The 99,412-nt window shown below is 73.2% G+C and carries 98 protein-coding genes and 1 pseudogene (1 of these 99 running past the window's edge); 54 read left to right on the forward strand and 45 right to left on the reverse strand.

Annotated elements, in window-relative coordinates:
* The 13 genes from ACK8OX_RS06380 to ACK8OX_RS06440 all read left to right on the forward strand — a co-directional run.
* A protein-coding gene (locus ACK8OX_RS06380) for a flagellar hook-length control protein FliK (protein WP_430663108.1) crosses the window boundary here: on the forward strand, positions 1-16 show its final stretch. Its footprint begins 980 nt before the window's first position; only the last 16 of its 996 coding nucleotides appear in the window; the start codon falls outside the window, past its left edge; the stop codon is at positions 14-16.
* Between the two features lie 12 nt (positions 17-28).
* Positions 29-688, forward strand: coding sequence for a flagellar hook assembly protein FlgD (locus tag ACK8OX_RS06385; protein ID WP_430663109.1), 660 nt, complete (start codon positions 29-31; stop codon positions 686-688).
* Positions 689-820: 132 nt separating this feature from the next.
* A complete protein-coding gene (gene fliF, locus ACK8OX_RS06390; RefSeq protein WP_430663110.1) occupies positions 821-2,494 on the forward strand; it encodes a flagellar basal-body MS-ring/collar protein FliF in 1,674 nt (557 codons plus the stop codon).
* Entirely contained in the window at positions 2,491-3,489 is a 999-nt protein-coding gene (gene fliG / locus ACK8OX_RS06395; protein ID WP_430663111.1) for a flagellar motor switch protein FliG, read from the forward strand. The genes fliF and fliG overlap by 4 nt, the downstream gene beginning before the upstream one ends.
* Positions 3,489-4,097 (forward strand): hypothetical protein, encoded by a 609-nt coding sequence (locus tag ACK8OX_RS06400; protein WP_430663112.1) that lies wholly within the window; start codon positions 3,489-3,491, stop codon positions 4,095-4,097. The genes fliG and ACK8OX_RS06400 overlap by 1 nt, the downstream gene beginning before the upstream one ends.
* The gene (gene fliN / locus ACK8OX_RS06405) at positions 4,094-4,417 is read left to right on the forward strand and encodes a flagellar motor switch protein FliN (RefSeq protein ID WP_430663113.1); all 324 of its coding nucleotides are present in this window, start codon (positions 4,094-4,096) and stop codon (positions 4,415-4,417) included. The genes ACK8OX_RS06400 and fliN overlap by 4 nt, the downstream gene beginning before the upstream one ends.
* 4 nt (positions 4,418-4,421) lie before the next feature.
* Positions 4,422-5,792 (forward strand): sigma 54-interacting transcriptional regulator, encoded by a 1,371-nt coding sequence (locus ACK8OX_RS06410; protein WP_430663114.1) that lies wholly within the window; start codon positions 4,422-4,424, stop codon positions 5,790-5,792.
* Between the two features lie 3 nt (positions 5,793-5,795).
* Positions 5,796-7,862, forward strand: a complete 2,067-nt coding sequence (gene flhA, locus ACK8OX_RS06415) for a flagellar biosynthesis protein FlhA (protein WP_430663115.1) — start codon at positions 5,796-5,798, stop codon at positions 7,860-7,862.
* Positions 7,859-8,746 carry a GTP-binding protein gene (locus ACK8OX_RS06420; RefSeq protein ID WP_430663116.1) on the forward strand — a complete coding sequence of 296 codons (888 nt, stop codon included), beginning with the start codon at positions 7,859-7,861 and terminating at the stop codon, positions 8,744-8,746. The genes flhA and ACK8OX_RS06420 overlap by 4 nt, the downstream gene beginning before the upstream one ends.
* A complete protein-coding gene (locus tag ACK8OX_RS06425) occupies positions 8,743-9,495 on the forward strand; it encodes an AAA family ATPase (RefSeq protein ID WP_430663117.1) in 753 nt (250 codons plus the stop codon). The genes ACK8OX_RS06420 and ACK8OX_RS06425 overlap by 4 nt, the downstream gene beginning before the upstream one ends.
* Before the next feature lie 73 nt (positions 9,496-9,568).
* Entirely contained in the window at positions 9,569-11,044 is a 1,476-nt protein-coding gene (copM, locus tag ACK8OX_RS06430; RefSeq protein ID WP_430663118.1) for a CopM family metallochaperone, read from the forward strand.
* Positions 11,045-11,132: 88 nt separating this feature from the next.
* Complete coding sequence (locus ACK8OX_RS06435; RefSeq protein ID WP_430663119.1) at positions 11,133-12,245, forward strand: TonB family protein; 1,113 nt, start codon at positions 11,133-11,135, stop codon at positions 12,243-12,245.
* Between the two features lie 64 nt (positions 12,246-12,309).
* Positions 12,310-13,875: an ABC transporter substrate-binding protein gene (locus ACK8OX_RS06440; protein ID WP_430663120.1), complete on the forward strand. Its 1,566-nt coding sequence runs from the start codon at positions 12,310-12,312 to the stop codon at positions 13,873-13,875.
* A gap of 11 nt (positions 13,876-13,886) precedes the next feature.
* Here the strand turns inward: ACK8OX_RS06440 and ACK8OX_RS06445 are convergent, their stop codons facing one another.
* Together ACK8OX_RS06445 and ACK8OX_RS06450 are read right to left on the reverse strand one after the other, a co-directional pair.
* The gene (locus ACK8OX_RS06445) at positions 13,887-14,213 is read right to left on the reverse strand and encodes an NIPSNAP family protein (RefSeq protein WP_430663121.1); all 327 of its coding nucleotides are present in this window, start codon (positions 14,211-14,213) and stop codon (positions 13,887-13,889) included.
* A 178-nt stretch (positions 14,214-14,391) separates the two neighbouring features.
* Entirely contained in the window at positions 14,392-16,032 is a 1,641-nt protein-coding gene (locus ACK8OX_RS06450) for a 4Fe-4S dicluster domain-containing protein (RefSeq protein ID WP_430663122.1), read from the reverse strand.
* An 88-nt stretch (positions 16,033-16,120) separates the two neighbouring features.
* On the opposite strand from ACK8OX_RS06450, the gene ACK8OX_RS06455 reads away from it, so the two are divergent.
* From ACK8OX_RS06455 to moaB, 3 genes are all read left to right on the forward strand, one after another.
* Entirely contained in the window at positions 16,121-16,936 is an 816-nt protein-coding gene (locus tag ACK8OX_RS06455) for a uracil-DNA glycosylase (RefSeq protein ID WP_430663123.1), read from the forward strand.
* 418 nt (positions 16,937-17,354) lie between these two features.
* Positions 17,355-18,917 (forward strand): transglycosylase SLT domain-containing protein, encoded by a 1,563-nt coding sequence (locus ACK8OX_RS06460; protein ID WP_430663124.1) that lies wholly within the window; start codon positions 17,355-17,357, stop codon positions 18,915-18,917.
* Between the two features lie 81 nt (positions 18,918-18,998).
* Entirely contained in the window at positions 18,999-19,538 is a 540-nt protein-coding gene (gene moaB / locus ACK8OX_RS06465) for a molybdenum cofactor biosynthesis protein B (protein ID WP_430663125.1), read from the forward strand.
* A gap of 22 nt (positions 19,539-19,560) precedes the next feature.
* Here moaB and ACK8OX_RS06470 read toward each other — a convergent pair whose 3' ends face one another.
* Genes ACK8OX_RS06470 through ACK8OX_RS06490 form a run of 5 tightly spaced genes read right to left on the reverse strand, consistent with a single transcriptional unit; the run spans position 19,561 to position 24,253 of the window.
* Positions 19,561-20,691, reverse strand: coding sequence for a DegT/DnrJ/EryC1/StrS family aminotransferase (locus ACK8OX_RS06470; RefSeq protein WP_430663126.1), 1,131 nt, complete (start codon positions 20,689-20,691; stop codon positions 19,561-19,563).
* Positions 20,692-20,717: 26 nt separating this feature from the next.
* The gene (locus ACK8OX_RS06475) at positions 20,718-21,704 is read right to left on the reverse strand and encodes an NAD-dependent epimerase/dehydratase family protein (RefSeq protein ID WP_430663127.1); all 987 of its coding nucleotides are present in this window, start codon (positions 21,702-21,704) and stop codon (positions 20,718-20,720) included.
* 46 nt (positions 21,705-21,750) lie between these two features.
* Positions 21,751-22,836 carry a dTDP-glucose 4,6-dehydratase gene (gene rfbB / locus ACK8OX_RS06480; RefSeq protein WP_430663128.1) on the reverse strand — a complete coding sequence of 362 codons (1,086 nt, stop codon included), beginning with the start codon at positions 22,834-22,836 and terminating at the stop codon, positions 21,751-21,753.
* A 5-nt stretch (positions 22,837-22,841) separates the two neighbouring features.
* On the reverse strand, positions 22,842-23,903 hold the full coding sequence (locus tag ACK8OX_RS06485) for a potassium channel family protein (protein WP_430663129.1): 1,062 nt from the start codon (positions 23,901-23,903) through the stop codon (positions 22,842-22,844).
* Positions 23,900-24,253: a RidA family protein gene (locus tag ACK8OX_RS06490; protein ID WP_430663130.1), complete on the reverse strand. Its 354-nt coding sequence runs from the start codon at positions 24,251-24,253 to the stop codon at positions 23,900-23,902. Before ACK8OX_RS06490 ends, ACK8OX_RS06485 begins: the two co-directional genes overlap by 4 nt.
* A gap of 117 nt (positions 24,254-24,370) precedes the next feature.
* On the opposite strand from ACK8OX_RS06490, the gene ACK8OX_RS06495 reads away from it, so the two are divergent.
* Both ACK8OX_RS06495 and ACK8OX_RS06500 read left to right on the forward strand, forming a co-directional pair.
* Positions 24,371-24,877, forward strand: a complete 507-nt coding sequence (locus tag ACK8OX_RS06495; RefSeq protein ID WP_430663131.1) for a YqhA family protein — start codon at positions 24,371-24,373, stop codon at positions 24,875-24,877.
* Positions 24,878-25,049: 172 nt separating this feature from the next.
* A complete protein-coding gene (locus tag ACK8OX_RS06500) occupies positions 25,050-26,141 on the forward strand; it encodes a hypothetical protein (protein ID WP_430663132.1) in 1,092 nt (363 codons plus the stop codon).
* Positions 26,142-26,264: 123 nt separating this feature from the next.
* On the opposite strand, the gene ACK8OX_RS06505 is transcribed toward ACK8OX_RS06500, so the two are convergent.
* The 3 genes from ACK8OX_RS06505 to ACK8OX_RS06515 form a co-directional block, all read right to left on the reverse strand.
* Positions 26,265-27,128: a metal ABC transporter permease gene (locus tag ACK8OX_RS06505; RefSeq protein WP_430663133.1), complete on the reverse strand. Its 864-nt coding sequence runs from the start codon at positions 27,126-27,128 to the stop codon at positions 26,265-26,267.
* 67 nt (positions 27,129-27,195) lie between these two features.
* The gene (locus tag ACK8OX_RS06510) at positions 27,196-27,942 is read right to left on the reverse strand and encodes a metal ABC transporter ATP-binding protein (RefSeq protein ID WP_430663134.1); all 747 of its coding nucleotides are present in this window, start codon (positions 27,940-27,942) and stop codon (positions 27,196-27,198) included.
* Positions 27,939-28,061, reverse strand: coding sequence for a hypothetical protein (locus ACK8OX_RS06515; protein ID WP_430663135.1), 123 nt, complete (start codon positions 28,059-28,061; stop codon positions 27,939-27,941). The genes ACK8OX_RS06510 and ACK8OX_RS06515 overlap by 4 nt, the downstream gene beginning before the upstream one ends.
* A gap of 81 nt (positions 28,062-28,142) precedes the next feature.
* Between ACK8OX_RS06515 and ACK8OX_RS06520 the strand changes: the two genes are divergently transcribed.
* From ACK8OX_RS06520 to ACK8OX_RS06555, 8 genes are all read left to right on the forward strand, one after another.
* On the forward strand, positions 28,143-29,438 hold the full coding sequence (locus tag ACK8OX_RS06520) for a DUF445 domain-containing protein (protein ID WP_430663136.1): 1,296 nt from the start codon (positions 28,143-28,145) through the stop codon (positions 29,436-29,438).
* A gap of 9 nt (positions 29,439-29,447) precedes the next feature.
* Entirely contained in the window at positions 29,448-30,032 is a 585-nt protein-coding gene (locus ACK8OX_RS06525) for an HD domain-containing protein (RefSeq protein WP_430663137.1), read from the forward strand.
* 51 nt (positions 30,033-30,083) lie between these two features.
* Positions 30,084-30,992, forward strand: a complete 909-nt coding sequence (locus ACK8OX_RS06530) for a hypothetical protein (protein ID WP_430663138.1) — start codon at positions 30,084-30,086, stop codon at positions 30,990-30,992.
* A 73-nt stretch (positions 30,993-31,065) separates the two neighbouring features.
* Positions 31,066-32,040 (forward strand): Bug family tripartite tricarboxylate transporter substrate binding protein, encoded by a 975-nt coding sequence (locus ACK8OX_RS06535; RefSeq protein WP_430663139.1) that lies wholly within the window; start codon positions 31,066-31,068, stop codon positions 32,038-32,040.
* A gap of 94 nt (positions 32,041-32,134) precedes the next feature.
* Complete coding sequence (locus tag ACK8OX_RS06540; protein ID WP_430663140.1) at positions 32,135-33,163, forward strand: Ldh family oxidoreductase; 1,029 nt, start codon at positions 32,135-32,137, stop codon at positions 33,161-33,163.
* 13 nt (positions 33,164-33,176) lie between these two features.
* Positions 33,177-34,283, forward strand: a complete 1,107-nt coding sequence (locus ACK8OX_RS06545) for a 2OG-Fe(II) oxygenase (protein ID WP_430663141.1) — start codon at positions 33,177-33,179, stop codon at positions 34,281-34,283.
* Positions 34,280-35,050: a TrmH family RNA methyltransferase gene (locus tag ACK8OX_RS06550; RefSeq protein ID WP_430663142.1), complete on the forward strand. Its 771-nt coding sequence runs from the start codon at positions 34,280-34,282 to the stop codon at positions 35,048-35,050. Before ACK8OX_RS06545 ends, ACK8OX_RS06550 begins: the two co-directional genes overlap by 4 nt.
* 30 nt (positions 35,051-35,080) lie before the next feature.
* On the forward strand, positions 35,081-36,073 hold the full coding sequence (locus ACK8OX_RS06555) for a Bug family tripartite tricarboxylate transporter substrate binding protein (RefSeq protein ID WP_430663143.1): 993 nt from the start codon (positions 35,081-35,083) through the stop codon (positions 36,071-36,073).
* Between the two features lie 8 nt (positions 36,074-36,081).
* On the opposite strand, the gene ACK8OX_RS06560 is transcribed toward ACK8OX_RS06555, so the two are convergent.
* The 3 genes from ACK8OX_RS06560 to ACK8OX_RS06570 are packed head-to-tail and all read right to left on the reverse strand — an operon-like array spanning position 36,082 to position 38,889.
* The gene (locus ACK8OX_RS06560; RefSeq protein ID WP_430663144.1) at positions 36,082-36,276 is read right to left on the reverse strand and encodes a DUF2783 domain-containing protein; all 195 of its coding nucleotides are present in this window, start codon (positions 36,274-36,276) and stop codon (positions 36,082-36,084) included.
* Complete coding sequence (locus ACK8OX_RS06565; protein ID WP_430663145.1) at positions 36,273-37,901, reverse strand: FAD-dependent oxidoreductase; 1,629 nt, start codon at positions 37,899-37,901, stop codon at positions 36,273-36,275. Before ACK8OX_RS06565 ends, ACK8OX_RS06560 begins: the two co-directional genes overlap by 4 nt.
* A gap of 7 nt (positions 37,902-37,908) precedes the next feature.
* The gene (locus ACK8OX_RS06570; RefSeq protein WP_430663146.1) at positions 37,909-38,889 is read right to left on the reverse strand and encodes an MBL fold metallo-hydrolase; all 981 of its coding nucleotides are present in this window, start codon (positions 38,887-38,889) and stop codon (positions 37,909-37,911) included.
* A 255-nt stretch (positions 38,890-39,144) separates the two neighbouring features.
* Here ACK8OX_RS06570 and ACK8OX_RS06575 point away from each other — a divergent pair, with 255 nt between their 5' ends.
* Positions 39,145-39,882, forward strand: coding sequence for a Crp/Fnr family transcriptional regulator (locus tag ACK8OX_RS06575; protein WP_430663147.1), 738 nt, complete (start codon positions 39,145-39,147; stop codon positions 39,880-39,882).
* Between the two features lie 76 nt (positions 39,883-39,958).
* The gene (locus ACK8OX_RS06580) at positions 39,959-40,564 is read left to right on the forward strand and encodes a hypothetical protein (protein ID WP_430663148.1); all 606 of its coding nucleotides are present in this window, start codon (positions 39,959-39,961) and stop codon (positions 40,562-40,564) included.
* 142 nt (positions 40,565-40,706) lie between these two features.
* Here the strand turns inward: ACK8OX_RS06580 and ACK8OX_RS06585 are convergent, their stop codons facing one another.
* A complete protein-coding gene (locus ACK8OX_RS06585) occupies positions 40,707-43,016 on the reverse strand; it encodes a xanthine dehydrogenase family protein molybdopterin-binding subunit (RefSeq protein WP_430663149.1) in 2,310 nt (769 codons plus the stop codon).
* A 120-nt stretch (positions 43,017-43,136) separates the two neighbouring features.
* On the opposite strand from ACK8OX_RS06585, the gene ACK8OX_RS06590 reads away from it, so the two are divergent.
* Positions 43,137-43,538, forward strand: coding sequence for a hypothetical protein (locus ACK8OX_RS06590; protein WP_430663150.1), 402 nt, complete (start codon positions 43,137-43,139; stop codon positions 43,536-43,538).
* Between the two features lie 10 nt (positions 43,539-43,548).
* On the opposite strand, the gene ACK8OX_RS06595 is transcribed toward ACK8OX_RS06590, so the two are convergent.
* Genes ACK8OX_RS06595 through leuC form a run of 4 tightly spaced genes read right to left on the reverse strand, consistent with a single transcriptional unit; the run spans position 43,549 to position 49,964 of the window.
* Positions 43,549-46,722, reverse strand: a complete 3,174-nt coding sequence (locus tag ACK8OX_RS06595) for an efflux RND transporter permease subunit (RefSeq protein WP_430663151.1) — start codon at positions 46,720-46,722, stop codon at positions 43,549-43,551.
* Positions 46,723-46,743: 21 nt separating this feature from the next.
* Positions 46,744-47,913: an efflux RND transporter periplasmic adaptor subunit gene (locus ACK8OX_RS06600; protein ID WP_430663152.1), complete on the reverse strand. Its 1,170-nt coding sequence runs from the start codon at positions 47,911-47,913 to the stop codon at positions 46,744-46,746.
* 52 nt (positions 47,914-47,965) lie between these two features.
* Positions 47,966-48,589, reverse strand: a complete 624-nt coding sequence (gene leuD, locus ACK8OX_RS06605) for a 3-isopropylmalate dehydratase small subunit (protein WP_430663153.1) — start codon at positions 48,587-48,589, stop codon at positions 47,966-47,968.
* Between the two features lies 1 nt (position 48,590).
* On the reverse strand, positions 48,591-49,964 hold the full coding sequence (gene leuC, locus ACK8OX_RS06610; RefSeq protein WP_430663154.1) for a 3-isopropylmalate dehydratase large subunit: 1,374 nt from the start codon (positions 49,962-49,964) through the stop codon (positions 48,591-48,593).
* Positions 49,965-50,104: 140 nt separating this feature from the next.
* Here leuC and ACK8OX_RS06615 point away from each other — a divergent pair, with 140 nt between their 5' ends.
* Both ACK8OX_RS06615 and ACK8OX_RS06620 read left to right on the forward strand, forming a co-directional pair.
* Entirely contained in the window at positions 50,105-51,031 is a 927-nt protein-coding gene (locus ACK8OX_RS06615) for a hydroxymethylglutaryl-CoA lyase (protein WP_430663206.1), read from the forward strand.
* Complete coding sequence (locus ACK8OX_RS06620) at positions 51,028-52,212, forward strand: CaiB/BaiF CoA transferase family protein (RefSeq protein WP_430663155.1); 1,185 nt, start codon at positions 51,028-51,030, stop codon at positions 52,210-52,212. The genes ACK8OX_RS06615 and ACK8OX_RS06620 overlap by 4 nt, the downstream gene beginning before the upstream one ends.
* 21 nt (positions 52,213-52,233) lie before the next feature.
* Here the strand turns inward: ACK8OX_RS06620 and ACK8OX_RS06625 are convergent, their stop codons facing one another.
* From ACK8OX_RS06625 to ACK8OX_RS06640, 4 genes are read right to left on the reverse strand one after another with little or no spacing between them, the layout of a single operon-like run.
* The gene (locus tag ACK8OX_RS06625; protein WP_430663156.1) at positions 52,234-53,067 is read right to left on the reverse strand and encodes a universal stress protein; all 834 of its coding nucleotides are present in this window, start codon (positions 53,065-53,067) and stop codon (positions 52,234-52,236) included.
* Positions 53,068-53,125: 58 nt separating this feature from the next.
* On the reverse strand, positions 53,126-54,340 hold the full coding sequence (locus ACK8OX_RS06630) for an MFS transporter (RefSeq protein WP_430663157.1): 1,215 nt from the start codon (positions 54,338-54,340) through the stop codon (positions 53,126-53,128).
* A gap of 58 nt (positions 54,341-54,398) precedes the next feature.
* Positions 54,399-55,784, reverse strand: coding sequence for an FAD-binding oxidoreductase (locus tag ACK8OX_RS06635; RefSeq protein WP_430663158.1), 1,386 nt, complete (start codon positions 55,782-55,784; stop codon positions 54,399-54,401).
* A gap of 5 nt (positions 55,785-55,789) precedes the next feature.
* Positions 55,790-56,653 carry a dimethylarginine dimethylaminohydrolase family protein gene (locus tag ACK8OX_RS06640; RefSeq protein ID WP_430663159.1) on the reverse strand — a complete coding sequence of 288 codons (864 nt, stop codon included), beginning with the start codon at positions 56,651-56,653 and terminating at the stop codon, positions 55,790-55,792.
* Between the two features lie 117 nt (positions 56,654-56,770).
* Between ACK8OX_RS06640 and ACK8OX_RS06645 the strand changes: the two genes are divergently transcribed.
* Together ACK8OX_RS06645 and ACK8OX_RS06650 are read left to right on the forward strand one after the other, a co-directional pair.
* Complete coding sequence (locus ACK8OX_RS06645; protein WP_430663160.1) at positions 56,771-57,526, forward strand: HpcH/HpaI aldolase family protein; 756 nt, start codon at positions 56,771-56,773, stop codon at positions 57,524-57,526.
* A 194-nt stretch (positions 57,527-57,720) separates the two neighbouring features.
* Entirely contained in the window at positions 57,721-58,836 is a 1,116-nt protein-coding gene (locus ACK8OX_RS06650; protein WP_430663161.1) for a THUMP domain-containing class I SAM-dependent RNA methyltransferase, read from the forward strand.
* A gap of 201 nt (positions 58,837-59,037) precedes the next feature.
* On the opposite strand, the gene ACK8OX_RS06655 is transcribed toward ACK8OX_RS06650, so the two are convergent.
* From ACK8OX_RS06655 to ACK8OX_RS06670, 4 genes are read right to left on the reverse strand one after another with little or no spacing between them, the layout of a single operon-like run.
* Positions 59,038-59,469, reverse strand: a complete 432-nt coding sequence (locus ACK8OX_RS06655) for a DUF3574 domain-containing protein (RefSeq protein WP_430663162.1) — start codon at positions 59,467-59,469, stop codon at positions 59,038-59,040.
* Positions 59,466-59,816: a DMT family transporter gene (locus ACK8OX_RS06660; protein WP_430663163.1), complete on the reverse strand. Its 351-nt coding sequence runs from the start codon at positions 59,814-59,816 to the stop codon at positions 59,466-59,468. The genes ACK8OX_RS06655 and ACK8OX_RS06660 overlap by 4 nt, the downstream gene beginning before the upstream one ends.
* Positions 59,817-59,826: 10 nt before the next feature.
* Positions 59,827-60,843 (reverse strand): glycosyltransferase family 2 protein, encoded by a 1,017-nt coding sequence (locus tag ACK8OX_RS06665; protein WP_430663164.1) that lies wholly within the window; start codon positions 60,841-60,843, stop codon positions 59,827-59,829.
* A gap of 13 nt (positions 60,844-60,856) precedes the next feature.
* Complete coding sequence (locus ACK8OX_RS06670; RefSeq protein WP_430663165.1) at positions 60,857-61,591, reverse strand: class I SAM-dependent methyltransferase; 735 nt, start codon at positions 61,589-61,591, stop codon at positions 60,857-60,859.
* A 153-nt stretch (positions 61,592-61,744) separates the two neighbouring features.
* Between ACK8OX_RS06670 and ACK8OX_RS06675 the strand changes: the two genes are divergently transcribed.
* The 6 genes from ACK8OX_RS06675 to ACK8OX_RS06700 all read left to right on the forward strand — a co-directional run bounded on the left by ACK8OX_RS06675 (position 61,745) and on the right by ACK8OX_RS06700 (position 67,419).
* Complete coding sequence (locus ACK8OX_RS06675; RefSeq protein WP_430663166.1) at positions 61,745-63,343, forward strand: hypothetical protein; 1,599 nt, start codon at positions 61,745-61,747, stop codon at positions 63,341-63,343.
* On the forward strand, positions 63,343-64,176 hold the full coding sequence (locus tag ACK8OX_RS06680; RefSeq protein ID WP_430663167.1) for an FAS1-like dehydratase domain-containing protein: 834 nt from the start codon (positions 63,343-63,345) through the stop codon (positions 64,174-64,176). Before ACK8OX_RS06675 ends, ACK8OX_RS06680 begins: the two co-directional genes overlap by 1 nt.
* Positions 64,169-65,128, forward strand: a complete 960-nt coding sequence (locus ACK8OX_RS06685; RefSeq protein WP_430663168.1) for a DMT family transporter — start codon at positions 64,169-64,171, stop codon at positions 65,126-65,128. Before ACK8OX_RS06680 ends, ACK8OX_RS06685 begins: the two co-directional genes overlap by 8 nt.
* Complete coding sequence (locus tag ACK8OX_RS06690; protein WP_430663169.1) at positions 65,128-66,039, forward strand: DMT family transporter; 912 nt, start codon at positions 65,128-65,130, stop codon at positions 66,037-66,039. Before ACK8OX_RS06685 ends, ACK8OX_RS06690 begins: the two co-directional genes overlap by 1 nt.
* Positions 66,036-66,920 carry an MBL fold metallo-hydrolase gene (locus ACK8OX_RS06695; protein WP_430663170.1) on the forward strand — a complete coding sequence of 295 codons (885 nt, stop codon included), beginning with the start codon at positions 66,036-66,038 and terminating at the stop codon, positions 66,918-66,920. The genes ACK8OX_RS06690 and ACK8OX_RS06695 overlap by 4 nt, the downstream gene beginning before the upstream one ends.
* Positions 66,921-66,990: 70 nt before the next feature.
* Positions 66,991-67,419 carry a hypothetical protein gene (locus tag ACK8OX_RS06700; protein ID WP_430663171.1) on the forward strand — a complete coding sequence of 143 codons (429 nt, stop codon included), beginning with the start codon at positions 66,991-66,993 and terminating at the stop codon, positions 67,417-67,419.
* A 12-nt stretch (positions 67,420-67,431) separates the two neighbouring features.
* Here the strand turns inward: ACK8OX_RS06700 and ACK8OX_RS06705 are convergent, their stop codons facing one another.
* From ACK8OX_RS06705 to ACK8OX_RS06725, 5 genes are read right to left on the reverse strand one after another with little or no spacing between them, the layout of a single operon-like run.
* Positions 67,432-68,121: an NUDIX hydrolase gene (locus ACK8OX_RS06705; protein WP_430663172.1), complete on the reverse strand. Its 690-nt coding sequence runs from the start codon at positions 68,119-68,121 to the stop codon at positions 67,432-67,434.
* Positions 68,114-68,929 (reverse strand): nitroreductase family protein, encoded by an 816-nt coding sequence (locus ACK8OX_RS06710; protein ID WP_430663173.1) that lies wholly within the window; start codon positions 68,927-68,929, stop codon positions 68,114-68,116. The genes ACK8OX_RS06705 and ACK8OX_RS06710 overlap by 8 nt, the downstream gene beginning before the upstream one ends.
* Before the next feature lie 38 nt (positions 68,930-68,967).
* Positions 68,968-71,028, reverse strand: coding sequence for an acetate--CoA ligase family protein (locus ACK8OX_RS06715; RefSeq protein WP_430663174.1), 2,061 nt, complete (start codon positions 71,026-71,028; stop codon positions 68,968-68,970).
* Complete coding sequence (locus tag ACK8OX_RS06720) at positions 71,025-72,185, reverse strand: acyl-CoA dehydrogenase family protein (protein WP_430663175.1); 1,161 nt, start codon at positions 72,183-72,185, stop codon at positions 71,025-71,027. The genes ACK8OX_RS06715 and ACK8OX_RS06720 overlap by 4 nt, the downstream gene beginning before the upstream one ends.
* The gene (locus ACK8OX_RS06725; RefSeq protein WP_430663176.1) at positions 72,185-73,096 is read right to left on the reverse strand and encodes an SDR family NAD(P)-dependent oxidoreductase; all 912 of its coding nucleotides are present in this window, start codon (positions 73,094-73,096) and stop codon (positions 72,185-72,187) included. The genes ACK8OX_RS06720 and ACK8OX_RS06725 overlap by 1 nt, the downstream gene beginning before the upstream one ends.
* 119 nt (positions 73,097-73,215) lie before the next feature.
* Between ACK8OX_RS06725 and ACK8OX_RS06730 the strand changes: the two genes are divergently transcribed.
* From ACK8OX_RS06730 to ACK8OX_RS06740, 3 genes are read left to right on the forward strand one after another with little or no spacing between them, the layout of a single operon-like run.
* The gene (locus ACK8OX_RS06730; RefSeq protein ID WP_430663177.1) at positions 73,216-73,983 is read left to right on the forward strand and encodes an ABC transporter ATP-binding protein; all 768 of its coding nucleotides are present in this window, start codon (positions 73,216-73,218) and stop codon (positions 73,981-73,983) included.
* Positions 73,976-74,737, forward strand: coding sequence for an ABC transporter permease (locus tag ACK8OX_RS06735; protein ID WP_430663178.1), 762 nt, complete (start codon positions 73,976-73,978; stop codon positions 74,735-74,737). Before ACK8OX_RS06730 ends, ACK8OX_RS06735 begins: the two co-directional genes overlap by 8 nt.
* 20 nt (positions 74,738-74,757) lie before the next feature.
* A complete protein-coding gene (locus tag ACK8OX_RS06740) occupies positions 74,758-75,717 on the forward strand; it encodes an ABC transporter substrate-binding protein (RefSeq protein WP_430663179.1) in 960 nt (319 codons plus the stop codon).
* A gap of 51 nt (positions 75,718-75,768) precedes the next feature.
* Here the strand turns inward: ACK8OX_RS06740 and ACK8OX_RS06745 are convergent, their stop codons facing one another.
* Positions 75,769-76,656, reverse strand: a complete 888-nt coding sequence (locus ACK8OX_RS06745; RefSeq protein WP_430663180.1) for an alpha/beta fold hydrolase — start codon at positions 76,654-76,656, stop codon at positions 75,769-75,771.
* A gap of 147 nt (positions 76,657-76,803) precedes the next feature.
* On the opposite strand from ACK8OX_RS06745, the gene ACK8OX_RS06750 reads away from it, so the two are divergent.
* From ACK8OX_RS06750 to ACK8OX_RS06785, 8 genes are read left to right on the forward strand one after another with little or no spacing between them, the layout of a single operon-like run.
* Entirely contained in the window at positions 76,804-77,235 is a 432-nt protein-coding gene (locus ACK8OX_RS06750) for an SUF system Fe-S cluster assembly regulator (RefSeq protein ID WP_430663181.1), read from the forward strand.
* A 9-nt stretch (positions 77,236-77,244) separates the two neighbouring features.
* A complete protein-coding gene (gene sufB / locus ACK8OX_RS06755) occupies positions 77,245-78,744 on the forward strand; it encodes a Fe-S cluster assembly protein SufB (protein ID WP_430663182.1) in 1,500 nt (499 codons plus the stop codon).
* Between the two features lie 15 nt (positions 78,745-78,759).
* The gene (gene sufC / locus ACK8OX_RS06760) at positions 78,760-79,506 is read left to right on the forward strand and encodes a Fe-S cluster assembly ATPase SufC (protein WP_430663183.1); all 747 of its coding nucleotides are present in this window, start codon (positions 78,760-78,762) and stop codon (positions 79,504-79,506) included.
* Positions 79,503-80,810 (forward strand): Fe-S cluster assembly protein SufD, encoded by a 1,308-nt coding sequence (gene sufD / locus ACK8OX_RS06765; protein ID WP_430663184.1) that lies wholly within the window; start codon positions 79,503-79,505, stop codon positions 80,808-80,810. Before sufC ends, sufD begins: the two co-directional genes overlap by 4 nt.
* Complete coding sequence (locus tag ACK8OX_RS06770; RefSeq protein ID WP_430663185.1) at positions 80,810-82,051, forward strand: aminotransferase class V-fold PLP-dependent enzyme; 1,242 nt, start codon at positions 80,810-80,812, stop codon at positions 82,049-82,051. Before sufD ends, ACK8OX_RS06770 begins: the two co-directional genes overlap by 1 nt.
* Complete coding sequence (sufU, locus tag ACK8OX_RS06775; protein WP_430663186.1) at positions 82,048-82,521, forward strand: Fe-S cluster assembly sulfur transfer protein SufU; 474 nt, start codon at positions 82,048-82,050, stop codon at positions 82,519-82,521. Before ACK8OX_RS06770 ends, sufU begins: the two co-directional genes overlap by 4 nt.
* A gap of 1 nt (position 82,522) precedes the next feature.
* Positions 82,523-82,897 (forward strand): SUF system Fe-S cluster assembly protein, encoded by a 375-nt coding sequence (locus tag ACK8OX_RS06780; protein WP_430663207.1) that lies wholly within the window; start codon positions 82,523-82,525, stop codon positions 82,895-82,897.
* Positions 82,898-82,917: 20 nt separating this feature from the next.
* A complete protein-coding gene (locus ACK8OX_RS06785; protein WP_430663187.1) occupies positions 82,918-83,289 on the forward strand; it encodes a HesB/IscA family protein in 372 nt (123 codons plus the stop codon).
* Positions 83,290-83,313: 24 nt separating this feature from the next.
* Here ACK8OX_RS06785 and ACK8OX_RS06790 read toward each other — a convergent pair whose 3' ends face one another.
* The 3 genes from ACK8OX_RS06790 to ACK8OX_RS06800 all read right to left on the reverse strand — a co-directional run bounded on the left by ACK8OX_RS06790 (position 83,314) and on the right by ACK8OX_RS06800 (position 86,752).
* Entirely contained in the window at positions 83,314-84,402 is a 1,089-nt protein-coding gene (locus tag ACK8OX_RS06790) for an amino acid ABC transporter permease (protein ID WP_430663188.1), read from the reverse strand.
* A gap of 1 nt (position 84,403) precedes the next feature.
* A complete protein-coding gene (locus ACK8OX_RS06795; RefSeq protein ID WP_430663189.1) occupies positions 84,404-85,591 on the reverse strand; it encodes an amino acid ABC transporter permease in 1,188 nt (395 codons plus the stop codon).
* Positions 85,592-85,720: 129 nt separating this feature from the next.
* Complete coding sequence (locus ACK8OX_RS06800) at positions 85,721-86,752, reverse strand: amino acid ABC transporter substrate-binding protein (RefSeq protein WP_430663190.1); 1,032 nt, start codon at positions 86,750-86,752, stop codon at positions 85,721-85,723.
* A 155-nt stretch (positions 86,753-86,907) separates the two neighbouring features.
* On the opposite strand from ACK8OX_RS06800, the gene ACK8OX_RS06805 reads away from it, so the two are divergent.
* Positions 86,908-87,357: an NUDIX domain-containing protein gene (locus tag ACK8OX_RS06805; RefSeq protein WP_430663191.1), complete on the forward strand. Its 450-nt coding sequence runs from the start codon at positions 86,908-86,910 to the stop codon at positions 87,355-87,357.
* On the opposite strand, the gene der is transcribed toward ACK8OX_RS06805, so the two are convergent.
* From der to ACK8OX_RS06820, 3 genes are all read right to left on the reverse strand, one after another.
* Entirely contained in the window at positions 87,336-88,676 is a 1,341-nt protein-coding gene (gene der, locus ACK8OX_RS06810) for a ribosome biogenesis GTPase Der (protein WP_430663192.1), read from the reverse strand. The two genes, ACK8OX_RS06805 and der, sit on opposite strands and share 22 nt — an antisense overlap.
* Positions 88,677-88,740: 64 nt before the next feature.
* Entirely contained in the window at positions 88,741-90,072 is a 1,332-nt protein-coding gene (locus ACK8OX_RS06815; RefSeq protein WP_430663193.1) for a PQQ-binding-like beta-propeller repeat protein, read from the reverse strand.
* Entirely contained in the window at positions 90,072-90,722 is a 651-nt protein-coding gene (locus ACK8OX_RS06820; protein WP_430663194.1) for a tetratricopeptide repeat protein, read from the reverse strand. Before ACK8OX_RS06820 ends, ACK8OX_RS06815 begins: the two co-directional genes overlap by 1 nt.
* Positions 90,723-90,832: 110 nt before the next feature.
* Between ACK8OX_RS06820 and ACK8OX_RS06825 the strand changes: the two genes are divergently transcribed.
* Together ACK8OX_RS06825 and ACK8OX_RS06830 are read left to right on the forward strand one after the other, a co-directional pair.
* On the forward strand, positions 90,833-91,162 hold the full coding sequence (locus ACK8OX_RS06825) for a hypothetical protein (RefSeq protein WP_430663195.1): 330 nt from the start codon (positions 90,833-90,835) through the stop codon (positions 91,160-91,162).
* A 37-nt stretch (positions 91,163-91,199) separates the two neighbouring features.
* Complete coding sequence (locus ACK8OX_RS06830; protein ID WP_430663196.1) at positions 91,200-91,766, forward strand: hypothetical protein; 567 nt, start codon at positions 91,200-91,202, stop codon at positions 91,764-91,766.
* A 107-nt stretch (positions 91,767-91,873) separates the two neighbouring features.
* Here ACK8OX_RS06830 and ACK8OX_RS06835 read toward each other — a convergent pair whose 3' ends face one another.
* Positions 91,874-92,860 (reverse strand): Bug family tripartite tricarboxylate transporter substrate binding protein, encoded by a 987-nt coding sequence (locus tag ACK8OX_RS06835; protein ID WP_430663197.1) that lies wholly within the window; start codon positions 92,858-92,860, stop codon positions 91,874-91,876.
* 159 nt (positions 92,861-93,019) lie between these two features.
* On the opposite strand from ACK8OX_RS06835, the gene ACK8OX_RS06840 reads away from it, so the two are divergent.
* Positions 93,020-93,994: an NAD(P)-dependent oxidoreductase gene (locus tag ACK8OX_RS06840; RefSeq protein ID WP_430663198.1), complete on the forward strand. Its 975-nt coding sequence runs from the start codon at positions 93,020-93,022 to the stop codon at positions 93,992-93,994.
* A gap of 17 nt (positions 93,995-94,011) precedes the next feature.
* Here the strand turns inward: ACK8OX_RS06840 and ACK8OX_RS06845 are convergent, their stop codons facing one another.
* From ACK8OX_RS06845 to ACK8OX_RS06870, 6 genes and pseudogenes are all read right to left on the reverse strand, one after another.
* The gene (locus ACK8OX_RS06845; protein ID WP_430663199.1) at positions 94,012-94,959 is read right to left on the reverse strand and encodes an MBL fold metallo-hydrolase; all 948 of its coding nucleotides are present in this window, start codon (positions 94,957-94,959) and stop codon (positions 94,012-94,014) included.
* An 11-nt stretch (positions 94,960-94,970) separates the two neighbouring features.
* On the reverse strand, positions 94,971-95,960 hold the full coding sequence (locus tag ACK8OX_RS06850; protein ID WP_430663200.1) for an MBL fold metallo-hydrolase: 990 nt from the start codon (positions 95,958-95,960) through the stop codon (positions 94,971-94,973).
* Between the two features lie 129 nt (positions 95,961-96,089).
* A complete protein-coding gene (locus ACK8OX_RS06855) occupies positions 96,090-97,343 on the reverse strand; it encodes a class I SAM-dependent RNA methyltransferase (RefSeq protein WP_430663201.1) in 1,254 nt (417 codons plus the stop codon).
* Between the two features lies 1 nt (position 97,344).
* The gene (locus ACK8OX_RS06860; RefSeq protein ID WP_430663202.1) at positions 97,345-97,758 is read right to left on the reverse strand and encodes a DUF2721 domain-containing protein; all 414 of its coding nucleotides are present in this window, start codon (positions 97,756-97,758) and stop codon (positions 97,345-97,347) included.
* A 64-nt stretch (positions 97,759-97,822) separates the two neighbouring features.
* Positions 97,823-99,043: an acyl-CoA dehydrogenase gene (locus ACK8OX_RS06865; protein WP_430663203.1), complete on the reverse strand. Its 1,221-nt coding sequence runs from the start codon at positions 99,041-99,043 to the stop codon at positions 97,823-97,825.
* A 97-nt stretch (positions 99,044-99,140) separates the two neighbouring features.
* A pseudogene (locus ACK8OX_RS06870) lies at positions 99,141-99,412 on the reverse strand (DEAD/DEAH box helicase); the annotation flags it as partial.

The following is a 99,412-nucleotide window of genomic DNA, read 5'->3' on the forward strand; positions in this document are numbered from 1 at the left end:
CGACCTTGCCGTCTGACGGAGCACAGCGATGAGCGCCACCATCTCCTCCCCCACCCCGGCCGCGCCCGCGGCGGCGGCCGGCGCCGGGCCGCGGCTCTCGGCCGATCTCGGCACCTTCCTGACGCTGCTGACGACGCAGCTGCGCAACCAGGACCCGACCCAGCCGATGGATGCGAACCAGCTGACGCAACAGCTCGTGCAGTTCGCGACGGTGGAGCAGCAGCTCCAGGGCAACCGCACGCTGGAACGGCTGCTGACCCTGCAGCAGGCCGGCCAGCTGGCCGGTGCGGCGGCGCTGGTCGGACGCCGCGTGACGGTGGAGGGCGACCGCCTGCCGCTGCAATCCGGCGCCGCGGAGGTCGGCCTGCCCGCCGCCGGCCGCGCCCGCACGGCCCGCATCGAGGTCAGCGACGCCGCCGGCGCCGTGCTGCGGACGGAGGATGTCACGCTGGCAGCGGGTGTCAGCGCATGGCGCTGGGATGGCCGCGATGCGCGCGGCGTGCAGCGCCCCGACGGCGCCTATCGCGTGGCGGTGCGGGGGCTCGGCGCGGATGGCATGGATGTGCCGCTGTCCTTCACCGTCGCCGGCCTCGTCACCGGCGCGGGGCGCGAAGGGGGCGACCTGGTGCTGCGGATGGGCGGCGTGACGGTGGGCTTCGACCGGCTGCGCGAACTGCCGGGCTCTTAACCACAAACTTACCCTGCCGGCGGCAAGACCTGCCGGGGCCGCACTCCGCGGCCGCTCGGGGTGGCAGGACGCTGTGCAGATGCTGGTGACCGCAGGATGCGGGTGGCGGGTGGCAGGGGCGGGGCGGGGCGCATGGCCGGGCTGATCGCCCAGCTGCGCGGCTTCGGCGCGCTGCGGCTGGCGGCGCTGGCCGGGGTCGGCGCCGCGGTGCTCGGCCTGCTGGCCGTGCTGGCGCTGCGCGCGGCGGAACCGCCGATGGCGCTGCTCTACGGCGACCTCGACCCGCGCGATGCGGGGCAGGTGGTGGCGGCGCTGGAACGCGCGCGCGTGCCGCACCGGCTGGCCGGCGGCGGGGCGCAGGTGCTGGTGCCGGAAGCCGATGTGCCGCGCCTGCGGCTGCTGCTGGCGCGCGATGGCCTGCCCTCCGGCGGGTCCGTCGGCTACGAGATCTTCGACCGCGGCGAGAGCCTGACCACCACGCCCTTCCAGCAGGACGTGAACCGCCTGCGCGCGCTGGAAGGGGAATTGTCGCGCACCATCCGCGGCCTGGCCGGCGTGCGCACCGCGCGCGTCCACCTGGTGCTGCCGCGGCGCGAGCCCTTCTCGCGCGAACGCGGCGAGGCGCAGGCGAGCGTCGTGCTGTCCATGCAGGGCGCGCAGCGGCTGGACCGGGACGGCGTGCAGGCCGTGCTGCACCTGGTCGCCGCCGCCGTGCCGGGGCTGCGGCCGCAGCAGGTCTCGATCGTGGACAGCCGGGGCGAGCTGCTGGCGCGCGGCGGCCAGGCGCTGGCCGGCCCCGCCGCCGCCCAGACCGCCGAGGAAATGCGCCGCGCGCAGGAACTGCGCCTGGCCCGCGCGGTGGAGGACCTGCTCGAGCGCACGCTCGGCGCCGGGCGCGTGCGGGCCGAGGCCTCGGTCGAGATGGATTTCGACCGCGTGCAGACGGTCGAGGAGCGCTTCGACCCCGAGAACCAGGTCCCGCGCAGCACGCAGTCCAGCACCGAGACGAGCCGCAACGGGGAGCCCGGGAACGTCTCCGTCGCCAACCAGCTGCCCGGCGGCGATGCGCAGGCCGGCGGCGCCCGGCAGGAGCAGTCGCGGCAGGAGGAGACGACGAATTTCGAGATCGGCCGCGTGACGCGCAACACCACGCGCGAACATCCGGCGCTGCGCCGGCTGTCGCTCGCCGTGCTGGTCGACGGCGTGTGGGAACCGGTGGCCGGCGCCGCCCCGCGCTTCCGCGATCGCACGCCGGAGGAGTTGCAGCGCATCGCCGCGCTCGCGCGCTCCGCCGTCGGCTTCAACGAGGGGCGCGGCGACCGGGTGGAGGTGGTGAGCCTGCGCTTCGCCGAGCCGCCGCCGGCGGATGCCGCGCCGGACGGCTTCGTCATCCTCGGCCACGCCGTGCCGCCGGCGCTGATGGGCCGCATCGTGGAGAGCGCGATCCTGGGGCTGGTGGCGCTGGCGGCCATCCTGCTGGTGGGCCGGCCGGTCGCCGGGCGGCTCGCCCTGGCGCTGGCGCCGCAGCCGGCCCTGGCAGCCGCGAGTCCGGGCGCGGCGGGGGCGGGCGTCGCCTTCGAAGGGGCCGCGGCGGCGCTGCCGCCGGGCACCGCCTCCGGCACGGCCGGTCCCGCGGCGCTGCCAGCCGCTGCGGAAGGCGAGGCGGAAGCGATGGTGAACGTCGCGCGGGTGGAAGGGCAGATGCGCGCCTCCGCCCTGCAGGCGCTGGCCGAGATGGTGGAGAAGCACCCCGAACAGACCGCAGCCGTGCTGCGCCGCTGGCTCGCCCCGCAGGAGGCACCATGAGCGGCAGCCTGACCGGCCCGCAGAAGGCCGCGACGCTGATGCTGGCGCTGGGGGAGGCGCAGGCGGCGCGCGTCTTCGCGCAGCTGCACGAGGACGAGATCCGCGACCTCTCGCTGGCCATGTCCGCGCTCGGCACCGTCTCCGCCGCGCAGGTGGAGGAGGTGGCGAAGGACTTCACCGCCCAGCTCGGCCAGTCCGGCCACCTCGTCGGGTCCTACGAGAGCACGGAGCGGCTGCTGCTGAAGACGCTGCCGAAGGAACGCGTCGCCCAGATCATGGAGGAGATCCGCGGCCCCGCCGGCCGCACCATGTGGGACAAGCTGGGCAACGTGAACGAGGCGGTGCTGGCGAACTACCTGAAGAACGAATACCCGCAGACCGTCTCCGTCGTGCTGTCCAAGGTCCGCCCCGACCACGCGGCGCGCGTGCTGGCGCTGCTGCCCGAAGGCTTCGCGATGGAGGTGGTCATGCGGATGCTGCGCATGGAGACCGTCCAGAAGGAGGCGCTGGACGGCGTCGAGCGCACGCTGCGGATGGAGTTCATGTCGAACCTCGCCCGCGGGTCGCGCCGCGACGCGCATGAGGTGATGGCGGAGATCTTCAACAACCTCGACCGCGCCGCGGAGACGCGCATCCTCACCGCGCTCGAGGAACGCTCGCGCGAGAGCGCGGAGAGGATCCGCGCGCTGATGTTCACCTTCGACGACCTGCAGCGCCTCGACGGCGCGGGCATCCAGGTGCTGCTGCGCGCCGTGCCGAAGGACCGCCTGACGCTGGCGCTGAAGGGCGCGTCGGAGCCGCTGCGCGACCTGTTCTTCCGCAACCTGTCCGAACGCGCCTCCAAGCTGCTGAAGGACGACCTCGCGGCGCTTGGCCCCGTCAAGCTGCGCGACGTCGACGACGCGCAGGCGCAGATCGTCGCGCAGGCGAAGGACCTGGCGGCGCAGGGCCAGATCCAGATGACCGACGGCCGCGACGACGAGATGGTGGCGTGATGCTCGCGCTCGACCTGCCGGACCTGGCGCGGCCGAAGCCCGCGGCCCCGCCGCCGCCGCCCGACCCCGCGCTGCTCGCCGCCGTCCGCGCGGAGGGGGAGGCGGATGGCCATGCGCGGGGTCTGGCCGAGGGGCTGGAAGCCGGCATGGCCCGCCAGGCCGCGTTGCAGGAGGCGGAGGTCGCCCGCGCGCTGTCCGCCATCGCCGCCGCGCTGGAGACGGCGGCCGAGGCCGGGCGCCGCACGGCGGAGGAGGCGGCGGAGGCCCTGGCCGGGCTGTTGCTGTCCACGCTGGAAGCGGCGCTGCCCGGCGCGGCGGCGCGCGCGGGGGCGGATCTGGTGCCGCGGCTGGTCCTGCCGCTGCTGCCCGCCATCGCCGACCGTCCGGATGCGGTGCTGCGCGTCGCGCCCGCGCTGGCCGAGGCGGTGGCGGCGCGGCTGCCGGCCGGTGCGCCGGCGGTGCAGGGCGATGCCGCGGTCGCCCCGGGGGACGCAAGGCTCGAATGGCGCGACGGCGCGCTGGTCGTCTCGCGTGAGGCGCGGTGGCGCGCGGTGCGCGCGGCGCTGGCCTCGGCCGGCTTCGGCTTCGATGGGGAGGAGGGCGCATGAGCGGCACGAACAGCTTCGAACCGGTGCCCGCGACCGAGGCGCAAGGGGTCGGCCAGCCCGGCGGGCCGCGCGACCTGGACGCGGTCTACGACATCCCGGTGCAGGTCAGCGCGGTGCTGGGCCGCGCGACGATGCAGGTCAGCCAGTTGCTGAAGCTCGGCCGCGGCGCGGTGGTGGAGCTGGACCGCAAGCTGGGCGAGGCGGTGGACATCTACGTCAACAACCGCCTGGTCGCGCGCGGCGAGGTGGTGATGGTGGACGACAACCGCCTCGGCGTGACGATGACCGAGATCGTCAAGTCCGACCGGGCGGGCGGCTAGTCCGATGGCGCGGCTGCTCATCGTCGGGTCGCTGGAAGGGGAACTCGGCGCCGCGGCGCGGGTGGCCATCGCGCGCGGCGCGCGGCTTGCCCATGCGGAAGGCGCGGCGGCCGGCCTCGCCCGGCTGCGGGCGGAAGGCGCGGACCTCGCGCTGGTGGACATCCGCCACGACGTGCCCTGGCTGGTGCATGCGCTGGCGGCGGAACGCATCGCCTGCCCCGTCGTCGCCTGCGGCCATGCGGAGGATGCCGATGCCGCGGTCCGCGCCATCGAGGCGGGGGCGAGGGACTTCCTGCCGCTGCCGCCCGACCCCGACCTCATCCTCGCGATGCTCCAGGCTGCCGGCGCCGACCCGGCGGAGGAAGGGCCGGTGGCGCGCGACCCGGCGATGGTGGCGCTGCTGGCCCGCGCCACGCAGCTCGCCCGCGCCGAGGCGAGCGTGCTCATCACCGGGGAGAGCGGGACGGGCAAGGAGGTGCTGGCGCGCCACGTCCATGCCGCGTCCCGCCGGGCGCGGGGCCCCTTCGTCGCGCTGAACTGCGCCGCCCTGCCGGAGACGCTGCTGGAAAGCGAGCTGTTCGGCCACGAGAAGGGCGCCTTCTCGGGCGCGGTGGCCGCCCGCAAGGGCCGCTTCGAGCAGGCCGATGGCGGGACCCTGCTGCTCGACGAGATCGGCGAGATGGACCCCCGCCTGCAGGCCAAGATCCTGCGCGTCATCCAGGAAAGGGAGGTGGACCGCCTGGGCGGCGCGGCGCCGGTGCGGGTGGATGTGCGCCTGCTGGCCGCCACCAACCGCGACCTGGCGGCCGAGGTCGCGCGCGGGCGCTTCCGCGAGGACCTGCTGTTCCGCCTGAACGTCGTCGCGCTGCACATCCCGCCGCTGCGCGAACGCCCCGCCGACATCCTGCCGCTGGCCGGGCATTTCGCGTCCCGCTACGCCCGCGCGAACGGCATGCCCGAACGGCCACTCTCGGCCGCCGCGGCGGAACGGCTGCTGTCCCACCCCTGGCCCGGCAACGTGCGGGAGCTGGAGAACGCGCTGCACCGCGCCGTGCTGCTGGCGGAGGGGGCGGAGATCGGCCCTGCCGCGATCGAGCTGGCGGCACCGCGCATCCCGGCCGCGGAACCCGCGCCGGCCGCCGCGGCGAAGCCCAACCGCATCGCGCCCCTGGTCGGCCGGCGGATGGAGGAGGTGGAGCGCGACCTCATCCTCGAGACGCTGTCCCACTGCCTCGGCAACCGCACGCGCGCGGCCGAGATCCTCGGCATCTCCATCCGCACGCTGCGCAACAAGCTGCAGGAGTACCGCGCCGCCGGGCTGGCGGTGCCGCCCGCGCCGGGGCAGGCGCCCATCCCGCTGCCGGCCGCGGGCTGAGCCGTGGCGGCGCTCGTCCTGCCGGGCTGGGTCGGCCGCGCGCGTCCCTCGGGCGATGTCGCGCTCGGGCTGTTCGTGGTGCTGCTGGTCGCGGTGCTGGTGGTGCCGCTGCCGAGCTGGCTGCTGGATGCGGGGCTCGCGCTGTCCATCACCGCCTCCGTCCTCGTGCTGATGGTCGCGCTGTTCATGCAGCGGCCGCTGGACTTCACCGCCTTCCCGACCGTGCTGCTGCTGACCACGCTGCTGCGCCTCGCGCTCAACGTGGCGACGACGCGCACCATCCTCACCTCGGGCCATGAGGGGCCGCAGGCGGCGGGCGCCGTCATCTCGGCCTTCGGCGGCTTCCTGATGGGCGGCGACGTGCTGGTGGGGCTGATCGTCTTCGCCATCCTGCTGGTCGTGAACTTCGTCGTGGTGACCAAGGGGTCGGGCCGCATCGCGGAAGTGGCGGCGCGGTTCAGCCTGGACGCCATGCCGGGCAAGCAGATGGCGATCGACGCCGACCTCAACGCCGGCCTGCTGACGGAGGAGGAGGCGCGGCGCCGCCGGCGGGAGCTGGAGGAGGAGAGCGGCTTCTACGGCGCCATGGACGGCGCCGCGAAATTCGTGCGCGGCGACGCCATCGCCGGCCTCATCACCACCGGCATCAACCTGCTGGCCGGCATCGCCATCGGCGCGCTGCGCCACGGCCTGCCCTTCGCCGAGGCGGTGCAGACCTTCTCCGTGCTGACGGTGGGCGACGGACTGGTGGGGCAGATCCCGGCGCTGCTGGTGTCCATCGCGGCGGGCATCGTGGTGACGAAGGGCGGCATGGAAGGCCGCGCCGACCGGCAGCTCGTCCTCCAGCTCGGCGGTGCCAAGCCGCTCGCGCTGGCGGCCGGCGCGGCGGGGGTGATGGCGCTGCTGCCGGGGATGCCGATGCTGCCCTTCCTGGCGCTGGCCGGGGCGGCCGGCTACGGCGCGCGGATGCAGGCGAGGGCCGCGCGGGAAGCGGCGCAGGCCGCGCTGCCGCCGCCTGCCGCGCCTGCCGAACCGCCGGCCTCCGACGCGCTCAGGATCGACCAGCTGCGGCTGGAACTCGGCTACGGGCTGCTGAGCCTGGCGGCGGGCGATGCGCCGCGCCTTTCGGAACAGATCCGCACGCTGCGCCGCACCACCGCGCAGGAGATGGGCTTCGTCCTGCCGAGCGTCCGCATCCAGGACAACCTCCAGCTGCCGCCCGACGCCTATGTCATCCGGGTGAAGGAGATCGAGGCCGCGCGCGGCGTGCTGAAGCCGCCGCTGCACCTGGCGATCGACCCCGGCGGCCGCGCGCCCCCCATCCCCGGCGAGGCCGTGCAGGAGCCGAGCTTCGGCCTGCCCGCCGTCTGGATCGAGGAAAGCCGGCGGGAGGAGGCGCTGGCCCTGGGCTGCACCGTGGTGGACGCCGCCGGCGTGCTGGCCACCCACCTGACCGAGGTGACCCGCGACAACATGCCCGAGCTGCTGTCCTTCGCCGAGACGCAGAAGCTGGTCGAGGAACTGCCGGCCGAGCACAAGCGCCTGGTCGCCGACCTCATCCCCGCGCAGGCCAGCCTCGGCACCGTGCAGCGCGTGCTGCAGGCGCTGCTGGCGGAGCGCGTCTCGATCCGGGACCTGCCGACGGTGCTGGAGGGCATCCAGGAAGCCGCGGCCGCGGGGCTGCGCGGCCTCGGCGGCATCGTCGCCACCGTGCGCGCCCGCCTGGCGCGACAACTGAGCGACGCGGCGCGCGGGGCGGACGGCGTGATCCCCATCATCGCCCTGTCGGCGGAATGGGAGGACGCCTTCGCCGAATCGCTGGCCGGCCCGGGGGAGGAGAAGCAGCTGGCGATGCAGCCCTCGCGGCTCGCCGCCTTCATGCACGCGCTGCGCGCCGCCTTCGATGCCGCGCAGGCCACCGGCGAGCCCGCCGTGCTGGTCTGCTCCGCCGGCATCCGCGCGCATGTGCGCGCCGTGGTCGAGCGTTTCCGCCCGGCGACGACGGTGCTGGCGCATACCGAGATCCACCCGCGCGCCCGGCTGCGCACCATCGGCACGGTGCAGGGGTGAGGCTGCGCACCATCCAGGCCCCGCGCATGGCCGATGCCATGGCACGGCTGCGCGCCGAACTCGGCGAGGATGCGGTGATCCTCTCCACCCGCCGCACCGGCGACGGGGTGGAGGTGACTGCCGCGCAGGAGCCTGACGACGAACCGCTGGTGATCGCGCCGGGCGATGCGACGCCGGCGCGCGCCATCCCGCCCGCCCTGCTGCGCCACAACCTGCCGCCGGCGCTGGCCGCGCGGCTCGGCGGCGTCCCGCTGCCGGCGGCGCTGGCCGCGGCCTTCCGTTTCGAACCGCTGCCCGCGGAAGCGCGGCCGCTGCTGCTGGCCGGGCCGCCCGGGGCGGGCAAGACACTGACGGCGGCGAAGCTCGCCACGCGCTTCGTCCTGTCCGGCCGGGCGCCGCTGCTGGTAACCGCCGATGGCCGCCGCGCGGGCGCGACGGAACAGCTTGCCGCCTTCGCGCGCGTGCTCGGCCTGCCGCTGGCGGTGGCGGCGAGCCCTTCCGCGCTGGCCAAGGCGCTGGCGCGGCGGGAAGCGGGGCAGCCGGCCATCGTGGACCTGCCCGGCTGCGACCCCTTCCGCCCCGCCGAGACGCGGGCCCTCGTCGCCTTCCGCGACGCGGCAGGCGGCGCGCCGGTGCTGGTGCTGCCGGCAGGGCTGGATGCGGAGGAGGCGGCGGAGACGGCGCGCGCCTTCCACCTGCTGGGCTGCCGCCACCTGCTGCCGACGCGCCTCGACGCCGCGCGGCGGCTGGGGGGCGTGCTGGCGGCGGCCGATGCCGGCCTCGCCTTCACCGAAGCCGGCATCGGGCCGGATGCGGCGGGCGACCTGGTGGCGATGGACGCGGCATGGCTGGCGGAGCGGCTTCGGGAAGGGCGCGGACAGTGACGGGTCGGGACGGCAGGGGGCGGATCATCGCCATCGCCTCGGGCAAGGGCGGCGTGGGCAAGACCTGGTTCGCCATCACCCTGGCCCAGGCGCTGGCGCAGCAGGGGCGCCGCGTGCTGCTGCTGGACGCGGATCTCGGGCTGGCCAATGCGGATGTGCAGCTCGGCCTCGCGCCGCGCCTCGACCTCGGCGCCGTGCTCGCCGGCCGCATCGCGGCGGAGGATGCGGTGGCGCGCCACCCCGCCGGCTTCGAACTGCTGCCCGGGCGTTCCGGTTCGGCGGCGCTGGGCGGGCTCGGCGGCGCGGCGCTGGACGCGCTGCTCACGTTGCCGGGGCGGCTGGCGACGGCGCGGGACGCGGTGGTGCTCGATCTCGGCGCCGGTCTCGGCGCGGCGCAGCGGCGCCTGCTGGCCGCCGCCTGCCTGCCGCTCGTCCTCGCGACGGAGGAGCCGACCAGCCTGACCGATGCCTATGCCGTGCTGAAGATGCATGCGCAGGACGCACCTTCGCGCGAGGCGCGGCTGGTGGTGAACATGGCCGCCGGCGCCGCCGCGGCGCGGCGCACCCATGCGACGCTGGAGGCCGCGACGCGCCGCTTCCTCGGCCGCGCGCTGCCCTTCGCGGGGGCGGTGCGGCGCGATGCGAAGGTGCCGGACGCGATCCGCCACCAGGCCCCGCTGCTGACGCGCCACCCCGCCAGCGTCGCGGGGGCGGATGTGGTGGCGATCGCGCGCGGCCTGCCCGGCTGAGAACCGGACGGGCCCGCGGCCGTTGCAGCCGCAAGGCCGCCCGCCGGGAGGCGGCCGCAAGGCCCGAGGATCCATGTCGCCCATCATCCGAGGCGCGCTGCGCTGCGCGGCCGCGCTCGCCCCGCTGCTGCCCACCGGCGCCGCGGCGCATGTGAAGTGGTTCCAGCCCTACCAGGTCGCGGAGCCGCCCGTCCCCATTGCGACGACGCTGTCGCTGCCCGCGCTCTGGATCGGCGCGGCGCTGGCTTCCGCCTTCTTCGTCGCCGCCATGCTGGTCGAGCGCAGCGCGGCGGGGCCGCGCCTGCTCACCGCGCTCGATGCCGCGACCGGGCCGCTGAAGGCGCGGGCGGACCGCTTCCTGCTCTGGGTGCTCACCGCCTTCTTCGTCTCGCTCTTCGCGATCGGCGGCACCTACCTGACGCCGGAGCTGCGGACCGAGGCGGAATGGGTGCCCTGGCTGCACCTGGTTGTCGCGCTGCTGCTGGCATCGCGGCTGACGCGGCCCGTGGCGGCGGCGCTGATCGTGCTGGTCTGGGTGCTGACGCTGCGCGAATACGACCTGTTCCACCTGTTCGACTACCTCGCCCTCGGCCTCGGCGTGGCGGGGTTCCTGCTGCTGTCGGGCGTCGCGGACGAGACCTGGCACGCGCGGCGCTTCGCGGTGCTCCGGCTCGGCATAGCGGTCAGCCTGATGTGGTCGAGCATGGAGAAGTTCGAATACCCGCAGTGGTTCGCGCCGCTGCTGGAGGAGAAGCCCTATCTCGCGCTCGGGATGCCCTTCGGTCCCTACACCACGATGGCCGGCGTGGCGGAATTCACGCTGGGCTTCGGCCTGCTCTGGACGCCGCTGATCCGGCGCCTGGCGGCGGCGGCGCTGTTCGTGCTGATGTTCGCCGCCGTCTATCCCTTCGGCCGCATCGACCTGATCGGCCATGCCATCATCCTGGCGACGCTTGCCGTCGGCGTGGCGGAGCCGGAGACGGGGCGGTCGCGGTCCATGGCCCTGGTGCACGGCATGGCTTCCGGCGCGCCGCGCGCCTTCGGCCGCGCGACCGCGCTGATGCCCGTGGCGCTGGCCGCCGCCTTCGCGATCACGATCCTGGGCTATTCGGGCGCGCACCACGCCATCTACCAGCGCGGCGGGCCGGCCTTCGCCTGGGCGCGCGCGCAGACGGGCGAGGGCGGGCCCGGCCTGCCGCCCCCCGCCGGCTTCTGGCGCGGGCAGGAACACTACCACGGCCCTGGCGCGGGCCCGCTGACCGGGGTGGAGGCGCCGCCCGCGCCGACCGGCGGGGGCGGGCATGCAGGCCATGCCGACATGGCCGCCGCGATGGCGCGGATGCAGCAGGAGATGGCGGCGGCGCCGATGACCGGCGACCCGGACCGCGACTTCGTCGCGATGATGCTGCCGCACCACCAGGGCGCGGTGGACATGGCGCGGCTCTACCTGCGCGCCGGCCGTGACCCCGCGCTGCGCCGCCTGGCGGAGGGGATGGTGGCGGACCAGGAGGAGGAGATCCGCCAGATGCGCGGCTGGTCGCCGCGCTGAAGGCCCGCCCGGCCGCCGGCTGCCACATTTCGTCACCCGCCCCGAGGTTCCACGGCGCGGGCCCGATCGTCTAAGCCGGCCCTGCCCCGTGCCCGAGAACACCCGCCCCCTGCCGCGCCCGCGCCCGATGCCCCGCTTCGGGGCAAGGCGGCGCGTGGCGGCGCGGCGGGAGCCACCCGCGCCGCTGCCGCGCCCCGCCGCACCCCTGCCTGACCGCGGAAGGGCGCCGCGGCCACCGCATGCGCGGTGGCCGTGGTGGCTGGCCTCGCTGCTGGCGCATGCGGCTGTCATCGCGGCGCTGCTGTCCTGGCCGGACCCGCGCCCACGCGGGCCCGCGCCGCTGCCGCCCCCCTCCTTCGACGTGGTGTTCGAGGGTGGGCAGCCCGAACGGCCCTTGGGGGAGGCGCCGGAGGGGCTTGAGGTGCCGCCCGTGCCGCCCGTCCCCGCGGCGCCTCCGCGGCTGCCCGGGCCGCCGCCCGCGCCCCCCGCCCCGTCACAGGCGGTGCAGCTGCCGGTCCCGCCATCCGCCGTACCGCCACCGCCGCCAGCCCCGCCGGTTTCGGTGCCGCCGCCCCCGCCGGCACCGCCGGTGGCGGAGCCCGCCCCCCCGCCCATCCCCGACCTCGCCGAGATCCTGCCGCCGCCACGCGAGCTTCGCCTGCGCGAACGGTACGAGCCGCCGCCCTCGCCGCGTCCGGAGGCCCAGGCCCCGCCACCGCGCCCGCAGGTACCGCCCGCCGCGCTGCCGCCCGGCGTGATGCTCGCGCCGCAGGGCTTCGCGCTCGCCCGCCCCGCGTCGCCGGCGCAGTCGGGGCGGCCGCAGGGAAGGGGGCTCGACCTCGCGGTGGATCCGCGGATGCTGGAAGGCCGCGCCAGCGCGGACCCGGCGATGCGCGTCACCGGTGCGGAGGTGGGCGCGGACTGGCGCGCCGCCTTCCGCCGCTGGCTCGACCAGAACATCCACTACCCGGCGCGTGCCGCGGCAGAGGGCGAATCCGGCACCGTGCGCGTGCGCGTGGTGGCGGAGCCGGACGGGCGCGTGCGCAGCGTCCGGCTGGTCGGGCCCTCGGCCTCGCCCTCGCTCAACTTCGGCACCACCTTCCCCTTCGACGGTGCGCGGCTGCCGCCCTTCCCGCCACCGGCGGACCCGGGCGGCGTCACCATCGACCTGACGGTCAACTACATCCTGATCCGGCGCTGAGATCGCCCTGGCGCCGCGCGCCGTGGCGCATGAGGATGGGCGGCCCGACCCGCAGGAGCCGCGCATGCGCCGCCGCATCACCCTCGCCCTTCTCGCCATCTCCGCCGCCTTCGCCGCGCCCGCCGCGGCGCAGCGGCTGACCATCGGCGTCAGCGCGGTGCCGGCGGCGGTCGATCCGCATTTCCACAGCGGCACCTCGACGCAGAACCTCACCTACAACCTGTTCGACACGCTGTTCACGCTGACGCCGGAAATGCGGCTCGCCCCCGGCCTGGCGGTGAGCTGGACCCCGGTCGCGGAGACGATGTGGGAGGTGAGGCTGCGCCCGGGCGTGCGCTGGACCGATGGGCGGCCCTTCACCGCCGACGACGTGGTGTTCACCTTCGGCCGCGCGCCCAACGTGCCCAACACCACCGGCGGCTACGGCGGCGCGGTGCGTTCCATCGCGCGGACGGAGGTGGTGGACCCGCTGACGCTGCGCATCCACACGCATGCCCCGGCGCCGAACCTGCCGGTGGAGCTGTCCGTGCTGGCCATCGTGTCCCGCCATGCGGGGGAAGGTGCGACGACCGAGGACTACAATGCCGGGCGCGCCGCGATCGGCACCGGGCCGTACCGGCTGGTGCGCTATTCCCCGAACGACCAGACCGAGCTGGTCCGCAACGACGCGTGGTGGGGCCCGCGCCCGGATTTCGAGGCTGCGACCATCAAGTACCTCTCCAACGCTGCCTCCCGCACCGCCGCCCTGCTCTCGGGCACGGTGGACATGATCGACACGCCTTCCCCCAACGACCTTCCGCGGCTGCAGTCCGATGCGCGCTTCGCCGTGTTCTCGCGTCCGGGGATGCGGCTGGTCTATCTCGCGCCGAACCAGGCGGCGGAGGTCGCGCCCTTCGTGACGGACAACGAGGGCCGGCCGCTGGCGCGCAACCCGCTGCGCGACCGCCGCGTGCGCCAGGCGCTGTCCATCGCGATCAACCGCGGCGCGCTGGCGGATCGCATCATGCAGGGCACGGCGACGCCGAACGGACAGTGGCTGCCGCCCGGCACCTTCTCCCACAACCCCGATGTGCCCGTCCCCGCCTTCGACCCCGAAGCGGCGCGGCGCCTGCTGGCCGAGGCCGGCTACCCGGCCGGCTTCCGCATCGCGATCCACATCTCCACCTCGTCGCGCCCCACGGATCCGCCGGCAGCGCAGGCCATCGCGCAGATGTGGACGCGCATCGGCGTGCAGACGACGGTGGAGCCCATGCCCTTCGCCGCCTATGCCGCGCGGGCCGCGAACCTGGAATTCGCGATGACGATGTTCGGCTGGGCCAGCCAGGTCGATGCCGGCTATGCGCTGGTGAACGTCTTCAGCACCTACAGCCGCGAAAGGCTGACGGGGGCCTTCAACCGGTCCGGCTATTCCAGCCCGGCGCTCGATGCGCTGACCGCGCGCGCCACCTCCACGCTGGACGACACCGCGCGCGAGGCCCTGCTGCGCGAGGGCGTGAGGATGGCGATGGAAGATGTCGCCGTCATCCCGCTCTACCAGATGACGAATATCTGGGCCGCCCGGCGCGGCATCGCCTATGAGCCGAGCGGCTACGACTACACGAAGCTGGTGCAGGCCCGCATCGCGCGCTGAAGGCCGGTGTCCTACTTCACGGCCGAGAAGGCGGTCGGTTGCAGGATCAGGTTCTCGACCCGCTCGAGGATCGGGCCATCCCTCTCGCTCTCCGCCGCGACGCGCAGCCATTCGGGATCGGCGCGGAAGGCGTCCCATTTCGTGCCGCGCTCCGCCAGGCTCTCCCAGGCGAGAAGGTAGTAGAGCGCGTGGTTCGACGGGCCGACCGCCACGGTCCAGAACCCGGCCTGGCGGATGCCAAAGCGGTCCCAGATCCGCAGCGTGTGGTCCTGGAAACGTTGCAGCAGCCGCGGCAGCCGGCCGGGCAGGCAGTGGTAGATGCGCAGTTCGTGGATCATCGGCATTCCCCCGCCGCGCGGTCCCGCGTGGCGGGGTGATGCCAGCGCGGCGGCGGCGCAGCGTCAACCACCGGATGCCGCCAGCCGCCGGCGGGCGGGCTACATGCCGCCGATGTAGTTCGGCCCGCCGCCGCCCTGGTGTCTTGAAGCGGTCGGGCGGCGGCGGCCGGCGGGCGGGCTACATGCCGCCGATGTAGTTCGGCCCGCCGCCACCCTCGGGGGTCCGCCAGTCGATGTTCTGCGTCGGGTCCTTGATGTCGCAGGTCTTGCAGTGCACGCAGTTCTGCGCGTTGATCACCAGCCTCATCGGGCCGTCGCCGTTGCCGGCCTCGGCGCCCACCGCCTCATACACCGCCGCCGGGCAGTAGCGGCTCTCGGGCGAGGCGAACTGCGCCCAGTTCACGCCTTCCCAGCGCGACGGGTCCTTCAGGACCAGATGCGCGGGCTGGTCCTCCTCGTGGTTGGTGTTCGACAGGAAGACCGAGGACAGGCGGTCGAAGGTCAGCACGCCGTCGGGCTTGGGATAGGCGATGCGCTTCGCCTCCGACGCCTTGCGCAGCGTCTCGTGGTCCTGGTGGTGCGACCAGGTCCAGGGCGCCTTGCCGCGGAAGACGTAGGTGTCGAGTGCGGCCGCCGCCATGCCGCCCCAGAAGCCGTATTTCGCGAAGCCGGGGCGGATGTTCCGCACGCCCTTCAGCTCCTCCCACACCCAGCTTGCCTGGAGCTTCGCCGGGTAGCCCTCCAGCACCGCCGGGCGGTCGGCGGCGAAGGCCTCGGCCATCGCCTCGGCCGCCACCATGCCGGACTTCATCGAGGTGTGCGTGCCCTTGATCTTCGGCACGTTCAGGAAGCCCGCGCTGTCGCCGATGATCATGCCGCCCGGGAAGACGAGCTTCGGCACCGCCTGGAGCCCGCCCTCGTTCAGCGCTCGCGCGCCATAGGCGATGCGCTTGCCGCCCTCCAGCATCGCCCGCACCTGCGGGTGGGTCTTGAAGCGCTGGAACTCCTCGAAGGGCGAAAGCCAGGGATTCGGATAGTCCAGCCCGACGACGAAGCCGATCGAGACCAGGTTCTCCCCCAGCATGTAGAGCCAGGACCCGCCATAGGTGTCGGAGGCCAGCGGCCAGCCGGTGGAATGCCACACCAGGCCGGGCTTGTGCTTCTCCTTCGGGATCTCCCACAGCTCCTTCATGCCGAGCGCGTAGGTCTGCGGCGCGCAGTCCCGGCGCAGGTCGAAGGTCTCGAACAGCTTCTTCGACAGGCTGCCGCGGCAGCCCTCGGCGAAGACCGTGTAGGCGGCGCGCAGCTCCATCCCCGGCTGGTAGTTCGGGCCCCGCTCCCCGTCCTTCCCGATCCCCATGACGCCGGCGACAACGCCCTTCACCTGGCCGTCCTCGATGATCGTCTCGGACGCGGCGAAACCCGGATAGACCTCGACCCCCAGCGCCTCGGCGCGGGCGCCGAGCCAGCGGCACACATTGCCAAGGCTGACGACGTAGTTGCCCTCGTTGTGCATCTGCGGCGGCGTCGGCAGCTTGAAGCCGCGCGTCTCCGTCAGCAGCATGAAGCGATCCTCGGTGACCGGGGTGGCGAGTGCCGGCGGGTCGTCGCGCCAGTCGGGGATCAGCTCGTCCAGCGCGCGCGGCTCCAGCACGGCGCCCGAAAGGATGTGGGCGCCGATCTCGCTGCCCTTCTCGACCAGGCAGACGGTGGTGTCGGGGCTGAGCTGCTTGAGGCGGATGGCGCAGGCCAGGCCCGCCGGGCCCGCGCCCACGACCAGCACGTCGAATTCCATGGCTTCGCGCGCGTCGTCCGACATGCCTGTTCCTCCGGCGTTCCTGGGTTCCTGCGGGACATAGCGTCGCGGGGCATTGCGCGGAACCCCGGCGCGCGCCGATATCCCCGTCATGGAACAGGTCCCGGCCCCGCTGCCCGGGCGCGACGCGCTGCTCGCCGCGCTCAGGCTCCAGATGGAATGGGGTGCGGACGAGGCGCTGCTCGATGCGCCGGCCGACCGCTTCGCCGCGCCGCCGCCCGCGCCCGCCCTTGCAGCCCCGGCCCTGGCGCGCCCGGCGCCCCGCCCCGCGTCCTCTGCGCTGATCCCGCCACCCGCCGCGGCCGCCGCCAGCCTCGCAGCCGGGGCGGCGGACCTGGCCGCCCTCAAGGCCGCCATCGCCGCCACCGACAGCCCCCTGCGGGAGACGGCGACCAACCTGGTCTTCGCCGACGGCATGCCGGAGAGCGGCCTGATGATGATAGGCGAGGCGCCGGGCGCGGATGAGGACCGGCTTGGCCGTCCCTTCGTCGGCGTGTCGGGCAAGCTGCTGGACCGGATGCTGGACAGCATCGGACTGCGGCGGGAGGAGAACTTCTACCTCACGAACATCCTGCCCTGGCGACCGCCGGGGAACCGCACGCCCACCGACGCCGAGATCAACCTGTTCCTGCCCTTCCTGCTGCGCCACATCGCGTTGGTCCGGCCACGCCACCTGGTGCTGCTCGGCGGCGTCTCGGCCAAGGCGCTGCTGCGCGCGAAGGAGGGGATCACGCGGCTCCGCGGGCGCTGGCATGCGGTGGAGGGGGCGGGGGATGCCGCGCTGCCGGCGCTGGCGACGCTGCACCCCGCCTATCTGCTGCGGAACCCCGCGGCGAAGCGCGATGCGTGGTCGGACCTGATCCTGCTGCGCAGGACGCTGGACGGCGAGGCGCGGCGCGGGAGCTGACCCGGCACCCGGCCTTTTCATTGTGCGCCGCAGCAAAGTAACGGTTTTTTCACCTGAGCCGGGCCCTGTAATGTCCTGATCTGGTGAAGAATGTCTCACAGTATGGGATTCTCCGGCCGATAAGGGGTTGCGCTGCCTGCGAAACCCCCGTTAGGGGTGCTGCGCCATGCGAGCGATCTGCCCCATGGCCCGGCAAACCCGGCCTGCCCGCATCTTCCGCCCCCTCGCGGTCGTGCTGGCGCTGGGGGTGACGATGACCGCGGGGATTCAGGTTCCTGCGTTCGGGCAACGGGCCGACCAGACCGCCATGAGCGTTCCCCGTCCCGTCCAGGGAGGGATCGCCGGGTTCCCGCAACCCCTAGCGCCGTCCGATGCGGCGCGCCTTCGCCGTATCTTCGACCTGCAGCAGCGGGGCGAGATGGCGGGCGCGGCGCGCGAGGTCGAACGGCTCGACGACCGCCGCCTGGTGGGCCATGTGCTCGCCGACCGCTGGCTGCGCGGCCATGAGCCGCCGCTGCCGGAGGTCGTCGCCTGGCTGGCCGACCATGCCGACCACCCCGACGCCCCGGCGGTCCATGCCATCCTGGTCCGCCGGGCCCCGCGCGGCATGGCCCTGCCGCCCGCCCCGGCGCAGGAAGCCCTGTCCGAGACGTCCGAGGTGGTGCCGGAGGAGCGCGAGCCCTCCTCTCGTTCCATCGTCCGCAACGCCGCGCTCGACCGCGCGGTGCGCGACCGCGCGCGGGACGGCGACGCCGCCGCGGCGCTCGCGCAGATCGAACGCGCGCGGGTGGGCGGTGCCTATGCCGCGCTGCTGCGGGCGGAGGTGGCGCAGGCCCTGTTCCAGCTCGGCCGCGACGCGGAAGCCTTCCGCATCGCCTCCGAGGCGTCGCGCAACTCGGGCGGGGTCGCGCTGCCGGGCTACATCGCCGGCCTCTCGGCCTGGGCGCTCGGGCGGCCGGAAGCGGCGCTCGCCTATTTCGAGCATGCGGCACGGTCCGAGATCGCCGCCCCCGCCACCCGCGCGGCCGCCGCCTTCTGGACGGCGCGCGCCGCGGTGCGGGCGCGCCGGCCGCAGGCCTATGTGCCCTGGATGATGCAGGCCGCGCAGGAACCGCGCACCTTCTACGGCCTGGTCGCGCGCCGCGCGCTGGGCCTGCCGATGGGCTTCGCCTGGGAACGCGAGATCGCAGGCGAGGGCGAGGCCGCCGCCATCGCCGAAACCGCGGCGGGCTGGCGGGCGCTGGCCCTGCTGCAGGTCGGCCAGGGGGAGCGCGCGGAAGCCGAGCTCCGCCGCCTCTGGCCCCGCGTGCAGGGCAATGCGGGGGTGATGCGGGCGATGCTGCTCGTCGCCTCCCAGGCGGGGATGACCGACCTTGCCGCCCAGCTCGCCTCCCTGTCGCAGACGGCGGATGGGCGGCCGCGGGACTTCGCGCGCTTCCCCCTGCCGCGGCTGGAGCCGGCGGGCGGCTTCCGGGTGGACCCGGCGCTGCTCTACGCGCTGGCGCGGCAGGAATCGAATTTCGACCCGCAGGCGGTCTCCCCGGCCGGCGCGCGGGGGCTCCTGCAGATCATGCCCGCGACGGCCAGCTACGTGACGGGCGATGCCAGCCTGCGCGGCGCCGGCGCGCGGCGGCTGCACGATCCCGGCTTCTCGCTGGAGGTGGGGCAGCGCTACGTCCACTACCTGGCGCAGGGCGACCAGGTGGGCGGCGACCTGATCCGGCTGCTGGCGGCCTACAACAACGGGCCGGGCAACCTCTCCCGCTGGCTGCCGGCGGTGCGGCACCGCGACGATCCCTTCCTGTTCATCGAGAGCATCCCGGTGGGGGAGACGCGGCTCTTCGTGCAGCGTGTCCTCGCCTATTCCTGGATCTACGCCGCCCGGCTGGGCCTGCCATCGCCGAGCCTCGACGCGCTGGCGACCGGCCGCTTCCCGCAATTCCAGGGCAGCGGCGCGGTCGCGGCGATGCTGCGGCGGTGACCCGCTGACCCGCTTCCCCGCTTGCGGGGAAGCGGGGGCGGGGGCATGTCCCGGTGACCCATCCCGGCACAGGACCGCGCCATGCCGATCGACGAATCGAGACAGTTCCTGCCCGTCAACATCGCCGTGCTGACCGTGTCGGACACGCGCGACCTCGCCTCCGACCGCAGCGGCGACACGCTGGCCGAGCGGATCGGCAAGGCCGGCCATCGCCTGGCCGCGCGGGAGATCTGCCGCGACGAGGCGGATGCGATCGAAGGCGTGCTGCGCCGATGGATCGCCGATCCCGCGATCGACTGCGCCATCACCACCGGCGGCACCGGCATCACCGGACGCGACGTGACGCCGGAAGCCTTCGCACGCGTGCTGGAGAAGGAGATCACCGGCTTCGGGGAGCTGTTCCGGATGCTGAGCTACGCGAAGATCGGCACCTCCACCATCCAGTCGCGCGCCATCGGCGGGGTCGCGGGCGGGACCTACCTGTTCGCGCTGCCGGGCAGCACGGGCGCCTGCAAGGATGCCTGGGACGACATCCTGGTCTGGCAGCTCGACAGCCGCCACCGCCCCTGCAACCTGGTGGAGCTGATGCCGCGGCTGCAGGAGCACCTGAAGGCGGCGTAGCAGGCCGCCCCCCGCCCCGCCGCTACAGCGCCCGCAGCGCCGCGCAGACGCGCTCCACCTGCGCGTCCGTCAGCTCGGGGAACATCGGCAGGCTCATCACCTCGCCCGCCGCGCGCGCCGTCTCCGCGCAGCCGGCGGGACCGAGAGGGGTTCGCCCGCGATAGGCCGGCTGGAGATGGACGGGCACCGGGTAGTGGACCGCGGTGGCCACCCCTTCCGCCCGCAGCCGCGCCATCACCGCCGCGCGGTCCGGCACGCGCAGCACGTACTGGTGGAAGACATGGCCCGCGCCTGCCCGCCGCACCGGGGGCGCGAAGGGACCGCCGGCCAGCGCCGCGTCATACGCCGCGGCGATCTGCGCGCGCCGCGCATTGTTGGCGTCCAGCCGCGTCAGCTTCACCCGCAGGATCGCCGCCTGCAGCTCGTCCAGGCGGGAATTCACGCCGACATCGGCGCTGATGTAGCGTTCCTTCCAGCCATATTGCCGGATCGCGCCGATCGCATCGGCCAGCGCCCCGTCATCCGTGGTCAGCACGCCGCCATCGCCCAGCGCGCCGAGATTCTTGGTGGGGTAGAGCGAGTAGCAGGCGATGCGGCCGAGATTGCCGACCTTGGCACCGCCGAGCGTCGCGCCATGCGCCTGCGAACAGTCCTCGATCACCGTTGCGCCGTGCCGCTGCGCCGCGGCCAGCATCGGCGCCAGGTCGCAGGCCTGGCCGTAGAGATGCACGGGGATGACGGCGCGGATCGGCGGCAGGCCCGGGGGCGGGTCCTCCAGCACGGCCGCCAGCTCGTCCGGGTCCATCGTGTAGGTGTCGGGGTCGATGTCGAGCAGCAGCGGCGTCGCGCCCACCATCTCGATCGCGGCGACGGTCGCCACCGCGGTGTGGGACACCGTGACCACCGTGCTGCCCGGCCCGATGCCGAGCCCGCGCATCGCCAGCGTCAGCGCATCCGTCCCGTTGGCGCAGCCGATGGCCCGCGCGGCGCCCTGCCAGGCGGCGTATTCCTTCTCGAAGGCCTCGCCCTCCTTGCCGAGGATGTACCAGCCCGAGGCGAGGGCGCGCGCGACGGCGGCGTCGATCTCGTCCTTCTGCGCGCGGTAGCCTGCGCCGGGATCGGCCTGCGGGACCGTGATGGTGGTGGCATTCATGGCGGTGTTCCCCCCGGGGAGACGGCTTACTGCGCGTAGTCCGCAAGCCGCGGACGATACCATTCGAGCGACCGGCGAAGCCCCTCGTCCACGTCGATGCGCGGCCACCAGCCGGTGGCGGCGCGGAAGGCGCGGTCGTCGGCGGCGAAGCTGCCGATGTCGATCTGCGCGCGGTCGGCCGGGAATTCGCGGATGGCATAGGACCCGGTGCCGCCATTGGCGGCGATCAGCCGGTCCGCCAGTTCGCGCAGCGACAGCGGGGGCGCACCGCCGACATTGAAGACGTGGCCCTTCACCTGCGGCTCGTCCGCGTGCTGCGCCGCGCGCAGGAAGGCGTCCACCACGTCGTCGAGATAGGCGAGGTCGCGCAGCTGCTCGCCGCCCCACACCTCGAAGGGCTCGCCTTCCAGCACGCGGCGGATCCAGATGCCGAGGAAGGTCTGCCGCGCATCCTTGATGCGCAGCCGCGGCCCGTAGCAGTTGGTCAGCCGCAGCGAGACGACGGGCCGGCCATGCACGCGGGATTCCAGCAGCCAGTACTGCTCCCCGGCCCATTTCGACACGCCGTTGGAATCGGGCGGGTTGACGGTGTGCTTCTCGTCCACCGGCAGGTATTGCGGGCGGCCGTAGAACTGCCGGGTGGAGGCATGCACCACCACGGCCTTCGGCGCCGCCTCCCGCATCACGCCGACCAGGCGGACCTGCGCGACCGCGTTGATCGCGATATCCGCGACAGGGTCCTTCTGGCCGCCCATGTGGCTGGTCTGCGCCGCCAGGTTGAACAGCACGTCGATGCCCTGGCAGAGCGAGTGCAGTTCCGCGTCGCGGATGTCGCCGCGCACCAGCATCACGTTGCTGCCTTCGAGGTTCAGCGGGTTGGCCCCGCCATCCGGCACCATCGCATCCAGCGCCACCACGCGCGCGCCCTGCGCCGCCAGCGCGTGACACAGCCCGCTGCCGAGGAAACCGGCGCCGCCGGTCACCAGAACCCTCTTGCCCCGCCAATCGCTCATGTCGGTCGCCAACAATCCCCGCGCCAGATCGTTCCGTGACGTGTGTTCAACCGCCCGTGCCCCCGCGCGCCTCCGGCGAGACGCCGAGCCGCTGGCCGGCATAGCGCCGCGCGCGGATAGGGCCCCACCAGGCCTCGTTCGCCAAGTACCAGCGCAGCGTGTGCTCGAGCCCGCTCTCGAAGTCGAACTTCGCCTTCCAGCCCAGCGCCACCTCGGCCGTGGTTGGGTCCATCGCATAGCGGAAGTCGTGGCCGGGGCGATCCTTCACGAAGGTGATAAGCCGTTCCCGCGGGCCGGCCGGGTCGGGGCGCAGCCGGTCCAGCACGGCGCAGATGGTCTTCACCACCTGCAGGTTGGTGCGTTCCTGCCGCGGCCCGATGCAGTAGGTCTCGCCCGGCTTGCCGGCTTCCAGCGCGGCGAGGCAGAGCGCCTCCGCGTGGTCCTCCACATGGATCCAGTCGCGGATGTTCGACCCGTCGCCGTAGACGGGCAGGGGGCGCCCCTCCAGCGCGTTCAGCGACACCAGCGGGATCAGCTTCTCGGGGAATTGCCAGGGGCCGTAGTTGTTCGTCGTGTTGGAGACGAAGGCAGGGAAGCCGTAGGTGTGCTGCCAGGCCCGCACCAGGTGGTCCGACGCCGCCTTCGACGCCGAATAGGGGCTGCGCGGGTCGTAGGGCGTGTGTTCGTCGAAAGGCTTGTCCCCGGCACTTTCGAGCGAGCCGAACACCTCGTCGGTCGAGATGTGGTGGAAGCGGAAGGCGGCCTTGGCGGCCGGGTCCAGCGCGCTCCAGTAGCCGCGCGCGGCCTCCAGCAGCACCTGTGTGCCCACCACATTTGTCTGGATGAACTCCGCCGGCCCGTCGATGGAGCGGTCGACATGGCTCTCGGCCGCAAGGTGCATCACCACCTCGGGCTTCCATTCCTCGAAGGCGGCGCGCATCGCGGCGGCGTCGCAGATGTCCGCCTTGACGTGGACGTGGCGCGGATGCGCCGCCGCGGTCTCCAGCGCATCGTGGCTGGCGGCGTAGGTCTCCTTGTCGATGTTCACCACGACGTGATCGGTGGTGGAGATCAGGCGGCGGACGACGGCGGAGCCGATGAAGCCAAGACCGCCGGTCAGGAGGATGCGCATGCGGGTCACTCGTTACTCGTATTGGATGAAGCCGGATTGCGGCGGAAGCGCGACCGCGCCCCGGCGGCGCCATGGCCATCGGGGGCCGCCGGGGGCGGAGAATGCCCGTCCGGCGGCGCCGGGTCGAGGTCCTCGTCCTCCTCCCGCCGCGTTCCCACCCGCGCGCGGCGGCTCCGCAGGATTTCCGCCACGCCGAACAGAAGCAGCAGCTGGCCCGCCACCACCTCCAGGCTGGCCAGCACGCGCACCCCGTCATCCTGCGGCTGGATGTCGCCATAACCCACCGTGGAGAGGGTGGCGACCGAGAAATGCAGCGCGTCCGAATAGCTCAGCCGCGTCGGTCCGTCGCGGTCATGGAACAGGGCATGGACCGACAGCGAATCCGCGATGCGGTAGGCCGAGGCGAAGACGATCACCAGCAGCGCGTACATCAGCAGGAAGGCCACCGCGGGCACCGCCACATGCCGCGTCCGCCCGGCGATCTCGTCGATGATGAGCGCGACGTCCACCAGCAGGCGCATCACCTCCCGCGCGGCGCGCGCGACGATGCCGGCGATGCCGCCCATGGCGACCAGCAGCGCCGCGCCCTGCGCACCCGGCGCCAGCCGGTTCACCGGCAGGATGAAGCAGACCAGCCCGACCAGGGACACGAAGACCAGCCAGCGCGCGGTGTGGCCGAGGTGGTCGAGATCCGCGGCCTCCTGCCGCTCGGCCACCTCCGCCAGTTCGACCCGGCGCCACCAGACGGCGCCCAGGAAGGCGATCACCGGCAGCAGGAAGGCCGGCGGGCGCGACCAGTCCGGCGCGTCCGGGAACTGCGCGTGGCCCAGCACCACGAACAGGCTGGCATAGAGCGCGAGCCCGACCGCCGTGCCGAAGGCGAAATGCAGGCCGCGCGGGAACAGGTAGTAGAGAAGGCCGAGGCCGAAGGCCGCGACGCCGATCACGAAGACCGGCAGCAGCTGCCCCTGGTCCCCCACCCCCCAGGCGACCAGCAGCGACAGGCCCAGCGTGAACCCGACCGAGCGCAGCCATCGCCACAGCCTCTTGCGGGTCGCCCGGGTCATCGCGGCGCCAGCGCCACCCCGGTGATCTCGACCTTCCAGCGCGGATCGACCAGTGGGGCTTCGACCGTCATCCGGGCGGGCTTGTGGCCGCGGTCCAGCCAGGCGTCCCAGGCGCGGTTCATCGCCGGCGCGTCGCGGATGTCGGCCAGCACCACGGTGCAGGACAGCAGCGCGCGCCGGTCGGTCCCGGCCTCGGCCAGCAGGGCGTCGATCTGGCGCAGGATGTCGGCGGTCTGGCCTTCGGCATCGGCGGTCGGGTCGTCGGCCACCTGGCCGGCCAGCCAGACGAGGCCCCCCCCGACCACGGCGCCCGACAGGCGCTCCTCCTCGGCGATGCGGCGGATCGTCATGCGTGGTCTCCGTTGCGGACTGGCGGGCGGGCCCGGGATTCGTGTGGCGGTCGCGTGCGCCTGGCGATTCCGCGGCCGGCGCGGGCAGGCTATGCGTCACGCAACCGGGAGACTGACATGCAGACGATCCTGAACAAGGCCATCCTCGCCAGCCGCTACATCCTGGTGGTATTCCTCCTCGGCCTCGTCGCCGCGCTTGCGGTCTATGCGCTGAGCTTCCTGAAGAAGCTCTGGAAATTCGCCCTCAGCCTGAACGAGGCGGAGGAGACGCGGCTGCTGATCGACCTGCTGCACCTGCTCGATTCGGCGCTCGTCGCCTCGCTCGTCGTCATGGTCGCCATCTCCTCCTATGACAGCCTGGTGGCGCGGCTCGACGCGGAGGAGGAGGGCAGCCGGCTGTCCTGGGTGGCTGCCATCGATCCCGGCAACCTCAAGATCAAGCTCGCCTCCGCCCTCATCGCCATTTCCTCGATCCAGTTGCTCCAGCTTTTCATGGAGATCGACCGCTACGACGACCGCACCGTCACCTGGGCGATGGCGCTGCACGGCGTCTTCCTGGCCGGGGCGCTGGTGCTCGGCGCGCTCGACAGGATGACGGCCGGCGACAAGAAGGGGAAGCTATAGGCAGCCGCACCGGTCCGACAGGGCGCGGGGCGTGCCCCGTCCTGCCGACGGTCTTCCTTGCGGCTTCGTGACCATCGGTTGAATCCTGCGCAAGGAATTCCGCCGCCGGCTTGAGTTCGCTCGCCCGCCTTCGATAATCGACGCCTCCAAGGTGTCTGGAAGGGATGTCGGGTTGTTCAGGCAATGGGCGTTCGGCATCGCCGCGGCAGGGCTTCTCGCGCCGCCGGCCGGGGCGGCGATCGACCCGCGGCTGCTGCGGGAGCAATCCTCGCTGCACCTGCAGGTCGAGGTGGTGTCCCCCGCCCGGCCCTCCGCCGACCCGCTGGGTTGCACGGTGGAGGCGGTAGCCCGCCGCGTCTTCCGCGCCGATGCCCGCACCCTCGACGGCCGTGCCGCCATCCCGCCGACACGGCCGGGAGACCGAATGACGATCGGCTTCTTCTGCCGCCAGACCTCCGCCCCGTTGCGCCCGGGCGAGGCGATGCCGATCGGCGGCCCCTATGTCACGCCAGCCGAGGCCCTGGCGCCGGGCCGGTTCTTCGAACTGTTCCTGACCCCCGGCCGCGAGCCGGACGGCCCTTGCGGCCTGGCCCTCGGCGTGAGCGCGGGCAGCTGGAGCACGTCGCTGCCCTTCCATGAGGTGCCGGCCGGCGGAACGCCCCAGCCCGCCATCGAGGCGCGGGTCCAGCGCCAGCCCGTCCAGCCCTCGCCCTTCGTGATCGGCACGCCGCGGCGCGACGGCGCCCCGCCCGTCTTCCCGACGCGCGACGTGGTGACCACCTACACGGTGTCGAACCGGCCGGGCGAGACCTTCCGCGCGCAGTACAGCCATTGCGAGCAGGCGGTCCGCTTCGAATCGCTCGACCGCAACGGCCAGCCGGCCGATGGCGCGCTGATCCAGGCCCGCCACTCCGTCTCGTTCCGGCGTTTCGACCAGGGGCGGCGGATCGTCCATGACCGCCACGACCCGGCCAACCGCTTCGGCCGGCTCGTCACGGACTACGATCGCGCGCGTTTCACGCGGGAAGGGGAGGCCACAATCGCCGGGCTGCCCTGCACGCGCTGGCATGTCGTCGACGAGATCCACCTGCCGGCGGGCGCGGTCCGCCGTGTCGAATCGCACGCCTGCGTCACCGAGGACGGGTTGGTGCTGCGGCGGGAGGCCGACGGCGTGGTGACGGAGATCACCAGCGTCGCCTTCCGCGCGGTCGAGCCGGCGCTGCTCCGCGCGCCGCAGGACTACGCGGTGCAGCGGCCGCAATAGCCGGCGCTGGACCGGCCTTGCCCTGACCCTCGTCAGGCCAATCCCGGTCCAGCCCCTGTCGGCCCGGCGATTCTCGCCCTTCGCAGGCCCGCCTGCGGCGTGCATGCTCAGGCCGATCGCGGGCTACCCCGCCAAATGCGGGCGCCGGCGCCAGCGCGCCAGCAGCCCGTCCACCGGGCCGGCCAGGACGGACACCGCCCAGAGCAGCCCGGCCACCAGCACGATGGCCGGGCCCGAGGGCAGGTCCAGGTGGTAGGAGGCCAGCAGTCCCGCCGCCGCGGACAGCGCCGCGATGCCGACCGCGGCCTGCACCAGCCCCGACAATTCGCGCGACCAGTGGCGGGACGCGACGGCGGGCAGCATCATCAGCCCCACCGCCATCAGCGTGCCCATGGCCTGGAAGGCCGCCAGCACATTCAGCACCACCAGCACCAGGAAGGCCATGTGCCAGGCGCCGCCGCCGACGCGCTCGGCCCGGGCGAAGGCGGGGTCGAAGCATTCCAGCGCCAGCGGCCGCCAGCCGAGCGCGAGCACCGGCAGCGTCACCGTGGCGACCCCGGCCATCAGCAGCAGCGCCGGGTCGTCCACCCCCAGCACCTGGCCGAACAGCAGATGCGTCAGGTCCCCCGCCCCGCCGCGGAGCGACACCAGCGTGACCCCGAGCGCGAGCGCGATGAGGTAGAGCGCGGTCAGCGACGCATCCTCCCGCCCCCCCGTCACGCGCGACAGCGCGCCGGCGCCGAGCGCCACCAGCAGCCCCGCCGCCAGCCCGCCCGCCGACATGGCCGGCACCGACATCCCCGCGATCAGGAAGCCTGCCGCGATCCCGGGCGTGACGCCATGCGCCAGCACCTCCGCCGTCAGGCTGGTCCGGCGCAGCATCAGGAACACGCCGAGCGGCGGCGCCGCCACCGCCAGCGCCAGGCAGCCCACCAGCGCGCGGCGCATGAAGCCGAATTCGACGAAGGGGGAGAGGAGGTCGGTCATGGTCGCACGCTTCCGCCCGGTGACGCGCCACCACCCCGGCCCTCCCCCGCCCGCGGGGGAAGGGGGCTCAGGCCGCGCGGGCCTCGCACGGGGCCGCGCCTTCGTCCCAGGCCTCGGCCATCATGCGGGCCTTCAGGCGGTTCGCGGCGCTCAGCACCTCCGCCGTGGGGCCGAGGGCGATCTTCTGCCGCGCCAGCAGCAGGCAGTCGGGGAATTCGTCGCGCACCAGGTCTAGGTCGTGCAGCACCGCCAGCACCGTCCGCCCCTCGCCATGCCAGCGCCGCACCACCGCCAGCAGGTCGGCCGCCGTGCGCGCATCCACCGCGTTGAAGGGCTCGTCCAGCAGGATCAGGTCGGCATCCTGCACCAGCAGCCGCGCGAAGAGCAGGCGCTGGAACTGCCCGGCCGACATGCTGCCGACGGGCCGTCGGGCGAAGCCGCCCAGGCCCACCGCCTCCAGCGCCGCCTGCGCGCGCCCGCGCTCCTCCGCCCCCGCGCTGCGGAAGGCGCCGAGCCGGCTCCACATGCCCTGCATCACGACATCGAGGCAGAGGATCGGGAAGGCCCGGTCCATCCCCGATTGCTGCGGTAGCAGCGCCACGCGCCCCGCGCCGATCCGCACCCGCCCCTCATCCGCCGCATGCAGCCCCGCGATGGTCCGCAGCAGCGTGGTCTTGCCCGCCCCGTTCGGGCCGACGATGGCCGTCAGGCTTCCCGGCGCGAAGCGCGCGGAGAGGTGATGCACCGCCGGATGGCGCTGGTGGGTCGCCGTCAGGTGCTCGATCGCGAGTTCGGGGCCGCGCGGCGGGGTCATGCGGATATCGCCCAGGCCACCGCCGCCCACAGCGCCGCCAGCACGAACCCGGCCAGCACCAGCCGCGGGGCGGCCCCGGCGGACAGTGCGAGCGGGTGGGAGGGGATGATGGCGCGCATGGTTACCTTATAACGTCACATCCCTATACCGGTGCCGTGGCGGCTGGGCAAATGGCGCGTGGCAGCCTACCTCCCCGCCCCATGCAGGGCAGCCCCGACCGTCCCACCACCCTCCCCGACCCCGAGGCGGAGCTTCGCCGCGCGCTGACGCGGCAGAAGACCGTCGCCACCGGCCTGCTGGTCGGCATGGGGGGGCTGCTGGTCGGCACCTATGCCATGCCGCCGGGCTACTGGACCGAGTTGCTCCAGGCCTCGGCCAAGGCGGGCGTGGTGGGGGGCATCGCCGACTGGTTCGCGGTGACGGCGCTGTTCCGCCACCCCCTGGGCCTGCCCATCCCGCACACCGCCATCATCCCGAACCAGAAGGAGAGGCTGGGCGCGGGGCTCGGCCGCTTCGTCGCCAACCACGTCTTCACCGAGGCGGAGGTGAAGCGCGTGCTGTCCCGCCTCGACCTCGCCGGGATCCTGCGCAACTTCTTCGCCGATCCGGGGGCGGTGAAGCCGGCTGCCGCCGCGCTGTCGGGGATGCTGCCGCGCATCCTGGCCAGCCTGGAGGACGGGCGCGCCCGGCGGCTGATGGCGCGGCTGCTGCCGCGCATCGCCGGCGGCCCGGGTGCCGCGAAGGTGATCGCCCGCGCGCTGACCGCGCTGATCGACGGCGGCCGCCACCAGGAGGTGTTCAACCTCGCCCTCGGCCAGATCAAGGTGCTGCTCGCCGCGAAGGAGGAGCAGCTGCAGGCGGCCATCGCCGCGCGCGTGCGGGCCGAAGGGGGCGCGCTGGTCGGCTGGCTGGCAGGCGCCACCATCGCGCGCCGCGTGCTGGCCGCGATTAACCACGAGCTCGACCGCGTCGAGCCCGGCGATTCCGACCTGCGCCACGCCTTCGATGCCTGGCTGCGCACCGAGATCGCGAAGCTGGAGGAGGACCCGGAACGCGCCGCCGCCGTCGGCCGCGCGGTGCGCGACGCGCTGGCCCATCCCGCGGTCGCCGCCTGGCTCGGCGACATCTGGGTGCGGCTGCGGACGGCGCTGGAGGCGGATGCGCAGAACCCGAACGGGCGCACCGTGCAGGTGCTGGAGAACTCGCTCTCCAACCTCGGCGCCGTCCTGGCCGAGGACGCGGCGGTGCGGGAGAGGCTGAACCGCGCGGCGGAAGGCGTGCTGGTGGCGCTGCTGCCGAACGCGCGCGCGCAGCTTGCGGACTTCATCGCGGGCGTGGTGCGCGGCTGGGACACCGCGACGGTGACGGACAAGATCGAGCTGCGCGTGGGCAAGGACCTGCAATATGTCCGCATCAACGGCACCATCGTCGGCTTCCTGGTCGGCGGCGCGCTGTTCGCGCTGCTGACCGCGGTCTTCGGCCGCATCGCCGTCTAGCGGGGCGGCGTGGACCCCGCCTTCCTCGCCGAGCTGCAGCGCCGCCATGCGGAGCCGCACCGGCGTCACCACGGCTGGTCCCGCGTGGCCGGGATGCTGGCCATGGCGGAGGAGGTCGCGCATGGCATCGCGGACCGCCCTTCCTTCATCCTCGCGCTGCTGTTCCACACCGCCGTCTTCGACCGCGCGCAGGCGGGCAATGCGCGGAAAAGCGCGGCGCTGATGCGGGACCTGCTGGCCGCCACCGTGCCGGAACCGCGGCTTGCGCGCGCCGAGGCGCTGATCCACGCCTTCGCCCGGCAGGAGATGCCGGAAACCGACGACCCCTCGCTGCGGGGCGACGCGGCGCTGCTGCTGGACATGGACAACGCCCCGCTGGGGGCGCCGCCGGCCGAGTACGACGCCTATGAGGCCGCGATCCGCGCCGAATACGCGCATCTGCCGGACGGCGCCTGGGCCGATGGCCGGGCGGGGCAGATCCGCCTGCTGCTGTGGCGGGACCGCATCTACCGCACCGACCGCTTCTTCCTGGCGCATGAGAAGCGCGCCCGGCGCAACCTAGAACGGCGCTTGGCGGAGCTGGAGGCGGGCTGATCCCTTGCCGCCGCAACGTGTATGACCCGCCCCGACCCCGACGGAGCCCCGATGCCCAGCCCCGCCCCGCAGGACGCGATCGTCCCCCCCGGCTATGCCGCCGGCGCGCCGGTGCCCTGGTGGGCGAAGCTCGGCGTGAAGCTGGTGCTCGGCACGCTGCCGGTGCCGGCGCGGGCCTGGCGGGCGCTCGGCCTGCGGCGCCATTCCTTCGGCGCGCTCGACCCCGTGCGGCTGGTCCACCCGCTGCAATGGCGCGCGGCCCGTGCCGCCGCGCTGCTCGGCCGCCCGGCGCGGAGCGTGCTGGAAGTGGGGCCGGGCGCGATGGTGCTGCGCGCCCCGGTGGCCGCGGCGCTCGGCCTCGGCCCGATCTGGTATCTCGACGTGGAGGACGACGCGCCCCGCGACCTCGCGCCCTATCGCGCGGCGGCGGAGGCGGCGCGCGGGGCCGGGCTCGTCCCGCCCGACCTCGCCGGATGCGCCACGCATGGGGACGTGCTGCGCGCCTGCGGCGCCCGGCTGCTGGTCGGCGGCACCGGGCGGCTCGCGGAGATCCCGGCCGGCAGCATCGACCTCACCTTCTCGGAAGTCGCGCTGGAACATGTGCGGCGCGACGCCTTCGCGCCGCTGCTCGCCGCGCTCCGCCGCGTGGCGGCGCCGGGGGGCGTCGGGCTGCACGGGATCGACTTCCACGACCATCTCGGCGGCGGGCTGCGCCACCTGGCCTTCCCGCCCGCCTTCTGGGAAGGCGCGGCGGTGGCGCGGGCGGGGCTCTACTGCAACCGGCTCGGCCTGTCGGAGATGCTGGACGCCTTCCGCGCCGCGGGCTTCGCGGCGGCGGTGACGGAACGCGGCCTGTGGCCGGCGGCGCCGCTGCCGCCGGGGGGCGCGCATCCCGCGCTGCGCCGCCGGGCGGAGGATGACCGCGTCTGCCACGCGACGGTCGAGACGCGGCCGGGCTGAACGCTTCTTCGCTGGACGGCGGCGCGCGGCCCGGTCAGTCTTTCTCCGAACGAATTCGGGGAGACAGGTCCGCATGATCCGCCGCCGCGCCGCGCTCGGCCTCGCCGCCGCGTCCGTCCTGCCCGGCCTCGCCGGCGCGCAGACCGCCTTCCCCGACCGCAACCTGCGCTACATCGTGCCCTTCACCCCCGGCGGCCTGACCGATATCATGGCGCGGCTGGTGGCGCAGAAGCTGGGCGAGATCCTCGGGCGGTCGGTGGTGGTGGACAACCGCGCCGGCGGCAACGCGCTGATCGGCGCCGACATCGCCGCCAAGGCGCCGCCCGACGGCCACACGCTGCTGGCCATCACGCTGACCCATGCCGTGAACGCCACGCTGTTCCCGAACGCGCCCTACGACTTCCGCCGCGACTTCCACGTCGTCTCGATGCTCGGCTCGCTGCCGCTGGTCGTGGTGGTGAACGCGGAGCGGAGCCCGGCGCGGGACCTGGCGGGGCTGCTGCGGATGGTGGCGGAGCAGCCGACCAATGCCGGCAGTTCCGGCAGCGGCTCGCCGCCGCATCTCGGCCTCGAACTCGTCCGCCGCGTCGCGCGGGCGGGGGAACGCGTGACCCATGTGCCCTATCGCGGCGGCGCACCGGGCGTGACGGACCTGGCCGGCGGCAACCTCGACTTCATGGTGTCGAACCTGCCGGAATGCCTCGCGCAGATCCAGGGCGGCCGCCTGCGCCCGCTGGCCATCACCAGCGCCGAGCGGCACCCGCTGGTGCCCGAGGTGCCGACGGTGCGCGAGCTGGGCGTGCCGCAGCTCGAGATCACCAACTGGACGGCGGTCCTGACCCAGGCCGCGGTGCCGCAGCCGGTCCTGGCGCGGCTGGAGCGCGACGTGCTGGCCGCGATCCATGACCCCGAGACGTCGCGCCGCGCACGCGACGGCGGCTTCCAGGTGCTGGGCTGGGACAGCGCGCGTTCCACGCGCTTCGTGCGCGAGGAGACGGATCGCTGGGCGAGCCTGGTGACCGAGGCGCAGATCCGCCCGGACGCCTGATCGCCACCGGGCGGGACGGCCCCGTCCGCCTCCCCCGCTTGCGGGGAAGGGCAGGGTGGGGGCATCGATGCCGCGCCCCAGCGATCGAGACCCCATGCCCCGCCTGACCCTGCCCGAGGCCGAAGCCCTCGCCCGCGCCGCGCTTGCCGCCGCCGGCGCCAACCCCGCCATGGCGGACCTCACCGCGCGCAGCCTGGTGGCGGCGGAAGCGGAGGGGCAGTCGGGCCACGGCCTGTCGCGCGTGCCGCAATACGCGGCCTTCCTGGCCAATGGCCGCGCCGAGGGCGGCGCGGTGCCGGCGGTGGTGGCGGAACGTGGCGGCGCGGTGCTGGTGGATGCGCGGCACGGCCTGGCCTATCCGGCCCTGGCCCGCGCGGTGGAGGAAGCGGCCGCGCGCGCCGCGGCCCATGGCATCGCCTTCGCGGGCATCGCCAACAGCCACCATTCCGGCGCCATGGGCCTGCCCGTCGCGGCGCTGGCGCGGCGTGGTCTGGTGGCGCTCGCCTTCACCAACTCCCCCGCGGCGATGCCGGTGCCGGGCGGGCGGCGGCCGCTGATGGGCACCAACCCCGTCGCCGCCGCCTTCCCGCGCCGCGGCGCCGACCCGCTGGTGATCGACATGGCGCTGAGCGAGGTGGCGCGCGGGAAGATCATGGTTGCGGCGAAGGAGGGCCGGCCCATCCCGGAAGGCTGGGCGCTGGATGCCGAAGGCCGGCCGACCACGGATGCCGGGGCCGCGCTCGGCGGCGCCATGCTCGCCATGGGCGGCACCAAGGGCGCGCTGCTGGCGCTGGTGGTGGAACTGCTCTGTGTCGCGCTCACCGGCAGCGCCTTCGGCTTCGAGGCCGACAGCTTCTTCCAGGACGAGGGCAACCGCCCGCGGCTCGGCCAGGCGATCCTGGCGATCGACCCCGGTGCGCTCGCGGGGCGGGAGGTCCTGCTCGACCGGATCGAGGCGATGGTGGCGGCGATGGCGGCCGATCCGGGCGTGCGCCTGCCCGGCAGCCGCCGCGCCGCGCTCGTCGCCCGCGCCGCCGCGGAGGGGATCGAGGTGCCGGCCCTCCTGCTGGACCGACTGCGGGCGCTGGCGGAGACCCCACGGGCTGGGGCATCCTCCGGCTGAGGGGAGGCCAGTCATGACCATGCCGCACTACACGCCGGGCGAGCCCGTGCCCGCCTTCCATGCCCGGTCCGAGGGCAACCCGCGCTTCGCCTTCGACACGGTGGCGGGGCGCTGGATCATGGTGCTGATCCCCGGCTCGCTCGGTGAGCCGGGGAAGGCCGAGAGGCTGGCCGCGATGGTGGCGCCGCATGCCGCGAAGCTGAATGTCGGGCATGGCTACATGCTGGTGATCGGCACCGACCCGGAGGACGAGGCGCAGGCCCGCCTGAAGGACGGGACCGGCCGCCGCGTGCTGTGGGACGACGACGGCAGCGCCTTGCGCGCCTTCCGCGCCGTGGCCGAGGACGGGTCGCCGCGCACGGGCTGGATCCTGCTCGACCCCGGGCTGCGCGTCTTCGGCGTCTGGCCGCTCGACGCCGGCGCCGAGGCGATGGCGACCCTTGCCGCCGCGCCGCCGCCGGCGCTGCATGCGGGCGTGCCGCTGCACGCGCCGGTGCTGATCGTCCCCCGCGTCTTCGAGCCCGCCTTCTGCCAGCGGCTGATCGCGCTGTACGAGGAGCAGGGCGGGGGAGAGAGCGGCTTCATGCGCGACGTCGGCGGCCGGACGGTCGGCCTCGTCGATCCCGGCCACAAGCGCCGCAAGGACTGCACGATCGAGGATGCGGCGCTGCAGGCGCAGTTCCGCGCCCGGCTGAATGCGCGGCTGGTGCCGGAGATCCGGCGCGCCTTCCAGTTCAGGGTCACGCGCATCGAGCGCTACATCGTCGCCTGCTACGACGCCGCCGAGAAGGGCTTCTTCCGCGCGCATCGCGACAACACCACCCTCGCCACCGCGCATCGCCGCTTCGCGGTGACCATCAACCTCAACACCGGCGAATACGACGGCGGGGAGTTGTGCTTCCCGGAATTCGGGCCGCAGACCTATGTGGCGCCGGCGGGCGGGGCGGTGGTGTTCTCCTGCTCCCTGCTGCACGAGGCACGGCCGGTGACCCGCGGCCGCCGCTACGCGACGCTGCCGTTCCTCTACGACGACGAGGCCGCGCGCATCCGGGAGGAGAACCTGAAGTTCCTCGGCCGGAACGACGCCCTGCCGGCCGCCCGCCAGGCTGCGGCGGGGTGAGCGCCTCCGCCCCCCCGTCCCGCGCGCTGGACCCTGACCGCATCTGCGGCCCGGCCGCGGTGGCCGCGGTCTTCGCCGTGCGGCCCGAGGCGGTGCTGCGGCTGTTCTACCTGCCCGCGCGCCGCCCGCTGGCCGGGCCGCTCTGCAAGGTGATGGCGCAGGCGCGCCGCCCCTACCGGGAGGTTCCGCCCGACGAGTTGATGCGCATCGCCGGCACCGAGCACCATGGCGGCATCGTCGCGGTGACGCTCCCGCGCGAGGTGCCGGAACTCGGTCCGCCCTTCCCGCCGGCGCTGCTGGCCGGGCGCGTGCTGCCGGTGCTGGACGGCATCGGCAACCCGCACAACCTCGGCGCCGTCGCGCGGTCAGCCGCCTTCTTCGGTTGCGCGGGGCTGCTGCTGTCGGGCGACCCACGCGGCGCGGGGCTGTCGGATGCCGCCTACCGCATCGCGGAAGGCGGGCTGGAGAGGCTGGCGCTCCGCCGCGTCACCGACCTGCCGGTGGCGCTGCGGGCGATCGCGCCGCGCTTCACCACGGTCGCCGCCGTGGCGCGCGGCGGCGTGGCGCCGGAGGCGCTGCCCACCGGCAAGCCCTTCGCGCTGGTCATGGGCAACGAGGAGACGGGGCTGTCCCCGGCGACCGTGGCGGCCTGCGCGCAGCGCGTGACGCTGCCGGGCAGCGGCAAGGTCGAAAGCCTCAACGTCTCGGTCGCCGCGGCGGTGCTCATCCACGCGCTGGACAGGCTGGGCGCGCCCGCGCCAGGCTAGCGCCCTGCCAGGAGCAGGGGAGAGCGGGCGATGATCGGACGTCGTGGCCTGATGGCCGGCAGCGGCGCGTTGCTGGCCGCGCCCGCCCTCGCGCAGCCGCTGGGCGGCGGGCGGCCCGTGCGGCTGGTCGTGCCCTTCCCGCCGGGCGGCGCGGTGGACATCCTCGGCCGGCTGATCGCGGAACGCATGCAGTCCGTGCTCGGCCAGACGGTGGTGGTCGAGAACCGCAGCGGCGCGGGCGGCATCATCGGCGCGGATGCGGTGGCCAAGGGCGACCGCGACGGCACGATGCTCGGCCTGCTCGGCGTGACGGTCTTCGTGGCCTTCCCCTACATGACCAGCCGCCTGCCCTTCGACCCCGCGCGGGATTTCTCCCCTGTCAGCCAGGTGACCGACGGCGCGCTGCTCTGCGTGGTGAATGCCGAGACGGCGCGGCGCCGCGGCTGGCGGGACTTCCGCGACCTGGTGGCGTGGTCGCGCGCGCATCCGGAGGAGGTGAAGATGGGCTCCTCCGGCGCCGGCACGTCGAGCCACATCAACATCGAGGCGATCAACAACGCGGCGCAGGCGAAGATCCTGCACGTCCCCTATCGCGGCGGCGGCCCGGCCATCAACGACCTCGTCGCGGGCAACATCGACATGATGTTCGACGTGATGCCGGCCCTGATGCCGCATGTGGAGGCCGGGCGCTTCCTGGCCTTCGCCGTCAGCAGCAGGGCGCGGCTGTCGATCCTGCCCGAGGTGCCGGGCATGGGGGACTTCGCCGATCTCGGCCTCGGCGACCACAACCTGGTGACGTGGAACGCCATCGTGGCGCCGGGCGGCACGCCGGAGGCGATCACCGCGCGCCTGCATGCCGCGCTGGTGCAGGTGGCGCGCCAGCAGGACTTCGTCGACCGCCTGAAGCCGCTTGGCTACGGCACCGTGACCAGCCCGACCCCCGCCGCGCTCTCCGCCCTGATCGAGGAGGAGCGCCCGCGCTGGCGCCGGCTGGTGGAGGTGAGCGGGGCGCGGCTGGACTGACCGGCGCCTTACCCCCCCGCCTCCCTCGCCAGCGCGATCGCCTCGCGCAGCACCTCGGCATCGCCGATGTGGTTGGCCAGCAGCAGCACCAGCCGCGCATCCAGCCGGCGCGACGCCGCCGCATCCAGGTCGCGATGCGCCTCCACCAGCTGCGCGAACAGCGCGTCCGGGTCGGCGATCCTCGGGGTGGTGTCGAGCTTCATGGCGTGGCCTCCCGCCCCAGCGCCCGGTCCAGCGCGGCGGCGATGAGGCCGGAGGTCGGCACGGCGAAGCGCGCCGCCACATGCTGGTCCGGGCGCACCAGCACCGCCGCGCCGCGCCGCGCGCCGAAGCGCGCCGCCGCCAGGCCCGAATGGTCCCACAGCGCGCCGGGCACTTCCTCCGCGCTCACGAAGACCGGCACCACCCCGTGCGGCAGCCGCGCGGCCAGCCCCGCATCGGGTGGGCCGAAGACCAGCAGGCGGAACCCGTCGCCGAGGTGGCGCAGCAGCCAGTCCGGGCGGCCGCCGCGCATCACCGGGGCGTCGGGCGCCGGCGCGCCGGGCGGGGCGCCGCCGTCCCAGATGCCCTTGTCGGGGTTGTTCAGCGGGCTGCCCGCCAGCACGGAAGGCCGCGACAGCCGCCCGGAATTGACCAGCGGCCGCGCGAAGGCGTGCCGCGCCGCAAGGTCCAGCACCGCGTCGCGATAGGCGCGCGCGGCGTCGGTCTTCGGCGTGATGAAGTCGGTGCTGCGGGTGGAATGCAGGATGTTCTCGTCCGTCGCCGGGATGCGTTCCGCGTCGTAGCTGTCGAGCAGGGCGGGCGGCGCGCGCCCGTTCAGCACCAGCGCCAGCTTCCAGGCCAGGTTGTCGGCGTCCTGCACGCCGGAATTGCCGCCGCGGGCGCCGAAGGGGCTGACCTGGTGGGCGGAATCGCCGGCGAAGATCACCCGGCCATGGCGGAACCGCTCCAGCCGGCGGCAGCGGAAGGTGTAGACGCTGACCCATTCCAGGTCGAAGGGCGTGTCGGGGCCGAGCATGGCGCGCACGCGCGCCGCCACCTTCTCCGGCCGCTTCTCCTCCTCCGGGTCGGCGTCCCAGCCGAGCTGGAAGTCGATGCGCCAGACATCGTCGGGCTGCTTGTGCAGCAGCACGGACTGCCCCGGATGGAAGGGCGGGTCGAACCAGAACCAGCGTTCGGTCGGGAAGGCGACATCGCCCCGGATCACCACGTCGGCGATCAGGAAGCGGTCGCGGAAGACCTGGCCGGTGAAGGGGAGTCCCATGGCGTCGCGGATGGGGCTGCGCGCGCCGTCGCAGGCCAGCAGCCAGTCCGCCGTCAGCGTGTAGGCGCCGTCCGGCGCCTCCACCGCCAGCACCGCGCCATCCGCCTGCGGCGTCACGCCGGCGACGCGGTGCTTCCAGCGCAGTTCCACGCCGGCCTCGGCGCAGGCTTCCACCAGCCATTCCTCGGCGTGGTACTGCTGGAGGTTCACGAAGGCCGGGTATTCGTGGCCTTCCTCGGGCAGCAGGTCGAAGGAATAGGCTTCGCGGTCGCGGTGGAAGACGCGGCCGGTCTTCCAGGTGATGCCCTTCCGCAGGAACCGCTCCCCGAGCCCGAGCCGGCCGTAGATCTCGAGCGTGCGCTTGGCGAAGCAGATCGCGCGGCTGCCGGTGGAGACGGTGTCGTCCTCGTCCAGCAGCACCACGGGCACGCCATGGCGGGCAAGGTCGAGGGCAAGGGTCAGCCCCACCAGCCCGGCGCCCGCGACCACCACGGGTCGGCGTTCGTCCGGCGCGTCGGGGCGCGGGGCGGGGGCGTAGCGGGGATTGGTGTAGGTCGCCGGCACGCCGCGCCTACCCGTGCAGCTCGGCCGACTTCATGGGCGCGCCGTGCTCCAGCGCCTTCCACATCTCGACGTCGCGTTCGGCGGTCCAGATGCGGGGGTGGTCGAGGCCCGTCGCCTCGTCGAAGGCGCGCGTCACGTTGAAGGGCATGCAGTGCTCGAAGATCACCCAGTGGCCGTAGCGCGGTCGCATGAAGCCCATGGTGTCGTCGTAGATCGCCTTGAGGTCCCAGCCCTTCGCCACGCCGGCCCGGACGCGGTCGAACAGGTCCGTGGTGAAGGCGCGCGTCCCCTCGATCGCCTCCTCGCATTCGGCCTTCGTCATCAGCGCCCGGCCACGGCCTGGCACCATCCGCTCCGGCCCGAGCTGCCGCAGGAAGGCGAGGGTCGAGGCCCAGTCGTGGAAATGCGCGTCGCCGCAATAGGGGGTCGCGCCGAATTCCACGATGTCGCCCGCGAACAGCACCTTCTCCCTCGGCATCCACACCGCCGTGTCGCCCGCGGTGTGGCTGCGCCCGGCATGGATCACCCGGCATTCGCGCTCGCCGAGCCAGATCGACATGCGGCGGTGGAAGGTATGCGTCGGCCAGGTCAGGCCGGGGATCGTTTCCTTCCCGCGGAACAGGCGCGGGAAGCGGCCGATCTCGCTGTCCATGTCCTGCCGGCCGCGTTCCACGATCAGGTCGCGCGTGACGTCGGAGGCGATGATGGCGGGGGTGCCGTAGCCGCTCGCGCCCAGCACGCGGACCGCGTGGTAATGCGTCAGCACCACCCCCGTCACCGGCCGGTCGGTGACGCCGCGGATGCGCGCGACCACGTCCTGTGCCATGGCGGGGGTGGCCTGGGCGTCCACCACCACCACGCCGTCCGGCCCGACGATCACGCCCGAATTCGGGTCCCCTTCCGCCGTGTAGGCGTAGAGCCCGGGGCCGAGTTCGTCGAAGGAGACGTTCTTGTCGGCCAAGTCGTTGGCGGAGGCGAAGCCGGACATGCGCGCGTGGTCCTCGGCGGTTTGCGCAAGGGTGCCATGCCGCGCGCAGCCTTCCAACTTGTCCGCTTCCGCACGATCTGTCGGGCTGTCCGGTGGACCGTGCCCGCCCGTCCTGGCGGGGTGGCCCCCTCGCCGCCACGTCGGACGGCGGCCGGACCCATGACGGAAAACCCATTTCCCTTGGCCGCCCCGCCCAGCTAGCTTCCCCCATGGGAAGGCCGACCTTTCCATCCGACGTGCCAGCAGACAGGAACGATGAGCCGGAACAATACGCTGACGCCGCTTCCCGGGGCCTGTGCCGCCTGCGCGGTGCGCCCCTTCGCCCTGTTCCGGGTCATCCCCCAGGCCAGGGTGGGCGAGATCGCGCGCATCCGCTCCGGCGTGCGGCTGGCCCGCACGGGTGAGGCGATCCGCGACGGCGTCTTCACGCTCTATGCCGGCTGGGCCTTCTCCTGGACCGCGACGCCGGATGGGCGACGCCAGATCCTCGACTTCCACCTGCCCGGCGACCTGGTCGAGCGGATCGAGGACGGGGCGGAGGTGGAGGCTCTGACCGACGCGTCCTTCTGCGTCCTCTCGCGCGAGAGGCTGTGCGAATTCATGGGCCGCGACCCCGGCCTGGCGCTTTCCTACGCCGAGGGGCTGACGCGCGACCGCGCGCGGATGCGCGAACGCCTCACCAGCCTCGGCCGGCGGGACGCGGTGGGGCGGGTGGCGCATCTGCTGCTGGAACTGCATGCCCGCCTGCTGCGGCGCGGCGGCGGGGACGGGAATGGCGGGCCGGTGCCGCTGAAGCAGGCGCACCTGGCCGATGCGCTCGGCCTGTCGGTGGAACATGCGAACCGCGCGCTGGCGACGCTGCGGAAGGACGGGCTGGCGAGCCTGCAGAAGGGCCGGCTCGACATCCTCGACCGGCAGGGGCTGGAGGCGATCGCCGGCTGGTCCGGCCCGGCCCAGACGGACAGCCTGGCGCCGCGCACCGCCGCGCAATAGGCCGGGCGACGCCCCTCGCGAAGGGCGGAAGGCTGCGTTAGCCTCGCCCCCGGATCATCCCGGGGAAGGGTCGCCGATGCGACTGCGCGCTGTCCTGTTCCTGCTGCTGCCCTGGCTGGCCCTGGCCGCCCCCGCCGTGGCGCAGGGCGACCCCTCCTTCAACCTGGTCAACCGCAGCGGCCAGCCCATCAACGAAATCTATGTCTCCCCGGTGCGGGAGCCGAACTGGGGTCGTGACCTGCTGGGGACGGAGGTGCTGCCCGACGGCCGAGCCTTCCCGGTCCGCATCGCGTCCTCGGCCGGCTGCCGGCAGGATGTGCGGGTGGTCTATGCCGATGGCCGGCCCGAGGAACGCCGCGGCGTCGACACCTGCGCCATCGCGGAGATGGTGTTCGGCGCCGCCGCCGCCCCGGCCCCGCAAGGCGCGGGGGGCAACCCCTCCTTCAACCTGGTGAACCGCGGTGCCACCGCCATCAGGGAGATCTACGTCTCCTCCGCGCGCGAGACGCATTGGGGCGAGGACCGGCTGGGCGCGGAGGTGCTGCCGCCCGGCCGCCATGTCGCGGTGCGGCTGCCGGTGGGCGACTGCCTGAACGATGTCCGCGTCGTCTGGGCGGATGGCCGGCGTGAGGACCGCCGGCAGGTGGACACCTGCCGGCTGGTCAACATGGTCTTCCAATAACTCCGCCCTCAGACGCCGGGCGGGCCGCATCCGCGGCCCTTGGCTTCGCCGCAGATGCGGCGGCCGCCATCCGGCGGCTCGCCCGGCGTGAAGGACGCCGGGCGGTATAGGGGGGGCGGCTGCCCCCGCCCCGGACTCCTGCCTACGCCGCGCGCAGGGCCTTCCAGACCGTCTCCGGCGTCGCCGGCATGTCGATGACCTTCCCGTCCAGCGCATCGACCAGCGCGTTGATCGCGGCGGGCGGCGAGCCCACCGCCCCGGCCTCGCCCGCGCCCTTGACGCCGAGCGGGTTGGTCTCGCAGGTCACCTCGATCAGGTCCACGTCGATGTCCGGCAGGTCGCCCGCCCGCGGCAGCGCGTAATCCATGAAGGAGGCCGAGAGGAGCTGGCCGCTGCCGCTGTCGTAGCTCGTGCGCTCGAACAGCGCCTGGCCGATGCCCTGGGCCACGCCGCCATGCACCTGGCCGCGCACGATCAGCGGGTTCAGCGCGTGGCCGACATCGTCCACCACGATGTAGCGCGGCACGGTGACGTCGCCCGTCTCGGGGTCCACCTCCACCTCGGCGACGTGGCAGCCATTGGGGAAGGTGTGGCTGTCGATCCGCGCCGTCTCCATCGCGTCGAGCAGCGTCGCGGCCTGCCCCGCCGCCACCCGCCGCCGCTGCGCCGCCGCGAGGTCGAGGATGCCCACGCCGCGGTCGGTGCCGGCCACCGCGAAGCGCCCGTCCCCGGCGCTGAACTCGATGTCGGCGGCCGCGGTCTCGAGATGCTCGGCCGCGGCCTGCCGGCCCTTCTCGATCACGCTCGCGGTGGTGACCAGGATGGCCTGACCCTCGGAGTAGAGGCTGCGCGCGCCGCCGGTGCCGCCGCCATCGGGCAGCGATTCGGAATCGCCCTGGCGGATGCGGATCTTCTCCATCGGGATGCCGAGCTCGTGGCTGGTGAGCATGGCATAGGCCGTCTCATGCCCCTGGCCGGTGGATTGCGTGCCGACATAGACATCCACCATCCCGTCCTCGGCGAAGACGACCTTCGCATTCTCGGTCGGGCCGCCGCCGGTGGCTTCCAGGTAGTAGGCGAGGCCGATGCCGCGCTTCCTGCCCCGCCGCGCAGCCTCCGCGCGCCGCGCCTCGAACCCGGCCCAGTCGATCTTCGCCAGGGCGGTGTCGAGCAGCTTGGCGAATTCGCCGCTGTCGTAGCGCTGCCCCATCGCGCTGACATAGGGCATGGCGCCGGGCGGCACCATGTTGCGGCGCCGGATCTCGACCCGGTCGATGCCCAGCTCGCGCGCCGCCGTGTCGATCAGTCGCTCCACCAGGTAGTTGGATTCGGGGCGGCCGGCGCCGCGATAGGCATCGACCGGGACGGTGTTGGTCAGCACGCCGAGCACATTCGCGTGGATCGCCTCGAAGGCGTAGACGCTGGCCAGCACCTTGGTGCCCGCGCCGGTCGGGATGAAGGGCGCGTAGTTGCTGAGATAGGCGCCCATGTTCGCGTGGTTGCGGGTGCGGAGCGCGAGGAAGCGTCCCTCCGCGTCCAGCGCCAGCTCGCCCTGGGTGATGTTGTCCCGCCCATGCGTGTCGGAGAGGAAGGCCTCGGTCCGCTCGCTCGCCCATTTCACCGGGCGGCCGACCTGCTTCGCGGCGAAGGCGACCAGGACGTGCTCGGCGTAGAGGAACAGCTTCATGCCGAAGCCGCCGCCGACATCGGGGGTCAGGACGTGGATGTTCTCGGCCGGGATGCGGAAGATCTGGCTGGCCAGCATGTTGCGCACCTGCCAGGAACCCTGGGTGTTGGTGTGCATCGTCAGCCGGTCGCCGTCCCACGCCGCCACCGCGGCCCGCGCCTCCATCGAGGCGACGACGACGCGGTTGTTCACCACGGTCAGCCGCGTGACATGCGCCGCGCGGGCGAAGGCGGCATCGGTCTTCGCCTTGTCGCCCGCTTCCCAGTCGAAGCAGATGTTGTTCGGCGCGCCCGGCCAGACCTGCGGCTGCCCCGGCTCATGCGCGGTGGCGAGGTCGGTGGCGGCGGGCAGCACCTCGTACTCCGCGGCCACCGCCTCGGCCCCGTCGCGCGCGGCCTGCGGCGTCTCCGCCACCACGAAGGCGACGGGGTCGCCCACATGGCGGACGGTGTCCTCGGCCAGGGCGAGGCGCGGCGTGTCCACGCGCGGCGTGCCGTCGCGGTTCTTCAGCGGGATCATGCAGGGCAGCTCGCCCAGCCCCGCGGCGCGAAGGTCGGCGCCGGTGATGACCGCGAGCACGCCGGGCACGGCCTTCGCCGCGGCGGTGTCGAGCGAGGCGATGCGCGCATGCGCGTGCGGGCTGCGCAGCACCACGCCGAAGGCCTGGCCGGGCAGGCTGATGTCGTCGGTGTAGCTGCCGCGTCCGGTCAGCAGGCGGGGATCCTCGACGCGCCGCACCGACTGGCTCAATCCGAACTTCGCCATGTTCCTGGTCCCCGGTGGTGTGTTCCCGCCCATCATCTGCGCGTTTCCCGCGATTGGGAAAGGGGGCAACCGCGCGGGCGGGGGCGCGTTCGCGCCGGCTGGGACAGGGAGACCCGCCAGATGCGCCTGATCCGTGCCGCGCTTGCCGCCGGGCTGCTGCTGGCAAGCCCCGCGGCCATCGCCCAGTCCGCGTCCGGGGACGATCCCCTGCGTGTCCTGCGCGAGGCCGAGGCGGACCTGCGCGGCCTGCTGCAGCGGCTGGAGGACGGAACCGTCCCCGCCAGCGCCGCCAGTTCGCGCCTGCGCCAGGCGCTGAACGAGGTGGAGCGCGCGATGCTGCGCCTGCCCGCCGAATCGCGGCGCGGCAGCCCGTGGCAGACCGCCGTGAAGGAACTGTCGGAAGCGATGGCCGCGGTGCGCGAGGAGGGAACGGACCCCGCCGCCGCCCGCCAGGCCGCGGGGGAGGCGCTGGCCACCCTGCCGGCGCTGCGCGGGGAGGAGACGGGGTCAGGCGGGTCCTGACCCCGCCGCGTCAGGGATTGGGCGCCTGTCCGGGCGGACGGTGCGCCGCGCTGTCCGTCTCCACCGGCTTGCGGCCGAAGGCGCCCTTCACCTTCTCGCGCATCGTCTGGAAGACGACGTAGAGCATCGGGATCATGAAGATGCCGATGGTGGAGGCCGCGATCATCCCGCCGAAGACCGGCGTGCCGACCGACCGGCGCGACAGCGCCGCGGCGCCTTCCGCGATCACCAGCGGCACAAGCCCCAGCACGAAGGCGATGGAGGTCATCATCACCGCGCGGAAGCGCAGCCGCGCGCCTTCCGTCGCCGCCTGCGCGATGGGCATCCCGCGCTCCCGCGCCTCCTTCGCGAATTCGACGATGAGGATGCCGTTCTTCGCCGCCAGCGCGATCAGCACCACGAGCCCGATCTGCGCATAGACGTCGAGCGCGAGGCCCCCCACCATGATCGCCAGGAGCGACCCGAGCCCGCCGACGACGACGGACAGCAGCACCGGCACCGGGATGACCCAGCTTTCGTAGAGCGCGACCAGGAACAGGTAGGCGAACAGCACCGCCAGCGCGAGGATCACCGCGGTCTGCCCCGCCGCCTGCTTCTCCTGGTAGGCGGTGCCGGTCCATTCGAAGCCGTAGCCGCCGGGCAGCACGCGGGCCGACAGCTCCTCCATCGCCTCCAGCGCGGCGCCCGAGGAGATGCCCGGCCGCGGCGCGCCGTTGATGGCGACGGAGCGGACGTTGTTGTAGCGCGTGATGGTCTGCGGCCCGAGCACGACGCGCACATCCGCCACCGACCGCAGCGGCACCATCTCGCCCCGGCCGTTGCGGACATGGATGCGCCAGATGTCCGGGATCTCGTCCCGGTCTGTCGCCTCGGCCTGGATGTTCACCTGCCAGGTGCGCCCGAACAGGTTGAAGTCGTTCACGTAGAAGCCGCCGAGCGTGGTCTGCAGCGCCTGGAAGATGTCGCTGATGCGGATGCCGAGCGCCTGCGCCTTGTCGCGGTCCACGTCGAGGTAGAGCGACGGCGTGGTGGGGGAGAAGGTGGAGAAGACGGCCGCCAGCCGCGGGTCCTGGTTCGCCGCGACGACCAGGCCGAGCATGGCGGCGCCGAGTTCCTGCGGGTCCCGCCCCTCGAAGTCCTGCAGCTGGTATTCGAAGCCGCCGCCGGTGCCCAGCCCGATGATGGGCGGGATGTTGAAGGCGAAGACATTCGCCGTGCGGATGCCCTGCACCGCGCCGAAGGTGCGGCCGATGGCGGCGAAGACGCTGTCCTGCGCGCCCTGCCGGTCCGCGAAGGGCCGCATCCGCGCCACCATGAAGGCCGAGTTGGACTGCGCGCCGCCGTCGATCAGGCTGAAGCCCACGATCGCCAGGCTGTCCTCGATGGAGGGGATGCCGCGCAGGATCGCCTCCACCTGTTCCACCGCAGCCCGGGTGCGCGACACGCTGGCGCCCTGCGGCAGCTGGATCTGCACGAAGAACGCGCCCTGGTCCTCGGCCGGCAGGAAGCCCTGCGGCGTGCGCCCCGCCACCGTCCAGATCCCGAAGCCGAGGCCGGCGGTGACCAGCAGCGACACCAGCGCGACCCGCACCAGCCGCTTCACGATGGCCGCGTAGCCGTCCCGCACCCTGTCGATGCCGCGCAGCACGTATTTGATCGGGCCGCGCTTCGGCCCCTCATGCCGCAGGATCAGCGCGCAGAGCGCGGGCGAGAGCGTCAGCGCGTTGATGGCGGAGATCAGCATGGCCACGCTGATCGTCACCGCGAACTGCCGGAACAGCTCGCCCGAGACGCCGGGGATGAAGCCCACCGGCACGAAGACCGACAGCAGCACCAGCGTGATGGCGATGATCGGGCCGGTGATCTCCCGCATCGCCTTCAGCGTCGCCTCGGCCGGCGAAAGCTCCGGGTGTTCCTCCAGGTTGCGCTCGACGTTCTCGACCACGACGATCGCGTCGTCCACCACGATGCCGATGGCCAGCACCAGCGCCAGCAGGCTGATCGTGTTGGCGGTGTAGCCGAGCGCGAGCAGCACCGCGAAGGTGCCGATCAGGCTGACCGGCACGGCGATGGTCGGGATCACCGTGGCGCGCAGGCTGCCGAGGAACAGGTAGACGACGATGACGACGAGGACGAAGGCCTCGAGCAGCGTCTTCACGACCTCGTGGATCGTGTCGACCACGAAGGTCGAGGTGTCGTAGACGATGCGGTAGCCGACGCCCGAGGGGAAGCGCGTCCGCAGCTCCTCGAGCGCGCGCTTCATGTCGTTCGACACCTGCACCGCATTGGCGCCGGGCGCGAGGTAGACGCCCATCGCCACCGCCGGCTGCCCGGCCAGCCGCGCCTCCACGTCCATGTTGGCGGCGCCGAGTTCCACCCGCGCCACGTCGCGCACCCGCAGCGTGGAGCCGTCGGGGTTGGCGCGGATGACGATCTCGCCGAACTGCTCGGGCGTCGACAGGCGGCCGAGCGTCTGGATGTTCAGCTGGAACTGCTGGTCGTCGGTGACCGGACGCGCGCCGATGCGGCCCACCGGCGCCTGCACGTTCTGCGCCTGGATCGCCCCGATCACGTCCGCCGGCGTCAGGTTCAGGCTGATCAGGCGGTCCACCTCGAACCAGATCCGCATCGAGTAGTCGAGCGCGCCGAACAGGCTGACCTGGCCCACCCCCGGCACGCGCGCCAGGCGGTCCACCATGTTGATGGTGGCGTAGTTCGACAGGAACAGCGGGTCGCGCGACCCGTCGGGCGAGGTGATGAACAGGAACTGCAGCACCGCCGAGGACTGCTTGCGCACCGTCACGCCGCCGCGCTGCACCTCCTGCGGCAGCCGCGCCAGCGCCGCCTGCACGCGGTTGTTGACGTTGACGGTCGCGAGGTCCGGGTTGGTGCCGAGCGAGAAGGAGACGTTCAGCGTGTAGCTGCCGTCGTTGCCGGAGTTGGAGCGCATGTAGATCATGCGGTCCACGCCGTTCACCGCGCTCTCGATCGGCTGGCCGACGGTGGCTTCCACCACCGCGGCGGAAGCGCCGGGGTAGCGCGCCGTGACCGAGACCTGCGGCGGCACGATGTCGGGGAACTGGCTGACGGGGATGCGGAGCATCGCGAGCAGCCCCGCGATGGTCATCAGGATGGACAGGACGATGGCCAGCCGCGGGCGGGCCACGAAGACGCCGGAGAGCATGTCGCGCGTTCCGTCCCGGCCTCAGCGCGTCGCGCCGGGCGCGCCCGCGGCGCGGGCGGGCGCGGCGCCGGCGGGCGCGGCGTTCACCGGCTGCCCCGGGCGCACGCGCTGCAGGCCTTCGGTGATGACGTTCTCGCCCGGCTGCAGCCCGTCCTCCACCACCGCAAGCTCCGCGCTGCCGCGCCCGAGGCGGATGTTGCGCCGCTGGGCATTGCCCTGGGCATCCACCACGAAGACGAAGGACCCGCCCTGGTCCTGCGCCACCGCGGCGCGGGGCACGACGGTGACCTGCACCGGCTCCGCCCCCTCGACCACGGCGGTCACGAACATGCCGTCGATCAGCCGCCGGTCGGTGCTGCCGTCGCCGATCAGCGGGTTGGGGATGGAGGCGCGGACCAGGATCGTGTCGGTGTTGCGGTCCACCTGCGGGTCGATGAAGTCGATGCGCCCCACCTCGGGGTAGGGCTGGCCGTTCGGCAGCACGATGCGCACCCGCACCGCTTCCGTCCCGCCGCGCGTGGCATAACGCTGCCGCAGCTCGCCCCCGGTCCGGAGGCTGACGGGGAAGGACACGCGCATCGGGTCCTGGCTGACGATGGTGGCCAGCGGCTGCGCGGTGGGGGAGACGGTGTTGCCCACCGTGTAGGTCACGCGCCCGATCTTGCCGTCGATCGGCGCCGTGATCTCGGTGTATCCGAGGTTGATCTGCGCCACCCGCAGCTGCGCCTGCGCGCCGAGGAGCTGCGCATTGGCGTTGCGTTCCGCCGCCAGCGCGTCATCCACCCGCACCTGCGTCCCCGCGGCGCTGCGCACCAGTTCGCGGGCGCGGTTCAGCGCGATGCGGGCATTGGTCAGCTCCGCCTCGGCCGCCGCGACCTGCGCCTGGGCGCGGGCGACCTCCGCCTCGAAGGGGGGGCGCTCGATGCGGAACAGCACCTCGCCGCGCCGCACCTCCTGCCCTTCCTGGAACAGCTGTTCCTGGAGGAAGCCGGTGACGCGCGCGCGCAGTTCCACCCGCCCGATCGCCTCGATCCGGCCGACGAACTCGTTGGTCTCCGTCACGGCCCGGCGTTCGGCCGGGGTGACGCCGACGGCGGGCGGCCCCTGCGGCCCGAACTGCGCGGCGGCGGGCGTCGCGGAGAGCAGGGCCGCGAGGATCGCGGCAAGCGTGGCGTGCGGGATTCGGATCATGGGGCGTCCAGGGTTGCGGCCATGGCAACCCTGGGGCCGCGGCAAGGTCAAGTTACGCTTGCAACGGGGGCCGTGGCGGGTTGCCGCGCTCTCGCGCGGCCTCGAAGGCTTCGATCTCGGGCAGCAAGGTGAATGTGAGGCCGATTTCGTCAAGGCCGCGCAACAGGCAATCGCGCGCGAAGGGCGGAATCGAGAAGTCGTGACCTTCGCCGGCCGGGGTTTCCAGCCGTTCCCGCGCCAGGTCAACCGTCAGCGCCATGCCGGGCGCCGCGGCCACCTGCGCGCGCAGCGCATCCACCGTCGCCCCCGGCAGCCGCACGGGCAGCAGCCCGTTCTTCAGCGAATTGCCGAAGAAGATGTCGCCGAATCCCTCCGCGACGACGCAGCGGATGCCGAGGGCGAGCAGCGCATAGACCGCCGCCTCCCTTGAGGAGCCGACGCCGAAGTTGCGCCCGGCGACGAGGATGCCGGCGCGGTCGAAGGGGGGGCGGTTCAGCACGAAGTCCGGCCGGGGCGTGCCGTCCGGGGCGAAGCGCAGGTCGTGGAAGCCGTAGCTGGCGTAGCGTTCGTCGCGCGGCCGGCGCATGAAGCGCGCCGGCATGATCTGGTCCGTGTCGACGTTGTGCAGGTCGAGCGGCGCGGCGATGGCGGTCAGGGTGGTGAAGGGTTCCGCCATGTCAGCCTCCCGCCGCCACCAGCCGCCCGGCCAGGGCCGAGGCCGCCGCGGAGGCCGGGGAGACCAGGTGCGTCCGCGCCCCGCGCCCCTGCCGGCCCACGAAGTTGCGGTTGGAGGTGGAGGCGCAGCGTTCGCCTTCCGCCACGCTCTCCCCGTTCATGCTGACGCAGAGCGAGCAGCCGCTCTCCTCCCACCGCGCCCCGGCCTCGGTGAAGATGCGGTCCAGCCCCTCGGCCTCGGCCGCGCGCTTCACCAGGGTCGAGCCCGGGGAGACCAGCATCGGCACGGCGACGCGCCGGCCCTTCAGCACCGCGGCCGCGGCGCGCAGGTCCTCGATGCGCGAATTGGTGCAGGAACCGAGGAAGACGCGGTCCAGCTTCACGTCGGCCAGCGCCTCCCCGCCTGCCAGGCCCATGTACTCCAGGCTGCGTTGCCAGGCCTTCCGGCGCGCCTCGTCCGGCGCCTCCTCCGGTCGCGGCACGCGGCCGGAGAGGGGGGCGGCCTCCTCCGGGCTGGTGCCCCAGGTGGCCATGGGCGCGATGGTGGCGGCGTCCAGCGCCACCTCCTCGTCGAAGGCGGCGTCGGCGTCGCTCGCCAGCGCCGCCCAGGCGGGGTCGGGCCGCGCCGGGGCATGCGGGCGGCCGGCGAGCCAGGCGGCCGTCGTGGCATCCGGCGCCACCATCCCGGTGCGCGCCCCGGCCTCGATCGCCATGTTGCAGAGCGTGAGCCGCGCCTCGACCGACAGCGCGCGCACGGCGGGGCCCGCGAATTCGATGGCGCAGCCCTGCGCGCCGCCGGTGCCGATCCGCGCGATCAGCGCCAGCGCCATGTCCTTGGAGGTGGAGCCCGCCGGCAGCGCGCCGTCGAAGCGGGCGCGGAACTGGCGCGGCGCGGACTGCCAGATGGTCTGGGTGGCCAGCACATGCGCCACCTCGCTCGCCCCGATGCCGAAGGCCAGCGCGCCGAGCGCGCCATGGGTGGAGGTGTGGCTGTCGCCGCAGACCACCGTCATCCCCGGCAGGGTCAGCCCCTGTTCGGGCCCCGCCACATGGACGATGCCCTGTTCGGGGTCGGCCAGGTCGAAGGCGCGGATGCGGTGGGCGCGCGAATTGCTCTCGAAGGTCTCGATGATGCCGCGGATCTCGGGGTCGGCGATGGCGGCGGTGCTGCGGGCCGTGGTCGGCGCGTAGTGGTCGCCGAAGCCGAAGGTCAGGTCGGGCCGCCGCACCCCCAGCCCGCGCGCCTTCAGCATGTTGAAGGCGTGGAAGCTGCCCTCGTGGAAATAGTGCCGGTCCACATAGAGCAGGCAGAGCCCGTCGTCCCGACGGTGCACCACATGCGCGTCCCAGATCTTGCGGAAAAGCGTCCGTCCCATGCCCGGGACCATGGTGCGGCCACGGCCCGACCGCAAGGGGAGGGGCGCCGGCCGCTTGACGCGCGGCCCCATCCGCGGGGAGATCGCGCCGGCGGCGTCCCCCTTCCCACCCGACGCCCGGCAGGAGAGCGCCGTTGGACATGCTGCGCGACGTCACCGTCAGCGAGGTCGGCCCGCGCGACGGGTTGCAGATGGTGCGGAAGGTGGTGCCCACCGCGGACAAGCGGCGCCTGATCTCCGCCCTGCACGCGGCCGGCCTGCCGGAAATTGAGGTGGCGTCCTTCGTGCCGCCGAAGCTGGTCCCCCAGATGGCCGATGCGGCGGAGGTGACGCGCTTCGCCGCCGCGCTGCCGGGGCTGCATGTCGCGGTGCTGGTGCCGAATCTCCGCGGGGCGGAGGCGGCGGTCGCGGCCGGCGCCCACAAGATCACCCTGACCCTGTCAGTGAGCGAGGCGCACAGCCAGGCCAACCTGCGCCGCAGCCGGACGGAGCAGATGGAGGAGGCGCGCGCCGTCACAACCTGGCTCCGCTCCCTCCCCCCCGATGCGCGGCCGCGGCTGGAAGCGGGGCTCAGCACCGCCTTCGGCTGCTCCCTCCAGGGCGAGGTGCCGGAGGCGGAGGTGGTGGGAATGGCGGTCGAACTGGCGCGCATGGGTTGCGATTCGGTGGGCCTGTCCGACACCGCGGGCTATGCCAACCCCGCGCAGCTGCGCCGCCTGCTGCGCCTGGTGCGTGCCGAGATCGGGCAGGCCTGCGACAGCCTGCACCTGCATGACACGATGGGCCTCGGCATGGCGAATGTGACGGTCGGCGTGGAGGAGGGGATCCGCATCTTCGACGGCGCGCTCGGCGGGCTCGGCGGCTGCCCCTTCGCGCCGGGCGCCTCGGGCAACATCGTGACGGAGGACCTGGTCTTCCTGCTGGAATCGCTCGGCCTGCGGACGGGCATCGACCTCGACGCGCTGCTCGCCGCGCGCGCCATCCTCGCCGAGGCGCTGCCCGGGGAGCCGCTGCACGGCGCCTATGCCCGCGCCGGGCGCCCGACCGGCTGGCGGGCCGCGGCATGACCTCGCCAACGCCGCTCGCGGGCATCCGCGTCGTCGAGTTCACCCACATGATCATGGGCCCCTCGGTCGCCATGGTGCTGGCCGACCTGGGGGCGGAGGTGGTGAAGGTGGAACCGGCGCCGGCGGGCGATTCGACGCGCCGCCTCACCGGCTCCGGCACCGGCTTCCACGCCGCCTTCGGCCGCAGCCGCCGCAGCCTCTGCGTGGACATGAAGACGCCGGAAGGGCTGGCGCTGGTCCGCCGGCTGGTCGCGCGGGCCGATGTGCTGGTGGAGAATTTCCGCCCCGGCGCGATGGCGAAGCTCGGCCTCGGCTACGCGCAGCTCGCGCAGGACCATCCGCGCCTGGTCTACTGTTCCTGCAAGGGCTTCCTGCCCGGCCCCTACGAACACCGCACCGCGCTGGACGAGGTGGTGCAGATGATGGGCGGCCTCGCCTACATGACCGGGCCGGTGGGGCGGCCGCTGCGGGCGGGCAGCAGCGTGGTGGACATCATGGGCGGCCTGTCCGCCGCCGTCGCCATCCTCGCCGCCCTGCGCGAGCGCGAGGAGACGGGCCGCGGCGGCGAGGTGCAGTCCGGCCTGTTCGAGACGGTGGCCCTGCTGATGGCGCAGCACATGGCGCAGACCGCCATCACGGGCAGGGAACCGGCGCCGATGTCGGTCCGCACGCCGGCCTGGCCGGTCTACGACGTGTTCGACACCGCCGATGGCGGGCAGGTCTTCGTGGGGGTGGTGACCGACACGCAATGGCCGGCCTTCTGCGAGGCCTTCGGGCTGGACGACCTGGCACACGACCCGGCGCTGGCGACCAAGAACCAGCGGGTGGAGGCGCGGGAACGCACCATCCCCCGCATCGCCGCGGCGCTTGCCTCCTACACCAAGGCCGAGCTGATGGCGAAGGTGGAGGCCATCGGCATGCCCTTCGCGCCGATCGGCCGGCCGGCCGACCTGTTCGAGGACCCCCACCTGAAGGGCTCCGGCGGGCTGGTGCCGCTGACCCTGCCGGATGGCCGGCCCGTGGCGCTGCCCGCGCTGCCCGTCACGCTCGACGGCGTGCGGCCCGGCGGCACTGGCGACCTGCGTCCGCCCGGCGCCGACGGCGCGGCGATCGCGGCCGAACTCGGCTATTCCGCTGCGGAGATCGCGGCCCTGCGGGAGCAGGGCGTGCTGACCGGCTGAGCCTGCCCCGCCGGCGCGGCGTCACCGCTGGACGAAGACCGGCACGCCCGCGTCCCGCAGCAGCGTGTGGGTGGTGCTGCCGACCACCATGCGCAGCAGCGGGTTGCCGCCGAAGGCGCCCATCACCAGCAGCCGCGCGCCGAGCGCGGCCACCTCCGCCAGGACCAGCCGCGCCGCATCGTCGCCGACCACGGGGCGCGGCGCCGCCGGGCCGCCCGGCTCCAGGCAGGCCGCGCCCTCGGCCGCGAGGCGCTCCGCCTCCGCCCGGGTCCCGGCCACCGCGACCACATGCACTGGCGATCCGCCGCCGAGCTTGAGCCGGGCGAAACCGCGCAGCGCCTGCCGCGAGGGGGCGGAGCCGTCATGGGCCGCCACCACCGGCCCCGCGATCTCCGGCGGCGCGCCGGGCGGCACCACGAGCAGGGGCCGCGTGCCGTCCTTCAGCAGGTCCTCGATGACCGGGGCGACGCCGTCCTCCGGCAATTCGCGGCCGAGCGAACTGTCGAGCCCGATCACCACCAGGTCCTGCGCGGCGCTCGCGGCCAGCAGCGCGGGCTCCGGCGCATCCTCGAGCCGCAGCGCCGCGAAGGGCACGTCGCCCGCGGCCGCGGCGAGGGCGGCCAGCGCGTCCTGCGCCTCCTGCTCGGCCCTTGCGGTCAGCGCGGCGTCGCGCCACGCCTTGAAGGCGCCGCCGCCGGCGGGGACGAATTCATGCGCGCTGCTGGTGTGCGGGCGGTCCAGCACGACCGCGGCGGTCAGGCCCGCGCCCGTGCGGCGCGCCAGCGCCACCGCCAGGTCGCGCGCGGCCTGCGCGCCGGGCGTGTCGTCCAGGGCGACGAGGATGCGGATGGGCATGGTCAACCTCCTTCCTTGGTCAAGGCAGGCTTCGGATGGCCGCCGCGCCCGGCACCCATTACCGGCGCGGATGCAGCAGCAGGAAGCCGATCGGGCAGATCACCAGCGCGGCGGCAAAGGTCAGCAGCGCCGCGCCGACGCCGCCCCACCCCGCCATCAGCCCCGACAGCGCCTGCAGCACGGCGGCGCCCAGGAAGAAGCTGAGATTGGCGGCCGACAAGGCGCGGCCCGTCTGTTCCGGCGGCACCGCCCCCCGCACCAGGGCGAAGCCGTTCACCTGGAAGGAGATGATGATGCCGAAGGCGACCAGCAGCGCCAGGTCCCAGCCCACCGGCATCACCGCAACGCCGAACAGGCGGGCCGCCGCGCCGCCCGGCCCGCCCGCCACGATCAGCAGGATCAGCGCCGCGCAGATCAGGTGGCTGCCCGCCAGCAGCAGCGGCGCGCGCCCGACGCGCCGCAGCACCGCCCCCGCGATGGCCGGACCGAGGGTCAGCGCCACCGCGCAGGCCAGCAGGACATTGCCTGCCGCCACGCGGTCCAGCCCCTTCATCTCCATCAGCCACGGCCCGCCCCAGAGCCCGCGCAGGCCGAGCACCGCCGCGAAGGAGCAGAAGACGAGCACCAGCACCCCCCGCAGCCGCGGCGAGGCGGCGAGCGCCACCACCTCCTTCACGTCGGGCCACAACCCGCGCGACGGCTTCTGTTCCGGCACCTCGTCCGGCACCAGCAGCCAGACCGCGAGCAGGGCGAGCGCCGCGAGCCCCGCGCAGGCGAGGTAGCCCGCCCGCCAGTCAGCCGCCTCGATCAGCAGCGCAAGCGGGCTGGCCGAGAGCAGCATCCCGGTGTTCCCCACCGCCTGCACGATCCCGGACCACAGGGCGAATCGCTGGGTGGAGAGCGCCTTGGCCGCGAAGGTGATCGGGCACATCAGCATGCCCGAACAACCGGTGCCCAGCACGACCTGCGCCAGCGCCATGCTCCACGGCCCGGTCGCCATCGCCGCCATCGCCGCGCCGCCGCCCGCCACCGTCAGCAGCATCAGCGACACGCGCCGCACGCCGAGCCGGTCGAGCGCGATGCCGACCGGGATCATCACCGCCGCGAAGGCAAGCGGGAAGATGCCCGTGACCTGCGCCAGCACCTCCGCGCTGATGCCGAGGTCGCGCGTCAGCACATCCACCGCGACGGCCGGGATGGTGCGGACCGCGTTGGAGAAGACGTGGCCGAGGCAGAGGACCAGGATGGGCAGGGTGACGGAGGCGGCCGTCATCGGCACGGGCCATGGGCGGGCCCGGGCGGCCGCGGGCCGCGCCCGGCATGCGGGGGCATCAGTTCCTGAACATCTTGCCCGGATTGAGGATGCCCTTCGGGTCCAGCGTCTGCTTCAGCCCGCGCATCACCGCCAGCGCCTCCGCCCCATGCTCCCGCTCCAGGAATTCCCGCTTGCCGAGGCCGATGCCATGCTCGCCCGAGCAGGTGCCGCCAAGCGCCAGGCCGCGTTCCACGATGCGTCGATCCATGTCCCATGCGCGTTCCAGCCCCTGCGGGTCGGCCGGGTCGTACAGCACCATCTGGTGGAAGTTGCCGTCGCCGACATGGCCGACGATGCAGGTGAAGTGGCCGAGCGCCTTCGCCTCCTCCTTCGCGCCGACCAGGGCTTCCGCCAGGCGGGAGATCGGCACGCAGACATCGGTGGTCAGCGCCTTGTGGCCGGGCTTGGCCGCACAGCCCGCCCAGTAGCTGTCGTGGCGCGCCTTCCACAGCCGGTTGCGCTCCGCCGCGTCGGTGGCCCAGCGGAAGCCCGTGCCGCCATGCTCGGCGGTGATCGCCTCCACCATCGCGGCCTGTTCGGCCACGCCCGCCTCGCTGCCGTGGAATTTCAGGAACAGCGTGGTCGCGGGCGCGTAGCCCTCCAGCTTCGAATAGGCGATGGACGCCGCCATCATGTCGTCGTCCAGCAATTCGATGCGGGCGACGGGGATGCCCATCTGCATCACCTGGATCACGCTTTCCACCGCGCCCTGCAGCGTCGCGAACTGCACCACCGCGCTGCTCATCGCCTCCGGGATGCCGTGCAGGCGGAGCCGCACCTTGGTGACGATGCCGAGCGTGCCTTCGCTGCCGATGAACAGCCGCGTCAGGTCGTAGCCGTTGGCCGCCTTGCGCGTGCGCCCGCCGGTGGCGATCACCCGGCCATCGGCCAGCACCACCTCCAGCCCCAGCGTGTTCTCCCGGATGGTGCCGTAGCGCACGGCATTGGTGCCGGAGGCGCGCGTCGCCACCATGCCGCCGATCGTGCAGTGGCTGCCGGGATCGACGGGGAAGAACATGCCCTTGTCGCGCAGGTGCTCGTTCAGCTGCTGGCGCGTCACCCCGGGCTCGATCAGGCAGTCCATGTCCTGCTCGTTCACCTCGAGGATCGCCGTCATCCGGCTGAGGTCGAGGCTGATGCCGCCGCGCACCGGGTTCACATGCCCCTCCAGCGAGGTGCCTGCACCGAAGGCGACCACCGGCACCTCGTGCTGGTGGCAGAGCGCGACGAGGCGGCTCGCCTCCTCCGTCGTCTCCACGAAGGCGACCGCGTCGGGCAGGGTGGGGGTGGAGCTGTCCTCGCCCTTCGCATGCTGTTCGCGCATGGCGGCGTTGGTGGTGAGGCGGTCGCCGAGGAAGCCGCGGGCCGCGGCGATCACCGCATCGACCGGACGGGGAGCCATGGAGTTCATCTTTGTTCCTCCCGCAGGAGCGGGCATGTGAGGCAGTGCGGCCCGCCGCCGCCGGCGGCGAAAAGCGAGAGGTCGGGGTCGAGCACGGCCAGCCCCTCCGCCCGCAACGCGGCATTCAGCGCCGCGCTGCCGCGCGAGGACACGACCCTGCCATCGCCGAGCGCCAGGATGTTGCAGCCGAGCCGCATGGCGTCCCGGTACGGCACCGGGATCACCCGGATCCGCCTTTCGCGCAGCCAGGCGAGGAATCCCTCGTCCAGCACGTCGGTGCAGGCGACGGCGAGCCCCGGCGCGGCCATGCAGAACAGCACGTCGAGATGCAGGAAATGCTCGTCGAAGGGCTCGATCCGGCATTCCCAGCCCTGCTCGCGCAGCCAGGCGGCGAACTGGGCCGCGCCCGCCTGGTCCGTGCGGCCGCCGCTCGCGCCCACCACGGCGAGGCCGGGGCGGATCAGGTGGATGTCCCCGCCTTCCAACGTGCCGGCGCTCGACTTGCGCCAGACGGCGCTGGCCTGGGCGGCATGCCAGTCCAGCACGCCCGCATATTCGCCCCGGCGCTGCGGCCGTTCCAACTGGCACAGCACCGGGCCCCAGGGGGTCACCACCGCCTGGTCGCGGGTATAGGCCATGTAGGGCAGGTGGGGCTCCGGCGGCAGCGCATGCACGGTGACCCCCGCGCCGCGCATCGCATCCACCAGTTCCGCATGCGCGGCGGCCAGCGCGGCGGGGGCGGGTTGCGCGGCGGTGGCCAGCGTGCGGCGGGCCACCGCATTGGTGGGCAGCCAGCGGTAATGGGTGGGCGGGCAGACCAGCACCTCGCGCAGCGGGGCGGTCTCGCTCGCCACGGCGAAGCGGGGCATGGGGGCAACCTGCCATGCGCGGGGCGGCGCGCAAAGCGCCCCGGCGCCGCGTTGACGCCCCCCGGCCGCCGGCCTAGCGTCCGGTCATACGACATCCGACGAGGGGAAGCGGCAGAGATGGCAAATGGCGTGAAGGCGGCCTGGGCGGCCGGCAAGCCGGTGGTGAACGGGTGGCTCGCCATCCCCACGGGCTTCAGCGCGGAGGTCATGGCGCAGGCCGGCTTCGACAGCCTGACGGTGGACATCCAGCACGGCGTCCAGGACTACATGTCGATGATCGCCTGCTTCCAGGGCATGCAGCCGCATGGCGTGACGCCGATGGTGCGCGTCCCCTGGAACGAGCCCGGGATCATCGGCAAGGTGCTGGACGGCGGCGCCAAGGGCGTGATCTGCCCGATGGTGAACACCGAGGCCGAGGCCCGCGCCCTGGTGTCCGCCTGCCGCTACCCGCCGAAGGGCACGCGCAGCTTCGGTCCGATCCGGTCCGGCATCTACGGCGCCGCAGCCGACACCAATGCGGCCAATGACGACGTGCTGGTCATCCCGATGATCGAGACCAAGACCGCGCTCGACAACCTCGAGGCGATCGTCAGCGTCCCCGGCGTGGACGCGGTCTATATCGGGCCGTCCGACCTGTCGCTGTCGCTGGGGATGGAGCCGAAGCAGGACCGGCAGGAGCCGGAGTTCCTGAAGATCATCAACCAGATCCGCACCACCGCCGCGAAGCATGGCGTGAAGACGGGCATCCACACCATGTCCGGCGCCTATTCGAAGCAGATGTTCGAAGCCGGGTTCAACCTGGCGACGATCATGAACGACAGCGGCCTGATGCTGACGGCCGCGCGCGCGCAGACGGCGATCGCGAAGGGCTGACCGGCCAGGGCGGGCAGCCGCCCGCCCTGGCCGGACCCGGCGGGGGCGCATCCGCACGCGCCCCTGCGGGGGGCACCGCCGGCTGGCCGCCGGGCGCCGGGCCTGATAGGAGGCCAGCGAGGCCCTTCCTGCCCCTCGCCGTGCGGACGGGCGAGGTCGCCGCCGCAGGTCCCGCTGCCCGCCACGCGGACGAGATGACGAAGGACACCGGGTTCGAGATCTTCCTCGCCGCCGCGCCGGGCCTCGAAGCCGCGCTGTACGCCGAGGTGCGGGGAAAGGGCTTCCGCCAGCCAAGGGCCGTGCCCGGTGGCGTCGTCATCCGCGGCGGCTGGCCGGAGGTGTGGCGCGCGAATCTCTGGGTCCGCGGGGCGGGACGCGTCCTCGCGCGCGTCGATGCGTTCCGCGTCACGCATCTCGCGCAGCTCGATCAGCGCGCGCGGCGCGTGCCCTGGGGCGCCGTGCTGCGGCCGGACGTGCCGTTCCGGGTCGAGGCCACCTGCGCGGGGTCGCGCATCTACCACAGCGGCGCGGCGGAGGAGCGCATCGGCACGGCCATCCGGGAGACCCTCGGCGCGCTCGCCTCTCCCGAGGCGGAGGTCGTCGTGCGGGCGCGGATCGAGCGCGACATCTGCACCCTCAGCATCGACACGACCGGCGGGCTGCTGCACCGGCGGGGGCACAAGGAAGCCGTCAACCGCGCGCCGCTGCGGGAGACGATGGCGTCCCTGTTCCTGCTGCAATGCGGCTTCGACGGGACGGAACCCGTGCTGGACCCGATGTGCGGGTCGGGCACCTTCGTCATCGAGGCGGCGGAGATCGCCGCGCGGCTCAACCCCGGGCGCTCGCGCCGCTTCGCCTTCGAACACCTCGCCACATTCGATGCCGCCGCCTGGCAGCGGATGCGGGAAGTGCGGAGCATGCGCGAGCCTTCCGCCCGCTTCCACGGCAGCGACCGCGACGCCGGGGCGGTCGCGATGAGCCGCGCCAATGCCGAGCGCGCGGGCGTCGCCGCCTTCACCGAATTCCGCCAGGCCCCGATCAGCGATGCGGCGCCGCCCCCCGGCCCGCCGGGGCTGGTGATCCTCAACCCGCCCTACGGCACCCGCCTTGGCGACCGTGCAGGGCTGGTGCCGCTGTACCGCGCGCTCGGCCAGGTGCTGCGGAGCCGCTTCGCGGGCTGGCGCGTCGGCCTGGTGGCGAGCGAGCCCGCGCTGGCCCGGGAGACAAGGCTTCCCTTCCTCGTCCCCGGGCCGCCGGTGCCGCATGGGGGGCTGCGCGTCACGCTGTTCCGGACCGGCCCACTGGCCTGATGCCTGCACTGCGGGGCGCCGGGCGCGCTGCCCGGGAGGAGGCGGGCACGGGGCCCATGCCCAGTACTATATCCGGCTCGTCAAGTACTCACCTGCGGCGGGCGGAGCCCGCCGAGCCGCCGGATGGCGGCCGCGGCAGGTGCCGCGAAGCCGAGGCCGGCGTCTGAGGATGAAGTGCGTCAGCACTTCATGAGCCAAGTATCAGAACCCCACGCAGCCCGGCCGCGTCGCGACCATCACGCTTTCCTGCCCGAAGCGCGCGCGGTAGGCGGCGGTGACGGGGGCGAGGCGCGCGGCCGCCCCATCCGGCGTGGCGGAGGGAAGGGCGACGAGCAGCAGCTTGCTCCGCTCCCGCGCCACCCGCCCGTCGCGCCCGCGCCACTGGCCGGCGCCGTCCAGCACGGTCAGCCCGTCGGGGAAGGCGGGGGTCAGCACCTCGTCCACGAAGCGGGCCCAGGCGGCGTCGTCCACCACCTCCCGCCCGGCGGCGCTGCGGCCGAAGAACGCCTCGGCGAAGGTCGCGGGCCCCGTCCCGGCGGGGCAGGCGGCGGGCGGGGCGGCGGCGCAGCCGGCCAGCAGCGCCGGCAGCAGCGCAGCGATCGCCGGCAGCGCGGCCCGGCGCGCCACCCTCACGCGGTCGTCGCCAGCAGCACCACGCCGGCGCAGATCAGCCCGATCGCGGCGATCTTCTGTGGACCCAGGCTCTCCCCGAACATCGACCAGCCGACCAGCGCGATCACCACGTAGCTCGCCGCCGTGCAGGGCAGCGCGATGCTCATCGGGATGCGGCGCAGCGCGATGATGTAGAGCAGCGCCGCCCCGCCATAGGCACCGAGCCCGATGATGGTCTGCCAGCGGAAGAGCTGGTCCAGCAGGCTGCCCGATGCCGCGACGGACCCCGCCGCCCCCGACTTCAGCAGCACCTGCCCGACCAGCGAGGTGACGATCGCGGCCGCCAGCGTGATCCAGGCGAGGGTCATCGGCGTCGCGTCACGACAGCGCGGGCACGCGCGCGGCGCCGGGCAGGGCCGGGGCCCCGGCCTCCGGCTCGGCGGGGCGTTCCTCGGCGGGCGGAAGCACCTCCCGCACCACGCCCTGCGGCTTGCCGTTGGCCGAGAGGAAGGCGCGGCCGACATACTCGCCGAGCACGCCGAGGATGAGGAACTGCACCCCCGCCACCAGCAGCGTCACCGTCATCATCGACGCCCAGCCCGACGGCGTCTGGCCCGTCAGCCCTTCCCAGATCACGATCCCCGCGGCGAGCAGGCCGAGCACGCCCATCGCGACGCCCGCCAGGATCGCCATGCGCAGCGGCAGGACGGAGAAGTTGGTCGCCAGGTTCAGCCACAGCAGCACCAGGCGCTTCAGCGTGTAGTTGCTGCGCCCCTCGGCCCGCGGCAGGTGCTTCACCTCGATGCTGTCGAGCCGCTGGGTCACCTGCATCAGCAGCCCGTCCACATAGGGATAGGGGCCGCGGTACTTCGCGACCTCCCGCACCGCCAGCGCGCTCATGCAGCGGAAGGAGGAGAGGTAGAGGCCCTTCGGCTTGTCCAGCAGCAGGTCAGCCACCCCGTTGGCGAAGCGGCTGCCGAGGTTGCGCCACCCCTCGTGCTCCTTCTTGGCGTAGCGCGTGTAGACCACGTCCCAGCCGCCGAGCCTGGCGTGGTCGTAAAGGCGGACCACCTCCTCCGGCGGGTTCTGCAGGTCGTCGTCCATGGTGATGACATAGGCGCCGCGGGCGTGGCGCAGCCCGGTCATGACCGCGTTGTGCTCGCCGAAGTTGCGCGCGTGCTCGACATAGGTCAGCGGCACGGTCGCGGTTCGGGCCAGCGCGCGGCAGACCTCGCCGGAATTGTCCGGGCTGCCGTCGTTCACCAGCACGATCTCGAGCCCGCCGGCGGGCTTCAGCGCCGACAGCGCCTCGACCAGCGCGCCGACGGTGGCGGCGCCGCGATAGACCGGCACGACGATGGACAGGCCGACGGGGCGGCCGGGATTCTCGGTCACGTCATCTTCTCCATCACCGCCGCGTAGCCACGACCAGCACCGAACCGCCGAAGGGCAGCGGCAGGCCATGCGCGCCCATCCAGCGGTCCACCATCGAAACGCCCAGCAGTGTGCGATCGATCCAGGGGGGGAAATGTGTCACGTCGCTTGGCGAATCAGGGCGCCGTTGCAGCACTTTTCGTTGAACCGCCATCAGCGGCAGCAGCAGCCCGTTCCAGTAGCGGGCGGAAACGCCGTCGAACCCCGCGTCCCGCAGCAGCGCCGCGGCCACCCCGCGCGTGAAGCGGCGGGTGGTGTGGACGCGGATGTCATGCGCGCTCTTCATCCAATCGTAGGCGGGCAGGTTCAGCACCACCGTGCCGCCCGGCCGCAGCACGCGCCGGAACTCCGCCAGCGCCGCGGCGGGGTCCACCGCGCCGTGGCACAGCACGTCGATGCTGACGATGGCGCCGAAGCTCGCCCCGGCGAAGGGCAGGGTGTTGGCGTCCCCCACCGCCACCGGGCGGCCGGACTTGGCGGCGGCGCGGGCGGCCGCCTGCGGCATGTATTCGAGGCCCATCGCCTCCCGCTCCGGCGTGGCATCGGCCATGCGCCGCAGGAAGCCGCCCGTGCCGCAGCCGGCATCGAGCACCGGGCCCGGCGCCCCTGGGCGTGCGCGCAGCGCGTCGAGCACGCGGGCATGGGCGGCGCGGTACCACCACATCCGGTCCTCGGTCGCGTCCATCAGGGCGTATTCGGCAGGCTCCAAGGCAGCATCCTCCACGGCCGGTTGTGACGGCAGAGGGAGGCGAGGGCAAGGCGGGACGGCGGCCGGCGCGGGGCAGCCCTGCCGCACCGGCGCCGCAATGCGGTTGCATGCTTTCCCGTGCCGCAACAGGATGCGGCCCGTCCAGCGAAGCCGATGACCCTACCTTCCGCCCAGCCCCCCCAGACGGCCGACCTTTCCGCCGAGCCCGCCGCGCGGCCCCTGTCGCTCGCCGCGGCACGGCCGCGCCTGCTGCGGGCGCTGGCCTTCGGCCCGGCGCTGGCCTTCCTCGCCCTGGCGCTGTCGCCGCCGCTGAACCATGACGTCGCCGCGATCCTGAACTTCGCCGAGCGCTGGGTCGGGGGGGAGCGGCTGTACCGCGACCTCATCGACGTGAACCCTCCGCTGATCTTCGTCCTGACCGCCATCCCGGCCGCCATCGCCCGCTGGTCGCCGCTGGATGGCGTGCAGGCGCAGCTGATCTGCATGGTGGCCTGCTGCCTGCTGGCCTGGCGCTTGGCGACGCGGCTGCGGGAAGGGCGGGCGGAAGGCCCGGTGGAAGCTGCGGTGCTCGATGCGCTGGTGCCCTTCGCCTGCGTGCTCGCGGCCTATGACGCGGGGCAGCGGGAACACCTGATGGTGCTGTTCGCCATCCCCTACGCCTTCCTCGCGGCCCGGCGCGCGGACGGGCAGGCCACGCCCCCCGGCCTCGCCATCCCCGCCACCGTCGCGGCCGCCCTTGCCTTCGCGCTGAAGCCGCATTTCCTGGCGGTGCCGGCGCTGGTGGAGGTGCTGGTGCTGCTGCGGCGCGGCCCGGCCGCTGCGCTGCGCGACCGCCTGCCCTGGATCATGGCCGGCATCTGGCTGCTGTACCTGGCCAGCATCCCGGTGCTGTTCCCGGACTACTTCGACTTCGTCGTGCCGCTGGTGATCGACTTCTACCTCGACAATGGCGGGCTCAGCCTGCTGGACGTGCTGCTGACCGACAAGTTCGGCTCTGCCATGTTCGCGCTGGCCCTGCTGCTGCCGGCGCTCGCCTGGCGCGGCACGGGGACGGCGGCGCGGATGCTCGGCGCGGTCGCGCTGGGTGGCGCGCTGTCCGCCTGGGTGCAGCACAAGGGATGGAGCTACCACGTCGTCCCCATCGCCACCGCCACGATGCTGGCGGCCGGCATCGTCGCGGCGCGCTGGCTGGACCGCAACCTCGGCCCGAGCCGCGCGGCGGAGAAGGCGCCGATGCTCGCCCTCGCCGCCGCGCTGGCGGTGATGGCGGTCCATATCCGCGGGGAGAGCCCCTGGCGGCAGATCTGGTTCGACGGCGTCGACGGCGGCGGCCTCGCGCCCGTGCTGCGGCGCGAGGTCTCGGATGAGCGGCTGCTGGTCCTCACCCACGACATCTACCCAGTCTATCCCGCGCTGAACTATGCCCGCGCGCGGTCCACGCTGCGGACCATGAATCTCTGGATGCTGGCCGGCGCCTATCGCGAATGCCAGGACGGCGCCCCTCGCTACCGCGCCACATGGGAGATGAGCCGCCCCGAATTCCTCGTCTACCGCACGGTCGCGGAGGATTTCGCCCGCGCGCCCCCGGCCGGCGTGCTGGTTGCGAAGAATGTCGGCATCCCGCGCTGCGGCGCGGAGGAATTCGACCCGGTCGCCTATTTCAGCCGCCATCCGGCCTTCGAGGAGACCTGGCGGCGCTACACGCGGGTGGTCCACCTGGACAGGTACCTGCTCTACCTCCGAGAGGATTGATGTCCTATTCCGATTGGGTTGGCCGCGTCGAGACGCGCGAGGACCGGCTGGATGCACGCCTGCTCACCGGCATGGCCGCGACGCTCGGCCTGCCGCGGCCCGAGGCGCTGCCGCCGCTCTGGCACTGGCTGCTGTTCCAGGACTGGGTGATGCCGGACCGCATCGGCGCGGATGGCCACCCGAAGCGCGGCGGCTACCTGCCCCCGGTCCACGACCTGCCCCGCCGCATGTGGGCCGGCGGCCGCGTGGCCTGGACCGGCGCCCCGATCCGCGAAGGCGACGCGGTGCGGCGCACCAGCACCATCCTGTCGGTCGAGGAGAAGGCCGGCGGCTCCGGCCGGCTGGTCTTCGTCACCGTCCGCCACGTCACCGAGGGCGCGGCCGGCGTGTCGGTGGAGGAGGAGCAGGACATCGTCTATCGCGGCGCGGACGGCGCGGCGGTGAAGCCGGGCGACCCGGCCGCGCCCTGGCCCGGGGCGGCGGAACGCGTCGTGACCCCGGACCCGGTCATGCTGTTCCGCTACTCCGCCCTGACCGGCAATGGCCACCGCATCCATTACGACCACCCCTATGCGACGGGGGTGGAGGGCTACCCGGGCCTGGTGGTGCACGGGCCCCTGCAGGCCACGCTGATGGCCCACCACATCCAGGACCAGGCGCCGGGCCGGCGCCTCGTGCGGTTCAGCTACCGCGGCCGCCGCCCCTGCTTCGACAGCCGCCCGCTGCGCATGCTGGCCCGCGGCGAGGGCGATGCCTGGAAGGCCGAGACGCGCGACGACCAGGGCGCGACCTGCATGCAGGCCGAGGCGGTGCTCGGGCACGCCCTTGCCTGACCGAACAGCCGGCGCGGCGGGCCGGCGCCTGCCGCTGCGGCAGGACACCATCCGCGGCATCGCCATCATCTGCATCGGCTTCGCCATCATCGCGGTGGCCGATGCCGCGGTGAAATGGGCGCTGCCGGAAGTCGGCGTCGCGGTCGCGATGGTGTGGCGCGGCGTCTTCGGGATGCTGGCCATTGCGCTGCTGTCGCGCGGGCGGGGGCTGGCGCCGCGGCGGCGGCCGCTGCTGGCGCTGCGCTCGATGCTGCATTGCGCGGTGACGGTCGCCTTCTACCTGGCCTGGATCAACGGTCTGCCGCTGGCCGATTCCTATGCGGTGAACGCGGCGTCGCCGCTGCTGATGACGGTGCTGGCCATCCCGCTGCTGGGCGAACGGGTGGGCTGGCGGCGCATGACCAGCACCGCTGTGGGCTTCGCGGGCGTGCTGGTCATGCTGCAGCCGGGTGGCGAGTTGTGGCGATGGGAAGCGGGGATGCTGCTGGCCGGCGTCTCCCTGCTGGCGGTGACGCGCATCTGGACCCGCGTGCTGGCGGCCACCGACACGCCGCAGGCCATCGCCTTCTGGCTGCTCTTCGCGCATGTGCCGATGGGCCTGGCGCTGCTGCCGGTCTTCCCGCCGCTCGGCCCGCTGCTGCCGTCCTGGCAGGTGACGGTCGCGCTGGCCTGCCTGGGGCTGGCGAATGGCAGCGCGCATTTCCTGTTCGCACGCGCCTTCGCCATCGCCCCCGTTTCGGCGCTGGCGCCCTATGAATACACCACGCTGGTCTGGGGCGGCATCCTGGGCTTCCTGATCTGGACCGAGGTTCCGGCCTGGAACACGCTGGCCGGGGCGGCGGTTGTGATCGCCGCCGGTCTCTACAACCTCCACCGCGAGCAGATCCGCAAGCGCGAGGCGGAGGCGGCCACCGCCCGGCCCCGGCAGGGCATGCCGGGGAGCGGAACCTGATGGCGCTGCGCCACGACATGCGCCGCGGCGTGCTGTTCATGCTGGCGGCCTGCGCGCTGTTCACCGCCATGGGCGTGGTGGTGAAGGACCTCAGCGCCCGCATCCCCTTCCCGGAACTGATGTTCTTCCGCAGCGCCTTCGCCATGCCGGTGGTGCTGGCGATCGTCGCGCACCGCACCGCGGTGAAGAACTGGCCTTCCGTGCTGCGCACGCGCCGCCTGGGCGGCCACGTCACCCGCGCCTGCACCGGCGTGATGGCGATGAGCTGCGGCTTCTACTCGCTCAGCGTGCTGCCGCTGGCCGAGCAGACGGCGCTGACCAACACGACCCCGCTGTTCACCACGCTGCTGTCGATCCCGCTGCTGGGGGAGAAGGTCGGCATCCACCGCATCTCCGCCGTGCTGCTCGGCTTCCTCGGCATCCTGGTGATCGCGGTGGGGCAGGGGGCGTTCCAGGGCGGGCTGTCCGCCACCGCGCAATGGGGATTGCTGGTCGCGGTGATGCACGGCGTCTTCTCGGCGGGAACGACGATGCTGGTGCGCAGCCTGTCGGGCACCGAGGCGAGCACGACCATCGTGCTGTGGCAGTCGCTGCTGATGACGGGCTTCACCGCCCTCGCGCTGCCCTTCATCTGGGTGACGCCCGGCTGGGGGGACCTGGCGCTGCTGATCCTGGTCGGGTTGATCGGCGGCGCGGCGCAGGTGCTGCTGACGGAAGCCTGGGCCAGCGCGCAGGTCTCCGCCCTGTCGCCCTTCACCTATTCCTCGCTGCTCTGGGCCATCCTGTTCGGCTGGGTCGCCTTCGGCGACGTGCCGAGCCTCTGGACCATCCTCGGCGCCGCGCTGATCGTCGCGGCCAGCCTCTACATCATGCACCGCGAACTCGTGCGCGGAGGGGGAAGGACGCGATGAGCCTGCGATTCCTGCGCGACGACGCCCTGCCGCACGGCGTGGCGGAGCCGGCGGCGCCGCTGGTCCGGCGGCTGGTCTGCCCCAATCCCGGCCCCTTCACCTTCCGCGGCACCAACACCTACCTCATCGGCCGGGGCGAGGTGGCCGTGCTCGACCCCGGCCCCGCCGATCCCGCGCATCTGGACGCCCTGCTGCGCGCGACGGAGGGGGAGCGGATCACCCGCATCCTCGTCAGCCACACGCATCGCGACCACTCGCCCGGCGCCGCCGCGCTGCAGGCCAGGACCGGCGCGCCGATCTTCGGTTTCGGCCCGCACCTGACCCCGCCGGGCGAGGGCGGGGAGGGCGGCGACCACGATTTCCGCCCCGATGCCGCCCTGCCCGACGGCGCGGTGGTGGAGACCGCCGACTGGCGCGCGACGGCGATCCACACGCCCGGCCATTGCGCCAACCACCTGTGCTTCGCGCTGGAGACGGGGCACGGCGCCGGCGTGCTGTTCAGCGCCGACCATGTGATGAGCTGGTCCACCAGCGTCGTCAGCCCGCCGGATGGCGACATGGCCGCCTACATGGCCTCGCTCGCGAAGCTCGCGCCGCGCGACGACCGGCTGTACCTGCCCGGCCACGGCCCGCCGCTGCCGGACCCCGCGCCCTTCGTGGCGGCCCTCGCCGCGCATCGGCGGGAGAGGGAGGCGAGGGTGCTGGACGCGTTACGCGCCGCCCGCCGCGCCACGGCGGCGGCGCTGGTGCCGGCCGTCTATGGCCCGGACCTGGACGCGAAGTTGGCGCCGGCGGCGGCGCGCAGCCTGCTGGCGCACCTCATCAAGCTCGCGGACGAAGGCGCGGCCTTTCGCGAGGGCGACAGCTTCGAGCCACGCTGACCCGCACGGCCCGCCTTTCCCTTCCAGCCCGCCGGCCGCCCGGCGGGAACCCAGCACCGCAGGACCACCGATGCGCTACGTCCCCAGCGCCGCCGAAGCGCGACGCTCCAACCTCGTCACCGCCGCCATCGTCGGCGTCGCGACGCCGGCGCTCGGCTGGCTCGACGGCTTCACGGACCTGGCCTGGCTCGCGCTGTTCGGGCTCGGCATGGCGGCGCTGGCCTACGGCTTCCACAGCTGGATCGGCCGGTCGGCCGGGCCCGCGGTGATCGAGGTCGCGGAAGGCGCGCTGGTGGTCGAACGGCGGGGCACGCGGACCGAGCTTCCCTGGGGCGGGATCGGCTCCGTCGCCTTCGGCAGCCATGGCGGGCAGCACCTGGTCGTCAAGGCGCTCGCCGGCGGATCGCCCCTCCGCGTCAGCCTCGACGGGCACCGCGCGGAGGACGTGGCGGAGATGCGGGCGCGGATCGCGGAGCGGCTGCCCGCCGCCCGTCGCTGAGGCCGCGCCGCCCTACTCGTCGCTCAGGCGGTTGTCGTTGCCGCGATAGACGATCTTCGGGCGCGATTGCCGCCCCGCCGCCGGCATGGCCAGCCATTCGGCGAATTCGCCCAGGATCTTGCGCGTGATGTCGGCGAGCTTCGCGCCGCGCGCCTGCGACAGCGGATACCAGCCGAGCTGCTCCAGCTCCCCCGACCCCGCGATCTCGCCGCGCACGGCATCGGCCGGCGCCAGCAGGAAGCGCGCGTTGAAGCGCATGGAGCGCGTCGGCGGCGTCACCGCGCGGCACAGGTAGTCCAGCGCGGCGAGGTCCGCGAGCAGGCGTCCGCCGGTCTTCTCGCCGAGCAGAAGCCCGGTCTCCTCGTGCAACTCCCGGCAGGCGGCGACGCCGAGCGCGCGGGCGAGGGAGGGCTTGGCACGGTGGCGCAGCAGCGCCTCCGTCTCGGGGCGAAGCTCGCTCGCGGCCTTCACCCCGTGGTCGGCGCGGTCCACGCGGCCGCCGGGGAAGACCAGCACATCGGGCATGAAGCGGTGCTTGGAATGGCGGATGCCCATCAGGATCTCGGGCTCGCCCGCGCGGGCCTGGCGCCAGACGATCAGGCTCGCGGCATGGCGCGGCACCACCGCCTTCTTCTTCGGGTCCTTGGCGGGCACCAGCTTCAGGTCATCGGCGCCGGGATTGTCGCGCGTGCTGTCAGCCAAGGTTGATGTCCTTCGTGGCGAGCCAGGCGCGGAAGCCCGCGCGCTCCGGCACGGAAAGCTGACGGGCGGCGTTCTCGCTCCAGCGGCAGCCCTCGGGCCGCGGGCCATGCACCTCCGGGTAGCGCGGCCTGCCCGGCGGGCGCAGCGCGTCATAGGCGGGCAGCACCGTCGTAAGGTCGGGATCCGCATAGGTCTCGCGATGGATCACCACCGCGGGCGGCAGCCGGGGCGAGGGCTCGTTGCGCGCGGCTGGGAAGCCCAGCGTCAGCCCCGCCACGGGAAAGACGCCGGCCGGCAGGCCGAACAGCGCCTCCACCAGCGGCAGGTGGTTGCGGACATAGCTGACCGGACAGGTGCCGAGCCCCGCCGCATCCGCCGCCATGATGCAGAAGCCGAGGGCGAGCGCGGCATCGGCGCTGGCGTTCAGGAAGGTGTCGGCGCTGTCATTGGCATGGGCCAGGCCATGCGACGCGCAGACCAGGCGGCCGCGCCGGATATCGCCGCAGAACAGCAGCAGCACCGGCGCGTCCTTGATCCAGGGCATCGTGCCTATGGCGTCGGCGACCCGCGCGATCTTCGCCCGGTCGCGCGTGACGACCACCGAATACTGCTGCAGGTCCGACTTGGAAGGCGCCGATTGCGCGCCGGCCAACACCGCGTCGAGCAGCCGTTCCGGCACCTCCTCCGCCGCGTAGCGCCGCGTCACGCGGCGGTCGAGCAGGGCGGCCAGCCCGGGCGGCAGGTGGGGCGGCGCGAAGGGCAGGGTGCCGTACCGCGCGCGAATCAGCGTCTCGGCTTCGTCGGACATCGCGGCAGCCTGCCACCGCCGCGCGGGTCCGGGAAGCGTCACGCCCGGACCACCCAGGCATCGGCCAGCGTCACGCCCTCGCCCTCCCTCCCCACGATCAGCGGGTTCGCCTCGGCTTCCCGAACCGCCTCCACCCCGGCCAGGCGGGAGACGGCGACGACGGCGCGGGCCAGCGCGTCGAGGTCGCCGCGCGGCAGGTTGCGCCAGCCGGCCAGCGGCTTCATCGCGCGGACCTCCGCGATCATCGCCCGGGCCTCCTCCATGTCCACCGGCGCGAGCCGCAGCGCCACGTCGCGGTGCAGTTCCGACATGACGCCACCGGCGCCGAGCAGCACCACGGGGCCCACTTCCGGGTCGCGGCGGAAGCCGAGGATGGCTTCCGCCAGCCCCTTCGCCATCGGCTGCACGAGGATGCCGGTGATGCGCGCGGCCGGCGCCGCGGCGGCGACGCGGGCGCGCATCGCCGCCGCGGCCTCGCGCAGCGCAGCCTCGTCGGCGATGTGCAGCACGACGCCGCCGACCTCGGTCTTGTGGGCGATGTCGGGCGACAGGATCTTGGCCGCCACCGGATAGCGCAGGCCGGGCGGCGGCGCGTCCCGCATCACCACGGCATCTGAGGCGAGGCCGAGCGCCGCGAACAGGGCACGGGCATCGGCCTCGTCCGGCGCGTCCGGCAGCGCGATGGCGGGCGGCGCTTCCGCGGCGATGACGCGCGGGGCGCGCCAGTCGCAGAAGGCGCGGATCGCGTCGGCTGCGCCTTCCGGCGTGCGGAAGGCGGCGATCCCGGCTTCCGCCAGCAGCCGCAGCGACGCCTCGGCCTGCGGGGCGAGGAAGGCGGCCACCGGCTTGCCAGGCGCCCTCGCCCCTTCGACGATGCCGGCCACCGCATCATGCGGCCGGAACTGCGCCGAGGACCCGACGACGGCGAGCGCGAGGTCGGTATCCGCCGCGGCGCGCAGCCCGGCGAGTCCGGCCATCACGCGGTCCGGCCGGGTGCCGGCCAGGGTCATGTCCAGCAGGCGGCCGTGATGCGGCAGCTTCGCCGCCTCCAGCACCGCCGACGCCGCGGCATCGGGCGCCCGCGCCTCGATCCCGAGCACGCCGAGCGCGTCGATCGCCAGCGCGCCGCCGCCGCCGGTGGTGGTCATCACCCCGACCGCGCGGTGCGACGCCGCCGGAGCGCGGCGATGCGCGATCAGCGGCGGCAGTTCCAGCAGCGCCTCCAGCATCGTCACGCGCAGGATGCCATGGGCGCGGAAGAAGGCGTCCGCCGCCGCATCGCTGCCGGCCAGCGCGCCGGTGTGGCTGGTGGCGAGTTCCGCCCCGAAGGGGCTGCGGCCGAGCTTCAGGGCGACGATCGGCTTGCCGAGCGCATGTGCCTTGCGCGCGGCGGCCGCCAGTTCCCCCGGCGCGCGGATCGCTTCCAGGAACAGGACGACGACGTCCACATCCGGCTCGTCGAGCAGCAGGCCCGCGATCTCGCCCGCCGTCAGGTCGGCCTCGTTGCCCGTGCCGACGAGGTGGGAGAAGCCAAGGCCCCGCGCCGCGCCGCGTGACAGCAGCGCCCCCATCATGGAGCCGGATTGCGAGACCAGCGCGACGCGGCCGGCAGGCAGGCTCTCGGCTTCCAGCGCGGCATTGGTGGTCAGCGCGATGCGGCGGTGCAGGTTGACCACGCCCATGGAATTCGGGCCGAGCAGCCGCACCCCGCCCGCCCTGGCCGCGGCCAGCACGCGGGCCTGCCGCGCCACGCCTTCCGGCCCCGCTTCCGCGAAGCCGTCGGCCAGCACGCAGGCCACTGGGATGCCGCGCGCGGCGCAGGCCGCGACCTGCGCCTCCACCCCGTCCGTCCCGAGCAGGACATAGGCGAAGTCGATCTCGCCGGGGATGTCGGCGAGGCTCGGATACGCGCCTTCGCCGAGCACCGTGGCGGCCCGCGGGTTCACCGGGAACAGGTCGCCCGCGAAGCCGTGGCGCCGCAGGTAACGCTGCGGCCGCGCCGTCAGCCGCCCCTCATCGGCCGAGGCGCCGATCAGCGCGATGCGGCGCGGCGCGAGAAGCGCCCGGGCAAGCCGGCCCGGCACGGGTTGCGTGCTCAAGGCTTCGCGCGCTCCGCCCGCTGGGGGAAGCTGCGGCCGAACACGCCTTCCGCGATGCGGTTCTTCATCATCTCCAGGCTGCCGCCGGCGATCATCCAGCCGCGCGTCTTGCGCACGCAGTACTCGATCAGCAGGTCCTGGCTGTAGCCGGTGCCGCCCATGATCTGCATGGATTCGTTCGCCGCCATCCAGCCCGCCTGGTTGCAGGCATACTTCGCGATGGCGATCTGCTGCGCGTCCGGCAGCCCGTCCTTGGCGCCGACCGCCGCGCGGTACAGCAGAAGCTGCGCGGCATCGAGCGCGACGCGCATCTCCGCGAATTTCCACTGCAAACCCTGGAATTCCGCCAGCGGCCTGCCGAACTGCCTGCGCGTCTCGGCATGCGCCTTCGCCTGCCGGAAGCAGTATTCGCCGAGCGCCAGCGCGCGGGTGGTGTTGCCGCAGCGTTCCACGTTGAAGCCGGCGATCTGCTTGCGGAACCCGCCCTCGCCCAAAAGCAGGTTCTCCGCCGGGATGAAGACGTTGTCGAAATAGAGCGCGCACCAGGTCTCGCCGTTCATGTAGCGGCTCGGGGCGCCGAGGCGGAAGCCCTCCATCCCGCGCTCCACCAGGACGCTGCCGATGCCGCCCACGCCAGGCCCGAAGCGGCAGTAGACGACGAAGACGTTCGCGTCCTCGGTGTTCGACGTGAACACCTTGCCGCCGTTCAGCCGCCAGCCATTGCCGTCCCTCGTGCAGGTGGTCTTGAGATCGGTCAGCGCGCTGCCCGCATCGGGTTCCGTCATGCCGACGGCGGCGATGGTCTCGCCGCGCAGCAGCGGGCCGAAGAAGCGTTCCTTCTGCTCGGGCGTCGCGTATTCGGCGAGGGTGCGGAAGGCGCCGAAATTGCCGGCCTGCAGCACATCGGCGCTGCGGGGGCAGACCAGGGCGATCTGCTCCATCGCCAGCACCGCGTCGAACAGCGTGCCGCCCTGGCCGCCATCCTCCTCCGGCAGCATGATGCCGAACAGGCCGCTCTCCGCCATCAGCTTCGCGACGTCCCACGGGAAGCGCTCGTCATGGGCGCGTTCCAGCGCGCCCTTGGCAAGGTGCGTCTCCGCGAAGCGGCGGACCGAATCCTGGAAGGCGACCTGCTCTTCCGACAGCGTGAAATCCATCAGACGGGATCCCAGGAGAAGACGTCGCCGCTGCGCTCCAGCGGCAGGAAGGCCGGGCGCAGGGCCGGCAGCGCAACCTCGGCGATCGCCTCGGGCGTCCAGCCATCGCCGCGATGCGTGCTGCGCACGGGGCGCGGCTGGCTGAAGACGAACAGCTCGTTGTGGCGGGCGGCGAAGATCTGCCCGCTCACCTCCCGCGCGGCGTCGGAGGCGAGGAAGACCGCGAGCGGCGCGTTCTTGTCCGGCGTCATCTGCTGCAGCCGAGCGACGCGCGCGCGCTCGGCCTCCGTCGCGGCGGGGATGGAGCTGGTCATGCGCGACCAGGCGAAGGGCGCGATGCAGTTCGACCGCACCCCGAAGCGCTGCATGTCGAGCGCGATGGACTTCGACATGGCGGCGATGCCGAGCTTCGCGGCGGAGTAGTTCGCCTGTCCGAAATTGCCGATCAGGCCGGAGGTCGAGGTCATGTGGACATAGGCCCCGCTGCCCTGCTTCCGGAAATGCTCGGCCGCCGCGCGGGAGACGAAGAAGCTGCCGTTGAGATGGACGCCGATGACGGCCAGCCATTCCTCGGGCGACATCTTGTGGAAGATCTGGTCGCGCAGGATGCCCGCGTTGTTGACCACGATGTCGATCCGCCCGAAGGCGTCCATCGCGGCCTGCACGATGCGCTGCGCGCCTGCCCATTCGGCGACGCTGTCGGTGTTCGCCACCGCCCGGCCGCCGCGCTGCTGGATGATGGCGACCGTCTGCTGGCCGGGCGTCCCGCTCGTCGGGCCCTCGCCGGTCAGGCTGGCGCCGATGTCGTTCACCACCACGCTGGCGCCGGCCAGCGCCATGGCCACCGCGATTTCCCGCCCGATGCCGCCGCCGGCGCCGGTGACGATGGCGACCTTGCCTTCCAGCATCATGTCCGCTGCCCCCTTCGCATTCACCGCGCTTCTAGTCCCGCACCGAAACCCCGTGAAGCCGGGTTGCCGCATGGCGCGCGGGCCCTAAACTCATGGCGGGAGAATGTTCGGGGGGCAGCTTGGCGATCGTCGCGCTTGAGGGGGTCGGCAAGACCTTCCGTGGCCGGACCGGGTCCTGGGAAGCCGTGCGCGACTTCAGCCTCGCGCTGGAGGAGGGAGAGTTCTTCTGCCTCCTCGGCACCTCCGGCTGCGGCAAGACCACCGTGCTCAACATGCTGGCGGGGTTCGAGGCGCCGACGGCCGGGCGCATCCTGCTGGACGGCGTGCCGGTGCGCGGCCCGGGCGCCGACCGCGGCGTGGTCTTCCAGGGGCATGACAGCCTGTACGACTGGCTGACGGCGCGCGACAACATCGGCTTCGGCCTGCGCCTGCGCGGCATGCCGCGCGCCGCGCGGCGCGAGGCGGCGGAGCGCTTCCTGCGAATGGTCGGGCTGACCGGGCAGGGCGCCAAGCACCCGTCGGAACTGTCGGGGGGCATGAAGCAGCGTATCCAGATCGCCCGCGCCCTGGCGAACGACCCGCGCATCCTGCTGATGGACGAGCCCTTCGGCGCGCTGGACGCGATGACGCGCGCGGTGCTGCAGGGGGAGCTCAGCCGCATCTGGGCGGAGACGCGCAAGACGGTGCTGTTCATCACCCACGACATCGAGGAGGCGGTCGCGCTGGCCACCCGCGTCGGCGTGATGAAGCGCGGGCCGGGCGGCACGCTGAAGGCGGTGGTGCCGGTGGACCTGCCCTTTCCGCGCGACCGCACCTCGGACGGCTTCATGGCGGCCTTCCGGGAGGTGCATGCGCTGATCCACGGGGAAATCCACGGCCATGACTAGCCGCGCCGCCACCATCGCCGGCTATGTCGCCGGCTTCGCCCTGCTGTTCCTCATCTGGCACATGGCGGCGGTGCTGCTGGTGCGTTCCGTCCTGTTCCCGCCGCCCTGGCCCGTGCTGGAACGCGCGGTGGCGCTGGTGGAGGACGGGCTGCTGCAGGAACAGGTGCTGGCCAGCATGCGACGCATCCTGCAGGGCTTCCTGCTCGGCAGCGCCATCGGCATCCCCGTCGGGCTCGCCATCGGCAGCTTCCGCCCGGTGCGGCTGCTGCTGGAACCCTGGACGGAGTTCTTCCGCTTCATCCCCGCGGTCGCGATGATCACCGTCGCGGTGATCTGGTTCGGCATCGGGGAGGAGAGCAAGGTCTTCCTCATCGCCTACACGACCGTCTTCGTGGTGGTGATCGCGACCGCGGCCGGCGTCGGCGCGGTGGGGCGGGACAAGATCCGCGCGGCGCAGTGCCTGGGCGCAAGCCGCCTTCAGGTCTTCGCGCTGGTCGCGCTGCCGGCGACCGTGCCCTACATCCTGACCGGGATGCGGCTGGCCATGGCCAATGCCTTCGTCACCATCGTGGCGGCCGAGCTCGTCGCCTCCAACGACGGCCTGGGCAAGATGCTGTGGGACGCGCGGCTGTTCATGCAGGTGGAGGACATCTTCGTGGCCCTCATCTCGCTCGGCCTGCTCGGCTTCGCGACCGACCGCGTCTTCCGCCTGCTGATCCGCGCCTTCGCCGGACGTTTCAACCCGACGATGTGACCTACAGGGAGAACAGGACCATGATGCGACGCCGCCACCTCCTCGCCGCCGGGGCCGCAGCCGCGCTGCCGCTGCCGGCCTTCGCGCAGAACGCGCCGATCCGCATGACCATCGCGACCGGCGTCGATCCGTCCTTCGCGCCCTTCTACGTGGCGCGCGAGGGCGGGTTCTTCCAGCGCAACGGGCTCGACGTGACGGTGAACACCGGCCCCTCCGGCTCCGCCATGATCGCCTTCCTGGTGGGCAACCAGGTCAACAGCGCCTATGGCGCGGAACAGGCCGGCGTCTCCGCCCACCTGGTTGACCCGAACGTCGTCGCGGTGTGCGAGGGCACGGCGCTGCTGCGCTGGATCAGCGTGCTGGGGCGCAACGTGGCCTCCATGGAGGACCTGAAGGGCAAGCGCGTCGGCGTGGCGCGCGGGACGGGCAGCGAGACCTTCTGGCTCTCGGTCGTCTCCCGGCTGAACCTGAACCCGGCCGACTACACCATCGTCAATGTCGAGGCGCCGGAGATGGTGGCCGCGCTGGAACGCGGCAACATCGACGCCTTCGCGGTGTGGGAACCCTGGCCGACCCGCGCGCTGCGCGCCATCTCCAACACGCGCATCCTGCTGTCGAACGAGCAGATCCAGGTGGTGCGCAACTTCGTCTACATGAACAAGGGCTGGGCGGAGCAGAACGCCGAGGCGACGCAGCGCTTCATGCGCAGCATGGTGCAGGCGCAGGAATTCTGCACGAACAACCAGGCGGAGGCCGCTCAGCAGGTCAGCCGCTTCCTCCGCCTCGACCGCGCGCTGGTGGCGGAGCTGATGACCAAGGTCGAATACAAGATGAACCTGACCCCGGACAGCGTCGCCAACATCCAGCTCGCGATCGACCAGCTGCGGGGCATGAACCGCCTTGCGCGGGAGGTGACGCCGGCGCAGGTGATCTGGCCGGGCGCGCTGGCCGCGGTGGCGCCGGACCGGGTCAGGATCTGAACCGGCCCGCCCCCCTTCCTCCGCGGGCGTGGGGAGGAAGGGGGAACGGCGCTACTTCTCCGCGGCCGCGATGATCCCGCCGGAGAGGCTGGCGGGTATGCGGTTGCGCCAGGTGCCGCCATCCACCTGCGTCACGAAGTCCAGCACCGCGCGGTTGAAGGCGTCCGGATCCTCGAGGTTCATGGTGTGGCCGCATTTCGGCATCACCAGAAGGGCGGAACTCGGGATGGTGCGCTTCAGGTAGATGCTCGCCTCCAGCGTCGGGTCGTCCTCGTCCCCGGCGATGACCAGGGTCGGCACCGTCATCGCTGCGAAGCCGTCCTTCAGGTCGAAAAGGTTCGGGCGGCGCCGCTGCACGCCGTTCATCGTCAGGGCGGAACCTTCCGTCGAATGCTCGCAGAGCTGCCGCTGGAACTCGGCATAGCCGCGGGGGTCCTTCTCCTCGAACACCAGGCGCGTCGGGCCGCGGCTGTAGGTCAGGCCGAAGGTCGCCATGGTCTCCGACCGGATGCGGGCGATGGCGGCATCCGTCTCGGCGTGGAACTGCGCCATCTTGCCCGGAGCCGCGCCGTAGCCGACGCCGGCGGCGGTCAGGCTGCGCGCCAGGCCGGGATGGCGCAGGCCGAGATGCAGCGTGGCGAAGCCGCCCATGGACAGGCCCACCACATGCGCCCGGCCGAGGCCGAGGCCGGTGATGACCGCCGCGATGTCGTCGGTGGCGCGGTCCTGGCTGTATTTCCCGGGGTCGGACGGCACCTCGGACGGCGGATAGCCGCGGGCGGCGAAGGCGATGCAGCGGTAGCGGCGGGCGAAGAAGCGCAGCTGCGGCTCCCAGCTGCGGTGGTCGCCCGCATATTCGTGGACGAAGACCATCGGCGCGCCGGAGCCCGCCTCCTCGTAATGCAGGCTCACCCCGTCATCGGTCCGTATCGTCGGCATGCTGTCCCCCAGGCGGTGCCGCCGCACGATGGCCGGGGCGGAACGAGGGGGCAAGAAGGGGGGGCCACCCCTTGACTCCGTGGGGGGGAGGGCGCATCTCCCAATCCGGACCTCAGAGGTCCGGTATGCGCCGATCGGAGGAACCGCGTGCTGCGGGTCTCGAAACTCACCGACTACGCGGTGGTGGTGCTCAGCCGTTTGGAGGCGGAGGGTGGGGTGCAGACCGCGCCCGGCCTCGCCGCCGGCACCGGCATCGCCGAGCCCACCGTCTCCAAGGTCCTGAAGATGCTCGCGGGGGCCGGCCTTGTCGAGGGGCTGCGCGGCGCCCGCGGCGGCTACCGTCTGCTGCGGCCGTTGACCGAACTGCCCCTGTCCGACGTGATCGTCGCCATCGACGGCCCGATCGCGCTGACTGCCTGCGTCGATGGCGGCTTCGGCTTCTGCGATGCCGAGCATGTCTGCCCCGTCCGCGGCCGCTGGGACCCCGTGAACGCCGCCATCCGCGACGCGCTCTCGGCCATCACCGTCGCCCGCATCGCCACGCCCGCTGCCCCCGTTCCCGTCCTCGCCGCCGAGTAGGACCCCCACATGCCCGCCGTCACCGAGACGCTCGAGACCGTCCAGTCCGTCACCGAATCCGGCTACAAGTGGGGGTTCGAGACGGATATCGAGATGGAGTTCGCCCCGAAGGGGCTGAACGAGGACATCGTCCGCTTCATCAGCGCGAAGAAGAACGAGCCCGCCTGGCTGCTGGAATGGCGGCTGAAGGCCTTCGCGATGTGGAAGAAGATGGAGGAGCCGCGCTGGGCCGCGGTGAAGTTCCCGCCCATCGACTACCAGGATTCCCATTACTACGCGGCGCCAACGCAGAAGGTGAAGCCGAAGTCGCTCGACGAGGTGGACCCCGAGCTGCTGCGGACCTATGCGAAGCTCGGCATCCCGCTGAAGGAACAGGCGATCCTGGCCGGGGTGGAGGGCGCGGGGGACAGCCCGTCCGATGCGCGTTCCATGCCGATCGCGGTCGATGCGGTGTTCGACAGCGTCTCGGTCGCGACCTCCTACAAGGAGCGCCTGGCGAAGGACGGCATCATCTTCTGCTCGATCAGCGAGGCGGTGCAGGAGCACCCCGAGCTGGTGCGCCAGTATCTCGGCACCGTCGTGCCGCAGGCGGACAACTTCTACGCGGCGCTGAACAGCGCGGTCTTCACGGATGGCAGCTTCGTCTACATCCCGAAGGGCGTGCGCTGCCCGATGGAGCTGTCCACCTATTTCCGCATCAATGCGAAGAGCACCGGCCAGTTCGAGCGCACGTTGATCATCGCCGACGCGGGCAGCCATGTCAGCTACCTGGAAGGCTGCACGGCGCCGCAGCGGGACGAGAACCAGCTGCACGCCGCGGTGGTGGAGCTGGTCGCGCTGGACGCCGCGACGATCAAGTACAGCACCGTGCAGAACTGGTACCCGGGCGACGCGGAAGGCCGCGGCGGCATCTACAACTTCGTCACCAAGCGCGGCGCCTGCCGCGGCGCGCGGTCGAAGATCAGCTGGACGCAAGTGGAGACCGGCAGCGCCATCACCTGGAAATACCCCTCCTGCATCCTGCAGGGCGACGACAGCGTGGGCGAGTTCTATTCGGTGGCCATCACCAACAACCACCAGCAGGCCGACACGGGCACGAAGATGTTCCACATCGGCCGGAACACGCGCAGCACCATCGTCTCCAAGGGCATCAGCGCGGGGCAGGGGCAGAACACCTATCGCGGCCTGGTGCGGATCAGCCCGAAGGCGTCGGGCGCGCGCAACTTCACGCAGTGCGACAGCCTGCTGATCGGCGACCGCTGCGGCGCGCATACCGTGCCCTACATCGAGAACCGCTGCATGAGCGCGAAGGTGGAGCACGAGGCGACCACCAGCCGCATCGCGGAGGACCAGCTCTTCTACTGCCGCCAGCGCGGCCTGTCGGAGGAGGATGCGGTGGGCCTCATCGTCAACGGCTTCTGCCGGGAAGTGCTGAAGGAGCTCCCGATGGAGTTCGCGGTGGAAGCGCAGAAGCTGCTGCAGATCAGCCTCGAAGGCTCGGTGGGTTAAGGACAGCCACGCATCATGCTCAAGATCGAGAACCTGCACGCCACCATCGACGGCAAGCAGATCCTGAACGGCCTCACCCTCGAGATCCCGCAGGGCGAGGTGCACGCCATCATGGGACCGAACGGGTCCGGCAAGTCCACGCTCAGCTACGTGCTGGCCGGGCGCGAGGGCTACGAGATCACCGGCGGCAGCGTCACCTTCCACGGCCAGGACCTGCTGGCGATGGAGCCGGAGGAGCGCGCGGTGGCCGGCGTCTTCCTCGCCTTCCAGGCACCGGTGGAGCTGCCGGGCGTGGGCAATGCCAACTTCCTCCGCACCGCGCTCAACGCCATCCGCCGCGCGCGGGGCGAGGGCGACCTGGATGCGATGCAGTTCCTCAAGCTGGCGCGCGCCCGCATGAAGGTGCTGAACATGCCGGAGGAGATGCTGAAGCGGAACGTCAATGTCGGCTTCTCGGGCGGCGAGCGGAAGCGCAACGAGATGCTGCAGATGGCGATGCTGTCGCCGCGCTTCGCGGTGCTGGACGAGACGGACAGCGGGCTCGACATCGACGCGCTGAAGATGGTGGCGGATACGGTGAACAGCCTGCGCGGGCCGGACTTCTCCGCACTCGTCATCACCCACTACCAGCGCCTGCTGAACCACATCGTGCCGGACCGCGTGCATGTGCTGTCCGCCGGCCGCATCGTGAAGAGCGGCGGGCCCGAACTCGCGCAGGAGCTGGAGGCGTCCGGCTACGCCGGCGTCCAGGCCGCGGCATGACGGCGATGGGCACCACCGGCGCGGCCGCCTTCCGCGGCCGCTTCGACGGGCTGCGCACGCGCCTGCCCGGCGCGCGCGTGGGCTGGGTGGACGCGCTGCGCGAAGCCTCGGCGCGGGCCTTCGAGGCGCAGGGCTTCCCGACGCGGCGCGCCGAGGCGTGGAAATACACCGACCTCGCCCCCGTCACCTCCGCCGCCTTCGGCGAGCCGCTGACCAGCGTGGACGACGCGCCCGCGCTGCCGGCCGCTGCCGCGCCGCGCGCGGTCTTCGTCGATGGCCGCTTCCGCCCCGACCTCTCCACCCTCGGCGCGCTTTCCTTCGCGGCGCGGAGCCTCGGCGAGGCGCTGCCGGCGCTGGAAGGGCGCCTCGGCGCGCTGGCGCGGCCGGAGGAGCAGCCGATGGCCGCGCTGAACGGCATGCTGTTCGAGGACGGGCTCGTGCTCGACATCCCCGCCGGCACGGATGCCGGCGTGGTGGAACTGCTGTCGCTGGCGACGGAAAGCGAGCGCGCGCCCGCCTTCCACCCGCGGCACCTCGTGCGGCTCGGCGCCGGCGCCACGCTGACGCTGATCGAGACCGCGATCGGCCCCGCCGGCCGCTACCTGCACAACCCGGTCTTCGAGATCGAGGTGGCGGAGGGCGCGCGGATGAACCACGGCCGCCTGCAGCAGGAGGGGCGCGAGGCCTTCTTCCTCTCGACCGTCTATGCCCGCGTCGGCGCGGGCGGCGCCTATGACAACTTCACGCTGAACGCCGGCGCGCGGATCGCGCGGAACGAGATCCATGTCGCCCTGACCGGCCCCAAGGCGGAAGCGCACATGAACGGCGTGCAGCTGGCCGGCGACGGGCAGCACGCGGACACCACCACCGCGCTCGACCACGCGGCGCCTGACTGCGCCAGCCGCCAGACCTACAAGACCGTGCTGTCCGGCCGGTCGCGCGGCGTGTTCCAGGGCAAGATCCACGTCCATCAGGTCGCCCAGAAGACCGACGGCTACCAGATGAACCAGGCGCTGCTGCTGAGCCCGGAGGCGGAGATCGACAGCAAGCCGCAGCTCGAGATCTACGCCGACGACGTGAAGTGCAGCCACGGCGCGACGGTGGGGGAGCTGGATGCGGAGCAGCTGTTCTTCCTCCGCTCCCGCGGGATCCCGGAAGCCCAGGCCAAGGCCATCCTGGTGGAGGCCTTCCTGACCGAGGCGGTGGAGGCGGTGGCGGACGAGGCCATCCGGGGCGCGCTGTCCGGCGCCGTCGCCGGCTGGTGGCAGCGGCAGGGCGTGGCCGGCGGGATCGAGGTGGCGTGATGGACGGGCATGTGGCGCCCCCGCTCGACCTGAAGGCGATCCGCGCCGACTTCCCGATCCTGTCGGAGACGGTGCGTGGCAAGCCCTTCACCTTCCTCGACAGCGGCGCCTCCGCCCAGAAGCCGCGGCAGGTGATCGGCGCGATGGTGCGAATGATGGAGACGGCCTACGCCAACGTCCATCGCGGCGCCTACCACATGAGCGAGCGCGCGACCGAGGCATACGAGGCCGCGCGCGGCGCTGTCGCACGCTTCCTGAACGCGGAGGACGAGCGCGGGATCGTCTTCACCAAATCCAGCACGGAAGCCATCAACCTCGTCGCCCACGGCTACGGCCGCGGGGTGATGCGGCCCGGGCAGGCGGTCGTGATCAGCGAGATGGAGCACCACGCCAACCTGGTGCCCTGGCAGATGCTGCGCGACGCCCATGGGATCGGGCTGCGGGTCGTGCGCGTCACCGATGCGGGCGAGCTGGACCTTGATGACCTCGCGGCGAAGCTGGCGGATGGCCGGGTCGGGCTGGTGGCGGTGACGCACATGTCGAACGTGCTGGGCACCGTCACGCCCGCCGCGCGCATCGCGTCCATGGCGCATGGCGCCGGCGCGAAGGTGCTGTTCGACGGCAGCCAGGCGGCGGTGCACCGCCGGGTGGACGTGCAGGCCATCGATGCCGATTTCTACGTCTTCACCGGACACAAGCTCTACGGCCCGACCGGCATCGGCGTGCTCTGCGCCCGCCCCGCGCTGCTCGATGCGATGCCGCCTTTCCTCGGCGGCGGCGACATGATCTCGGAAGTGAGTTTCGAGCGCAGCGTCTGGGCGCCGATCCCCGCGAAGTTCGAGGCCGGCACGCCGCCCATCGTGGAAGCCGTCGGCCTGCATGCCGCGATCGACTACGTGACCGCCATCGGCATGGCTGCGATCGAGGCGCATGAGCGTGCGCTGGTGGACCGCGCCATGGCGCGGCTGCCGCATGTGGAGGGGCTGACGCTGCTCGGCCGCGCGCAGGACCGCGGCGGGGTCTTCGCCTTCGCGCTCGACACCGCCCATGCGCATGACGTCTCCACCCTGCTCGACCGCGCCGGCATCGCCGTGCGGTCGGGGCGCCACTGCGCCGAGCCGCTGCACGCCCGCTTCGGGGTGGAGAGCACCTGCCGCGCCTCCTTCGGGCTCTACACCACGCCGGAGGAGGTGGACCTGCTGGCCGATGCGCTGCGGCAGGCGCGGGAGTTCTTCCGATGAGCGGGCTGTTCGACGACCTGCGCGACCTCTACCAGGAAGTCATCCTGGACCACGGCCGCAAACCCAGGAACTACCGCCGGCTGGACGATGCGAACCTGACGGCGCGGGGCGACAACCCGATGTGCGGCGACCGGATGGAGCTGTTCGTGAAGACGGCGCCGGACGGCACCATCCAGCAGGCCGCCTTCCAGGGCCGCGGCTGCGCCATCTCCATGGCCAGCGCGTCGCTGATGACGGAGACGGTGCAGGGCAAGTCGCCCGATCAGGCGCGGGAGATGGCGGAGAAGTTCCGCACCCTCGCGATGACCGGCACCTGCCCCGACTGCGGCGAGCCGATCGCCGAGGACATGGAACGCCTGGCGCCGCTGTCGGGCGTGCACGAATTCCCCAGCCGGGTGAAGTGCGCGACGCTCGCCTGGCACACGCTGAATGCCGCGCTGGACGGCGCGAAGGAGGCGAGCAGTGAATGACATGCCGACGGCACCGGCGGCCGAGCCGGTGCACGGCGCCTGGACGCCGGATGGCGCGACGGAGCCGCCCGCCCGCGTCAGCGAGGACGGCGTGATCGCCGTGCTGAAGACGGTCTTCGACCCGGAGATCCCGATCGACATCTACGAGCTCGGCCTGATCTACGCGGTCGAGATCGCGGATGACGGCAAGGTCAAGGTCGAGATGACGCTGACCACCCCCTCCTGCCCCTCGGCCCAGGAATTGCCGGCGCAGGTCGAGGAGGCGGTGCGCGCCGTCCCCAACGTCACCGACGTGACGGTGGAGGTGGTCTGGGACCCGCCCTGGGACCAGAGCCGGATGAGCGAGGATGCGCGCCTCGCGCTGAACATGTTCTGACCGGGGACGTTGAGGCACCGATGAGCACGACGACCGACACCCCCGCCCGCCCGCGCCGGGCCCTGCCGCCGCTGATGACGCTGTCCGACACGGCGGCGGAGCGGCTGCGCGCGCTCTACGCGAAGGCCGAGCAGGGACGGACGCTGCGGATCGCGGTGAAGACGAAGGGCTGTTCCGGCCTGTCCTACGACCTGTCCTGGGTGGACGGCCCGGGGCCGGGCGACGAGGTGGTGACCGACAAGGGCATCACCGTGCTGGTGGACCGCAAGGCGACGCTGTTCCTGACCGGCACGGTGATGGACTACGAGGTGAAAGCCATGTCGGCCGGCTTCACCTTCGTGAACCCGAACGAGAAGGGCCGCTGCGGCTGCGGCGAGAGCTTCCACGTCTGATCCACAGTGGCCGCCCGGGCGCCTTCACCGCGACCCGGGCCGCAGCGTCCGCTCCAGGTGCTGCGAATAGCGGCTCATCGCGAAGCACAGCACGAAGTAGACCCCGGCCGCGAACAGGTAGGCCTCGGTCGGGAAGCCCAGCCAGTTCGGGTCGCCGAGTGCGGCGCGGAGCGTGGTGAAGAAGTCGAACACGCCGATCACCACCACCAGCGTCGTGTCCTTGAACAGGCCGATGAAGGTGTTGACCTGCGCGGGGATGGTGAGGGTCAGCGCCTGCGGCAGGATCACCAGCCGCATCTTGCGCCAGTAGGGCAGGCCGAGCGCGTCGGCCGCCTCGTACTGGCCGCGCGGCATCGCCTGCAGCCCGCCGCGCACCACCTCCGCCATGTAGGCCGCGGTGAACAGGGTGTAGGCCACCAGCACGCGCACCAGGCGGTCCACCGTGACGCCCGCGGGCATGAACAGCGGCAGCATGATCGCCGCCATGAACAGCAGGCTGATCAGCGGCACGCCGCGCACGCATTCGATCACCGCGGTGCAGAACCAGCGCAGCAGCGGCAATTCGCTCCGCCGGCCGAGCGCGAGCAGGATCGCCAGCGGATAGCCCAGCGCCAGCCCGTAGACCGCGATGATCCCGGTGATGGCGAGCCCGCCCCACTGGCGCGTCTGCACGAAGGGCAGGCCGAGGATCCCGCCCTGCATCAGGATCCACATGGCCGGCGCGGCGACGGCCCAGGCCAGCACCAGCCCCCGCCCGTGCAGGCGTCGCTGCGTGGAGGCGAGGACCATCGCCGCCAGGATCGCCAGCATCGTCGCCGGCCGCCAGCGTTCCTCGTAGGGGTAGAGCCCGAAGACCGAGAACCAGAACTTCTCCCGCACGAAGGCCCAGCACGCGCCGCCGGCCTCGCGGCAGGCATTGGCGCTGCCGGTCCAGGTCGCGCGCGTCACCGCCCAGTCCCAGAAGGGCGGCAGGGCGAGCCACAGCAGGACCAAGCAGGCGACGCTGATGGCGGCGTTGAGCGGCCCGGCGAAGCAGGCGCGCGCGAAGGCGGCGGCGCGCGCGGCAAGGCCCGGGCCGGCCGGCGCGGCGGGGGCGAGGGTGGTCGCGCTCATCTCAGCGCTCCTTCAGCGCGACGCGGGCGTTGTACCAGTTCATCAGGCCGGAGGTCGCGAGACTGATCGCCAGGTACACCGTCATGAAGATGGTGATGACCTCGATCGCCTGGCCGGTCTGGTTGATGGAGGTGTTGGCGACCGAGACGAGGTCCGGATAGCCGATCACCACGGCGAGCGAGGAGTTCTTCGTCAGGTTCAGGTATTGCGAGGTCATCGGCGGGATGATGACGCGCAGCGCCTGCGGCAGGATCACCAGCCGCATGATGCGCCCGCCATCGAGGCCGAGCGCGCGCGCCGCCTCCCACTGGCCGCGATGCACGCTCTGTATGCCCGCGCGCACGATCTCCGCCACGAAGGCCGAGGTGTAGACGACGAGCCCGACCAGCAGCGCGAAGAATTCGGGCGAGAGCGTGAGCCCGCCTTCGAAGTTGAAGCCGGCCAGTTCCGGCCAGCTCACCGCCGGCGCGAAGCCCACCGCGAGCGTCAGCGCGGGCAGGCCGGCCAGCAGCGCGAGGCCGCGCAGCAGCGTGGACTTCCGCTCACCGGTGCCGGCCTGGCGCGCGCGCTCCCGCCGCAGCAGCAGCAGCCAGCCCGCGGCGCCCGCCGCCAGCGCGGCCAGGAAGACCCACAGCGCGGGCTCGGCCAGCGGTGCCGGCAGCTTCAGCCCGCGCTGGCTGAGGAAGACGCCCGGCAGCGGGTTCAGCGCCTGCCGGACGGAGGGCAGCTGCAGGATCACCGCGTGCCAGAACACCAGTTGCAGCACCAGCGGCGTGTTGCGGATCACCTCGATGTAGCCGCCCACCAGCGCCCGCAGCAGCGGGTTCGACGACAGCCGCGCGAGGCCGAGCAGGATGCCGAACAGGGTGCAGAGCGCGATGCCCGCCATAGCGACGCGCAGCGTGTTCAGCAGGCCGACGGTCAGCGCCTGGCGATAGGTGTCGGCGGGGGTGTAGGGGATCGGGCTCTCGCCGATCGGGATGCCGGCGGACCGGTCGAGGAAGCCGAAGCCGAACTGGAGGCCGCGCGCCGCCATGTTGGCCTGCGCGTTGGACCAGAACCACCAGCCCGCGGCGACGACCGCGGCCAGCAGCGCCGCCTGGACCAGCAGGCCGCGCGCGGTGGTGCCCGACGGCAGCGGGATCAGCCCGCGCGCGGGCGGCAGGACGGCGGAGGTCGTGGTGCTCATGCGGTCCGTCCGGAGGAAGGGCCTGGTGCCGGCCCCATGGGTGCCGGGGCGGGGAAGGGGGCGGGCCTTGCCCGGCGTGGCGCCCGCCCCCTTCGGGGGCCGCGCGCGGTGGCGCGCGGCCGTCCCGGGTCAGCGCGCCGGCGGGGCGTAGAGCAGGCCGCCGCGGGTCCAGAGGTTGTTCTGCCCCCGCTCCAGCCGCAGCGGCGTGTCGGCGCCGAGGTGGCGTTCGAAGATCTCGCCGTAGTTGCCGAAGGTGCGGATGATCTGGCGCATGTAGTCCGGGCGCGCCGCGCCCAGGCTCTCGCCCATGTTGCCCTCGACGCCGAGCAGGCGGCGCACGCGCGGGTCCGTCGCGCTGGCCGCGACCTGCTCGACATTCGCCATGCCGATGCCGAACTCCTCGGCGTCGATCAGGCCGAACACCGTCCAGGCGACGATGTTCGTCAGCTCCTCGTCGCCCTGGCGCACCACCGGGCTCAGCGGCTCCTTCGAGATGCGCTCGGGCAGGATCACATGCTCGGCGGGGCGGGAGAGCAGCGTGCGCTGCGCGGCGAGGGCGGCGAAGTCGTTGGTGAAGACGTCGCAGCGGCCGCTGTCGTAGGCGCGGCGCAGCTCGTCGAGGTCGGCGATCACCACCGGGGTGAATCGAAGGTTGTTCTGGCGGAAATAGTCGGCCAGGTTCAGCTCCGTCGTCGTGCCGGGCTGCACGCAGACCGTCGCGCCGTTCAGCTGCCGCGCGCTGGTCACGTTCAGCCGGCGCGGCACCATGATGGCCTGGCCGTCATAGAAGACCACGGCGGGGAAGTTGAAGCGGTTGACGTTGGAATCGCGCGTCAGCGTCCAGGTGGAGTTGTTGGACAGCACGTCCACCTCGCCCGCCGCCAGCGCCGGGAAGCGCGACTGGGTGGTGACGGGGACGAATTCCACCCGGTTCGGGTCGCCGAAGATGGTGATGGAGACCGCGCGGCAGATCTCCACGTTGAAGCCGCCCCAGCGGCCCTGGCTGTCGGGCACGCCGAAGCCCGGGTTGGACGGCCCCTGCACGCCGCAGCGCAGGCTGCCGCGGGCCTTGATCTGGTCGAGGTCGCGGCCGGCCATGGCCTCGCCCACGCCGAAGGTCACGAAGGCCGCCGCGGCGGCCGCCAGCATCTTCCACGTCATCGCTTTGGTTCCCTGTCTCCCGGCGGCGTTCTGATCGGGCCGCATCTGACGCGGCACATCGCGTGTCCGAGCAAAAATTGCAAGTCTGCAATGCGTGGAACACATTTGGGCAACATGGCCGGGCGCTGCCCGTGCCCTGGGCAGGGGAATGGAACATGGCGGGACGGGTGAGCTGCGGCGTCATCGTCACCGATGACGGCACGCGCCTGCTGCTGGGCCGCTTCACCGGCCTGGCATTGTGGGATGTCCCGAAGGGCCTGGCGGAATCGGGGGAATCCCACCGTGCCGCCGCCGTCCGCGAACTGGCGGAGGAGACCGGGCTGGCGGCGCCCGAGGCGGCGCTGCGCCCGCTCGGCCTGCACCGCTACCGGCCGGGCAAGGACCTTGCGCTGTTCCTCTGGGCGGTGGAGGCGATGCCCGATCCGGCGGCACTGGTCTGCCGTTCGAGGTTCCGCGACCGCGCCGGGCGCTGGCAGCCGGAACTCGATGCCTTCGCGGTGGTGGACTGGGCCGAGGCGAAGCGCCGGATCGGGCGCAACCTGGCCCGCGTGCTGGCGGAGGTACGGGACGGGCCGGGCTGGCCCTACTCTTCACCTTCCGCATAGGGGTTGTCGGTCCCGCGCAGGTTCAGGCGGATCGGCACGCCCGGCATGGCGAAGGCCTCACGGAACGAATTCACCAGGTAGCGGCGGTAGTCCTCGGGCAGCATCTCGGCGCGGGTGCCGAAGACGACGATGGTGGGCGGGCGGGCCTTCGGCATGGTGGCGTAGCGCAGCTTGATGCGCTTGCCCTCCACCAGCGGCGGCTGGTGGCGTTCCTTCATGGCCTCGAACCAGCGGTTCAGCTCGCCGGTCGGCACCCGGCGGTTCCACAGCGCCTCGGCCTCCCGCACGGCGGGCATCAGCCGGTCGACCCCGCGGCCATTGGCGGCCGACATCGGCACCACCGGCACGCCGCGCAGCTGCGCCAGGCTCGCCGTCAGCACGTCCTCCAGCCGGCGGCGCGCCGCCGCGCGGTCCTCCACCGCGTCCCACTTGTTCAGCGCGATCACCACCGCCCGGCCTTCCCGTTCCGCCAGCCGGGCGATGCGGAGGTCCTGCTCGTCCATGCCCAGCAGCGCGTCGAGCACGAGGACGACGATCTCCGCCTCCTTCAGCGCCGCGATGGTGGCGGCGGTCGACATCTTCTCGAGCGCCTGCTCGACCCGCGCCTTCTTCCGCAGCCCCGCCGTGTCCACCAGCCGCACCGGGCCGACGGCATCGCGGAACTGCACCGCCACCGCGTCGCGCGTCAGCCCCGGCTCGGGCCCGGTGATCATCCTCTCCTCGCCCAGCAAGGCGTTCAGCAGGGTGGACTTGCCGGCATTGGGCCGGCCGACGATGGCCAGCCGCAACGGCCGCTCCCGCTCGCCCTTCGGCGGGCGCGCGCCGCCGCCCAGCCGCTCACGCACCTCGTCATGCAGGTCGCCGAAGCCGTCCCCGTGCTCGGCGCTGACCGGGATGGGGTCGCCGAGGCCGAGCTCATAGGCCTCCAGCGCCATCTGCCCGCCCAGCCGCCCCTCCGCCTTGTTGGCGATCAGGATGACCGGCACCTCCGCCTTGCGGAGCCAGTTGGCGAAGGCGCGGTCGGAGGGGGTCAGCCCGGCGCGGGCGTCGATGACGAACAGCACCAGGTCGGCGGCGCGCAGGGCGGCTTCCGAACTCGCGCGCATGCGGCCGGGGATGGTGTCGGGCGCGGATTCCTCGAGCCCGGCGGTGTCCACCAGGCGGATCGGCACGCCGCCGATCTCGCATTCCGCATCCTTGCGGTCGCGGGTGACGCCGGGCGTGTCGTCCACGATGGCGATCCGTCGGCCGACGAGGCGGTTGAACAGCGTGGACTTGCCGACATTGGGGCGGCCGAGGATGGCGACGGTGTAGGACATGCGGCCGCTATATCGGCCCGGCGCCCGGTTTTGCCAAATGCGGACCGCGCCGGGCGCCGCGCCTTCAGCGCAGCGCCATCAGCGTCCCGTCGTCGCCGAGCAGCACCAGCGTGTCCTGCGCGACCGCGCCCGGCAGCGTGACGCCGGCGGAAAGCGGCACGCGCCCCGCCACCGCGCCCCCGGCGGGGTCGAGCATCAGCAGCTCCGCCCGGCTCGACGGCACCAGGATGCGCCCGCCCGCCACCAGCGGCGGGCCGAACTGCGCCGGCTCGCCGCGCCGCCCGCCTTCCGGCGCGGCGTCCAGCTCCCGCACCCAGCGGATGCGCCCGTCCTCACGCCCCAGAGCCACGGCATCGCCCGCGCGGGTGACGGCGAAGACCCAGTCGCCCGCCGCCGCCGCGCCGTTGCCGCCGCCGAACGGCCTCTCCCACAGGCGCCGCCCGCTGCGGAGGTCGACGGCGATGGTGACGTTGCCCAGCCCCACCGCCACCACCCGCCCGCGGTCGATCACCGGATAGCCGGTGATGCCGACGATGTCGGCCAGGCTGGTATTGGCGACGCCGCCCAGCGTCTCGCCCCACAGCACGCGGCCATCCGCGGCACGCAGCGCCGTCAGCTCGCCCGTGCCGAAGCCGGCCACCACCGTCTCCCCCTCCACCGCCGGGGTCGGCAGGCCGAGCGGCAGCGTGACCAGCGGCTGCGCCCGGTGCGTCCAGAGCCGCCGCCCGTCCTCGGTGGAAAGCGCGAGGAGCTGGTTCTCGACCGTGGGGACGAAGATGCGGCCATTGGCCACCGCCGGCGCGCCGCGCGCGGGGGCGGGGATGCGGACGCGCCACATCACGGCGCCCGTCTCCGCGTTCAGGGCCAGCACGTCGGCGAGGCCGGTCGCCACATAGGCGACATTGCCCTCCACCGCGACGCCACCGCCCATCGCGCCCGCGCTCTCATCCTCGCGCGAGGTGTCGGTGCGCCAGACGCGCCCGCCATTCTCCAGCGCGAAGGCCGAGACCTCGCCGAAGGCATCCACCGCATAGACGCGGCCGCCCGCGATGACCGGCCCGGCGGTGATCCGCTGCCGGTAGCCCGACCCGTAGCCGATCGAGGCGCGCCAGGCCTGGCGCGGGGCCTCGGCCAGCGCGGCGTGGCCGGGGGCGTGGCTCGGCGGCCCGCCCACCTGCGGCCATTCGGCGATGCGCCCGGCCGGCGGCAGCGCCACCGCGCCGCCATCGACGCCCGCATCCGGCGCCAGGGTGGGATCGGCGCGCAGCACGCTGCGGCGTTCGCCGGGCAGCGGCGTCTTGCGGGTGCCGAGGATGCCGTCGAGCGATCCGCAGCCGGAAAGCAGCGCCGCGGCGCCGAGCAGCGCCGCGCGGCGCGGGAAGACCCGGCCGGCCATCAGCCGCGGAGCCCCGCGGCGACGCGCTGCGCCCTTTCGCGCACGCCGGGCGGCGCGGCGGGATCGGCGACCAGGGCTTCCAGCATGCGGCGGGCCTCCTCCTGCGCGCCGCGGCGCAGCGCGATCAGCGCCTGCGCCTCGCGCGCCGAGGCGCGCCAGGGATTCCCCTCCGCCGTCAGCGGCGCGATGCGCGCGGCAAGTTGCGCCGGGTCCCCGGCATCGAGCGCGTGGCTGACCGAGAGCAGCGTCGCGAGGTCGCGGTACAGGCGGTCGGCATCGCCATCCGCCGCCACCGCGTCCCACAGCGCCGTGGCGCCCGCGGCATCGCCGACCGAGGCCTTCAGCGCGGCGGCGCGCAGCCGCGCCAGGGTCGCATATCCCTCCGGCGCCTCACGCGCGAGGGCGGCGAAGCCGTTGCCTGCGGCGGCAAGGTCCGCGCCCTCGCGCTCGGCGGCGCGGTGCAGCGTCATGTACGTCTCGGCCGCCGTGGTGGCCTGCCGCGCCTGGTGCCAGCGCCAGCCCTGCCAGCCCCCGGTGGCGGCCACCACGACCAGCGCGATGCCGAAGGCGACGCCGCCCCAGCGCCGGGCCAGGCGGCGCGCGCGTTCGGCGCGAAGGTCTTCTTCGACCTCGTCGAAGATGTCGGGCAAGGGCGGTCCTCTGCGTCTGGGGCGTCCCCGCGCGCGGCGGGGAAGGGGGTTCGGGCCGGACCATAGCCGCCCGTTCAAAGCGCGTTAAGCCCGGCCGGCGAGGCTGGCGCATGGCCCGCCCCCGCCGCCCCGCCCTGCTGCTGCCGCTCTGCGCCCTGGCGGCCTGCGGGCTGGAGCCGGCGCTCGGCCCCGTGGCGGCGGTCGGCGGGGCATCCGTCGTGCTCACCGGGCGGACGCCGGTCGACCATGTCGCGAGCTGGGCGACCGGAGGGGACTGTTCGATCGTGCGGCTGGAACGGCGCGAGAGCTGGTGCGCGCCGCCGCCGGCGCCACCGGCCGCGCCGCCCTTCTGCACGCGCTCCCTCGGCGCGGTGGATTGCTGGGTCACGCCGCCGCTCGGCTCCGGCCCTCAGCGCGGCGTGGCGGACCCGCCGCGCTGACGGTATCCTCGGCCGGCGCAGGAAAGGGGAGCGACCGATGCAGGGCGACGTGATCCAGACCATCGAACGCTCGCTCGAGAACGCGTTCTTCCGCGCCCAGGACGAGGCGCTGCTGGAGGGCCTGCGCGAGGCCGAGCGCACGCGGACGCTGAAGCAGGCGATCCGCGACGCCTCCGGCATCGCGGACGAGGCGGTGCTCGACCATTTCGTGGCGCTCCGGCTCGGCCCGCAGGGCGTGGCCGCGCTGGCGGTGGTGCCGCTGGTGCTGGTGGCCTGGGCGGATGGCGCGCTCGACGCGAAGGAAAAGGCGGCGCTGCGCGACGCGGCGCGCGATTCGGGGCTGGACGCGCAGCCGGAAGCCCGCGCCCTGCTCGAAGGCTGGCTCGCCGCGCCGCCGGGGCGCGACATGGAGGAGGCCTGGCGGGACTACGTGAAGGCCGTCGCCGCCGGCCTCGCGCCCGAGGCGCGCGCGGCACTGCGCGACGAGACGATCGGCCGCGCCCGCCGCGTGGCGGAGGCAGCGGGCGGCTTCCTCGGGCTCGGCCGCAAGGTGTCGGAGGCGGAGGCGCGGGTGCTGGCCCGGCTCGGCCAGGCCTTCGGCTGACGGCGCATCGCCCCCGCGGCGGCAGCCGCGGGGGCGCAGGCCCTGGACCGGCGATTCACGCCCTGCGTATGCCCGCCTGCGGCGTGCACACTGGGGACGATCGCGGGCTAATCCAGCGTCGCCCCCGACGCCTCGACGATCGCCTGCCACACGCGCTCCTGCTCGCGCAGGTAGGCGCCATAGGCGGCGGGCGTCTCGTCCCAGATCGGCTTGAAGCCGAGCGGTTCGAGCCGCGAGCGGAAGTCGTCGGTGCGGACCACTTGCACGATGGCGCGGTGCAGCGTGGCGATCCGGTCCTCCGGCACGCCGGCAGGGGCGTTCACCGCGTACCAGCTCTGCGAATCGATGCCCGACTGCGGCAGCAATTCCCGCATGCCCGGCACGTTCTCGAGGCCGGGGACATAGTCCACGCGGTCCGCGCTGCCGACGGCGAGGGCGCGGAACCGCCCCTCCCGCACATGCGGCATCAGCGCGGGCATCACGTCGAACATCATGTCGATGGTGCCGCCGAGCAGGTCGGAGATGGCGGGCCCGCCGCCGCGATAGGGCACATGGGTGATGTCCACGCCCGCCGCGCGCGCCACCGCGCTGATCGTCAGGTGGCTGACCGTGCCGGTGCCGGAGGACCCCATGGTGACCGCGCCGGGGTTGCGGCGCGCATGCTCGATCAGGTCGTTGAAATGCCGCCAGGGGCGGCTGCTGTTCACCACCAGCAGCACCGTCCCGGTGGAGACCCGCGTCACCGGCGCAAGGTCGCGCACCGGGTCGAAGGGCATGGAGCGGCGGTAGAGGAACTTGTTCGCCGCCATGATGGTGGCGGTGGTGACGGCGATGGTGTGGCCGTCCTTCTCCGCCTTGGCGACCACATCGGCGCCGAGGTTGCCCCCCGCGCCGCCGCGGTTCTCGATGATGGCGGTCTGGCCGAGGATCGGCTGCAGCCTTTCGCCGAGAAGGCGGGCGGTGATGTCCACCGCCCCGCCCGGCGCGAAGGGCACCACGACGCGGATCGGACGGGAAGGGAAGGCCTGGGCGCGGGCCCCGCCGGGCGCAAGGGCCAGGGCGGGGGCGGCCAGCAGCAGGTTGCGGCGGCGCATGGGGGAACTCCGGGTTGTGGAGGCGCAGAAAGCCGGGAAAGGCCGGCCTGACAAGGGGGCGGCGGCGGGCGCGACGGATGCAACGCGGCGGCGCGGGGCCGGTTGGCCCGCGGCCGATGGCGTATTGACCCGCACGCGCCGGCATCGGACATGCGGGGCATGGCCCACCACATCCTCGTCACCGCACCGCGCCTCGAACAGGCGGGCATGGACCTGCTGGAGGCGGCGGGCTGCCGCGTCTCCTTCGTCTCCGCCGAGGGCGGACGCGCGGAGATGGAGCGCCGCCTGGCGGAACAGGGCTTCGACGGCGTGATCTCCCGCTTCATCCCGATCTCGGCCGCGGCCATCGCCTCGGCCCCGGCGCTGCGCGTCATCTCCCGCGCGGCGGCGGGGCATGACGTGATCGACGTGGCGGCGGCAACCGCACGGGGCATCGCGGTGATGGCGGCGGCGGGCGCCAATGCGCAGTCGGTCGCGGAATTCACCATCGGCCTGATGCTGGCGCTGGCCCGCGACATCCCGCGCCACGACCGCGCGACGCAGGCGGGGCGGTGGGACCGCGCGCAGCTCGGCATCGAGCTGCATGGGCGGGCGCTGGCGCTCGTCGGCTATGGCGGCATCGCGCGCGGGGTCGCGCGCATCGCGCTGGCGATGGGGATGCGCGTCTCCGCCTGGAGCCCGCGCCTGGCCGATGCGGGCGACATCGCGCCGGTGCGCCGCGCGGCATCGCTGCGGGACCTGCTGGCGGGGGCCGATGTCGTCTCGCTGCATGCGCCGCTGACACCGGCCTCGCGCCGCATGATCGGGGCGGCGGAGCTGGACCTGCTGGCCCCCGGGGCGATGCTGGTGAACACCGGCCGCGGCGGCCTGGTGGACGAGGCGGCGCTGGCCGCGGCGCTGCGCGCGGGACGGCTGCGCGGCGCCGCCCTCGACGTGCGGGAGAGCGAGCCGCCGCCGCCCGCGACGCCGCTGGACGGCGTGCCGAACCTGATCCTGACGCCGCATATGGGCGCGGGAACCACGGTGGCGCGGGGCGCCACGGCGCGGGTGGCGGCGGCCAACCTGCTCGACATCCTGTCGGGCCGGCCGCCCGCGCCGGGCGCCTGCGTCAACCCCGAGGTGCTGCGGGGCTGACGCGGAACGCGACTGCCCTACGCGCCCGACGGCACCAGGCGATAGCCGCTGCCGGCGCGTTCCACACGGCCGGTCGCGGGCATGTCGAAATGGTAGCCCACCACCGGGATGCGGTCCGTCGCGGCACGGTCCAGCAGGCGCTTGCGAGTCTCCACCGCCATCGGCGGGTCCATGTCGAAGAAGGGATACCACTCCGGATTCGCCATGAAGAAGGCCGGGGTGGTGATGGCGTCGCCGATCACCAGCAGCTGCTGCGACCCGTCCGCCACCAGGAAGGACGAATGGCCGGGCGAATGGCCGGGCGACGCCACCGCGGTGATGCCGGGCGCGACCTGCGTGCCAGGGGCGAAGCGCGTCACCTTCGCCTGGTAGGGGGCGAAGCGGTTGCGCACATTGGCGAAGTTCGGCCGCCGGTTCTCCGCGGCACGGCTCTCCTCCCCGGCATCGGTCCAGAAGCTCCATTCGCGTTCCGGCACTGCGATCTCGGCATTCGGGAAGACCGGCGCGCCGGCGGCATCGACCAGCCCGCCGATGTGGTCGCCGTGGAAATGCGTGTGCGCCACCAGCACCACCTGCGCGGGGTCGAGCCCGATGGCCCGCATGTTGGCGACCACGCCGCCCGCCTGCTGCCCGCCCACGGCGCCGCGCCCGGCATCGAGCGCCACCAGCCCGCGCGGGGTGCGGACGATGGTGATGTTGAACGGGTTGGGCATGGCGGTGCCCTGGATGCCCGCCGCGGCCAGCGCCCCGCGCACCTGTTCGGCGGTGGCGTTCGCCACCACGCCCTGCGTCACGTCGGCGCGGGCCACCTGCCCGTCGGTCACGACGAAGGCTTCCAGCCCGCCCACCGCGATGCGGTGGCTGGCCGGGTTGCCCCCCTGGGTGCTTCCCTGGGCTGCGGCGACCCGCGGCGCCGCCATGGCGGCCGCACCGGCGGCGAGAATCGTCCTGCGGTCCATCATCATCCCGTCCCTCCTCATGCCGAAGCCGCCCAGTCCGTCGGGACGAAGCGGTAGCCATCGCCCTCCTTCGCCATGTGGCCGATGGCGGGGAAGGGGAAGTGGAAGCCGGCGACGCGCATCCGCTCCGCCGCGATGCGGTCGAAGACGCGCCGGCGCGTCGCCTCGGCAGCGGCGCCGTCCATGTCGAACATGATATGGAAATCCGGGCGGCGGGCGGCGAGTTCCGGGCGGTTGGTCACGTCCGCCACATACATCAGCTGCTCCGCGCCATCCGCGACGTGGATGACGGAATGGCCCGGCGTGTGGCCGAAGGCGCTGGACAGGCGGATGCCCGGCACCGCCTCCGCCCCGTCGCCGAGCTGGCGCACCCGGCCCTGGTAGGGGCGGAAGCGGGCGGCGGCATTGGCGAAGGCGGGGCGCATCGCCTCCGGCGCGCGGCTCGCCGCCGCCTCGTCGGTCCAGAAGCGCCATTCGGCCTCGGGCACCAGGATCTCGGCGTTCGGATAGGCCGCAGTGCCGTCGGCCAGCGTCAGGCCGTTGATGTGGTCGCCATGGAAATGGCTGATCACCACATGGGTGATGCGGGCTGGGTCGAGGCCCGCCGCACGCAGGTTCTCCGCCACCCGCCCGACCGGGGACCCGGCGGGCTGCGCGCCGTTGCCGGTGTCGAGCAGGACGAGGTGCCGCCCCGTCTCCACCAGCGGCGCGGTGAAGGTGATGCGGAGCGCGTCGGTCGGCAGGAAGCTTTCCGCCAGGGTGCGCTGCACCTCCTCGATCGGGGCGTTGCGGACGAAGCCCTGCAGGGGCACGGTGCGGCTGCCGTCATGCAGCTGGGTGATGGTGAAGCCGCCCAGGCGGGTGCGGAAGAAGCCCGGCGGCTGCGCGAGCGGCGCGGGGGCCTGTGCCTGCGACGCGGGAGCCTGGGCCCCGGCGGGTGCGGCGCGGAGCAGCGCGGGCGCGGCGAGGGCGGCAGCCGCCCCCATCATCAGGCGACGACGTTCCATGCTGCGCTTCCCTCCCTGGCGGTGCGGCCGCGCTGAGGTTGTGCGCCGCGGCACGGATGCAAGCCCGACTTGTCCGGCGGCGTAAGAAAACATCCGTGCGCGCCGCCCCCGGCCGGCGTCGCAGGCGGGTCAGCGCGCGAAGGCGATGACGGATTCGAGATGCGCCGACCAGCGGAACTGGTCCACCGGCACCGCGGCCAGCGCCGCGAAGCCCGCCCCGCGCAGCGCCGCCGCATCCCGCGCCAGCGCGACCGGGTTGCAGGAGACATAGACCACCCGCGCCACCGCGCTGCGCGCGATCTGCGCCACCTGTTCCGCCGCGCCGGCATAGGGCGGGTCGAGCACGACGGCGGCGAAGGGCTTCAGCTCCGCCGGCAGGAAGGGCTGCCGCGCCAGGTCGCGCTTCAGCGCGGTGACGCGCCCGCCCGCCCCTCGCGCCGCGGCGTCCAGCGCCGCGAAGGCGCCGGCATCGCCTTCCGCCGCCGTCACGCGGCCGCGGGCGGCGAGCGGGAAGCTCAGCGTCCCGAGCCCGGCATAGAGATCGAGCAGCCGCGCCCGCGCCGGCAGCTTCGCGGGCAGGCCGGCCAGCACGGCGCCGACGATCGCGGCCTCCCCCTCCCGGCTGGCCTGGAGGAAGGCGCCCGGCTGCGGCGTCACCGCCACCCCGCCGAGGGAGAGCCGCACCGGCCCGGACTGCACCGCGTTCTCCGCGAGGCCCTCGCCCCGCGCCCAGGCAATGCGGGGGATGGAGAGCGAGGCCGCGAAGGTCGCGAGCAGGCGGCGGCCCGACGCGTCCAGGTCCCGGTCGGTGCGCAGCAGCAGGTCGGGCCCGGTCTCCAGCAGGTTCACCACTGCCGAACCCTCCCGTCCCAGCGCGGGCAGGCGGCGCAGCAGGGCGCGGAGCGGCGCGAGAAGGGCGAAGATCTCCGGCCGCAGCACATGGCATTCCCGAAGGTCCAGCAGGTCGGCGCTGCCGCGGCGGTGGAAGCCCACGGCGACGCTGCCATCCGGCCGGCGCCGCAGCGCCAGGTCGGCGCGCCGGCGCGCCCGGGGCGGCGTCTCGGCGGCTTCGGCGACCGGCGTGTCCGGGAAGCCGGCGCGCACCAGCGCCTCGGCCAGGCGGGCGCGCTTCCAGGCGGATTGCGCGGGCATCGCCCAGTGCTGCAGGGCGCAGCCGCCGCAGCCTTCGACGAAATGGGGGCAGGGTGGCGCGACGCGGTCGGGCGAGGCGGCCTCCACCGCGTCCAGCACCGCCTGGCCGCGACCGGCGGGGGTGGCCAGCACGACCTCGCCCGGCAGGGCGCGGGGGATGTGGAGCGGGCCGTCGGGCGTCGCCGCCACGCCGTCGCCGCCGCTGCCCATGCGGTCGATGGTCAGGCGCATCTCAACGGGGATCCCCTGGTGGCAGGTCGGTGCGGGCCAGCAGCGCCTCGGCGAAGAAGCAGCCGAGCCCGGCGGCCAGCATCACCATCGCGCCAAGCATCAATGCGATGACCGCGCTGCGCAGCGGCAGGTCGTAGAGCAGGCCGAGGAAGGTCGCCGCCACCAGCGCGCAGACCAGGATGGCGGACAGGATGCAGCCCAGCATGGCGCCGAGCGCGATGCCCGCGCGCAGGCGCAGGCGGGCGATGTCGATCTCGGATTCCCGCCCGCCACGGGCCGCGTGGACGCGGTCCACCAGGCGGTTGCGCCGTTCCGACAGCACGCGCAGCGCGGTCATCACGCCGGCCAGCAGGAAGGCAGGGGTGAGCGCGCCGGCGATGGCTGTGCCGACCGGGACGACGGAGCCCGCTTCCATGCGGGTTCAGCGCGGCCCCGGCCCTTCCCCGCGGTGGGGAAGGGTCGGGGGAGCCTGCGTTACCCTACCCGCCAAACGCGTTCAGGCCGGTCTGCGCGCGGCCGAGGATCAGCGCGTGCACGTCATGCGTGCCCTCGTAGGTGTTCACCGTCTCGAGGTTCATGACGTGGCGGATGACATGGTACTCGTCGACGATGCCGTTGCCACCATGCATGTCGCGCGCGACACGGGCGATGTCGAGCGCCTTGCCGCAGTTGTTGCGCTTCACCAGGGAAATCATCTCCGGCGCGGCCTTGTGCTCGTCGAACAGGCGGCCAACGCGGAGGACGGCGTGCAGGCCGAGCGTGATCTCGGTCTGCATGTCGGCCAGCTTCTTCTGCACCAGCTGCGTCTGCGCCAGCGGGCGGCCGAACATCTTGCGGCCCAGCGTGTACTCGCGCGCTGCGTGCCAGCAGAATTCCGCCGCCCCCATCGCGCCCCAGGCGATGCCGTAGCGGGCGCGGTTGAGGCACGAGAAGGGGCCGGCGAGGGACTTGACGCCGGGCAGGCGGTTCGCCTCCGGCACGAAGACGTCGTCCATCATGATCATGCCGGTGACGGAGGCGCGGAGGCTGAACTTGCCCTCGATCTTCGGGAAGGTCAGGCCCTTCATGCCGCGCTCCAGCAGGAAGCCGCGCAGCACGCCCTCATCGTCCTTCGCCCAGATCACGGCGACATCGGCGATCGGGGAATTGGTGATCCAGGTCTTGGAGCCGGAGACGAGGTAGCCGCCATCCACCTTCCGCGCGCGGGTGCGCATCGACGAAGGGTCGGACCCGGCATCGGGCTCGGTCAGGCCGAAGCAGCCCACCCATTCGCCCGTCCGCAGCTTCGGCAGGAACTTCTGCTTCTGCTCCTCGGACCCGAAGGCGTGGATCGGGAACATGACGAGCGAGGACTGCACGGAGAAGGCGCTGCGGTAGCCGCTGTCCACGCGCTCCACCTCGCGCGCCATCAGCCCGTAGGCGACGTAGGAGACTCCGGCGCAGCCATAGCCGTCGAGGGTCGCGCCGAGGAAGCCCATCTCCCCGAACTCGTTCATGATCTCCCGGTCGAAGGACTCGTTCCGGTTGGCCATGAGGACGCGCGGCATCAGCTTTTCCTGGCAGAACTGCCGGGCCGCGTCGCGGATCATGCGCTCGTCTTCCGTGAGCGCCTCGTCCAGCAGCAGGGGGTCGTCCCACTTGAACGGCGCCGTGGAGGACTTCTTGGGCGCCTCGGCGGCGACCGGGCTGACGACGTTCATGGTGCGCTCCTGGCTATCTCTTGGCGCGCGGCGCGAAGGATGGCCGCGGCGGGCAATCTAGGCGGCTGCCGGCAACGGGCAACCGCCCCGGGCGGTTTCAGGCCGCTTCGGGCTCGGCCTCGCCGGAAGGCCCCTCGGCCGCGGCGTCGCGGCGCGGGCGCGGGATGGCCACCAGCATGAAGGCCGGCACGGCATCGCCGAAGCCGCGCGGCGTCGGCCCGGCCTCGCGGTCCTCACGGCGCTCGCGGCGGAATTCCTCGCGCCGCGCCTCGTAGCTCTGCGGGCGCCGGTCCTCGCGCGCGGGGCGCTCCTCGCGCGGGGCGTGCTCCTCGCGGGTGGGGCGATCCTCGCGCGCGGGGCGGTCGCCGC

This window comes from Falsiroseomonas sp. CW058 (genome assembly GCF_050563535.1).
Lineage (GTDB): Bacteria > Pseudomonadota > Alphaproteobacteria > Acetobacterales > Acetobacteraceae > Falsiroseomonas.

Excerpts from the sequence above, each read along its gene's own strand:
- ACK8OX_RS06385 (WP_430663109.1), top strand. The coding sequence starts at position 29 with ATGAGCGCCACCATCTCCTCCCCCACCCCGGCCGCGCCCGCGGCGGCG.
- fliF (WP_430663110.1), top strand. The coding sequence starts at position 821 with ATGGCCGGGCTGATCGCCCAGCTGCGCGGCTTCGGCGCGCTGCGGCTG.
- fliG (WP_430663111.1), top strand. The coding sequence starts at position 2,491 with ATGAGCGGCAGCCTGACCGGCCCGCAGAAGGCCGCGACGCTGATGCTG.
- ACK8OX_RS06400 (WP_430663112.1), top strand. The coding sequence starts at position 3,489 with ATGCTCGCGCTCGACCTGCCGGACCTGGCGCGGCCGAAGCCCGCGGCC.
- fliN (WP_430663113.1), top strand. The coding sequence starts at position 4,094 with ATGAGCGGCACGAACAGCTTCGAACCGGTGCCCGCGACCGAGGCGCAA.
- ACK8OX_RS06410 (WP_430663114.1), top strand. The coding sequence starts at position 4,422 with ATGGCGCGGCTGCTCATCGTCGGGTCGCTGGAAGGGGAACTCGGCGCC.
- copM (WP_430663118.1), top strand. The coding sequence starts at position 9,569 with ATGTCGCCCATCATCCGAGGCGCGCTGCGCTGCGCGGCCGCGCTCGCC.
- ACK8OX_RS06440 (WP_430663120.1), top strand. The coding sequence starts at position 12,310 with ATGCGCCGCCGCATCACCCTCGCCCTTCTCGCCATCTCCGCCGCCTTC.
- ACK8OX_RS06445 (WP_430663121.1), bottom strand. The coding sequence starts at position 14,213 with ATGATCCACGAACTGCGCATCTACCACTGCCTGCCCGGCCGGCTGCCG.
- ACK8OX_RS06450 (WP_430663122.1), bottom strand. The coding sequence starts at position 16,032 with ATGTCGGACGACGCGCGCGAAGCCATGGAATTCGACGTGCTGGTCGTG.
- ACK8OX_RS06455 (WP_430663123.1), top strand. The coding sequence starts at position 16,121 with ATGGAACAGGTCCCGGCCCCGCTGCCCGGGCGCGACGCGCTGCTCGCC.
- ACK8OX_RS06460 (WP_430663124.1), top strand. The coding sequence starts at position 17,355 with ATGGCGGGCGCGGCGCGCGAGGTCGAACGGCTCGACGACCGCCGCCTG.
- moaB (WP_430663125.1), top strand. The coding sequence starts at position 18,999 with ATGCCGATCGACGAATCGAGACAGTTCCTGCCCGTCAACATCGCCGTG.
- ACK8OX_RS06470 (WP_430663126.1), bottom strand. The coding sequence starts at position 20,691 with ATGAATGCCACCACCATCACGGTCCCGCAGGCCGATCCCGGCGCAGGC.
- ACK8OX_RS06475 (WP_430663127.1), bottom strand. The coding sequence starts at position 21,704 with ATGAGCGATTGGCGGGGCAAGAGGGTTCTGGTGACCGGCGGCGCCGGT.
- rfbB (WP_430663128.1), bottom strand. The coding sequence starts at position 22,836 with ATGCGCATCCTCCTGACCGGCGGTCTTGGCTTCATCGGCTCCGCCGTC.
- ACK8OX_RS06485 (WP_430663129.1), bottom strand. The coding sequence starts at position 23,903 with ATGACCCGGGCGACCCGCAAGAGGCTGTGGCGATGGCTGCGCTCGGTC.
- ACK8OX_RS06490 (WP_430663130.1), bottom strand. The coding sequence starts at position 24,253 with ATGACGATCCGCCGCATCGCCGAGGAGGAGCGCCTGTCGGGCGCCGTG.
- ACK8OX_RS06495 (WP_430663131.1), top strand. The coding sequence starts at position 24,371 with ATGCAGACGATCCTGAACAAGGCCATCCTCGCCAGCCGCTACATCCTG.
- ACK8OX_RS06505 (WP_430663133.1), bottom strand. The coding sequence starts at position 27,128 with ATGACCGACCTCCTCTCCCCCTTCGTCGAATTCGGCTTCATGCGCCGC.
- ACK8OX_RS06510 (WP_430663134.1), bottom strand. The coding sequence starts at position 27,942 with ATGACCCCGCCGCGCGGCCCCGAACTCGCGATCGAGCACCTGACGGCG.
- ACK8OX_RS06515 (WP_430663135.1), bottom strand. The coding sequence starts at position 28,061 with ATGCGCGCCATCATCCCCTCCCACCCGCTCGCACTGTCCGCCGGGGCC.
- ACK8OX_RS06520 (WP_430663136.1), top strand. The coding sequence starts at position 28,143 with ATGCAGGGCAGCCCCGACCGTCCCACCACCCTCCCCGACCCCGAGGCG.
- ACK8OX_RS06530 (WP_430663138.1), top strand. The coding sequence starts at position 30,084 with ATGCCCAGCCCCGCCCCGCAGGACGCGATCGTCCCCCCCGGCTATGCC.
- ACK8OX_RS06535 (WP_430663139.1), top strand. The coding sequence starts at position 31,066 with ATGATCCGCCGCCGCGCCGCGCTCGGCCTCGCCGCCGCGTCCGTCCTG.
- ACK8OX_RS06540 (WP_430663140.1), top strand. The coding sequence starts at position 32,135 with ATGCCCCGCCTGACCCTGCCCGAGGCCGAAGCCCTCGCCCGCGCCGCG.
- ACK8OX_RS06545 (WP_430663141.1), top strand. The coding sequence starts at position 33,177 with ATGACCATGCCGCACTACACGCCGGGCGAGCCCGTGCCCGCCTTCCAT.
- ACK8OX_RS06555 (WP_430663143.1), top strand. The coding sequence starts at position 35,081 with ATGATCGGACGTCGTGGCCTGATGGCCGGCAGCGGCGCGTTGCTGGCC.
- ACK8OX_RS06560 (WP_430663144.1), bottom strand. The coding sequence starts at position 36,276 with ATGAAGCTCGACACCACCCCGAGGATCGCCGACCCGGACGCGCTGTTC.
- ACK8OX_RS06570 (WP_430663146.1), bottom strand. The coding sequence starts at position 38,889 with ATGTCCGGCTTCGCCTCCGCCAACGACTTGGCCGACAAGAACGTCTCC.
- ACK8OX_RS06575 (WP_430663147.1), top strand. The coding sequence starts at position 39,145 with ATGAGCCGGAACAATACGCTGACGCCGCTTCCCGGGGCCTGTGCCGCC.
- ACK8OX_RS06580 (WP_430663148.1), top strand. The coding sequence starts at position 39,959 with ATGCGACTGCGCGCTGTCCTGTTCCTGCTGCTGCCCTGGCTGGCCCTG.
- ACK8OX_RS06585 (WP_430663149.1), bottom strand. The coding sequence starts at position 43,016 with ATGGCGAAGTTCGGATTGAGCCAGTCGGTGCGGCGCGTCGAGGATCCC.
- ACK8OX_RS06590 (WP_430663150.1), top strand. The coding sequence starts at position 43,137 with ATGCGCCTGATCCGTGCCGCGCTTGCCGCCGGGCTGCTGCTGGCAAGC.
- ACK8OX_RS06595 (WP_430663151.1), bottom strand. The coding sequence starts at position 46,722 with ATGCTCTCCGGCGTCTTCGTGGCCCGCCCGCGGCTGGCCATCGTCCTG.
- ACK8OX_RS06600 (WP_430663152.1), bottom strand. The coding sequence starts at position 47,913 with ATGATCCGAATCCCGCACGCCACGCTTGCCGCGATCCTCGCGGCCCTG.
- leuD (WP_430663153.1), bottom strand. The coding sequence starts at position 48,589 with ATGGCGGAACCCTTCACCACCCTGACCGCCATCGCCGCGCCGCTCGAC.
- leuC (WP_430663154.1), bottom strand. The coding sequence starts at position 49,964 with ATGGGACGGACGCTTTTCCGCAAGATCTGGGACGCGCATGTGGTGCAC.
- ACK8OX_RS06615 (WP_430663206.1), top strand. The coding sequence starts at position 50,105 with ATGCTGCGCGACGTCACCGTCAGCGAGGTCGGCCCGCGCGACGGGTTG.
- ACK8OX_RS06620 (WP_430663155.1), top strand. The coding sequence starts at position 51,028 with ATGACCTCGCCAACGCCGCTCGCGGGCATCCGCGTCGTCGAGTTCACC.
- ACK8OX_RS06625 (WP_430663156.1), bottom strand. The coding sequence starts at position 53,067 with ATGCCCATCCGCATCCTCGTCGCCCTGGACGACACGCCCGGCGCGCAG.
- ACK8OX_RS06630 (WP_430663157.1), bottom strand. The coding sequence starts at position 54,340 with ATGACGGCCGCCTCCGTCACCCTGCCCATCCTGGTCCTCTGCCTCGGC.
- ACK8OX_RS06635 (WP_430663158.1), bottom strand. The coding sequence starts at position 55,784 with ATGGCTCCCCGTCCGGTCGATGCGGTGATCGCCGCGGCCCGCGGCTTC.
- ACK8OX_RS06640 (WP_430663159.1), bottom strand. The coding sequence starts at position 56,653 with ATGCCCCGCTTCGCCGTGGCGAGCGAGACCGCCCCGCTGCGCGAGGTG.
- ACK8OX_RS06645 (WP_430663160.1), top strand. The coding sequence starts at position 56,771 with ATGGCAAATGGCGTGAAGGCGGCCTGGGCGGCCGGCAAGCCGGTGGTG.
- ACK8OX_RS06650 (WP_430663161.1), top strand. The coding sequence starts at position 57,721 with ATGACGAAGGACACCGGGTTCGAGATCTTCCTCGCCGCCGCGCCGGGC.
- ACK8OX_RS06660 (WP_430663163.1), bottom strand. The coding sequence starts at position 59,816 with ATGACCCTCGCCTGGATCACGCTGGCGGCCGCGATCGTCACCTCGCTG.
- ACK8OX_RS06675 (WP_430663166.1), top strand. The coding sequence starts at position 61,745 with ATGACCCTACCTTCCGCCCAGCCCCCCCAGACGGCCGACCTTTCCGCC.
- ACK8OX_RS06680 (WP_430663167.1), top strand. The coding sequence starts at position 63,343 with ATGTCCTATTCCGATTGGGTTGGCCGCGTCGAGACGCGCGAGGACCGG.
- ACK8OX_RS06690 (WP_430663169.1), top strand. The coding sequence starts at position 65,128 with ATGGCGCTGCGCCACGACATGCGCCGCGGCGTGCTGTTCATGCTGGCG.
- ACK8OX_RS06695 (WP_430663170.1), top strand. The coding sequence starts at position 66,036 with ATGAGCCTGCGATTCCTGCGCGACGACGCCCTGCCGCACGGCGTGGCG.
- ACK8OX_RS06700 (WP_430663171.1), top strand. The coding sequence starts at position 66,991 with ATGCGCTACGTCCCCAGCGCCGCCGAAGCGCGACGCTCCAACCTCGTC.
- ACK8OX_RS06710 (WP_430663173.1), bottom strand. The coding sequence starts at position 68,929 with ATGTCCGACGAAGCCGAGACGCTGATTCGCGCGCGGTACGGCACCCTG.
- ACK8OX_RS06720 (WP_430663175.1), bottom strand. The coding sequence starts at position 72,185 with ATGGATTTCACGCTGTCGGAAGAGCAGGTCGCCTTCCAGGATTCGGTC.
- ACK8OX_RS06725 (WP_430663176.1), bottom strand. The coding sequence starts at position 73,096 with ATGATGCTGGAAGGCAAGGTCGCCATCGTCACCGGCGCCGGCGGCGGC.
- ACK8OX_RS06735 (WP_430663178.1), top strand. The coding sequence starts at position 73,976 with ATGACTAGCCGCGCCGCCACCATCGCCGGCTATGTCGCCGGCTTCGCC.
- ACK8OX_RS06740 (WP_430663179.1), top strand. The coding sequence starts at position 74,758 with ATGATGCGACGCCGCCACCTCCTCGCCGCCGGGGCCGCAGCCGCGCTG.
- ACK8OX_RS06745 (WP_430663180.1), bottom strand. The coding sequence starts at position 76,656 with ATGCCGACGATACGGACCGATGACGGGGTGAGCCTGCATTACGAGGAG.
- sufB (WP_430663182.1), top strand. The coding sequence starts at position 77,245 with ATGCCCGCCGTCACCGAGACGCTCGAGACCGTCCAGTCCGTCACCGAA.
- sufC (WP_430663183.1), top strand. The coding sequence starts at position 78,760 with ATGCTCAAGATCGAGAACCTGCACGCCACCATCGACGGCAAGCAGATC.
- sufD (WP_430663184.1), top strand. The coding sequence starts at position 79,503 with ATGACGGCGATGGGCACCACCGGCGCGGCCGCCTTCCGCGGCCGCTTC.
- ACK8OX_RS06770 (WP_430663185.1), top strand. The coding sequence starts at position 80,810 with ATGGACGGGCATGTGGCGCCCCCGCTCGACCTGAAGGCGATCCGCGCC.
- sufU (WP_430663186.1), top strand. The coding sequence starts at position 82,048 with ATGAGCGGGCTGTTCGACGACCTGCGCGACCTCTACCAGGAAGTCATC.
- ACK8OX_RS06780 (WP_430663207.1), top strand. The coding sequence starts at position 82,523 with ATGCCGACGGCACCGGCGGCCGAGCCGGTGCACGGCGCCTGGACGCCG.
- ACK8OX_RS06785 (WP_430663187.1), top strand. The coding sequence starts at position 82,918 with ATGAGCACGACGACCGACACCCCCGCCCGCCCGCGCCGGGCCCTGCCG.
- ACK8OX_RS06790 (WP_430663188.1), bottom strand. The coding sequence starts at position 84,402 with ATGAGCGCGACCACCCTCGCCCCCGCCGCGCCGGCCGGCCCGGGCCTT.
- ACK8OX_RS06795 (WP_430663189.1), bottom strand. The coding sequence starts at position 85,591 with ATGAGCACCACGACCTCCGCCGTCCTGCCGCCCGCGCGCGGGCTGATC.
- ACK8OX_RS06800 (WP_430663190.1), bottom strand. The coding sequence starts at position 86,752 with ATGACGTGGAAGATGCTGGCGGCCGCCGCGGCGGCCTTCGTGACCTTC.
- ACK8OX_RS06805 (WP_430663191.1), top strand. The coding sequence starts at position 86,908 with ATGGCGGGACGGGTGAGCTGCGGCGTCATCGTCACCGATGACGGCACG.
- der (WP_430663192.1), bottom strand. The coding sequence starts at position 88,676 with ATGTCCTACACCGTCGCCATCCTCGGCCGCCCCAATGTCGGCAAGTCC.
- ACK8OX_RS06815 (WP_430663193.1), bottom strand. The coding sequence starts at position 90,072 with ATGGCCGGCCGGGTCTTCCCGCGCCGCGCGGCGCTGCTCGGCGCCGCG.
- ACK8OX_RS06825 (WP_430663195.1), top strand. The coding sequence starts at position 90,833 with ATGGCCCGCCCCCGCCGCCCCGCCCTGCTGCTGCCGCTCTGCGCCCTG.
- ACK8OX_RS06830 (WP_430663196.1), top strand. The coding sequence starts at position 91,200 with ATGCAGGGCGACGTGATCCAGACCATCGAACGCTCGCTCGAGAACGCG.
- ACK8OX_RS06835 (WP_430663197.1), bottom strand. The coding sequence starts at position 92,860 with ATGCGCCGCCGCAACCTGCTGCTGGCCGCCCCCGCCCTGGCCCTTGCG.
- ACK8OX_RS06840 (WP_430663198.1), top strand. The coding sequence starts at position 93,020 with ATGGCCCACCACATCCTCGTCACCGCACCGCGCCTCGAACAGGCGGGC.
- ACK8OX_RS06845 (WP_430663199.1), bottom strand. The coding sequence starts at position 94,959 with ATGATGATGGACCGCAGGACGATTCTCGCCGCCGGTGCGGCCGCCATG.
- ACK8OX_RS06850 (WP_430663200.1), bottom strand. The coding sequence starts at position 95,960 with ATGGAACGTCGTCGCCTGATGATGGGGGCGGCTGCCGCCCTCGCCGCG.
- ACK8OX_RS06855 (WP_430663201.1), bottom strand. The coding sequence starts at position 97,343 with ATGCGCCTGACCATCGACCGCATGGGCAGCGGCGGCGACGGCGTGGCG.
- ACK8OX_RS06860 (WP_430663202.1), bottom strand. The coding sequence starts at position 97,758 with ATGGAAGCGGGCTCCGTCGTCCCGGTCGGCACAGCCATCGCCGGCGCG.
- ACK8OX_RS06865 (WP_430663203.1), bottom strand. The coding sequence starts at position 99,043 with ATGAACGTCGTCAGCCCGGTCGCCGCCGAGGCGCCCAAGAAGTCCTCC.